Here is a 112,626-nt window from a genome sequence, read left to right on the forward strand (position 1 = left end):
GGCCGGAGTCGGGGTGCATGTCGAGGGTGCCGCCCTGGTTGCGGGCGGTGCGGGAGGCGTCCTGGTCGTGGACCGTGGCGGTGATGCCGTACTGCTGGAGGATGCGGGCGCAGATCAGGCCGCCGGGGCCGGCGCCGATGATCGCGATGCGGGACGCGGTGGAGCTGGTCATGGTGGTGCTCCGCTCTGAGGGGACGCTCTGGATGGCAGAAGAAGGGATGCGCGGAAGCCGAAGTACCGGGCCACCCGCCATCCCAGAAGAGCACACTCGATCTAAAAGTGCAATCAGTCAACTTTTTCATCCGCCCAACCGAAGCGGATGAAAACACGGTTGCCCCTCCCGCCCGAGGCACGGCAACAGGAGCGGCCATTAACACGGTTCATCACCTGATGTCGGAGATCCGTGGGCGAGCAGACACGCTGGGCCTGAAGTTCCGTTTCGCCCGGAGATGCTCGGCTCCATCCCCGATGATGGGGACCGCCCGGGGCAAACCCTCAAGTAACGCTGGGAGTACGCATATGACGGTGGAAGCCGGCGCATGGCAGGAGGAGCGCGTCGCGGGGCGGGTGTGGACGGTGCGTCTGGATCCGTACGGCCGCCCTTCCGCCGGCACGGTGAAGCTTTCCTGCTCCCGTCCGACCTGCGCCGATCAGCGCTTCCCCGACGGAGCCGCCGCCGGGCGCAAGGCCGCGGTCGGTCACGTCAACATGCACCTCGCCCACATCCGCGCGGGCGGTGGGCCGCGTGGTGAGGCCTGGTGCGCCTGCCGCGCCGCCGACTGCGCATGGCACACCCCCGACCCCGAAGCCGGACGGCGGGGCGGGGCACGGCCGGTGGCGGGGTCGGTGCGGTGCGGGGGCCCGGTGGTCCTGACGGTGTACGCGGACCGCACCGGGCGGCTGTGGCGGATCGCGGAGATGTGCGCGCGGTGCGCGGCCGCCACCCTCGACTGCCGCACACTGGACACCGCCCCGCCACCCGCTCGGCCGGGCCGGGCCGCGGACAAGCCGGCCCCGGAGCCGGAGCGGGAACCGGCAGACAGCACAGCGAGGGCCGGTGACAGCGTGGCGGCGCTGTTCTCCGACCACCTCCCCTCCCCCGCCGACGGCAACTCGTCTGCCCCGGTCGCCGGGCCGACGTCGGTCCCGCGCGCCCGCGCCGCCATCCCGGCCACGGCGTCCGGGCGGGGGAAACAGTGGGGGAAGATCGCGCAGCGGACCGTGCCGCGCGACCTTCAGCCCGACGTCCTGCGCAATGAACTCATCGAACTGGGCGACGCGTTCCGCGCCTATCAGCGCCGCACCGAACCCGACCCAGCCCTCCTCGCCGAGCTCCACGAGCGCAAGGCCCGGGCGTTCGCCCAGTGGGCCGACGTCAGTGGCGACGGCTCCTTGCGCGAAGAAGCGAAGCGCGCCGAGAAGGCCGCGCAGACCACCCGCGAGATGCAGAACAACCGCGTCGGCCGGATCATCGGCGGCACGGGGAGCGGCGACGAGCCCGTAGTGGAGCGGTTGCTGACCCAGAAACAGGCCGTGCACGCCCGCATCGCGCTGGAGTACGTCGAAGCCCACGCTCCACACCCCGAGGCCGAGGTGCGCCTCGCGGTACTCATGCTCACCCTGCGCGCCGCGCGCGCCGGCACCGGGAATGTCACCGGGCAGGACCTCACCGGCTGGCTGCAAGGCGATGCCGAGCACGTGCTGGACCAGCTGGTCGCGGCCGGCTGGCTGCGCCTGCCCGGCACGGTCACCGAAGCACTGGCCTCCCAGCCCGAAAACCCCACCGCCATCACCGTTCCCACCCTGCTGCCCGAGCAGCCCCGCCCGTTCGCCTTCGGCAAGACCACCCGCTCGAAGCTCTCCGGCTGGGCCCAGAAAGCGGTGGCCGACCGGAAGATCCGCAAGAAGAAGCTGGGCGCCCACACCCGGCTCCTCGCGCTGTACACCGCCGCCCACACCAGCCCCGACGGACGGCTCGGACACCCCGGGGACGACGGACTGCCCCTGGACCGGGCCGCCGCGTTCTGCGCCCTGCTCCCCGACCAGGCCGCCGAGCACGCCGAGCTGCTGGTCGCCGCCGACTGGCTCACCGAAGCCGACACCACCGGAGGCAGACTCCGCGGCCGCCTCGCCGAACGCATCCTGCCGCTCGGAGGGTTGCTGTAACCCTTTCACCAGCCGCCAACGCCTCGCTAACGCTACGACTCAACGCCGTTGGCGACGCGTTACCGAAGTACTGACGGGCGTTCAGTTCCGCACCAGTACGTACCAGTTGGCGCCGTTCGGCGACCGCGGCACTTTAGCCGGTCGGCTCCTTCTTGGGTGGGTGATGGGAGAAACTGCTGGGGTAAAAGAGGTGTGAGGTTTCACACGCAGCGGGGAATTGCCTCGCGGCGACTTCCGGCAGACTCTTGCATCCGTCAGGCCCCGCATGCGGCACCCCGAGGTCCACGCAACTCGATCGGTGCGTCGCATGCCGCCCGAGCTTCACACGGCAGCTCCCGCAAGGGAGTTGCCGTCGGGTGAGTTCCTCCCGTGACCAGTAGTTGGGAGGAGTAAGTCAGGGGCACGATTGCGTCCGCGAGGTCACCGTGCGCACACAGCCGGAAGGAAACCGTGTGAGCCCGATCTCGGTCCGGGGATTCGCGGTGGCGTCTGCCACCGCGGTGACCACCGTTGGCGCCGTGGTCGGCGTTGCCGCGGCAGGCCCCGCCGCCGCTTCGAACGACAACGTCGAGGCCACCGCGGCCGATGGCACGCTTCTCGCGGACATACCCGCCGGCCAGCAGGCCCAGGTGCAGACCGCGTCCCTGACGCAGCAGGCGGACGCCCAGTCGGCGCAGGCCGGCGCGGCGGCGAAGAAGTCCGCCGAAGAGGCGGCGCGCCTGCGGGCCGCCCAGGACGCCAAGGCCAAGAAGAGCGCCGCCGACAAAACCAAGGCCGACAAGGACAAGGCGGACAAGGACGCCAAGGCCCGCGACCTGGAGACCCAGTCCGCCAGCCGCTCGACGAGCCGGAGTACTTTCCAGGTCCAGAGCTCGTACTCGGTCTCCGACGTGCAGGCGATCGCCCGTCAGATCATCCCCGCCGACCAGTTCCAGTGCTTCAGCAACATCGTGAACAACGAGTCGAGCTGGAACTACCGGGCCACCAACGGCACGGCCTACGGTCTCGTCCAAGCGCTGCCCGGATCCAAGATGAGCACGGTGGGCTCGGACTGGCAGACCAACCCGGCCACCCAGGTAAAGTGGGGCTTGAACTACATGAACGAGCGGTACGGCAGCCCCTGCGGCGCCTGGTCGTACTGGCAGGCCCACGACTCGTACTAGACCGGCGACCCCAACGGCTCGCCCCGCGGCGGGCGACTTCGCGATGCGCGGGCGTCACTGATCGGTGGAGGGCGGCTCTGCCGAGGCGTGCAGCAACGCAGGCGTGGAAGGACAAGCTGGCCGGAGGGCTCACCATGTCCGCCTCGCAGAGCGGCGACAAGCTGGCGATCCTGGAGCAACTGGCCGTATTCGCCGCACAGTTGGGCATGCAGTGGATCGGTGTGGGCGACATGCCGGGCAACAACTGGAGCGGTGGCACCCGCGACGATGTGAACCGGCTGGGCTCGTGGCTGGGTCTGAGGAACGTACGAGCTCAACTGGCGTGACACGTGAGGGACTTGGAGGCTCGGCCCACCCCAGGCAGGCCGGGCCTCTTCGTCGTCCCGGTCAGTACTCCGCCGCCACGCTCAGCGGCTGACCGCGTCGAGATGCTGGGACAGAGCCTGGTGTCCTTCCGGGGTGGGGTGCAGACCGTCCACGAGGAGATCTGCCTTGCCGTGGAGGGGCTCCCACATGTCGAGGTGGTCGACGTGGTTCTGGGCGCACCAAGTCCGTACGGACTCGCGCAGGGCTTCCGCTCGGTCCCGGGTGAATCGCAGGCCCTCGTAGTCACGGGTACGTGTCTCGTCGACCCACGTCGGTCCCATGACGACGAGGCGTGCGTTGTGGCTCCGGGCCGTGTCGGCCAGCGAGGCGAGGCTGTCCGCGATGTGCGCAAGGCCATCGGGGCGGGCCTGTGGTGCGGCGAGCGGCAGGGCGCTGTCATTGATGCCGGCGGCGACGAGAAGGGTGTCGGGCCGACGGGCGGCAAGGAGCGGGGGCGTCTGCTCGCAGACGTCGATCAGAGTGCTGCCGGGGATGGCCAGGTTGAAGACCCGGTGTTCGGCCTCGTTTTCGGCGATGTGGGTGGCCGCGAGGCGGGCGGCCCAGCCACCCTGTGGGTCGCAGCGTCCGTAGGCGATGCTGTCGCCCACGATGACGACGCGCGCCGCCGGGCGGAGGGGTTTCGCATCCAGGTACGCCCAGGCGCTCTCCCCGGAGGAAAGCACCACCCTGCGGCGGACGTAGTCGTCCACCTCGTAGGCATCGGCGGCTGCGAGGTCCCCGTCCGTGAGGTGGAGGACGGCGCCCTCGACCGTGGCGCCGAGCTTTCGCTCCAGGGTCAGGTGTACGTCGATGCCGCTGGTGGCGATCACCGACTGGTCGGTGATCGGCAGGGGCTTCGTCGTGTGGCCGGCCAGCGACGCGGCAGAACTGGGCACGGGTCGGCCGAAGAGAGCGGTCTGGACTCGCTCGTCCAACAGCGTGCCGAAGGAAAACAGGGTGTGGGGGCGGGACTCGGTCACCGTGAAGCCGTGGCCTTTCTTCTGGAATGATCACCTCAGCCTAACGGCCGAGCCGAACCGGAAGGTGGGCTGAGCTGCCGCAACGCACGACTTGAGCGTGTGTCTTGCCCTCTTGTGCGGTTCGGGGCACGCCCGTTCCGGTGTCCTGTCAGGCTGGAGCGCACGCTATGCATTGAGGGAGCGGAGGGGGCGACTGCATCCAGCGAGCCGGGCGAGGATCTCCTCGGCTCGCTGCCGCTCTCGTACCGGGTGAAGGAGTTGGGGTGTGATTCCTCTGGCTGGAGTCGGCGATGTTCCAGGCCCGATCGCAGGAGGCCGTGTCCATGGGTAGGTCCCGCACGCTCGCCCAGACATACCGACACTTCGGCGAGGTCGACGCCGCCAAGGCATCGCCGTTGTACGAGCGCGTCGCCATCGCCCTGAGTGAGTCCGACGAGGCGCTGCGCGCCATCGAAGCGGCGCCGGCCCGCAAGCGGCACCCCACGATGATCCTCGCCGCGTTGCACGACCTCGCTCTCTCCGGCCGAGCCCCGGAGTTGGCCGCGGCCTACGCCGCCGCGGACGGCGACGCCGCCGCCGGTGCGGCGATCGACACGCTGGTGCGCATGACCGACTCGGTCGTGGACATCGCCGTACGCCGGCAGAGTCGGACCAACGAAGCGGGACGCTGCGCCGTGCTGTACCCGGCCATTGCCGAGGTGGCACGCCGGGTGGGAGCGAACGCGCTTGGGCTGATCGACGTGGGCTGTTCGGCCGGGCTCAATCTCAACGTGGATCGCGTGAGCATCACGTACAGCAACGGGCAATCCCTGGGCGACCCGTCGTCCGCCGTACAGCTGTCGGCTTCGGTGGTGGGAGACCGGCCCATCCCGACGCGGGCGATGCCCGAGGTCGTTGCCCGGGTCGGCGTCGACCCCGATCCGGTCGACGTGACCGACGCGGATGACGCCCGATGGCTGCGAGCCTGCCTGTGGCCGGATCAGCAGGAGCAGGCCGCGAGGCTGGAGGCGGAGATCGCGCTGGCGGCGACGGCTCCTCCCCTTCTGCTGCGAGGGGATGCCGTCGAGCTGATGCCCGATGCCTTTGCCCAGGTACCCACGGACGCACTGCCCGTCGTCACCACGACCTGGGCGCTGTCGCGCTTCCCGCTGGAGAGCCGCCTGCGCTTCCTGCACCGCCTGGATCAAGCGGCCTCCGGCCGGGCAGTGGCGTGGGTGTCGGTGGAGGGGGTCGGCGTCGCGCCGACGGTTCCGACCCTTGGCGATCGCCGCGCCTCGGGCCACAGCATCATCGGCCTGGCAGTGCTCGGCGGGTCGTCTCTGCACACCGAGGCCGTAGGACGCTGCTGGTCGCAGGGCCGCCTGCTGGCGTGGCTGGCGGACTCCTAGGGGGGTGTACGGCGGGAGCTCACCCGTCGGCCCGTACGGCGCGGTAAGGAGGCCTACGCGCCGCGTCACTCCAGCAGGCCGCGCCAGCGGTCGGCCGAGGCCACCATGTCCTCGATGACTCGCTCCAGGAACGTCCCCACCTTGGCCAGCCGCTGCCCCACGGGCGTGTCGAGGCCGAGCGTCTCGGCCGCCGCCATCGCGGCCTGAGCCGACTGGAGCGTGAGCCGTGAGCTGATCACGATCGAGCGGTACCAGGCGTCGTCGTCGACCACGTAGATGTCGCGACGCCGCTGCGGGTCGCGCTCGCGCCGGACATATCCCTGCTGCACAAGGAAGTTCACGGCGACGGAGACGGAGGCCGGGCTGACCTTCAGCCTGCGGGTGAGCTCCGCCGCCGTACGCCTGCCGTCCTCGGACAGCAACAAGTCGACGTGTACGCGAGCCGTCATCCTCGGCAGCCCCGATCTGACGGCCAGCTCGATGATCTCCTCTTCCATCGTGCCGCCCGGGGCGCCGGCCGCACGCGAGGGTGCCGGTGTGCCACGCCGCGCCCGCTTGGCCGTCGCCCGGTGCGCCTGCTCGTGCCGGTAGCCGCGGGCACCGCCGTTGCGTGCGACCTCCCGGCTGATCGTCGAGGTCGGCCGGTCGAGCCGCCTGGCGATCTCGGCATAGGAAAGCCCGTCGGCGAGTCCGGCCGCGATGCGCTGGCGTTCCTGCTGGGTCAACCGTCCTCCTGGCATGCCGCCAGTATTGCCTTCGCCCTCACTCATTGCAACGCCGCATTGCATTCGGCCTCAGCGTCATTGCATCAATTTACCGCCGTCTACCTGCTAATTGGCCATTCATGAGATTGATGGCGATCCAAAGGCAACGTAGCATTCAGAATACGTCAAACACGTGCTGTCGCGAGATGAGGAACGGCCATGAGTGAATCCCTCCACACCGTCACGACACTGCCGACGGAGCGTCGGCCCGGCTGTCCCTTCGATCCGCCCGCAGAGCTGACCGAGGCCCGCCGGCACGGGCCCATCAGCCGCTACACCCACCCCGGCGGAAAACCCGGCTGGCTCATCACGGGCTACGAACTGGTCAGGTCGGTGCTTGCCGACCCCCGGTTCAGCTCGCGCAAAGAGCTCCTGAACGTGGTCGACTTCGAGATCCCGCCGGCGCCGCCCGGCGAATTCCTCCTCATGGACGAACCACAGCACGGTCGCTACCGGAAGCCGCTGGTGGGCAAGTTCACCGCACGGCGCATGCGACTGCTCACCGAACGCATCGAGCAGATCACCACCGACTGCCTGGACGCCATGGAGAAGGCCGGGCCGCCGACGGACCTCGTGACCGCGTTCGCCAAGCCCATCCCCACCATCATCATCTGCGAGCTGCTGGGGGTCCCGTACGAGGACCGGGACTCCTTCCAGGAACAGATCGACAAGTTCATGAACGGAGAGACGAATGACGAGGACCTGATAGCGGCCTACACCGCGACCCAGAGCTACCTCGCACAACTGGTGGCCGCCAAGCGCGCGAACCCCACCGACGACGTGCTCAGCGAACTCACCGACAGCGACCTGAGCGACGAGGAGTTGCAGGGGATCAGCCTGATCCTGCTCGCGGCCGGGTTCGACACCACTGCCAACATGTTGTCCCTCGGGACGTTCGCGCTGCTGCAGAACCCTGAGCAACTGGCCGCGCTGCGCGCCGATCCCGCGCTCACCGACCGGGCCGTGGAGGAGTTGCTGCGGTATCTGAGCGTCGCCAAGTCGTTCATGAGGACGGCCCTGGTGGACGTCGAAGTGGGCGGCCAGACCATCGAGGCCGGCACGACGGTCGTCCTCTCGTACAACACCGCCAACCGCGACCCCGAGCGCTTCACCGACCCGCACGTGCTCGACCTCGGGAGGCGGGACGGTGCGAACCTGGCGTTCGGCCACGGCATCCACCTGTGCCTGGGCCAGCAGCTGGCCCGCGTCGAGATGCGGGTCGCGTTCTCCGCGCTGCTCGACCGCTTCCCCACACTGCGCCTGGCCGTACCGGCCGAAGAGGTCGGCCTGCGCCCGGAGACCGCGGACATCTACGGGGTGAAGAGCCTCCCGGTCACCTGGGACAAGTGATCGGGGGTGAGTGACGGACCCGGCACGGCGCCCACCACCACTGCCGACGAGGACCCGAACGCCACCGCCGCCTCAGCCCGGGGCACGGCGGGTGAGCTGGTCCTGACCATGTACGGCCGCATCCCGGTGGACTCCCCGAAGCTGGACGGCGACCGACGTGTCTTCGGCCTGCTCGCGGCCTGGGACCCGGAGCAGTGGCACCCTCAATCCGCAGGCCCGTCGGCCGGTGCGCTCAACAGTCACTCCAGCTCGTACCCGGCGTCGGCGATCCGTTGCAACGCGCGCAGATCGCCGGTCGCGACCGCACGTCGGGTGAGCAGCAACCCGGCGCGCAGGGATCCTTCGTCCAGCAGCTCATTCAGTTCCGAGGTCGCCGGCTGTGTCGGCCAGGTCGGCCAGCCGGTCCAGAGCGGTCTCGTTGCCCTCGTCGGCCAGTTCGCGCAGGGTGTCTTTCCCGGCCCTACACCCCCCACCCGTACCGGGCAGGGGCGGGCTGCGGGGTGGTGGCGGCATATGTGCGGCTCAGGTGGGCTTCAGGTGAGGGAGATCCTCAGCTCGTAAGGCCGGCCGGTGCTGATGGCTTCCGCCTGCTCACGCAGGTCCGCCGCGGTGAACCCGAGCAGCGCCCGGTCGGCGGCGGTACGCAACAGGGGCACGATCCGGGCAGGCGGCTGGCCGCGGTGGGTCGCGGCGAGCTCCACGAACGCCTGCTGGTACGAGGTGCCGTGGCCGCCCGAGCTGTCGGCGAGGAGCCGCGACAGCGCCGTCTTGTCGATGCTGATGTTGCCCATGGCCGCTCCCTTGGCTCGATGGCGCCGGCCGGTCCGGTCCCATGCCATCGACGTTAGAGGCAGGCACTGACAATCCAGTCGGCCCTTGGTCGAGGGGCGCCGGGGACGGGCTGAGGGGCCTCAGAAGCGCCGGGCGGATTCCTGCGCGTGAGCCATGCGCCGCAGGCTCAGCAGTACCGGTTCGTACAGCACCGTCAGCGCGACGGCGGCCTCGATCTGCCCGGTCGGGGTCGACTGCTCCTCGATCATGTCCAGATCGGTGACCGCCAGTTGCGCCGCGAGTTGCCCGTACGGGAGCAGTTGCTCGGTGTCGCAGGGGTAGCCGAGCCGGACCAGTGCGGCGACGGAGTCGATGAGCCGTCGGTAGGCGGGGGCGAGCATGTCCAGCCCGGGGCCGCAGGACCAGCCCAGCCGTTCCAGCAGGGCCTCCACCGAGCGGCGGGCGGTCTCCACCGCCGGGTCGTCGTCGGCCGGCCCCTCGGCGCAGGGCAGCGCCCGGGTCGCCGCGCCGAGCCGCAGGTGATGGTCCAGCGACTCGTCCTCCGCGGCAGCGATCACCTCGCGCGCGGCAGCCACCGGAACCCCGCCGATCTGGATCAGCGCCCGCACGAGGCGCAGCCCCGCGGAGGGAGACGTCGTCGTCTTCCTCATCGGGATGCGGATCAACCGCTGGCAGGCCGTACGCCACTGGCTACCGGTCGTCGCCGCGATGCCGCGCATGCTCAAGGAGCTCTCGCGGGACGGCGGAAGCGGACTCCTGAGCCTGCGGGCGCTGGGCGGCGGCGGCCCCCGCGTACAGCGGGTCGTGCAGTACTGGGAGTCGCGCGAGAAGCTGCTCGCCTACGCATCCGCCCAGGGCCGGGAGCATCACCCCGCGTGGTCGGCGTTCAACCGCCGCGCGCGGAGCGCCAAGGGTGCCGTGGGGATCTGGCACGAGACGTACATCATCCCGGCCGGCTCGTACGAGTCCGTCCATGTCGACATGCCGACGGCCGGTCTGGGTGCGGCATGGGGAGTCGAGCCCGTAGGCCGCCGCGGTGACCGGGCGGCACAGCGGCTCGCCGGCGGGGCTGCTTAACGGCGGGGGCCCTGGACCTCAGTCCTGCCTGTTCGCCGCGGCCTGCTCGGCGTCCGGCCGCGCAGCCCCGCGGACTCCGGCTCGCTCGGCGGCCACGGCCTGCAGCAGGGGCCAGCCGTCGAGCTCCACCGCTCGCCGTTCCTCCGGCTGCCACCCGCGGGCCAGTGCCGCGTCGAGGAGGGCCCGGACGGCGCCCGGCTCGTGCAGGTTCAGCGAGCCGCCCCGGATGAACCCGACGTCCCCGGAGCCCAGCGGCGCCCCGCCCGGAACGTACCGGTCGGGGCCCGAGGCGAAGACGATGCGCAGCGAGCCACCGGTGCCGGACGGCTGCGGGGAAAGCGTGAGGGTCTGCCGACAGTCCGCGGACCGGCCACTGTCCAGCACGGTGTGGCGGTGGCGGAGCGTCCACACGTACACGCGCCCATCGGCGACCAGACGGCGGGGCTTCTTCAGATGACGGGGCACGGAGCCGAGGCTACCCGTCGGTGCGGTGCAGGCGGTACGGCTTGTCTCCAGTCACCCTACGCGGTCCCGGTCCGGGGCTGAGTATGCATCAACTCCCTTTCCCGCAGGGGGACTTAAGACCGTCCGGGTATCCCCAGGGATGCGGCCGTCCGCCGGCGACGCGTCGGCCTGGCGGGAACTGCGCCAGCCCTACGACCTCGCCCAGTCCCTGATGTACGGCGGCCGGGCGCCGCTGGCCGCGGGAGACCGGACCCGCGGCACAGCCCTGCTCAGTGAGCCGCTCGGATGCTGTCGATGATGCGAGTCCAATTGTCGCTGCCGTGGCCCTCGTTGATCGCATGCCGATAGTGGGCCTGCACGGCCAGTGGGAGGGCGAGGTCGAGGCCGAGTGACCTGCTGGTGTCGACGATGTGGTCGGACGTCGCACCCATCATGGTGACCGTGCTGAGGTCGCCGGGATGCTCGCCGGCGTCGAGCGCGGTGCCGGGGTTCTTCTCGCCGGCCCGCAGGATGTCGCCGATCGCATCGGCGGAGGAGAGCAGCTCCGGCAACGCTTCCCCGGCCTTCATTCCCGCGGTGCCCAGCATCGCGGTGGCGTGCATCAGCGCGGACAGGGTGGTGAGGAACACCGCGAGTTGGGCTTGGTACATCATCTGGGCCAGGCCCGGGTCCTCCCCCAGGTACTTCGGGGTTCCGAGCAGCGTCAACGTCGCCAGGTGACTCTCCATGACTTCGCCGCGGCCGCTGTAGTACACATGGGCCGCTTCCGTACCGACCATCGGCGCGGGGACCATGACACCGCCGGTGAGGAAGTCGGCGTCGTGGGCTGCCGCCCAGGTGGCCGCTTCACGTGAGCGGACGGGGGTGTCGGAGCTCAGGTTGACCAGTGTCCGACCGGCGAGCGATGCGGTGGCACCGTCGAGGATGTCGTACATGGCCTGATAGTCGGTGAGACTGAGGATCACGAGGTCACTCGCTTCGACCGCCTCGCCGGGCGTCGCCGCGAGCGTTGCTCCGTCGGCGACGAGACCGTCGGCCCTGCCGGCGGTGCGGTTCCAGACGGTGACCGGGTGGCCGGCGGTGAGGAGGGCGCGTGTCATCGCCTGACCCATCGGGCCGAGCCCGATCACGGTGACAGCGCTGTTCTTCCTGGTGGTTCGGTTCTGTTGTTCGTTCACACCTCCATGATCAGAGAGCGCCGCTAGTCTCGGAAGTACCCACTAATTTCTGCGGTACTTACCTTTTCGTAAGGGGACTTGTGATGACCAAGGCGCCGAGACGCGGGCCTTACATCTGCGGCATCGACGCCGCGCTCGACGTGGTGAGCGGCAAGTGGAAGGGGCTGATCCTCTGGGAACTCCATGCCCATGGCGTACGCCGCTTCGGCGAGCTCCGTCGCGGTATGCCGGGGGTTAGCGAGAAGATGCTGACGCAGCACCTGCGTGAGATGGAGGAGGACGGTCTCGTGCACCGGAAGGTGTATGCCGAGGTGCCGCCGCGGGTGGAGTACTCCCTGACCGAGCACGGGGACACACTCAATCAAGCGCTCGGACCGCTCGGCGTCTGGGGAGTTGAGCGGATCCGTCGCGAGGACTGCGAAGCGATCGAGCCTTCACACGACTGAGCGGCTCCGGTCACCATCTCTGCGCGGGTGCGCCCCTCCTGAGGCCTGTTGCCGCCGTGATGCCCAAGGGCCCGGCGGCCAGTACGGGCCCGCCGGTGACGCATGCCTCCATCGCGAGCCGCCGCGACCCGCTCACCATCGCCGATCGATGCGCGCCCCACTCCCCAACTCGGCTGACATCACGCCTTGTTGAGGAGTCGGGCGCGCGCCTCGGCGCGCCGGGGCAGCCCCGATCCTGGCCCCCCCGGATAGGGAAACCCCTCACACTCACCAGACTGCCTGGCCGCCGCCAACCCCGTTGCGGACACTCATGCGTCGGCGCGGCTCCCGCCTCGAGCGGCGCCGTCAGCACACCCGCACGTGTCCGAAGGGAAAGGAACCCCCACTCCTATGGAGATACGAAGAGCCGCGAGGCTCTTGACGGTCGCGCTGGCCTGCGTGTCCGCGTCCGCCATCGCCCTGCCCGCCGCCACGGCGGCACCGACGCCGCGCCCCGCGCCGACCGCCGGCCCGGGCGCCTTCGGCCCGGCCCCCTACACGGCCGATCCGGCCCCCGCCGTCCGCAGCCGCGTCGTGGACGCCGCGCAGAAGGCTCTGGCGGCCCACGCGAGTGCCGCCCACAAGGCCGACGGCGACGCCTTCTCGGTCCGGAACCTGGTGGTCGACCGGGACGGCGCCGCCGCCGTCCGCTTCGACCGCACGTACAAGGGCCTTCCCGCCTACGGCGGCGACGTCATCGTGCACCTGAAGAAGGACGGGACGTACGCATCGCTGGCCACCGGGTCACAGACCTCCGGGTCGGTCTCCACCGAGCCCCGACTGCCCGCATCCAGCGCGGCGAAGGTGTCGACCGGCGCGTTCAAGGGTCACGTGGACTCCGTCTCCGCCTCGCACCTCGCGGTGCAGATGTCGGGCACCGACGCCACTCTGGTCTGGGAGACCGTCGTCAGCGGCACCCGCCCGGACCAGACACCCAGCCGCCTGCACGTTCTGGTGGACGCCCGTACCGGCAAGGTCGTACGGACCAATGACGAGGTGAGCACGTTCGCGGCCGAGGGGGCCGCGCACGCCACCGCCTCGAAGGTCGGTGCGGCGGCTCAGGCCGCCGCACCGACGGTCGCCGGGACAGGCCAGTCGATCTACAGCGGCCGGGTCTCTCTCGACGTCACCCAGTCCGGCAGCGGCTACTCGATGACGGACCCGTCGCACGGCAACGGCTACACGACCAACCTCAACCACGCCACCAACGGCACCGGTTCGGTCTTCACCAGCTCCAGCGGCACCTTCGGCAACGGCTCCACCAGCGACCCGGCGTCCGCCGGTGCCGACGCGCACTACGGCGCGGCCGAGACGTTCGACTATTACAAGAACGTCCAGGGCCGCAACGGCATCTTCGGCGACGGCCGGGGCGTACCGTCGCGGACGCACTACGGCAACGCATACGTGAACGCCTTCTGGGACGGCACCCAGATGACCTACGGCGACGGTCAGAGCAACGCGCGCCCGCTGGTCGAACTCGACGTCGCGGGCCACGAGATGAGCCACGGTGTGAGCGGTGCACTCACCGGGTGGGACGAGACCGGCGAAACCGGCGGCATGAACGAGGGCACCAGCGACATCTTCGGCACGATGGTCGAGTTCTACGCCAACAACCCGGTCGACACACCCGACTACACCATGGGTGAACTCATCAACATCAACGGCGACGGCAAGCCGCTGCGCTACATGTACAACCCCTCCCTCGACGGCCGGTCGCCCAACTGCTGGGACAGCGGCAACGGCAGCCTCGACCCGCACTACTCGATGGGTCCGCTGAACCACTGGTTCTTCCTGGCAGCCGTCGGCAGCGGCGACCACGGCTACGGCAACAGCCCGACCTGCAACAACTCCACGGTCACCGGGCTCGGCAACGACAAGGCCGCCAAGATCTGGTACAAGGCCCTTGCCTCGTACGCCAACAGCAGCGAGAACTACCACCAGGCGCGCATCGACTCGCTGAAGGCCGCAGCCGACCTCTACGGCACGCACTGCACGGAGTACAACACCATCGACGCGGCCTGGGCAGCCGTCAGTGTCACCGGCGCCGACCCCGTCCCCGGCAGTTGCAACAGTCAGCCGGGCTCGCCCTCGGTGACCAACCCGGGCAACCAGAACGGCACCGTCGGCGCCGCCGTCTCCCTGCAGATCCAGGCGAGCGATCCCGGCGGCAAGACGCTCACCTACAGTGCGACCGGCCTGCCCGCGGGCCTTTCGATCAGCTCCTCCACCGGTCTCATCACCGGTACTCCGACGACCGCCGGCACCGCGTCCGTGACCGTCACGGCGAAGAACACCGACAACGCCACCGGCACGGCCTCCTTCACCTGGACCATCACCGGCGGCAACCCGCCTGGAGGCTGCGGCAACCTCCCCGCCTGGAGCGCGACGGCCAGCTACGTGCCGGGCGACCAGGTCTCGTACAAGGGCCACAAGTGGTCCTCCCAGTGGTACTCGACCGGCGCCGAGCCGGGCGCGCCCGGTTCCTGGGCCGTCTGGAAGGACGCGGGCGCCTGCTGAGCTTCGGCAACTCGCCCAGGCGGACGGGCTGTTGGTCTTTCGACCGACGGCCCGTTCCGCCTACCGGCGGGTCGGCTCCTCCCCACGCCCAATTGGTCTTGACCTTTCACCGAGGGCAGTCCTACATTCGGCGCGGCACGATGAAGGGCAGGTTCATGGCCGGCGTCTGAGGCGTGAACGAGGCTGTGTCCGGGAGGGCTTGCGATGACCGAGCCGACCACTCTTCCACCCGGTGTCGAACGCGACGCCCTCTGCGACACCGTACGGACCCACCTGTCGCGCGGAGGCAGTGTCCTCCTCACCGGGCCGGCGGGCATCGGCCGGACCACGGTGGCGTCTCGGCTGGCCGCGGACCTGCGCACCGGCGGCCACCAGGTCCTGCGCTGTTCGCCCTCCCCCGCCGAACAGGACAGCCCCTTCCTCGGGCTCATCGACCTGCTGACCGGCGTGGCCGACGACACCCTCTCCGCACTGGCCGCCCACGAACGCACCGCACTCGACCAGGCCCTGCTGCGTAGCGAATTGGCCGGTCCGGCCGCCGGGCGGGACGCGCTCGTCCTGCGGATCGCCGTCCGCAAGGTCCTCGCCCTGCTCGGCACCACCGGTCCGGTCCTGCTGGTCGTCGACGACGCACAGTGGCTCGACCGACCGACGGCGGAGCTCCTCAAATACCTTGCCCGCCGCGCCGATTCGGGCCTGTCGGTGCTCGCCACGCTGCGGACGGGGGACGAGTCCGGCTCCTCGTCCGACCGCTCCGTACTGGAACTGTGCGCGCAGCCGGTCCGCCGGATATGCGTCCCGCCCCTGACCGCCCACGAGGTCGGCGAGCTCCTGGAACGGCACGATCACCCCTTCTGGCCCCGTACGCTCGTCGCGCGGCTGCATCAGGCGAGCGGCGGCAACCCCCGTACCGCACTGGAGCTCAGCTCCGCTCTCGACGAGCGCGTCCGCCTCGATGGCACGGACTTGCCCGACTCGACCGAACCGCTCCCCGTCCCGGACTCCCTGCGCCGGCCGATCCTGGACCGCATCGGCGCCCTGCCCGCCAGTGCCCGGCAGACGCTGGTCGTCGCGGGCGCCGCCGGACGTCCCACGGTGGAGTTGCTACGGCGCGCTGGCTGCCGGCAGGTCTCTGCCGACCTGGACACTTGCGTACGGGACGGAATCATCCGCATCGTTCCGGTGTCCGACCGCGGGACCATCAGGTTCCTGGACCCGCTGACGCCGATGGTGCTCCAGGCCGAGACCCCGTACGAACACCTGCTGGAGGCGCACCGCGCGCTGGCCGATGCGTCCGACGACGCGGTCGAGCGCGCACACCACATCGCGCGGCTCACGGCGGGCCCCGATCCGGTCGTGGCCGCACGGCTCTCCGCGGCCGCCTCGGCGGCCCGCCGCCGGGGTGCTCCCAGGACCGCGGCGAGACTCGGCCGCCTGGCAGCCGAGTACACCCCCGCCGGTCAGGCATACGTCGACATCGAGCGCAGGCTCACCGCCGCCGAGGACGGCATCGAGGCCGGAGACCTCGGCTTCGCGCGGCAACTGGCGCACGAGGTACTGGGCGACGCCGATCGGCCCGCCGACCGGGTACGCGCCTGGAACGTGGTCATCGACTCCTGCGGCCAGGCGATGGCCGAGATCGCGGACGTCTTCCCGGAGGCGGTACGCGACGCCGGCGGCGACCCCGGGCTGCTGGCGCAGCTGCACTACCGGATGAGCTGGCGCGAGTGGATGGTGGGCGGCTCCGCGCCACGCGCCCACGGCCATGCCGTCCGGGCCGCCGGGCTCGCGGCGCGGACCGGCGACCGGCGGACCGAGCTCATGGCGCTGACCCAACAGGCGGCCCTGGAACTCTTCCTGGGGCTCCCGGAGGCGGAAACGACCCTGGCCGCTGCGCTCGCCGCACCACACGACGTACACGCGATGACACACCACAACGGGCCGGTCTACCTCAAACACCGGTTCCACCTGGTGCGCGACGAGCTGGACGAGGCAAGGGCCGAGCTGCGCACCCTCGTGTACCGGCTGCGGCAGCGCGGTTCGGCCGACAGCCTGAGCCAGTGCCTCATCGGGCTCGCCCAGGTCGAGATCGAGCGCGGACGCTGTCGCCCGGCCCTGACCATCGCCCGCCAGAGCCTGCGCATCGTCGAGGAGGCGGGGCTCAGCCAGGGGCCCGCGTGGTACGCGGTCGCGCTCGCCGAGACGGCCGGCGGCAGTCTGAGCCGGGCGCTCACCGCGGCGGAGACGGCCAAACGGCACAGCGAGGACGACGACGACCGGCTGTTCCTGCCCCGGGCCCTGCATGCCGAGGGGAGGATCAGACTGTTCAGCGGCCAGAGCAAGCAGGCAGCTGAACTCCTCAGACACGTGGGCGAGTTGGAGACCGCGCAGGGGCAGCGTGATCCGGCGACCCGACGCTGGCACGCCGACCTCGCGGAGGCCCTGGCCGCCGACGGCGCACCGGACGAGGCGGAAGCGGTCATCGCCCTGGCCCGCCGCCAAGCCGTGCGGCTCGGCCGCCCCGGCATCCTGGCCACGCTCGACAGAGCGGCAGCGGCCGTCGACGTCGCTCGCGGCCAACTACCGCGAGCGGCAAGGGAGTTGGAGAAGGCAGCGGCACGGCTACGGACCACCGGGTATCCCCTGGAGGAGGCCCGCGCCAGAGCGGCCCTGGGCCGGGTCCGGCGCCGACTCGGAGACGAGGCCGCCGCCCGCGCCGCCTTCTCGGCCGCCCTCCGGATCTTCACCAAGGCCGACGCCCGCCCCTGGGCCGCCATGACCCGCGCCGAACGCGACCGCGCACAGGACGGCTCGGCCTGTTTGCCCGAGGGAGGCTCCTGGTCGGACCACCTCACATCGACCGAGCGCAGCGTGGTCGCCCGCGTCGCACAGGGCGCCACCAACCGCGAAATCGCGGCGGGTCTGGTACTCAGCGTGAAAACGGTGGAGGCGGCTCTCACCCGCGCGTACCGCAAACTCGGCGCCAAGTCGCGAGTGGACATCACACGCATGGTGATGACCCGGCCCATGGCCTAGGCGCGGGCTTGTGAAGGTCCGCGCCGCATCCGGCCGGTGGCTGTGCGGACGGTATCGCCCTTTCTGCAGAGAGGTGGGTGAATCCGCAGATTCAAGGACGTCGGCCTGCTGTCATCGCCAGGATGACGGCATGAACCATGGGGATGCGGGACCGGGCCGAGCGCGACCGATCACGGTGCGGGTGCCGGTGGAGCCGGTGGAGGCGGCCGTGGAGGCCGATGCCGTGGACGCCGTCGCGCGTATAGGGAATCTGGTCGTGCGGGGCCCCCTGTTCGGGGTGGCGGCACAGGACGACGGTGACGGGGCGGCGTGGCGGGTCATCGTCGCGGTGACGCTCGGCTGTCCTCAACAGGCCCGGGACAGCCTGAACTCGCGGCTGTGGTTCCGCGCGAAGGACGACGCGGACGGCCCGGATGAGCGGCGCGCCCTGCTGGCGGCGGTCACCCGGCTGGAGACCGAGCGCGTCGACGAACTCGCCGTGGCCGGGACCCGGTTCCGCATCGTGCGCGCCGAGGAGTACGCGGCCGTCGGGAGCCGGGGCGCAATGGAAGGGCCACGCCCGACCGATCCCGAGCCCCTTGTCCCCGACTGGTCCCGCGCGTCCAGGGGGCCGGAGGTCGATGACGGTCTGGTCCTGGACCCGGAGGCCCCGGTCACCCCGACGCAGGTCGCGGAGCAGCTGGCACTACGCGACCTCTGCTACACCGGCGACCGGTTCCCCAAGGACGTACGCGTCGACTCGCGCCGGGCCCTGGATCTGTATCCGGACATTCTGCTCCTGCCGCCGTCATTCACGGTCGTGGAGCGGTCCACGAACAGCTGGGCGCCGGTCAGCGGTCCGCACTCGACCGCGCACTCGGCCCGCAGGTCCCTGGATTTCGCCCTGACCTGGACATGGCCGCGCATGCGTGGGCTGATCCCGATGGACGCCGCCATGGACGTCGACGCCCGCACCGAGACCGAGGGCGACGGAGCCGCCGCACGGCAGGCCGGGGACCTGGCCGAGTACGCCAGGGCCGCCACCGCGCTCCGGGCCGGTCGCGTCAACCGCCTGAAGTTCCAAGGCACCGTCTACCAGATCGCCCGTACGCGCCGCCTGCTGCGATGGGGGCCCGACGGCCCCGAGGGCCCGCGCCCGTCCGACGTCAACAGCCAGGACCCAGTACGCCTCCACCCGTTGCTCGACGTGGACGGCCGGATCGTCTCCCACGACTGACGCGGACCCAGTCAGGCGCCGCGCCTGTCGGTGCGCTCCGCGAGCCAGCCTGCCATCGTCCGTACGCCGACGCCGATGGCACGCTCGTCCGGGGCGAAGTCGGGGTAGTGCGGGTAGGCGGTGGTGATGGGTGCGCCGGGTGCGTGGACGCCGAGGAAGGTGAACGTGCCGGGGATGCGGTTCAGGTAAAGGGCGAAGTCCTCGCCGCTGAACGGAGGGAAGGCGGCGTGGAGCACGTCGACCGCGTTCCGGCCCAGTGTGCGGCGCAGGTGGTGGGCGAGCCTGTCGCCATCACCTTCCGGGCAGACCATGGCGGGGAACGGGTCGGCGGGGAAGGCCACCTCGGCACCCGGGTACGAGGAGGCCAGGCGGCGGATGTTCTCCCGTACCTCGGTGTACCGCTCCTGCGGCCAGCAGCGGTAGGACACGCCGACCTTGGCCTCCTGTGCCCCGGCCCGCATGGCCACGAACCGGGCCAGCGGCCCGTTGGGTATCTGGGCGTCGGCGATCATCCGCTCGATGTCCGCAGGTGTCCGCGGCGGTGCCACCGTGGCGAGGGCGCCGATCTCGGCAGCCAGTCGCCGCGCGGCATCGGGCGCGCCCGGCCCGGTGAGAGTCACCTCCGCCCTGTCCTGGCCCGGCAGCCCGAAGCCGGAGGTGACAGCGAACTGGCCGACGGGGAACGGCCCGCAGTGCAGCGCGTGGATCTCCTCGGCGCGGGTGCGCTCCAGCACGCCCGCGTCGATCACTGCGCGAGCCCCGGTGAGAGCCTCCTCGGCGGGCTGGAAGAGGAACACCACCGTTCCGCTCAGTTGCCGCCGCAGCCGCACCAGAACCTTCGCGACACCGATGGCCACCGTGGTGTGGATGTCGTGCCCGCACAGATGAGCCGCGGCCGGACCGCCCCCGACGATGTCCTTGGGCGGCACCGCGTCCATGTCCGCCCGATACGCGACCGTCCGGCCAGGACGCGAGCCCCTCAGCACGCCGCCAACGCCGTTGCCGCCCACCCCGGTGGTGACCTCAAGACCGGCCGCTCGCAGCTCCCGCGCCACCACGGCAGCGGTGCGCTGCTCCTGACCCGGCATCTCGGGGTGCCGGTGGATGTCCCGCCGCAACTCGATCAACCAGCGCTCCAGGCGAGCCACTTCGGCGTCCACCGCTCGTTGCTCCACCGGCCCCCTGAGCCCGTCGGCGGCGGCTCTCCCCGCGGTGCCCCACACCATTCCCGCGGCGGCGCCCGCCCCGACAGCCAGCACCGTACGGCGCGCGAGAGCATGCTCCTTGGGATGTTTCACCGTTCCCCCTTCGTAATCCTTCACCTGGTCCTCCGCAGCATCGGACGGCGAAGCCGGCACTCTGTCGTGCCGTCTCGCCCGCCCGATGAGCGGCAGACGTGTGCGGTAAACGTGTTACGACACGGTCGCTGCCCGCGGGCACCCTTGCCCATCCTGCGAGCCACCACTTCGGGGTGGGGACAGCCCCACCGTGGGGACGGTGGTCACGCGGTGGCCGTCCGCGATGCCCGCGTCTTCGGCGGACCTCACCGCGACAGCGTGACGAGCCCCAACTCGTAGGCGGTTATGACGAGTTGGACCCTGTCCCTGGCTCCCAGCTTGGTGAGCAGCCGTGACACATGGGACTTGGCGGTGGCCACCGTGATGAAGAGCTCCTCCGCGATCTCCGTGTTCGACCGGCCGCGTCCGACCAGGGTCAGCACTTCTCGCTCCCGCTCGGTGATGTTCTCGACCGGTCGCAGGGAGCGCTGCGGGGGTGCTTCGGGGCGCCCGGCGAAGTCCGCGATCAGGCGGCGCGTCACACCCGGCGCGATCAGGGCGTCGCCCGCGGCGACCACGCGGATCGCTCCGAGAATGTCGTCCAGCGCCATGTCCTTGACCACGAAGCCGCTCGCGCCGGCCCGGAGCGCGCCGTAGACGTGGTCGTCCTCGTCGAAGGTGGTCAGGATGAGGACGCGGGTCGTTGCCGGGCCGTCCGTGATCAGGCGGGTGGCCTCGATGCCGTCCATGCCGGGCATCCGGATGTCCATCACCACGACGTCGGCGACGAGCTCTTTGACGAGCCGGACGGCTTCGGAGCCGTCGACGGCCTCGCCGACGACTTCCAGGTCGGGGTGGTCGGCAATGATCACACGCAGGCCCGACCGCACCAGCGGCTGGTCGTCTGCGAGCAGGATCCGGACGGTCATCGGACCTCCACCGGAACATCGAGGCCGGTGACGGGCGCGGGCAGTGGCAGCTGGGCCGCTACCCGGAAGCCGCCCTCGGGGCGCGGGCCGACGCTGAGCCGGCCGCCCAGCAGGCCGACCCGCTCGCGCATGCCGACGATGCCGAAACCGTGGGCCGAGCCGTCCCCGGCGGTCCCACGTCCGTCGTCGATGACCTCCACGGACAGTTCCTCGTTCCCGTAGTCGATGGCCACCCGGCAGCGCCCGGTGCCCGCGTGGCGGACCACGTTGGTCAGCGCCTCCTGCACGATGCGGTAGGCGGACAGGTCGATGTCGGCAGGCAGCGGGCGCTGATTTCCGCTACGCCGCATGTCGACCCGTACGCCCGCGTCCATGGTCGCCGCCGCAAGCCGTTCGATGTCCGCGAGCCCCGGTGCGGGTGCCAGTGACGACTCCTTCGAGGGAGCCTCGCCCCGGTCGGCCTGACGGAGCGACACCAGCGTGCGCCGAAGGCCCGACAGGGTCTCTCTGCTGGTGGCCTCGATGGCACGCAGGGCTTCGCGGGCCTCCGCCGGCTGGGTCTGGATGACCCTGTTCCCGACTCCGGCCTGGATGGCGATGATGCCGATGCTGTGCGCGACCATGTCGTGCAACTCCCGTGCGATCCGCAGCCGTTCGGCGGTCACGGCCTCGGCCACCTCCTGCGAGCGCAGCGCCACCGCGTGCTCGCGGCGCTCGCGAACGAGCAGACCGGCAACGCAGGATGCGGCCATCGCGAGCAGCGCGATGACCCCGTTGACGGTCAGGCTGTCCCCGTGCGCGTAGAGGCCGATCACCAGGAGCTGCACCACGAACGAAACGGCCACCGCGACGGTCGAAGCCCGCCGTGCGCAGTTGGCGATGATGAAGCCAAGGACGAGGTCCACCGCGAGATACGACAGGAACTCACCCTGGTAGGACACCTCCTGAATCTGATGGAGGGAACTCGGGGTGCCCGCCACCACAGCGGTGGATCCGAAGAGTGCCATGCCCAGCACCGTCAGCGGCGTCCGTCGCAGCGCGCCGACGAGCAGGCTCACGGCCAGCAGTGCCCCGACCCCGTGCGCCGTACCCGACGCCCGCGGTGCACCGCCCACCAGCAGACCCACCACGAGGAGGTAGCCGGCACTCCCCGCCCAGGCCAGGGCCTTCATCCTCGTCATCGGCTACATGCCCTGCGGGGAGCAACGCCGCGGTGCCCGCCGGGCGCAGGCAGCGGAGTGATCATTATCGGGTTCACACCGGGAGACTATCCGGCCACCGCTCACGTGGGCATCAGCCCGGGGACGTACGCCCATGGGCCAGTCCGGCCGCCGGATTGCCACCCACGGCCCCATGACCGTGCGGGACCATCCCGGCAGTGTGGGTGACGTGATCGAAGTCAGCGAACTCACCAAGCGGTACGGCAGCAAGACGGCCGTCGACCATCTGTCCTTCACTGTCCGGCCCGGCCGGGTCACCGGATTTCTCGGCCCCAACGGAGCCGGCAAGACCACCACCCTGCGCATGATCCTCGGTCTGGACGCCCCCACCGCCGGCTCCGCCACGGTCGGCGGCGTGCCCTTTCGCCAACACCCGCGGGGGCTGCGGCACGTCGGCGCGCTCCTCGACGCGGGCCACGTCCACGGCGGACTCAGCGCCTCGGCCCACCTGTCCGCCCTCGCCCGCAGCAACGCCATCCCGCGGCGCCGGGTGGACGAGGTGCTTCAGGAGGTGGGGCTCGCCGAGGTGGCCACCCGCCGCATCGGCGGTTTCTCCCTCGGCATGAAACAGCGGCTGGGCATCGCCACCGCCCTGCTCGGCGACCCGCCGGTGCTCATGTTCGACGAGCCGATCAACGGCATGGACCCGGAGGGTGTGCTCTGGGTACGCCGGCTCTTCCGCCGCCTGGCCGCCGAGGGGCGCACGGTCTTCCTCTCCAGCCACCTGATGTCGGAGATGGAGAACACCGCCGACCAGCTGGTCGTCATCGGCCGGGGCCGCCTCATCGCCGCCGAGTCGGTGCAGGACTTCGCGGCCCGCGGCACCCGTCGCAGCGTCGTGGTCGGAACACCGCAGGCCGCCGAACTGGCAGCCCTGCTCACCGCGGCGGGTGCCTCGGTCGAGCCGGAGGGCTCGGCCGGCGCCGAGCGACTCGTCGTGACCGGACTCCCGGCGGAACGGATCGGAGCACTCGCCTTCGAGAACCGTATCCAGCTGGCGGAACTCACCACCCGCACCGCCTCATTGGAGGCGGCCTTCATGGAACTCACCGCCGACAGCACCGAATACCTGGCAGGACAGCCCCGATGACGACACTCACTCCGCCCGCCCGGACCACCCCCCTCGCCACGCCACCCGCCCGTTTCCGCGACCTGCTCGCCGCCGAGTGGATCAAGATGCGGTCCCTGCGCTCCACCCCGTGGATCCTCGCGCTCACCGTCCTGTTCGTCATCGGGTCCGCTGCCGTGGCCACGCTGTCGGACCACACCACGGACTCCGGCTCCGCCGATTTCCTGCCCTTCGACGCCTACCCGTCGGCCGGGTACTGGACCCTGATGCTCGTCGCCGGCACCGTCGGCGCGCTGACGGTCGTGAGCGAGTACAGCAGCGGACTGATCCGCACCACCACCGTGGCCGTCCCTGCCCGCGGCTCCGTCGTACTGGCCAAGGCGGCTGTCACCGCCATGGTGTGGACCGCGGTCGGCGCCGTCGCCTCCACCGGTTCCTTCCTGGTCTCCCAGGCCATCCTGAACGGTCACCCCACAGGCGCCGCGCTCACCCACCCCGGGGCGATCCGGGCACTGGCGGCATCCGCATTGGTCGCCCCGGTCTGTGCAACTGTCGGCCTGGGCCTCGGAGTTCTGCTCCGGCATGCCGCCGCGACCACGGTCACCAGCGTCTTCGTCCTGCTGATGCTGCCGACCATGTTCTCGGAGAGCAACCGCTGGTCGGCCGACATCAAACACACCCTGGTGTCGGCCGCCTGGAAGCGCCTGCTCCAGAACTGGGAGCCGGAGCCCGGGTCCCTGGGTTACACCGCCACGGTCCCCGGCTCCTGGCTCGTGTACGCGCTCTGGCCGCTGATCACGCTCGCCCTCGCCGTGTTCGTCGTCCGGCGCCGCGACGTATGAGCCTGGGCCGGTGTCCCGAGCCTCCGCCCGCTCCGGCGGTCACAGCTCGCGCAGCGCGGGCAGCAGTTTCTTCTCGGCCCAGTCGATGAACGGGAGTTGCTGTCGGCCGCCGATCTGGACGAGGGCGATTTCGGTGAAGCCGGCTTCGGCGTAGGGGCGTACGGCGTCGACGAAGGCGTCCACATCGTCGCCGCACGGGATGGACCGCGCCACGTCCTCCCGGGTCACGAACTGCGTCGCCGCCTCGAAGCCCGAGGGCCCCGGCAGCTCCGAGTTCACCGGCCAGCCCCCGGCGAACCAGCGGAACTGGTCGTGGGCACGGGCGACCGCCGCGTCCCGGTCGGGGTCGTAGCAGACGGGCAGCTGACCCACCCGGGGCTTGCCGGTGCCGCCGTGCCGGTCGAAGGAGGCGAGCAGTTCCGGCTTGGCTTCGGTGGCGATGACCAGGTCGGCGGTCCGGCCGGCCACGGCGCAGGACCGCTCGCCGGAGACGGCGACGCCGATCGGCGGCAGTTCGTCGGGGAGGTCCCACAGCCGGGCGTTCGCGACGCCGAAGTGCGCACTCTGATGGTTGACGTTGCCGCCCTCGAAGAGCGCGCGGATGATCTCGACGGCCTCTTCGAGCATGTCGATGCGGACCTCCGGGGCCGGCCAACCGGCGCCCACCACATGCTCGTTGAGGTTCTCGCCGGAGCCGAGTCCGAGCCGGAACCGGCCTTCGGACAGGATCTGCATCGTGGCCGCCTTCTGCGCCACGACGGTGGGGTGGTAGCGCAGCGTCGGGCAGGTCACGTACGTCATCAGCGGGATGCGGGTGGTGGCCTGGGCGGCCGCGCCGAGCACGCTCCACGCGTAGGGCGCGTGCCCCTGGCTTTCCAGCCACGGGGAGTAGTGGTCGGAGGTGACGGAGAAGTCGAACCCGGCACGCTCCGCCGCGACCAGATCCGCCACGAGTTCGCGCGGACCCGTCTGCTCAGTCATCATTGTGTAGCCGATTTGCACCATATTTCACGACTAACCGTGCTGCGCCGATGGAAAACATCGGCCCGCTGTCCGTTTGCGGGTTCCCGACCGCACCGGTTGCCGAAACGCTTCCGGTGTGCGACAGGGGCTACGCGGTCCGCAGACCGTCCGCCTTCGAGGAGTCGTCATGGTCATAGTGGCCGTTCTCATCCCGCCGCTGCTCCTTGGCGTGCTGCTGGCCCTCGGCCGTTACGAGGAGCGCCTCCTCGGCGCCCCCACACCGATCGAGGACCGGCTGCGCGAGCGGCGCGGATATGCGGCGCCTGACCTCCCCGACGAACAGCCGCAGCACCCGGCCCACCCCGCACCGTCGAGCGAGGTGGGGCCGCCCCTGTGACGGTGCGCGCCCGTACGGATCGCGCAGCCGGGCCGGCGCTGGCACGATGGACGGGCGGGATTGCGAGGGGAGCGGGCCAGGACTTGGCACTGGCTTGATTGACCCGTTCGAGACGGCAGCTCTATGCTCCACATGTAGTGATGAGATAAGGAAGCTGGTGAGATTCCAGCACGGTCGCGCCACTGTGAGCCGACCGCCCGCGAGGGTGGCCGGTGAGTCAGACACTTATCCGTTGCTTCGCCCCGTTTCATCCATGGGACGCAAGATCCCGAGAAGGAGGGCCTCGCCTTGAGCAGCGTTTCCACATCCCGCCCGGCTTCCACGCCGATCGTCCTGCCGGTTTCGAAGTCGGTGCTGTGGCTGGTCGGCACCGCGATCCTCGCACTGGCCGCCTACTACTTCATCGGCGTCGACCAAGGGGCCGTCTCGGTCTTCGGCAACGACATGCACATCCACGAGTTCGTCCACGACGGGCGTCACTTCCTCGGCTTCCCCTGCCACTGACCCACACGGAAGTACGGACAACTCGACATGGAAAAGAAGCTGATACTGCGCGGCGTTCTCGTCGGCGCAGTGGCGGGGCTGCTCGCATTCGTCTTCGGACGGGTCTTCGCCGAACCGCAGATCGCGAAAGCCGTCGACTACGAGAGCGGGCGTGACGCCGCCCAGGCCGCCCTCGACAAGGCCGCCGGCCTGCCCGCCGAGGCGGCCGACCCGGACCTGTTCAGCCGCACCATTCAGGCCGATGTCGGCCTCGGCGTCGGCATGATCTTCTTCGGCATGGCCATGGGTGCGCTCTTCGCCGTCGCGTACACGGTCTGCCTGGGCCGGGCCGGCGGCCTGCGCGCCCGCACGCTGGCGCTGGTGGTCGCCGGTGGCGGGTTCCTCACGATGTACCTGGTGCCGTTCCTCAAGTACCCGGCCAATCCTCCGGCGATCGGCCACGAGGAAACCATCAAGCAGCGCAGCGGCCTCTACCTCATCATGGTGGTGTGCTCGATCGCGTTCCTGGTGGCGGCGGTCTGGCTCGGCAAACGCCTCCAGGCCCGCTACGGCAACTGGAACGCCACGCTCATCGGCGGTGCCGTGTTCGTCGTCGCGATCGGGATCGTGATGCTGGTCCTGCCCTCGCTCGGGCATCTGGCCTACAACAAGGAGAACTTCGGCGATCAGGCCACCGAGACACCGCTGCCCCTGACCGATTCCAAGGGCACGATCGTCTACCCCGGTTTCCCCGCCGACGTGCTGTTCTCCTTCCGCTTCTTCTCCGTCGCAGCTCAGCTCCTCCTGTGGGCTGCCATCGGGCTGTTCTTCGGCCCCTTGGCCGAGCGCCTTCTCCAGCCCCGCCGGGAATCCGCCGACGCCCCCGCGCAGGGCCCGGCTCCCCTCCCTGCATGACGTTCGCTCCGACGTCGAGCGCGGTGATCGCCGAGATCACCGCGCTCGGACCGTTCTTCGCCCTGCACACCCACGCCGCGGACGCACGGCCGGTGGAGCCGTGGGTCCCGATGTCCCGGCAGCTCATCGAGGCCCGCGTGTCGGCCGTACGGGGCTGGCTGGCCGCGGCCGGCGAGCAGCCGATCGACGCCATTGAGGTGCGGGTGGCCGCGTCGGTGACCCACCTCGGCCTGGCCGCCAGGCTGCTGTCGCCCGCGCTTGCCGCGTTCGTGCTGCACGGACGCCTTCTCACCTTCGGCCTCGCGGACGTCCACTGGCAGCCGGTCCTCGGCGGCCCCATCCCCCTCTCCGTCCCCGGCACCGCGATGAGCTCCGGCTCCGTTCCACCCGAGGAACTCACGTCCTTCCTCGACCGCCCCCTCGGTGAACTCGCCGCCGCCATGCGGCCGTTCTCGCTCTCTCCTCACATCCTCCAGGGCAACATCGCCTCGGCCCTCAACGGTGCCGCCACCATGATCGGCGCTGCCGTACCGGAACTCGCGGAGCGAACCCGCACGGCGGTCACGCTCCTCCTGGACAGCCCACCCCTGCGGGATTCCGCCACCACAACCGCCAACGGCGCCTTCCAACGCCGGAGTTGCTGCCTGATCTACCGCGCCGCCCCGGGCCGCAAGGGGTCGCTGTGTGGCGACTGTGTGCTGAATCGCGACGCGGACAGCACCAAACGCCGCTGACCGCACCGCAGTTCGCAGATCCGTCCTCTTGGCGGGTGAACTCAGGTGGCCGCTTCTCGGTGAAGGCCGCCATGCCCCTCTCTGGTCCTGCGTGGCGAACACCGCGTGGAACAGGCGGCGTCAGTCCGGCCGGTGATGCGGCTCATCACGAAGATCTTGCGGGTCATCGATCCCGACCGGCGTACGTACGTGCCCTATCGGGTGGAGAGGTCCGGCAACTCCTGATGCTCCGTCAGCCGATGCCCGGCCCCTCCCCCGCCACGGGGTAGGGAACGAAAGTGCTGCTGTTCTCGTCGATCGCGAGGCTCCGGTCCAGGGGCGGTACGGCACGCTGAGGGCAGTCGGTGCGTTCGCAGAGGCGGCAGCCCATCCCGATGGGGACGGCGGCGGAGGTGTTGTCGAGGTCGAGGCCGTCGGAGTAGACCAGCCGTGAGGCGTGCCGGATCTCGCAGCCGAGGCCGATGGCGAAGGTCTTGCCGGGCTCGCCCCAGCCACCCCGGTGCCGGGAGATCGCGCGGGCGGTCCACAGGTAGCGCTGGCCGTCCGGCATGGCGGCGACCTGGACGTGGATGCGTCCGGGGGCGGCGAACGCCTCGTACACGTTCCACAGCGGGCAGGTACCGCCGGCCCGCGAGAAGTGGAACGCGGTGGCGGACTGGCGCTTGGACATGTTGCCCGCCCGGTCGACGCGCACGAAGGAGAAGGGCACGCCGCGCAGCCGGGGGCGCTGCAGGGTGCTGAGGCGGTGGCAGATCGTCTCGTAGCCGAGTCCGAAGTGGTCGGTGAGCCGCTCGATGTCGTAGCGGGATTCCTCGGCGGCCGCGTGGAAGCGGCGGTAGGGCAGGATCAGCGCGGCGGCGAAGTGGTTGGCGATGCCGATCCGGGCCAGCGGCCAGGCCGCCGAGCCGCGAGCGAAGTCCTCCGAGGCAAGGGCGGAGATGCCCTCCGCGTGTTCGAGGAGTGCGAGCTGTGTGGCCATACGGAACGCCTGCTGGCCCGGGCGCAGCCGGCTGGAGAGGTGCAGCACCCGGGCGCCGGGATCGTAGTGGTGCAGGAGCCGGTCCGAGTCCGTGGCGAGGCGCACCCCGTGACGTTCGGCGAGTCGCGCGGACAGTGCGCGCACGACCTCGCCGGGGCGTATGCCGATCTCGGCGGCGAGGTCTTCGGCGGCGAGGTCGATGTCGTGCAGGTAGTTCTGGCGCCGGTAGAAGAACTCGCGGATCTCCTCGTGCGGGGACCGGGGCTGTGCCACCGCGCCCGGCCCCCGGCCCTCCGCGACTTCGGCGAGCTGCTCGGCCAGGTGCTGGTTGCGCCGGCCCAGGTCCACCAGGACGGTCGCCACGGCCGGCATGCGGGCGGCCAGGTCCGAGAGGTCGGAGGCGGACACCCGGCCGGCCGAGACCTCGCCGGTGAGGGCATCGCGCAGGTCTGCGACGAGGCGGCTGGTGTCGCGCTCGGAGAAGAAGCCCGGGTCGACGCCGAACGCCTCGGTGAGGCGCAGCAGTACGGGCACGGTCAGCGGCCGGGAGTCGTGCTCCATCTGGTTCAGATAGCTGGGCGAGATGGCGAGAGTGCGGGCCAGGTCGGCCTGGCTCATGCGCCGTTCCTCGCGCAGCCTGCGCAGCCGCGCTCCCGCGTACGTCTTGCTCACCCGTGGCTCCTGTGTGGTCACGATCGTCGGCACTGCTCGCGATCGTAGCCGCGGGGGCGAGCTTTTCGGGCTTAACAACGTTGGCAAACTACGGGACGAAGATTCGCAGAAGTTGGCATCTTTCCCCGGTTGATGGCACTGAGTGCCGGTGCCAGAGTCGTACCGCGGCCCGCCGAACTCGTCGGGTGGAGCGGAACCGGGGAGCGATTTCAAGCCCTGGCGTCGGAGATCCCGGCCCTTCCGCCCGGCTCTGCATCATTGCTCGGATTGCCGACCCAAGGGATCGGCGGGCCGCACTCGCACTTCAACACGGCACCCAGTGCCGCGTATTCGCACAGTTCACGATTCTCCGGGAGACGGTCATGGCACAGGCAAAGACGACGGCGGCAGCGGCGGAGCTGGCGCAGCGGTGGGCGACCGATCCGCGCTGGAAGGGCATCGAGCGGACCTACGGTGCCGAGGACGTGGTCCGGCTGTCCGGCAGTGTCCGCGAGGAGGCCACGCTGGCCCGGCGCGGTGCCGAGCGGCTGTGGCGCCAGCTCCACGAGCTGGACTACATCCACGCTCTGGGCGCGCTGACCGGCGGGCAGGCCGTCCAGCAGGTCAAGGCCGGGCTCCAGGCCATCTACCTGTCCGGCTGGCAGGTGGCCGCCGACGCGAACCAGGCCGGGCACACCTACCCCGACCAGAGCCTGTACCCGGCCAACTCCGTTCCCCAGGTGGTGCGCCGGATCAACAACGCGCTGCTGCGCGCCGACCAGATCGCCACCGCCGAGGGCGGCACCGACACGACCGACTGGCTGGCCCCGATCGTCGCCGACGCCGAGGCCGGCTTCGGTGGCCCGCTCAACGCCTTCGAGCTCACCAAGGCCATGATCGCGGCCGGTGCGGCAGGCATCCACTACGAGGACCAGCTCGCCTCCGAGAAGAAGTGCGGCCACCTCGGCGGCAAGGTCCTCGTCCCCACCTCCCAGCACATCCGCACCCTCAACGCGGCCCGCCTCGCCGCTGACATCGCCGATGTGCCCACCCTCATCGTGGCCCGCACCGACGCCCTCGCCGCCAACCTCCTCACCAGCGACGTCGACGAGCGCGACGCCCAGTTCGTGACCGGCGAGCGCACCGCCGAGGGCTTCTACCGGGTGCAGAACGGCATGGCCCCGGTCATCGCCCGCGGCCTCGCCTACGCCCCGTACGCCGACCTCATCTGGGTCGAGACCGGCACCCCGGACCTCGCACAGGCCCGCGAGTTCGCCGAGGCCATCCACGCCGAGCACCCCGACCAGATGCTCGCCTACAACTGCTCGCCCTCCTTCAACTGGAAGGCATCCCTGGACGACGACCAGATCGCCAAGTTCCAGCGCGAACTGGCCTCCATGGGCTACCGCTTCCAGTTCATCACCCTGGCCGGTTTCCACTCCCTCAACCACGGCATGTTCGACCTCGCCCGCGGCTACGCCGAGCACGGCATGACCGCCTATGTGGACCTCCAGGAGCGGGAGTTCGCGGCCCAGGAGCACGGCTTCACCGCGGTCAAGCACCAGCGCGAAGTCGGCACCGGCTACTTCGACCAGGTCTCGACGGCCATCAACCCGGCCTCCTCGACCACCGCACTGACCGGCTCCACCGAGGAAGAGCAGTTCCACTGAGCCGAATTGCTGAGGTCCGTTGCGGTCCCGCGCCCCGAGGGGGCGCGGGGAACTGCCGGACCAGTCACCGACCACCGGCAGCCGAATCCCCGCGCCTCCAGAGGAGACCCGCATGTCCATCTCCGCCCCGACCAGCCGTGCCCAGGTCCTCGGCGCACCGGGACACCGGCACGACGAGATCCTCACCCCTGAGGCCCTGGAGTTCGTCGGCCGTCTCGTCGACGAGTTCGGCGAGCGCCGGCTGCACATCCTGAGGGAGCGCAAGCGGGTGGCATCCCGACTGGCCTCCGGCTCCCCGTTCGACTTCTCCGTCGCGACCGCGGGCATCCGCTCGGACGAGTCCTGGCAGGTGGTGCCCCCGGCGCCCGGCCTGACCGACCGCCGGGTGGAGATCACCGGCCCGCCCGAGCGCGCCATGACGGTGAACGCCCTCAACTCCGGTGCGCAGGTGTGGATGGCGGACTTCGAGGACGCCACCTCACCCACCTGGGACAACATCATCGACGGCCAGCTGAACCTGCTGGACGCGATCGAGCGCCGGATCGACTTCACCACCCCCGAGGGCAAGCAGTACCGGCTGGGCAAGCAACTCGCCACCATCGCCGTACGCCCCCGGGGCTGGCACCTCACCGAGGAACATCTGGAGTTCGGCGGCCGCCCCGCACCCGCCTCGCTCGTCGACTTCGGCCTCTACTTCTTCCACTGCGCCCAGCGGCAGATCGACGCGGGACACGGCCCGTACTTCTATCTGCCGAAGCTGGAGAGCCGCGACGAGGCTCGGCTGTGGAACGACATCTTCGTCTTCGCGCAGGACCTGCTCGGCATTCCCCGCGGCACCGTCCGGGCCACCGTCCTGATCGAGACCATCACGGCGGCCGTCGCCATGGAAGAGATCCTGTACGAGCTGCGCGAGCACAGCGCGGGGCTCAACGCCGGCCGCTGGGACTACCTCTTCAGCCTCATCAAGACCTTCGGCCACCGCACCGACTTCCTGCTGCCCGACCGGGCCAGAGTCACCATGACCGCCCCCTTCATGCGGGCGTACACCGAACTCCTGGTACGCACCTGCCACAAGCGGGGCGCCCACGCCATCGGCGGCATGGCCGCCCACGTGCCGAGCAAGGACGCGGACGCGCATCAGGCGGCTCTGGCCAAGGTGCGGCTCGACAAGGAGCGCGAGGCCGAGGACGGCTTCGACGGCTCCTGGGTCGCCCACCCCGCGCTCGTCCCCGTCTGCCGCGCGGTCTTCGACGGCGTGCTCGGCACCCGGCCGCACCAGCTCGAACGCACCCGCAACGACGTCGAGGTGACGGCGGCGCACCTCGTGTCGGTGCGCCGCACCAGCGCGCCGCCCACACCGGAGGGCATCCGTACCAACATCGCCGTCGCCCTGCGCTACTTCGACGCCTGGCTGCGCGGGCAAGGGGCCGTCGCGCTGTACGGGCTGATGGAGGACGCCGCCACGGCCGAGATCGCCCGCGTCCAGATCTGGCAGTGGCTGCGGCACCGGGCGGTCGGTCGCTCGACGGTGCTCGACCTCCTTGAGGACGAACTCGCCGCGCTGGGCGCCGAGTACCCCTGGGCGGCCGTCGACGATATCCGCGGCCTCTTCGAACGCACCGCTCTGGCCAAGGAGTTGCCGGACTTCTTCACCCCCGATGCCTACGCCCGCCACCTCGTGCACCGCCCGGAAGGACAGTCATGACCACAGCCATCAGCCGGGTCGCAGTGGTGGGCGGCGGCCAGATGGGCGCCGGAATCGCCGAAGTGTGCGCCCGCGCCGGTCTGGACACGGTGGTGTGCGAGGCCGACTCGATCGCTGCCCTTGCCGCCCGCGAGCGGATCGCCGTCTCGCTCGAACGGGCCGTCCAGCGCGGCAAGTTGGACCGCGTCTCCGCCGAGGACGCGCTGGCCCGCACGGTCTTCACCGGCAGCCTCGACGACCTGGCCGACCGCCAGCTCGTCATCGAGGCCGTCGTCGAGAACACCGAGGCCAAGACGGAGATCTTCGCCCGCCTGGACAAGATCGTCGAAGACGGTGACGCGATCCTCGCCACCAACACGTCCTCGATCCCGGTCATGCGCCTGGGCATGGCCACCCGGCGTGCCGACCGTGTCCTCGGACTGCACTTCTTCAACCCCGTCCCGGTACTGCCCCTGGTCGAGATCGTCTCCTCGCTGCACACGACGCCGGGGACCGTGGCAGCCGTGGAGGACTTCGCCACGGGCACCCTGGGCAAGACGGTCGTCCGCTCCCAGGACCGGGCGGGCTTCGTCGTCAACGCACTCCTCGTGCCGTACCTCCTGTCGGCGATCCGGATGACGGAGTCCGGTTTCGCCACCCCCGCGGACGTGGACGCGGGCATGGAGCTGGGCTGCGCCCACCCGATGGGACCGCTCAAGCTGGCCGACCTGATCGGCCTGGACACCGTCGCCGCCATCGCGGAATCCCTCTACGAAGAGTTCAAGGAACCCCTGTACGCCCCGCCGCCGCTGCTCCAGCGCATGGTCGAGGCGGGGCTGCTCGGCCGCAAGAGCGGGCGCGGGTTCCACACGTACGACCGGGGCTGAGGGGCCCGGGTCAGCCGCCGGGCAGAGGGCCGGCGGCGGCTGTGGAGAGGGGCGTGGACCAGGTTGGGAGGCCTGGCCCACGCCCCTTCACGCGCTCGTCGTGACAGGCGGGCGCTCCCCTCCCGTCGCGACACCCGGATCTCTGATAACCCGTCAGAGGGAACGGACTGCGGCCATGCCGCGTCCCACCCGTACCGGCTCAAGGGGGTGCCAGAGGTGAGTGTCAGAAGCCGTACGACAGCATGGGTCGCATCCGCCCTGACGCTTGGCGCCGTTGCCGTGGGATGCGCCACGGAAACACCCGACGACGCCGCCCTGGAGGCCGTCCGCACCACCCGCTGCCCCGTGGCGCCCCCGGCTTTGAAAACTGGGGGCGCCGACGATCGCGGCAGCCTCGAACCACTCGCCGCCAACCGCCTGCTGCTGTGCGGCTACTCGACCCAGGACCTCAACGAGCGAGGCGCGACGCCGAGGCAAGCACTCGTCACCGACCAGGCAGTCCTCCAACGACTCCGCACCTCGCTCAACCGGCTCGGTGAACCGCCCAGCGGCCCTGTCAACTGCCCTGCGGATACGGGAGGGAAGGTTCTGGAGATCTTCAGTGACGGCCACCACGCGATCGAACTCGTACAGAAACTGACTGGTTGTCAGGAGGTTGGCAACGGCCATCGCGACGGCCGGGTCGGGAACTCCGATGTCGGCACCATCGTGATGGGCCTGCTCCCCACCGGCTTCTGCCGTGAGGTATGGCGAGCGACAGATTGCGACCAGCGCGCGTCCACCCCCTGACCGCCTGAGGTACTGGCCCGCAGGTCACGTCCTCATCGCCGGCTTCCTGCTGCTCCAGCGCCACCTCGTCGCCGGGCTGACGGCAGGCGCCGTCAAGTGGCCAACCCACGCTTCCTGAAAGGGACTTGCCTGTCCGAACCGATCGACCTCGCCGCGTTCCCCGACGAATTCCTGCGGCGGGACGGCCACCTCGCGGCTGACCAGACCGAGGGAGCCGTCGCCCAGGCCCGCACCATCAAGTCCAGCGGCCACCGCTACACGGACATCGTCCGCATCCACCGCGAGCCCGGCGGTCCAAGCGGCCTGAGCACGGAACCGTCCACGAAAAAGGGTTTGAGCGAGGCGATGCCCCGCTGCTACTTTCCTGGTGGATCGTGAAGTCGTCGTAGGAGGTGAGACCCGTGAACACAGTTACCCATGGGTGCTCCCTCATTCCGTCACGGTCCGGCGGCTGACGTTCGGTGTCGCCAGGAGCGCCTGAGACAGAGGCACTCCTGGAGGGAGACTCCGATGAACACAAAGCCTTTCACATCTGGTTCGGGCGAGGACGCGGTGACGATCACGCGCGTCGCGGACGGGCAATGGCATGCGCTGGACGGCGACCTGGTGGTCGGCAGCGGGTATGCGGGGCACCGGCCCGACGGGCGCTTGTTCGTCAGCATCGATGCCTGGCACGGCGCCGCCTTCGACCGGCTCGCCCAGGTGATGCCGGCGGAACTGCCGGCGCCGCTGTACACGGTGGTCGACGAAGCCGACGCCGAGACGACGGCCGGCTGGCTGCGGGCCGGATTCACGGTCCGGCGCCGCGAGTGGGAGTACGACGTGCCGACCGACCCGCGGGTCACCGGGCTCGAAGAAGTCCTGCCGCCTTCGGGGGTGACGATCGTGCCGGCCGGTCAGGCGGACGAGCGTCTGCTGCGGGCGGTGGACCGCGCGATCCGTGACGAGGTCGAGGCGACCGTCGGGTGGTGGCAGTCGATGCCCGCGGAGGTGATCCCCCGCCCCGAAGGCGACACCATCGTCGATCCGTCGAAGTACGCGGTGGCCGCGGCGGGGAACCACTACCTGGGTCTGATCCGGGTGGTGACGGTGAACCGGCCGCGCATCGGCCTTGTCGCGGTCCGGGCCGGCGAGCAGCGCCGCGGCATCGCACGGGCGCTCCTCGCCCACGCGCTGGGGACGCTGCACCGCTCCGGTTTCACGTCGGCCTGGACGGAAGTCCACGAGTCCAACCGAGCGGCCTCGACGCTGTTCGAAGCCATCGGCGCCCGGCCTACGAGCAGCAACCTGGAGCTGGTTCGATGACCAGGAACAAGGACGTCATCGAAGTCCAGGGCAAGGTCGTCGAGTGCCTGCGCAGCGCCATGTTCACCGTGGAGCTCGACAACGGCCATCAGGTGCTCGCTCACATCAGCGGGAAGATCCGCAAGCACTACATCAAGATCTACCTGGAAGACCGGGTGCTGGTGGAGCTCCCGCCGTACGACCTGACGCGCGGCCGCATCGTGTTCCGGTACCGGAACTAGCGGCGGTCGACACCTTCCGAGGCAACTGATCCTGCGGCCCCGGTCACGGCGTTTCCGTGACCGGGGCCGCGGACGGATGGCTCGACCGCGTTACGAGCTCCCAGGGGTGCGGCACCCGCCCAATTACCGGCCGGTGCAGGAGACATCGTTGTGCCCAGCCCGCCCCCGAGGTCTCGGGAGGGACTCCGGCGTCCGCGCAAGGGTGGCTGCGATCGGCAGGCCGGGCCTTCCTGGCCCCCAAGGTGCCGGTGTATGTGCTGGTGCTCTGGCTCTTCCTGTGGGGGGCGATGCAGAGCCTGGTCGTCACTCTCGTCGCCCTCGCCCTGAGCGTGTGGGCACGCAGACGGGGTGCCGAGCGGGCACCGGCCGGCGGCATCGGTCCTGAGCCGGCTCTCGCGGCGAAGGCGTTGGCCTGTGAGGACTGAAGCGCGCCGCAGGTCTCACGCCCTCGCTCGTACCGGCTGCCGCAGCAGGTAGACGGCCGCGCTCGAAGCCAGGACGGCCATGCAGCCGATGAACACAAGGCCCGCCCCTTCCAGGCCGAGCGGATTCACCAGTACGCCCACCCCGATCACCGGCACCGAGATGCCCGCGTACGCCACCACGAACAGGGTGGAGATCACCGCCGCGCGGTGGTCCGCGGGAGATGCCTCGGCCACCGCGGACAGGGCGCCGCGAAACGCCAGCCCCTGCCCGCAGCCGCCGACCAGTGCGCTCAGCACCATCAGGGGCAGCAGGTCCCAGCGCAGGGCGCCCGCGAGCAGCGCGAGACCGGCCAGCAGGCCGACGCAGCCCAAGGGCAGTGAGCGTCGCAGTCCGACCCGGCCGACGGCCAACTGCCCCGCGGTCGAGGCGAAGAAGGCCAGCGCGACGATCAGCCCCGTCTCGGCATGGTTGTGGACGTTCAGGGACTGTGCCAGGAAGGCCGGGGCGACCGATGTGAACACCCCGAACAGTGCGAAGCCCACGAACGACGCGATCGCCGCGGGCACGAACACCGGCCGCACCTGCGCGGGCAGGCCCGGCCGCTGCGTCCGCGCGCTGCCCAGCGGCTGTGGCTCCCGTACGGTCTCCGGGAGGCTCAGCAGAACGGCGGCCGAGCCGGCCACCAGTGCCAGGTGCACGGCGAACGGCAGGTACAGCGGCCAAGGGGCGTACTGCGCGAGCGCTCCGGCGAGCAGGGGGCCGCAGCCCAGGCCCCCCATGTTGGCGGCCGTCGCCACGAAGGTGGCCCGAGGGGCGCCGCCGCGCGGAGCCAGGTCCATCACGTACGCCGTGGCGGCGCCGGTGAACAGACCGGCGGACAGCCCTGACAGCAGCCGGCCCGCGTACAGCCAGCCCAGCCCGTTCGCGCACAGGTAACAGACCGCGCTCACCGCCGCGAATCCCAGGCCCCACAGCAGTACGGGCCGTCGGCCCACCGCGTCGGACACATTGCCCGCGAGGAGCAGCACACCGATGACGCCGAAGGCATACACCGCGTACACGACTGTGACCGTCAGCTCGGAGAACCCGAACTTGTCCTGGTACAGGCCATAGAGAGGGGTCGGCAGCGTGGTGCCGACCATGCACACGACGAACACCGCCCCGCCGAGCAGACACTGACGCCATCCTGGGAGATCATCGGCCATGCCACCGACGGTAACTCCGCGAGCCGCTCCGTCCCGGCGCGGCCTGGCTGGCGCGCCGGGACGAGGTGTCCGGCCAGGCCTCGGCCCCGGCATTGTCAGTGGCGCATGCGACCATCCGAAGCATGATCGCCTCGCTTGCCGCTCTGTTGCCCACCGCCGGTACGCATGTCTCGACGACGTACGCCGACTGGGTCGCCGCCCATGATCCGGGTGCGGCCGGGGTCGCGCGTGAACTGGTCGGGGACATGGGTTCCGAGCTCAACCGGTCCTGGACCAAGCCCGGTCGGTTCGTCGACGTGATGGCGGCGCGGGCACGGCGGCTGCCTCCGGCGCATCTGCCGTGGTTCTGGGACACGGTGGGCCATCGGTTGATCGGGTACGGAAGCCGGCCGGGCGGCCGGGCCTACGCGGCGGCGCGGGCGGCCGAGGCCGAGCACGGGCTGCCGGTGGATGCCGAGTACGGCAGGGCCAACGCGCTGCTGTTCGCCCAGGGCGGGGCCATGCCTGCCAAGGAGTTCGGGGCCCATCAGCGCTTCCTCGCCCAAACGTTGGAGCCGACCGCGGCGCACACGGCCCTGGACGCGTTCCTGACCGCGTGGGCGGGCTCGAAGGCGGACCTCCCGGCGGATCTGGTGCGCCGGGTCCGGGCCTCCGCCAAGGCGGCCGGGCACGGTGACGAGGAGGTGGCGCGGCTGGTGGGCGCGATCCTGTCGGTCACCCGGGAGAAGTCGGTGCCGGATGCGCTGCTGGCCGCCGCGGGCCGGGTCCTGACGGCCCATCAGCCGACGGACGCGATCGCGGGCGGCCTTGTGGAGATGTTTCCCGACGGGACCACCGACGGAGGGGACTGGCTGCGGATGCTCATCGGCTGCGGCGCCACGGAGGCCATGGAGGCCGGGCGGGTGGTGCCGGAGGGCGGGCTGCCCCACTGGGTCGGCACCTTCGTCCGCATGTACCAGTACGCGGCGCAGCCCGGCGGCGGGGTCGGGCGGCAGCCGCTGCCACCCGAATTCCTGGACCTGGTGGGCCGGTTGGGGCCCCGGCTGCGGGCGTCGGACACCCCGGTGACGGTGCACACCACCCGGCACCACTACCAGGGCTTCGACGCGGACGTGCTGGATGCCCTGTTGGCCGCGAGGGTCGCGGTCGTCGATCCGGGCCCGGAGATCGGGATGCGCTTCTGGGGCGAGCGGTCCCGCCGCGATCTCGCCGCCCTGGCCGCCGACCCGGTGTTCGGCCCCCGCCTTGAGGGGACGGTACACGCGGGCCTACTGCCGAACTGGTCGATGGCGCGGCGGCGGGCCGGTTCGGCGGTGACGCTGCTCCCGGGGAACGAGGGCATCGCCCAGGGGGTGGCCGCCCGGGTCGGCAAGCTCGTCGACACGGTCGCGGGCGGTGGCATGGCGGGGGCCGAGGAGTCCGTCGCCGAGCTGGAGATCCTGCTCGACCGGCCGACGGTCGCGGCACTCGGCGGGATCGCCGACGCCCTGGCCGAAGCGGGCGCCGCGGGCGCGCTGCGGCGCTCACTGGCGGTCGGCTTGCCCGAGGAACTCGCCTGGCCCGCACTGGAGTTGGTGTACGAGCAGTTCTCGGCGGACGCCCGGCCCGAGGAATCAGAGGGCGCGCTGCCGGGGGTCGCCGGGGTGACCTCCACGTGGCCGGTCCTGACGGTGTTCGGCCACGATCGGGCGGTCGCGGTCGCTCCGGACGGGGTGCGGGGCTCCTGCCGGTTCACGGTCCCCGCAAAGGCGACCATGTTCGCCGTCCACTACGTGGGCGGGTCCTTCCTGGTGAGCTGGACGCTCAAGCCGAGCCCCTACTACTGCGACACCGCCGTCTGGGCCGACCGTCCCGACGAGCCGTTCACCCCGGACGAGGTGGGCGGTCTCGTGCCGTTCGGCGGCAGCCTGGACGGGGCGTACGGGTTCCAGTTCGAGACCGCTGACGGTGGCGGGCGGCACGGCGGTGTGCGGGTGCTGCGCGCGGGTGGCACGGAGGGCATCGACCGGGAGGAGCTGCAGCTCGGTGACGGCTCCCGGATCTGGACCAACGCCGTCTACGGAAGGCAGCCGTGGGAAGTGGTGGATCCGGTCACCGGGGAGCGGCGGGGCGCGGAGGCGCTGCCCGACTTCCCGGGGCGCGCCGCGAGCACCGACCCGTCCGAGGCGGGCATGGCCCTCGCGACGGAAGCCCTCCAACTGGCGCCGCTCCCAGCCGAGTTGACGGATTCACCTCTCGGCTGCCGGGACGGTCTTGTCGGGACGCGGGTGCTGTTCCGCACCCGGCACCGCGACCACGCGCCCGACCATTTCCTTGTGGAGAGCGTGGACGGGCGCACGGCCCGGTTCGACATCGACCGGCCGGGACAGGAGCCCTGGGGTCTGTGGGCTCCACCGGAAGGGGCGGTGGAGGACGTGGTCCTCGGCGAGGCGCAGACCCGGACGGGAGTGCGTGCGTACGCCGCCGACGGGACGCTGCTCTGGGAGCTGGACGGGCACTCCTCGCCCCGCAACCCCCATGTGGCACCGGCCCGGCGAGTCACCGTCTCGGGAGGCGTGGCCCTGCCGCCGGCGTTCTGGTACCTGTTGCGGACGCGGGACGCGGCCGGCTCCCGGGCGCTGCGGAAGGTGGGCCGGCAGGCGGCGGACGCCTTGCTGACGGCCGCCCTTGACGATGCCGGGGCACTGCGTGCGGCCGTTGCCCGGGAGTTGCCCGACATCACCGATCCGGTGCTGGCCGAGGCCGTGGTGGCGGTGGCCTCGCGGGCGGCGCGGGTCGAGGAGCGGCGGCGGGCTCTGCACCGGCGCGTCGTCCTGCTCGCCGAGGCGCCGCCCGTGCTGCCGCGCGGTTGCGCGCCGGACACCGAGCTGATGCCCGCGCTGTTCGGGCTGGTCGCGGAGGGAGAGCGCGATCCGTGGCGGCGGGAGCCGGACGTCGCCCTGCCCGCGACACTGAGTGCGCTGGCCGCCGACGGAGCCTGCCTGGCCGGGACGACCCCGGAGGAAGTGCGGCGGCTCTCGCCACCCGCGCCGCCGTGCGACTGGTCGCAGCTGCTCGGAGCGATCGACGCCGCGGCATGGCGAGCGGCGGTGGCGCCGACCCCGGACACGGAACGGGCCGCACTCCTGGCGCTCCTGGACACGTGGGCCGACCAGCCCTTCGCCCGTGCGGGCAGCCGGTGGTGGGTGGGCCGCACATCCGATGCCAAGGATCTGACCGGGCTGCGGACGGCCGGGATCGCCGTGGCCTCAGCAGCGGTACGGGCCGGAGGCTCGCAGCGCTGGTTCGTGACGCCCGCCGCGCAGGACCGGGACGCCGACCCGGTTCCGGCGGCGATCCCCCAGGCGCGCCTCGTCGAGGTGGAGCAGGACGACGCCGCCCGCATGCGAGCCCTGGTGGCGGCGATCGGTGCACACGGGCCGCTCCCCGTGCCGGAGTCTGCAGCCGCACGCTTCGCCGAACTCACGGGCGTACGGCGGGCCGTGGCGCGGCTCGTGATGGCCGGGCTCGTCGGCCGGCCCGACCGGGACGAGGACAGGAGCCTGGCGCGCAAGACTCCGTACAAGGCGACCCCGATGACGGCCGAGTCGTACGACCACCTGCGAGCGCGGCTCGGGGCGTCCGGCCGCCGGGCCGTGCTCGCGGCCGCCCTGCCCGAGGACCCCGCCGAGCTGTGGCGGCCGGGCGGGGTGGAGGCGGCGGCGGAACGGATGGCCGGGGTGTGGCGGGAGCTGATCGGCGCGCTGCCCACCGTCCACGACGAGGCGGCCGACGCCCTGGAGGCGGGCCTCGGCCTGTCCGAAGTGTGAGCCCGGCGACTCGCGGCCGGGTACGAGGCCGCCGAGGACACGACCGTGGAGGCCGTCGGCTGGGAGCTGGCGGCGACCCCGTACGGCAGAGGAGTCGAGGTCCGGGCCGTGCCGCCGGCCGGCCGCGAACTGCCCTACGGCACCCCGGTGGGGCTCGCGTTCCGGACGATGGCGAGCGCTCTGGTGTGGGCGTGGACGGACCGGCCCGTGGGCGACCCGGCGGTGGCCGGCGCGGCCGCCCTGTACGAGCGGCTGCGGGCCGAGCTCGATCGTCCTGACCTGCTGGTGGCGCTACAGGGCGGCCGGGTCCAGGACACCTCGGCGCGGATCGCCGAACGGTTCGGGCCCGGGCGGCTTCCGGTGGCGACGGACGCCCGCAAGGAGGGGGGTCCCGTCCCGGTGACCGCGTACGACTCCGGGCCCTTGGTGGTGTGTGCCCCCGGTGGTACCTCCTTCCTCCGGCCCGCGGCGGTCGCCGACCCCGAGGTGTGGCGGCGGGTCACCGAGATGGCCGATCTGAGCGAGGAACTCGGCCGGGTGGCACCGCTGTTGGCCGGCGGCGGCCTGGAGCGCATGATGCTGCGATCCCGGTCGGGAGCGGTCCCGGTGGGTGCGTACGAGGCGGATCCGCGGCAGTCCTGCCCCGACCTGGTCGCTCGAGTGGCGCGGGAGCTGGGGGTCGGAGCCGACGCGGCGGCGCTGTATCTCCAGTTGGCGACGCTGGCCGCGCCCACCGACCGGAACGTGCGGCGGTGGAACGGCTGGTCGGCCAAACGGCACACGGAGGTCCGCACGGAGCTGCTCGGCGCGGGCGTGGTGGTGGAGGCCAAGCGGGCCCGGGCCGGCCGGACGCTGTTCCTGCCCGGGGAATGGACCGAACTCAAGGCGCCCCACCTGCCGTTGGAGGCCGTGAAGCTGGCGGCGCACGCGGTGCGCCCGCTGTGGGGCAGCGAGATCCACGCCCCGTTCGGCCGGATCCTGCCGACGGCACCGCTGCACGAGATGTTCGCGGATGCCTGGGAGCGGCTGGCCGAGGGGAGGCGCGTGGAGTCCTGACGTCCCGGCATCGCAATCATGATCATGGCGACGGCGAGGACCTTCTGGCGTCCCACGCGGTCGCCGAGTGGCCCGAACACGAGCCCGCCGAGCGGCCGGACGAGGAAGGCCGCCGCGAACGTCGCGAACGTCGAGATGACCTGGGCGCCCGGTGAGCTCGACGGGAAGAAGACCTTGCCGAGAGTGGCGGCGACATAGGCGTAGACGCCGAAGTCGAACCACTCCATGGTGTTGCCGAGCGCGGCCGCGGACACGGCGCGGCGCACGGCGGGTTTGTCGGCGACCTTGACGTCGTCCGGGCTCAGGCTCTTCTTGCGGCGGCGCAGCAGCGTCCGCACCATGCGTTCGGTCTGCGGGCTTCCCGAGCCGAACCCGCGACCTCGATGGGCCGGGAGTGTGGGCCCCCGCCTGGTTGGTTTCATGGGCACCTGCGGGTCGTCGTCGGTGGTGTCGGCCGGAGGAGCCTGCGGCTCGTGCCCCCTCGCCGACGAGGGCGAGGGGGCACAGCTGCCGTCGGCGGGGTCACCGCTTGGGCGATGCGCTTTCCGTGGGCATGTGGCACACGCCGCCTTCCACCATCTTCAGGTGCCCGGCCACGATGGGCCGCGCCGCCTTGGCGGCCGCCTGGATCTGGCTGTCCGTGCCGGAGGTCAGCTCCTTGTCGATCAGAGCGAGTGCCTGCTGGTGACCGTCGCTCTGGTTCTTCAGCCAGGCTGTGTCGTACGCCGTGGTGCCGTCCTTCGGCTTCAGATCCTCCAGCTGCCTCTTCTGGGCGGCGCTGGGCTCCTTCGCCATGGCGATGCCCTTGGTCTTGGCCAGCGCCGCTCCCTTGGCGTCCAGCGCGGTGTGGTCGCGCACGATGATGTCCGCGACCTGTTTCACGCAGGCACTGTTCGCATGCGTACGGGCGTCCTTGCCCGCGGCGATCTCCGCCAGGTTGGCCTGGTGGATCGTCTGCAGGAACGTCGCGTCCGAGGACGCCGCGGGACTGGCCGCGCCGAACGCGGTCGCGGTTCCCGTGAGGGTGAGCATCACGGCGGCCGCCGCCGTCGCGCAGGTGTGGGTGAAACGCATGAGACCTCCACGTAATCCGTGGACCGGGTGAGGGCCAGTTCGGCATCCGGATCGCACCTGAGCATGTATCCGGGCATATGGCTCAACCCGAGACATCCTAGGGCCGCTCCCCGACCCCCGCCCGTCCGGATCACTCCCCGTCACCATGGCCTGGTCACAGGGGGCGCGCTCAGCCCATGTGCGCGGCGGGCTGTGCGGGTTTCCCACGTCGCCGAATCTGGCCGGGAGGCTCAGGGGCGGCTGGGCAGCGCTTCAAGGGCCCCGTCCACGACGCGTCCGTCCCGCCTGCCGCGAACGGCCATGCGGGGGAGGCTGGTCCTCACCTACGGTGTCGGCGACCGCAAACCGGGAGCGGCCCGCCGGGCCGGGATCCCGGCGGGCCATCAACTGGTGGGTGTTTCAAGGGAGTTCAGGGCAGCGGGGCTCCGTAGAAGCGGCCGATCATGTCGCGGTAGGTGGGGTCGCCCCAGAGATCCTGGTTCATCACAGAGGTGTCCTCCTTCCGTTCCGTATCGCATTTCCGTTCCGTACAGCGGCTGGCTTCAATCATGTGAGCCGCACCGGTTTCGCAATGTCCGGCTTCTCTTCCCGGCCGGCGGTGGGGCGCGGGTCAGCCCGCGGTCAGCACCTCGGCCAGGAAGGCGTCCAGGTCGACCTCCTCCTCCCCCGGCAGGACGGCCTCGTACGTCCTGGTCAGGAAGTCCCGCAGTGCCGGTTCCCACGTGGAGAACACGACGCGACCCCATTCCCCGTCGAGGCCGCAGCCCGCAAGTTCGATGTGTGTCTCACGCCGTCCCGCGACGACTTGCGGGGCGACCCGTATGTCTCCGTCGCCCACCTCTTGCCCGAGCCCTCGGGCCAGGAGGTCCCGCTCGATCGTCCAGGTGACGGCCACGTCCTCCTGTAACTCGAAGAGGACGCGGATCGCGAAGGGGTCGTCGGACTCGTACAGCAACTGCGTGACCACCGGGAAGCGCTGCGCCCCGTCGGCCTCCAGATTCATGAACACGGTCTCGCACACGGAACTCATGGATCGCCTCCAGCATTCAGCCAGGGCAGGCGGACACCGGCCCTTCCGGAAATCGACGGCGGCGGTCAGGCGCGAGCGGCGCGGCCCCCGACCATCCCGGCGCGCAGCTTGGTCAGAATGCGGGAGAGCAGGCGCGACACCTGCATCTGCGAGACCCCGAGCTCACGGCCGATCTCGGCCTGCGTCAGCTCGCGCCCGAACCGCATGCTCACGATGCACCGCTCGCGCTCGCTCAGCGCGCCCATCAGCGGAGCCAGGGCCTGGAGGTTCTCCACCTTCTCCATGCCGGGGTCGTCCTCGCCGATGAAGTCGACGAACGTACGGCTCCTGCCTGCCGCCGTGCCGCCCGCCTCCTCCGTGTCGGCGGCCATGTCGAGGGAGCCCGCCGTGTAGCCGTTGGCCGCGACGAGGCCCTCGACGATCTCCTCCTCGTCCCGGTCCAGATGCGCCGCCAGCTCCCGTACCGTCGGGTCGCGGTCCAGTGCGAGGGCAAGGCGCTCCTTGGCCTTCGCGATCTCCACTCGCAGCTCCTGGAGGCGGCGCGGCACATGCACGGCCCAGGTCGTGTCACGGAAGAACCGCTTGATCTCGCCCACGATGTACGGCACCGCGAAAGAGGTGAACTCCACCTCGCGCGACAGCTCGAACCGGTCGATCGCCTTGATCAGGCCGATGGTGCCGACCTGGATCACGTCCTCCATCTCGCCGGCCCCTCGGTTGCGGAACCGGCCCGCCGCGAAGCGCACCAGCGAGAGGTTCATCTCGATCAGCGTGTTCCGCGCGTACTGATGCTCCTCGGTGCCCTCCTCCAGGACCTGGAGCCGCTCGAAGAACACCTTGGACAGCTCGCGGGCGTCCTTCGGCGCGACCTTCCCCGCATCCTCCACCCAGGGCAACTCCCCCGCCCCGGGCTCCATGGTCGTGGCCGCCGTCCGGTCCGTCCGCTCGCGTCCCGTCACCCGCGCCGCTGCCATGAGGACAACCTCCCTAGTCACGTGACTGCATCCGTCGAAGCCATCGGGTGCCCCTCGTGATTCGGATCATGCGTGTGTGTTCCGTACGTGGCTGAAGTACGCGGTGCGAGCCGGAATCCCGGCCGCCTAGCGCGGCAGGGCGACGCAGACGCTCTTCCCGCCGTCACCGCAGGGCATGACGGCCACGCTGCGGGACAGGTGGTGGACCAGGGGCCAGCCGAATCCGCCCTCGTATCCGCGCAGGTCCGGCGGGCGTTCCCGGGGCGGGACGGGGCTGGGGTCGCGCACGCTGATGTGCAGCGTGCTGCGGTCGGCGGCGAAGTGCAGGGCCGTGGCGCCGCCCGCGTGCCGGAGCGCGTTCGTGACGAGCTCGGAGACGACGAGCACCACGTTCTCGGCCCTCTCCCTCGTGGGCCGGGGCGCCAGCGTGGAGAGGAACGCGCGGGCCGCGTCGCGGGCCTGGGCCGGCGTGGCCGGAACCGTGGTCCGTAGGGCGGAGCCCGGCGGTGGACCGGTGGTGGCAGACGGGCGAGCCATGTGCGAGACCCCCAGAGGATTTGCCCGTGGATATGGATGTGGTGGGGCTTCTGCCCAGATTCGGCGCGGTCGAACGTGTGCGCGTCGGGGAGTCGCACGGCCACCGCTACCGGAACCGCGCGACCCACCCGCCTCAGCGCACGACCGCGCGTTCCACCAGGAGCCGTGCCGCCGCCGCGATCGACTCGGCATCGATGCCCGCCAGGTGCAGCTGCTCCCGGGGGCTCGCCGAGGTCGGCATGTGCTGGACGCCGAGGCGGACCAGCCGCGGCACCGGGCGGCCGTCCGTGAAGGCCTCGGCCACCGCGTCGCCGATCCCGCCCTGCACCCGGTGGTCCTCGACCGTGACGAGGCACCCCGTCGCCTGCGCCGCCTCCCGGAGGGTCTCCGCGTCGACCGGCTTCACCGAGTACAGGTCGATGATCCGCACATCGATGCCCTCCAGGTCCAGGAGCTCGGCCGCGCGCAGCGCCTCGTGGACCGTGACGCCCGCCGCGACGACCGTCACCCGGTCCCGCTCTCCGGAGCGGAGCACCTTGGAGCCGCCCGGCCGGAACTCCTCGTCGGAGCCGTAGATCACGGGAGTGCCGCCCCGGCTGGTGCTCAGGTGGCGAACCCCGGTCAACTCGGCTATTTCTGCGACCAGTTGGGCCGTCTGGTTGGCGTCGCACGGGTAGCGGACGGTGCTGCCGTGCACGGCCCGGAACATCGCCAGGTCCTCCGGGCCCATCTGCGACGGGCCGTCCTGGCCGATCGCGGCCAGCGCCTGCCCGTAGGCGTCGCGGGCGGCCACCGGGTCACCTGCCTCGAAGCGCGGCAGGTCCAGCTGTCCCCCGGCCGGGTGCCGCCGGGCCGGGATCAGGGGCGGCGGATCCCGCCACCCGGGCGCCCCCCCGGCGGCCACGCGGGCCGGAGACCGCTCGTCGCATCGGGTATCCCCGGGTCCGAACCCACAACAGTCACATACGGCTGCCGACCGGATCGGCGTATCGGCGATCGGCCCGGTCTTTCGCCACGCCCGCACCGCATCACCGCCGCGGCGGCCGCCGTCCAGGAGGATCGGACCGGCCGGGTTTCCGCCCGGCCGGATGAATGACGTACGACCCGAGGAGTCGACCGAATGACCGTCTCCGTAGCCCTGTTCACGTCCGATCTGCGGTTGCACGACAATCCCGTGCTGTCCGGCGCCGTGCGCGGGGCCGATCAGGTCGTCCCGCTGTTCGTGGACGACGACGGGGTGCGGGCGGCGGGGTTCGACGCCCCGAACCGGCGGGCGTTCCTGGCGGACTGTCTGGCCGACCTGGACGCCGGTCTGCGGGCGCGCGGCGGGCATCTGGTGGTGCGTACCGGCGATGTGGTGGAGCAGGTCTGCGCCCTCGCGACGTCGGTGGGGGCCGACCGGGTGCACCTCGCGGGCGGCGTCAGCCGGTACGCCGCGCGGCGCGAAGGGCGGCTGCGCGCGGCGCTTGAGCGGATCGGCCGCACCCTGTCGGTGCACGACACGGTGGTGACCGCGCTGGCGCCCGGGGCCGTCACCCCGACGGGCAGCGACCACTACGCGGTGTTCACGCCGTACTTCCGGCGCTGGGCCGAAGCGGGTGTACGGGATGTGGTGGCCGTGCCACGGAAGATCGCCGTGCCCGAGGTGGCGCCCGGCTCCCTGCCCCGGCGCGCCGACGTGGGCGGGGTGTCGCCCGGCGTCATGGAGGGCGGGGAGATGGCGGGCAGGCGACGGCTTCGGCGGTGGCTCGCCGGTGGCATCGCCGGGTACGAGGACGGGCACGACGATCTGGCGGGCGACGCCACGTCCCGGCTCTCGCCGTTCCTCCACTTCGGCGCGCTGTCCGCCGCCGAACTCGTCCATCTGGCCCGGCACCAGGGCTCCCCGGGCGCGCAGGCGTTCGTCCGGCAGCTGGCCTGGCGGGACTTCCACCACCAGGTGCTCGCGGCCCGTCCGGAATCGGCGTGCGAGGACTACCGGCCGCGCGGCGACCGGTGGCGCGACGACGAACGGGAGATCGCCGCCTGGCGCGAGGGGCGCACCGGCTATCCGCTGGTCGATGCCGCGATGCGGCAGCTCGCCCACGAAGGGTGGATGCACAACCGGGGCCGAATGCTGGTGGCGAGCTTTCTCACCAAGACCCTGTACGCGGACTGGCGGATCGGCGCCCGCCACTTCCTGGACCTGCTGGTCGACGGCGACGTCGCCAACAACCAGCTCAACTGGCAATGGGTGGCCGGGACCGGCACGGACACCCGGCCCAACCGGGTCCTCAACCCGGTGGTCCAGGGCAAGCGATTCGATCCGTACGGCAGCTACGTGAGCCGATGGGTGCCCGAACTCGCGGGCCTGGAGCGGAAGTTCCTCCATGAACCCTGGAAGCTCAAGGCGGCGGACCGGGGCGGGCTCGACTACCCCGACCCGGTCGTGGACCTCGCTGAGGGTCGCGCCCGCTTCGAGCAGTCGCGCGGCATCTGAGGCCTGGTCCGCCGACCGTGAGCGGCGGCCCTTTGCTCAAGACGCCTACGGCCTCACCAGCGATCGATACCCATCGTCTTCGCCGCGCTGTGGATGGCGTTGTAGTGCGGGATCGACATGTCGGACTTCTTCTGCTTGGCCGGCAGGTTCCGGTCCGTGTGCCGGAACTCGTCGCGCGCGGCCGCGAGCAGGCTCGTGCCGTAGCTGACGGGCACGTCGTCCTTTCCGTGAACGGGATGCGACTTGGCCGCCGTCTGGCTCCCGGCATTGGCCAGGATGCTCCGCGCCTGGTTGTACGCGGCGGGCTTGATCGTCTTCGGGTTGGCCGCCACCGCGTGGGCGCCGCTCACCGCGTGCGCACCGTCGGCGACGACGGCGGCGGAGGCGGGCGCGACGACCGCGGCCAGAGCGCCGACCGCTAACGCGGCGGCAATACCCGTACGGACGATGAACTGCATACGATTCCTCGCTTACTGGATGAAAAGCGTGCTGAACCTTGCAATAGGAAGCCTGCCGCACGCGGGCAAACAGGGACGAGTGCCGCTGGCCGGATCCCGGTGGCCAATCCCCCGGCACGAGGAGGCGGGTGAAGCGCCCGCGCCTGATCGGAGGCGGCGGGCATCAAGGCGTCACAAGGCATCACATCTGTCCGAATTCGACGTCCCGCGCGGCACACATGCAGGGGGCGGTGGTTCGAGGCCACTCGGATCCCAGGCCCCCTCAGGGCCAGGTGCCCCGGCCTGGCCCGGGCTCGCGGTCCCGCGCGTCCACACCTCTCCCGGATGTGCGGAGCCGCTCCATGTCCACCCCACGAGCGCGCTCAGCGGCGGCGCGCAGAGGGCGCGGCTGCGGGGTCGCGGGCGGTGGCGTGCAAGTGCTCAAGGGCGTCCAGCACGATGGTGCGCTCGTGCCAGGACAGCCACGCGCCGGCCTGCCGGCCGGTCTGTTCCAGGGCTGCGAGCTGAGCCGGATGCAGGTCCTGGATGGGGCGGTCCAGGTGGGCGGAGACCATGCCCACACAGGTCCCGTCGGAGGTGGCGAGGGGAATGCTGTGACAGGCACGGCTGCCCGCCTTGAGGATCGCCTCCCGCGCTTGCGGGGTGAAGACGGGATCGGTGGCGACATCGCGCACCGTGGTCTGCGCGACGTCCGCGGCGGCCTGTGCGCAGGACGTTCCCCGGTCGCCGACGACGGCGAAGAAGTCGACGAACTCGGCGCTCAGGCCGGTGTGCTTCTCCATCCGCAGGACCCGCCCGGCGCGGTAGGCGAGCTGGACATTGCCCATGGACGTACTGGTGATGGCCAGCGCCTGCGTCAGGACCGTGCTCAGGACCTCGTTGTGATGGGCACGGTCGGCGCCGTCCATCCCGAGCGTGTCCAGCGGCGAGGCGCTGCGCCGGGTGCGGCCCGGGAACCACAGCCTCTGATCCGTGTCCGGCCGGGGCACTGTGATCACGGCCTCGGCCACGGTCCGGAGTTTGATGTTGAAGCGCTGCGAAGCCTGCTGCATCAACGCGAACGCCGCCTCGGCCCCGCGCAGCCGGTAGCGCTCCGTCAGCAGACCCTGGGCCTGGGCGATCAGCGGCCGCGACCGTACCTGCGCGCGCAGATCCCGGATCTCCCAGCGGAGCCGCTCCGCCTCCTCCGCCGTCCCGGTTCCGCCGAGCACATCGGTCATTCGCGCCTGCTCCCGCACTCGCCGTCCCACGACTCGGCCTCCGGGCCGTGAAGGCGAGCCGCATCAACATGCTCCCCACACAACAGGCCGACAGAATAAGCGCGTTCACATCACCCGGCCGTCTGAGGAGCAGCAGGTAACAAGCGCGGAGCGGCCCGGCCGAAGTCGGTGGTCAACCAGTGTTCGATGGACTCGTCGGGGAACGTGTGGGGTCGATAGGTGCCCGGCACCGGGGAGATGTCGCTGATCCGGTCGAGGCGGAAGAGGCGCCAGTCGTCCCGGTCGACATCGAAGGCCACGAGGTACCACTGCCCGGCGCGCAGGCAGTGGCGGTACGGCTCGACCAGCCGGGTCGACGGCCTGCCGTGCTGGTCGACGTATCGGAACCGGAGCCGACCGTCCGCCGTCACCGCGTCGGCGATCACTCCGACGGTTGCCGCCGCCACCATGGCGCCGGGCTGCTGCAGCACCTCGGTGGCGAGGTCGGTGGCCGCGGCGCGCCGTCGCAGCGGGCGGGGCAGGATCTGGTCGAGCTTGAGCAGCGCACTCGACGCGACCTCCTCGTCGGGGAGCCAGGCGCGGATCAGGTGCAGCCCGGCCACCAGCGCGGTGATCTCGTCGGCGCTGAACAGCAGCGGCGCCACCTTGACTCCGGGGCTCAATCGATAGGCGCTGCCCGGCCCCGGGCGGGCCTCGACGGTGTACCCGAGCCGACGGAGCCGCTGGGCGTCGCGCCGTACGGTACGGACGCTCGTGCCGAGCCGCTCGGCCAGGCCGGCGGCCGTCCACTCGCCTCCGGACTGCAGCAGGGTCAGCATGGTCAGGGTCCTGAGCGTCGGGTCGGGGTCCACGGGGTCAGCCTTCCCCCTTCCCGGAAAGGAGGACAGCTTCGGGCCGCCTCTGTTCCTAGCCTGAGCCTGAACGGAGTCACCGAAGGAGAGGAAGCCATGCAGATCGCTGTCACGACGCCGACCGGCAACGTGGGCCACCACCTCGTCACCGCGCTGATCCGCGCCGGGATCCGCCCGCGCGTCCTGTTGCGCCACCCCGACCGGCTGGCCCCCGAGGTCCGGGACCCTGTGGATGCGGTACGGGCCGACCAGTACGACGCCGAGTCGGTGGTGGCCGCCACCGACGGCATCGACGCCCTGTACTGGGTGAACCCGACCAACGGCAGCGAGGACCCCCTCGCCGACTGCGCCCGCGCCACTGGCAGCGTGGTCCGCGCCGTCACCGGGAACGGGATCGGCCGGGTCGTCTTCCAGAGCAGCATCGGGGCCGAGAAACGTCACGGTGCCGGGGAGATCGACGGCCTGGCACACACCGAGACGGCTCTGGACGCCCTGGGCATCGACGTCACCCATCTGCGCTGCGGCTACTTCTTCACCAACCTCGAACCCCAACTCGCCGCTCTGCGAGCCGGAGTTGTCCAGGTGATCCTTCCTCTGGACCAGCCCATGGCCTGGGTGGCCCCCCGCGACATCGCCGAAGTGGCCGCCGCCCGCCTCCTGTCCCCTGCCTGGTCCGGACGCCGCGTCCAGGCGGTCCACGGTCCCGCCGACCTGACGTGGCATCAGGTAGCCGAAATCCTCACCGCCGCCACCGGCCGTAAGATCGGCGTCGAGCAGATCACGGACGACGCCATGCGCACTCGGCTCCACCGCGCCGGAATGTCCGACGCGACGGTCGAAGCCATGCTCGGAATGTCGACCGGCCTGCGCGAGAACTTCACCCCCGAACAGAGCCGCACCATCCGGACAACCACCCCGACCACCCTCGCGGCATGGGCCTACGACCACCTCCGGCCGCAGTTGGCTGACGCGTCGTGAGCGACCGGAAAAGCGACCGGGAACTGGAGAGACGCCGCACATCGCGCCGAGAGCCTCGCCCGCCTCTCCTCAGTAGATGACGACGACGGCAAACGCACCGGCGAACTCGCCAGCCACTGTTCCCGACCCGCACACACCGCACAACAAGCACGCGGGCGCCTACACTTCATGCCGGTCTACCCTGCGATGGGTGGCATCCCGGGGCCGCGGAGCGTGAGGAGTGGCTGTGCCTGTGCTCGTCGACAAGGTCTGTGTCGTCAATGGTGCCGCCAGCACGATCGGCCGGGCGGTCGCCGACCGGTTCGCCCGCGAGAGCGCCTTGGTCGTCGGCGTGGACAAGGACGAGCACTCTGCCGGCGACCACACGGTGCGGGCCGACCTGACCGACGAGTCCCAGGTCCGGGCCATGTACGACGATGTCGTGGACCGGTACGGCCGCCTCGACGTCATCTACAACAACATGGGGCTGATGGACCGCGGCGACCACTCGGCGCTGGACATCAGCCTGCAGACGTGGCGCACAGTCCACGATGCGAACCTGACCAGCATCTTCCTGTCCTGCAAGCACGGGATCCCGCACCTCCTGAACACCGAACCGGCCGGCGGGTCCGTCATCAACTCCGCGTCGTTCCTGGCCGCCGTCGGCTCGGCCACGGCCCCGATGGCGTACGCGGCCGCGAAAGCCGGTGTCGTTCAGCTGACCAGAGATCTCGGCGTCCATCTCGCGCGCAGCGGAGTGCGTGTCAACGCGGTGCTGTTCGGGCCCATCGAAACACCGGACCAGCGAGCGGTCTTCGATCGCAATCCGGGCGCTCTGGAGAAGCGCCTGGTGCACTGGCCCATGGGACGCTTCGGAACGCTGGAGGAAGCCGCCGGAACGATCGCCTTTCTCGCCGGCGACGATTCCGGCTTCATCACCGGCACCGCCGTACCACTCGACGGCGGCATCACCGAAGCGTTCACCGTCCCGGAGTGACCGCCGCCCCCGTCCCCGCTGCACCTGGCCCCTCCCGAGACGCAAGCGGAAAGCATCCGAAACGCAGGGCGGGCGAAAGCTCGCCCGGAGGGGCGACCGGCCGTATCAGGCCTCCCGGTTCGACTGTCGGGCCACCTCTGCGACCAGCCGGGCCGTGGCCGGGGTCTCGATCCCGTGGGCGGCCCCGGCGCGGAGGACCGCCCCGCCGATGGCGTCGAGTTCGAGCGGGCGGCCCGCCTCGGCGTCGCGCTGCATCGAGGACTTCATCGCGTGCGGCGCCCGGTCGAAGAACGAGAGCACGGTGTCGGTCGTCACCGGTGTGCCCGCGGCCTGCGCCACGGCGGTGATTTCGTCGAGCACTGCGAGCAGTTCGGGGCGCCGGTCGGTGCGGACGGTTCCGACATCGGTCCGGTGCCGGGTGGTCAGCAGGGCGAACGGGGCGAGGAAGGCGAGCTTGTCCCAGAGCATCGCGGTCTCGTCGGTACGCAAGGTCACACCGAGGCCGGCGTGCCGCAGCCGATCCGCGAACTCATCGAGTGGCGCGGCCAGTTCGAGGTGGGCGAAGGGGCTGGTGTGGCTGATGCGCCCTGGTGCGGTGCGGGTGGCCTCGACCTTGATCGTGCCTGCGACCACCGTGGCCGAGGGGTAGCGCTCGCGCAGCACGGCGACATGGTCGAGGCCGTTGAGCAACGGGATCACGAGCGCATCGCCGAGGGCGGCGGCCGGTACGCGGTCGAGCGCCTGGTCCAGCGTGGTCTGCTTGACCGTCACGACGACGGCGTCCACCGGCTCCCTCAACTCGGTGTCGGCCTTCACCGCCGCGGTGAAGTTCCCGTACTGGGTGCTCTCGACGCGCAGGCCGTCCCGGTTCAGCGTGGCGGCGGTCTCCTCGCCCGCGAGGCAGATGACGCGGTGTCCGGCACGGGCGAGCAGCCCGCCGATCAGGCCTCCGACGCCGCCCGGTCCGAGAACGGCCACCGTCAGGTTGGTTGTGGTCACGTGCACTCCTGTCGTACTTGAAAGACCTGTGCGGACGGACCGCAGTGCTCTGCCCGTCGGTGTGAGGGGCCGTATCCGATCCGTACGGGATTCGGACACAGGCTCTGTGGCGGGTCGACACCCGCCCGCCGTTCACCGCGTCCGGATCGGGTGAAGCGGCGGGCGGGTTGCCGCCCTGGGCCCTGCATCGAGGATCATGCATCCCGGAAACCCAAGTCAATCCACGGGTTTGCTGGCAAATACCCAAGCGATAGCTTGGGTGCCGTGACTCTTGACGATCTTCGTGTCTTCACCGCGGTCTGCCGGGCCGGCTCCTTGAGCGCGGCCGCCCGTGATTTGTCCTGTACGCAGTCCGCGGTCAGCCAGCATGTGAAGCGGCTTGAGCGGGAGCTGGGCCTGAGCCTGCTCGAACGGCATACGCGCGGGGTGGTACCGACCCCGGCCGGGCGCATGCTGAACGCGGCGGTCACCGAGGGCCTGGGGTGCATCGACCACGCGCTGCGCCGAATAGAGGAGGTGGCGCACGCGGAAGGCGGCTCGGTCCGGGTCACCACGGGTGCCACGACCGTACGGCACTTCATGTCGGCGGCCGTTGTCGATTTCCGGCGGCGTTTTCCCCGGGCCAGCCTCGAATTCCAGACCGAGACTTCCAGTCGCGGCTGCTTCGACGCGCTCGCCGCGGGCGGCGTCGACCTCGCGTGGATCACCCTGCGGCCCGCGGCGCGCACCATCGAGCAACATCCGGTCGTCGAGATTCCCTGGTCGCTGGCCGTCTCGGCCACCGATCCACTGGCAGCCAAGACTTCCCTGGAACCGGCCGACCTCCAGGACGCCCGGCTCATCGGACTCCCGCAGAACTCGACGTCGCGCCTCCAACTCAGCGCCTGGCTCGCGGAATCCGGGGTCCGGCCGGTGTTCGACACCAGCGTCACGGACTGGGACACCGCGATCCTGCTGGCCGAGCTGGGCCTGGGCCACGCCGTCGTCCCGGCCCTGCCCGCCTGGAGCGGACCCGGCCACCCCGACCTGCGGCTGATCCCGATCCCCGCGCTCCCGGCACTCACGGCGGGCTGGGCCGTGCGCCGCTGGGACTACCTCTCCCCGCTGGCCCACGCGTTCGCCGAGCTGGTCGCGCACCGTTGCGGCGCGCAGACCGTCCTTCCATAGCCGCCGGTTGAGGGCGGCTACGTTGTTCGGCCCCAGCCGGGTACTGGTGGGAGCGGCCACCTCGGCGGGGCCGGCAGCGGGAGGTCCGAGCGGAGCCGCGAGGCTCCGCCGCGTCCCGCGAGCCAGGCGAGCAAGGCGTGGCCGCTGCCCCTCACACGGGGGCCGGTCGCGGACAGCGTCCAGGACCGCCCGAGGTCCTCGGCGTCGATCCGGGATACCGGGAAGCGCTGGGCGGCCAGTGCGGCAACGGTCCCTTCCAGCGCCCAAGTGACGTATTCCGCAGGCCAGTTGACCGAGGTGTAGCCCAGATCCAGATCGGCGTGATGAGTTTCGAGTTCGCGCCGGCAGCGGTGCAGGGTGAACCACGCCGGGTGCCGCCAGCCGGCGAGCGCGGCGACCAGGGTGGTCCAGCGCTCGGCGGGCATGGACGCCGCCGCGTCGAAGAGCCGGTCCAAGCTGATCCGCAGATCGGCGACGAGCTCGGCACCGCCGCGCACCGCGCCTTCGCGCACCGCACGGTCCAGGGCGGTGGCATCGGCGCGCGGCCCGGGCTCGGCGCCGGTACGGGCGAAAGTCAGCAACCAGTGGTAGGCGTCGGCGCTGCGGGCGAGGTGGGTGACGACATGGCCGCGACTCCAGCCGGCCAACGCCGAGGGCTGACGGGCCTGTTGATCGGTCATCGAGGCAAGCGTGACACCGAGCCGCGCCGCGGAACCACGGACGCCGTCCAGCACTTGGGCTACGTGGGGCGGGGCGATGGCGATGTTGTCGGACACGGGTTCGTACTCTACGGCCAGCCTCCGCAAGCGGGAAGTGACGGCGCTCAGCGTACAGAGGCGTTGAGTACATACTCGCGCGAGGCGTGGACTTCGGTGCGCAGGGTGGGCAGGTCGACGTCGAGGACCCGGCCGTTCCACTTGCGGGGCTTTCCGTTGATGAGTACGGCACTGATGTTGCGGGCGTCGGAGCCCAGGACGACCGTGCCGACCGGATCGTTGAGCGGCATGTTGTTGAGGTCCTCGGCGTGAATGACCAGGAGGTCGGCCTTCTTGCCCGGGGTGAGGGAGCCGGTCGTCCGGTGCAGGCCGTTGGTGCGGGCGCCCTGGAGCGTGGCGAAGTCGAGGACATTGTGGGTGGTGATGCGGACCGGCTCCCGCTCCGTGCCGAAGACGGCGTTGACCGCACGCATCCGCTGGATGGTGTGCAGGGCTCTCATCTGCGTGAACATGTCGCCGGCCAGCGCCACTTCGACATCGATGCTCAGCCCCGGACGGACGCCGGCCGACAGGGCCTCGTCGATCGCGGGGATCGCGGTCTCCAGGCCGATCTGCGCGTCCGAGGTCGGCGCGAGCGCGATGGTCGTGCCGGTCTCCCCTATCGCCTGCCACGCCTCGGGGGTGAGGCCGGTCGCGTGGATGAGGGTGAGGCCGGCGCCGAGGAGGCCGTCCTCGGCCCAGCCGAGAACGGCTTGCGAGGAGGCGGCACCGAACACGGCGTCCACGCTCACACTGAGCCCCAACTCATGGGCGGTGCGGGCGAGTTCAGGACCGTAGGCCAGAGTGGGCCCGGCGACTTCGGCGGTGGCGAGCGCGGCCAGCCGCAACGTCAGCAGTAGGTCGTCACTGCTGAAGTACGTGGACTTGAGCCGGGCCAGGTCGCCGGGCCACTGCTTGTCCCAGTCGCCGAAGTGCGGGGCCATGGAGGCGTGGACGCCCCGGATGCCGGTGTCGATCAGGGCCTGCACGGCGGCGTCGGAGTGTTCGGGGGTGCGGGAGTTGTGGGAGAAGTCGAGCATGCAGGTGATCCCGCTGTCGATCGCGGTCAGCGCCGCGAGCCGGGTCCCGACGTACATGTCATGGGGCCGGTAGACGGTGGCGTACCCGGCCAGCGTGGACAGCACATAGGCGCCGAGGTCGTCGACGTCCGGCATGATCCGCCGTAGCTGGGACTGCCAGGCATGGCGGTGGGTGTCCACGAAGCCGGGTGTCAATATGCTGCCGCCCGCTTCGACGACCACCGCGCCGTCCCGGCTCAGGTCCGGTCCGACGGCCGCGATCGTGTCGCCCTCGACGAGCAGATCGGCATGGTGCAGGACACCGAGTCCGGGATCCATGGTGACGATGGCCGCGCCGGTGAAGAGGATGCGTCGGCCCGGGTCGTGGGACTGCCGCTGGAGCTGGTCGAGGACGGCGGCACTGGTGGTGTCGGCGGGAGGCATGGGGAGGTCCTGTTCATGACGCGGGGGTGGTGAGCCCGTGTGGGGGCTCGCCTGGCTCCCCCAGCTTCGTGCCGCCCCAGGCCGGCACCCAGGCCGCGGTTCGCCTGGGTGCGGCACACCCAGGCTCGCTCGGGGCCCAGCCACATCCCTGGCCATCGGGACCCGCGAGCCGGCTGTGCGAGCGTCCCGCCACAGCTCGGAGCCGGAGGCAGTTGCGCCCCGACCCGCGACGGTCGGAGATCGGCCGCAGCGCGGTGCCACCGGCCTCGGCCAGGTCGACGGGTGCGCCCTTGCCGGGTCAGCTGTCCAGGCGATGCTTGCCGAGCCGGGCGACCATCTCCGGGTCGCGGTGGTCGAAGAACACCGTCGCGCCGGTGTCGAGTGCGGCGATCCCGGCCATCTGGTCGTCGCTGAGTTCGAAGTCGAAGACGTCGAAGTTCTGCGCCATCCGGCCGGGGTTGACCGACTTCGGGATCGTGACGATGCCGCGCTGGATCAGCCAGCGGAGCACGACCTGGGCGGCGGACTTGTCGTGCGCCGTACCGATCTCGCTGAGGACGGGGTGGGTGAACAGATTGTTCCTGCCTTCGGCGAAGCCGCCCCAGGACTGGTGCTGGACTCCGTGCTCGCGCATGAGGTCGTGGTCGGCGGTGCGCTGGAAGAACGGGTGGGTCTCGATCTGGTTGACCGCCGGAGTGACCTCGTTGTGGAGAATCAGGTCCAGGAGGCGGTCGGGGTAGAAGTTGGCGACGCCGATCGCCTTGGCCAGGCCCTCGCGGTTGACGGCCTCCATGGCCCGCCACTGTCCGTAGACGTCACCGAACGGCTGGTGCATCAGATACAGGTCGACGTGGTCCAGGCCCAGCTTGGTCAAGGACGTATCGAAGGCGCGGCGGGCGTTGTCCTGGGCGGGGGCGTCCTGGACCCACAGCTTGGTGGTGACGAACAGCTCCTCGCGCGGGATGCCGCTGCTCTTGATGGCGCGGCCGACGGCTTCCTCGTTGCCGTAGGCGGCCGCGGTGTCGAGCAGCCGGTAGCCGACGGCAAGGGCGTCGGTGACGGCCTGCTCGGTCTGCTCCGGCGGGATCTGGTAGACACCGAAGCCGAGGATCGGCATCTCGACGCCGTTGTTGAGGGTGACGCTCTGCATGGCTTCTTCCTTGTCGCTCGGTGTACGGGGTCGTCGGGCGGTCGTAGGCGTTCAGGGGCGGACGGGCCTGCGGACCACGCAGCTTGATTACCGCATCCGCTCGCTCCGCTCCGTGGGCTGCTCCCGGCGACGTCCACCCTGGACGCAACCTGGTGCTCGACTGCCGCGGCACGCCGTGGGGGGCGCGTCCCGCTCTGCGCGTGGCTCACACGGCGTCACCGGACGGGCAGGACTACCACCAATGAGCCGGGCATTCGGGGGCCCCACGCCGGATCCGGGAGACCGCGTACTCGCCGAGCACCAGCAGCACGCAGGCGGCCATCAGCAGGGGTACGAAACGTTGCGGGGCGGGTTCTTCGAGTGACGGGAGCCCCCTCATTGGGTACCCCTGAGAGCCGGGCCGACGCGCCCGGGCCGACCGCAGTCAGGAACCCCCCTGAGACGGGTTCGGCACCGGAATGACGTTGCCCGCCGCGTTGCACCGTACGGTCCAGACGCCCGGCGTGCCCGCCTCGTGGACCCGTACGTCCACGGCGGGTGGTTGTTTGCCGCCGGGCACTTCGGCATTGGCGGCGGTGCAGACGAGCTGGGTGACGCCCAGGCCACCGCCGTTCATCTTCGCCACCGGGACCGGAAGGTAGAGGTCCACCGCCCCGGGCTCGGCCGTCGCGGTCGGAGGGCCGGGCATCGGGGGCACCTCGGTGATCAGGCCGCGGGCCCGTTCAGCCGCGTCCGGGCCGGCGAGCAGCAGATCGAGGGCTTGCTGCGGGCCGGCCGGGGAATTGACACGGCGGGCTACGGCCTGGACGCCGAAGGGGCTGACGAAGTACAGCTGCGCGTAGGCGGCCACGCTGCCCGGTTCGCGCAGCCCCGACGCGGGTGGTCCGGCCGGTGCCGGGCCGGTGGTTGCGATGCCGCAGCCCGTGAGGGCAACCGTCAGCACGGCCGGCAGACAGACGAGGTGGTGTCTCATTTACGGCTCCTCACCCAGGGGCCTGACCGCGCCGGTCCCCTTCGCCCCGGTCTCGATCGGCCCGGTCTCGATCGGCCCGGTCTCGATCGGCCCGGTCTCGATCGGCAGGGTCACCGTGAACACCGCTCCTGCGCCAGGGCGGTTGGCGGCGGTCAGGGTGCCGCGGTGCAGGCGCACGTTCTCCGTTGCGATGGCGAGGCCGAGGCCGCTGCCTTCGGAGCGGGCCCTGGCCGCGTCGGCCTTGTAGAAGCGGTCGAAGACGTACGGGAGGACGTCCTCAGGAATGCCGGGGCCCCGGTCTGCGATCTCGATCACCAGGGTCTCGTCCGTGAGGCGCGCCGTGACGGTGACGGGCGGTGCGCCGTGCCGCAGCGCGTTGGCGATCAGGTTGGCCAGCACGACGTCCATGCGGCGGGCATCGACCCGTACCCGCACGTCGTGTTCCGGCAGGTCGGTGACCACCTCCTCCGGCTCGCGCCAGCCGCGCAGATCGAGCGTCTTGTGTACGAGGGTGCGCAGCCCGGCGTCGTCGAGGTGGAGGGCGGCAGCGCCCGCGTCGAAGCGGGAGATCTCCATCAAGTCCTCGACCATGCGGGCGAGTTTGCGGGTCTCGTCGCTGATGAGGAGCACCGCGTCGGCGGTGTCGGGGGGCAGTTGGCCGGAGTGGGCGTCCTCGTCGAGGGCGTCGGTGACGGCGGCCATCGCGGCGAGCGGGGTGCGCAGTTCGTGGGAGACGTCGGCGGCGAACCGGCGGGCGTTGGCCTCCATGCGGCGCAGTTCCGCGTCGTCCCGCTCCAGCGCCGTGGCCATGGTGTTGAAGGTGCCGGTGAGTTCGGCGAGTTCGTCCTTGCCCGTGACGTCGAGCCGTGTGTCGAGCGCGCCCGAGGTGATCTTCTCCGCGGCCGTACGCAGTTGGCGTACGGGGCGCAGCACGCGGCGGGCCGCGAACAGGGCCGGGACGGCGGCGAGGGCGAGGGCCGGGACGGCGCCGGCCCAGGCCGCGGTGATCAGCGCGGAGATGTCGGCCTGCTCGGCGCGGAGGGGGAGCGCGGCGTAGACGACGAGGCCCGAGGGCTTCCCGGCCCCCGCGCCCCGGCTGTCGTAATTGACGGGCATGGCGATGAGCAGGCGCGGGCCCCCGGTGCGCTGGGACACGGTGGTGTTGCCCTGCCGGGCCGCGGTGCGCAAGGAGGTGCTGATGGGGCTCGCGGTGCCGATGGGCGGCCCGTCGTTCCGGGAGACGGCGGTGTTCCAGCCGCGTGAGCCGCTTACCCGGTCCAGCTGTTGCGTGAGGCCGCGCAGGTCGCTGTCCGTGGGCTCGGTCGGCAGGTTCGGGGCGAGCGAGTCGACCTGGAGCCGGAGGTCGTGCACGGCCGCGCTCTGGGTGCGCTGGAGGATTCCGCTGCGGGCCTGGCGGAAGGTGAGGGCCGCGGTGATCAGTGCGCTCAGCGCGGAGACCAGCAGGAACGCGACGACCAGGCGCGTGCGCAGGCCCCGCGCCAGGGCGAGTTTCACGCGGGCACCGGGCCGAATCGGTAGCCGAAACCCCGCACCGTCTGGACGTACACCGGGTGGCGCGGATCGTCCTCGATCTTGGACCGCAGCCGCATCACACAGGCGTCGACCAGGCGGGCGTCGCCGTAGTAGCTGTGTTCCCAGACGTCTTCGAGGAGTTGGCGGCGGCTGAAGGTCTGCTCCGGCGCGGCACTGAGGAAGAGCAGCAACTTCAGCTCGGACGGGGCCAGTTGGAGGACCTCGTCGCGTTTTCGGACGCGCAGCGCGCTGCGGTCGATCTCCAGGTCCCCCACCACCGTCGGCCCGGCCTGTACATCCGCGGCGGCCTGCGAGGGGGCGATGCGGCGCAGGACCGCCCGCATCCGCGCCTCGATGAGCGCACCGCTCGCGGGCTTCACCACATAGTCGTCGGCGCCCGCTTCGAGCCCGACCACGACATCCATGTCGTCGCCACGCGCGGACAGGATCACGATGGGGAGCTGGCTGATTTCGCGGATGCGGCGGCACACCTCCAGGCCGTTCATGCCCGGCAGCATCAGGTCGAGGAGCACGAGGTCCGGTTTGAAGGCGGCCAGGGCCTCCATGCCGTCCTCGCCGGTGCCGACCGCCTCCGTCTCGTGCCCGTAGCGGCGCAGCCCCAGGACGACACCGCGGCGTACGGCCGGATCGTCCTCGATCAACAGCACGCGCGTCATGAACCGGGTCCTTTCCACGGAGCCAATGCGCATTCACGGTAATAGCGGTACGAATACTGCCGCATCGCACCCTCGGCGCCTGCCACTTCTGTCCCGGCGAGGCCCGCGAACCGTAACGGCTCGGGGAGCGGTTTCACCGCAGTTGCTGGATGTCGACGGCGGCCGCGCCCGGGGCTGGGGCCGGGATCAGCGCCCACAGAGCGGCCCCGATCAGCGCCAGGGCAGCCACCGCGGCCGGCCCCCGGTGCCCTCGTGCCCAGCCCGAGCGGAACCGGACCGGGTCCTCGACGAGCCGTTTCGTCACCGCGGCGGCAGCGAGCGACACCGCGACGGCCACCGCCGTGGCGCCCCACTCCCCCAGCCCCGACAACCGCGGAAGCAGCACCAGATAGACGGGCCAGTGCCACAGATACAGGCTGTAGGAGAGCTCGCCGAGGCGGCGCGGCAGGCAGCTCGCCGCGATCCGGGCCGTGCGGGTGCCGGGCACCTGGGCGATGACGGTGATCAGTACGGCCGCGGCCAGGGAGTGGAGGAAAAGCCCGCCTTTGAAGAGCAGCGGCGCCTTCTCGCCGTCGGTCACCGTCCAGGCCACCGCGAGCCCGGCCGCCAGAACCAGGCAGAGCGCGTCGGCCGCGCGGCGCGGCATCCTGGCTGCGAGACCGCGTACCGGTGCGGTCGCGGCCAGCGCGCCGAGCAGCAGCGCGACGGCCCGCGTGTCGGTTCCCTCGTACGCCCGGGTCGTGTCCACCGCGGCCCCGAGCGTGACCATCAGGGCGAGGGAAGCCAGTACGCAGAGGCCCGCCAGGACCGCCACCGTGCGCTGGGCGTGCCGGCTCCGGGCGGCGATCGCAAGGACCAGCGGCCAGACCAGATAGAACTGCCACTCGACGGCGATGCTCCACAGGTGGGCGAAGACGCGGGTGTCGGAGGCGTTCCAGTAGCCGACCTGGTCGGTGATGTAGTGCCAGTTGACCGCCTGGCCCGCTACCCACGGCAGGTCGCCCAGCGCGAAACGGAGCTGCTCGGCGGTGCCGAGGGCCCGGACGACCGGCACGGTGACCACCACGACGACGACCAGCGCGGGCAGCAGGCGCCGGGCCCGGCGTACCCAGAACCCGGCGAGCGCCGGCGGACCACCGCCCTGAGCCGCACCGAGCAGCAGCCCGGTGATCAGGAACCCCGACAGGACGAAGAAGAGGTCGACGCCGAGGAACCCGCCGCTCAGGTGCCCGGCGTGGAACAGCAGCACAGCCGCGACCGCGAACCCGCGCAGCCCGTCGAGTGCGGCGATGTGCGCGCGGCCGCTGCCACCGGGGCGCGGGGCACGGTGGCGGGCCGATGCGGTGGACGCGAGAGGGAGAGCAGACATGGGAGCGTTCAGCTGCCGCACTTGAGGTTGCCGTACCGGGCGTCGCCGGTCCACGAGCCCTTCGCCCACTTGTCCACGGGCGCGGCTTCGAACCCGGCCTGCGGGCCCAGCCGTTCGCCCAGCCACTTGGCGAAGGCGGCCGCTCCCTGCTGGCAGTTGTGGATGCCGTCCGAGGAACGCTGGGCCCTCGCCGCGCCGGGATCGGTGCCCCACAGGTGCGCGGAGTCGAGGAACACGGCCGCCCCGCCGCTGTTCTTGGCGGCTTCCTCCGCTGCCTTGGGGGCGGTACGCATCTGGGGCTCGTGCTTCTTGTAGAAGTCGTCGATCTTGACGGGCGGGGCCGATACGAGGACGAGCTTGGCGCCCGCGTCCTTGGCGGTCCTGGCGAGCTTCTCGTAGGCGGCGCGCTGCTTGTCCTGCGAACCCCAGTCGTAGGTGGTGACTTGGTAGACGATCACGGTGGGCTTGAACGACCCGATGTTTGTGGCCAGTTCCTTCCAGGTGTCCTCGGATATCTTGCCCGTGATCTCGTCGCCGCCGTCGACGACCGTGCCGCCGCCGTCCGACGAGGCGTCCTTGAAGGTCACGCCACTGGCCTTCAGAGCCGCCCCCAGAGCGGGTGCCTCCGCGCCGGCGATGGAGTCACCCACCCACAGCACCTTCGCACCGCTGCCGGTCGCCCCCGCCTTCGTCGGTCCCGCCGCGTCCGCGCCGCTCTGGCTGTCCTGGCTGCCGCAGCCGACCAGAGCGGCACCGAGCACGGCGGCGACGGCTGCTGCACACAGGGCGCGCGGAGCGAGGCGACGGGAACGAAGATGCCCGGTTGAACCGGAATAGTTGCTGTTCATGCCGCCAGCAAAACAGCACCCAGGGAGCCTCGGGCCGGTTGTCATCGTCCGCTCACACAACACAAAAAGAGCTGTCAAAGAGCGGCCGAGCCTGCTGCGGCCCTGAGGTGCGGACCGCGGACGCCGCATGCCCGCCAAGGCGAAACGGCCGACAGCACGCGTACGGGCGTGCCTCCGGCTGCGGTGCGGCGGAGGCTCAGGCAGACTCGCCGGCCCGGCGGCGGTTTGCGGCAACGACGAGTCCGCCGATGACCGCCAGCGCCATCAGGACGGCGGCGAAAAGGGTGGCGCCCCGCGTCAGGCCCACCGCATCGCTGAGGTAGCCCGCCGACACCGGCAGCACACCGGCGAGCACGTAACCACCAACGTTGAGCGCCGCGTTGGCCTCGGCGAGGCGCTGAGGCGGGACACTGGAATTGAGCAGGGACAGGCCGCCCAACTGCCCCATGCCCTGGCCCGCGCCGGCCAGCAGCGCGGAGGCGATGAGCACCGGGACCGACGAGGTGTGCACCGCCACGACGAGGGTGACCATGCTGAGCGTGGTACTCGCGGCTCCGGCGGCCAGGATGGTGCGCCGGGACAGTTTCTGGACCGCGAACTGCACACCGGTGGCCGTGAGGAACATGGCGAAGGCCATCGCCCCGGCCACCACCCGGCTGGTGGTTCCGAGCAGGCCGGACAGCAGGGATGGCCCGAGGGACAGCACGAAGGAGGTCGCCGTGATCCCGGGGGCGAACACCGCGACCCCCAGGGCGAGTTGGCTGCCGCTGCCCTGCGGAACGCCGGGAATGCGGACCCAGCTGCCCCGGGAAGACGCTTCGGGGCGACGCACGGGCATCCGTACGACGGCGACGACAGCGGTGAGCAGCAATGCCGCCTCGACGACGAACACGGTGACGGTGGGGGCGGGCAGCGTCTCGGAGAGGACGCCGGCCAGGAGCGGGCCGAGCCCCGCGCCGAACACCATGGCGCAGGAGGCCAGCAGGGCGGCACGGCGCTTGCGGTCCTGTCCCGCGACATCCGTGACGGCCGCCATCCCCGCCGAGACGACGGCTCCGACGGCGATTCCGGTGAAGAGCCGGGCCACCACCAGGGCGGCCACCGACGATGCGGTGGCGAAGATCGCGCACGCCGCCAGCGCGAGAGCGAGTGCCGGCAGAAGTACGGGCTTGCGTCCGAGCCTGTCGGACACCACCCCCGAGACCAGCAGCGACCCGAGCAGGCCGACGATGTAGAACGCGAAGATCACTGTCAGAGTGCCCTTCGAGAACCCGATGTCACGCTGCCAGAGCACGTACAGCGGAGTCGCCGCGTTCGACAGGACGAACACGGCGGTAACGGGCCAGGCGGCCAGCCAGATCCACCATGCCGGGGCGGCAACCGAGCCGCCCTGCCCCTGCGGCGCCTTGGTGCGCCGCTCCTCAACCACCGCGCCTGCAAGCTTTGTTCGACTCCCCGACATAGCCGTCCCCTCCATCGAGTCCAGTACGAGATAAGTCGAACTTAGCATGCAGTACGATGAAACTCGTACAGAGGATTCGCGAGATGAGGCGACGCGGATGCCACGGGCGACGCGGCCCACGCGGACGAGTCGCACGAACCGCATGACTTGCGTGACTCGCATGACCTGCACGACGTACATGACCTGCACGACCTGCATGACTCGCGTGACGAGGACGCTACGAGGAGGGCCCATGCCATCGACGACGCGCCGAGCGGCCGCCGCCATCAAGACCCCCGCAGAACCCGAAGGGCTCCCCCAGCCGCTGCCCGAACCATCAGTCGGCGAACTGCGCCTGGAATCCGTGCTGGGGGCGCTCAGCGACCCCCTGCGTCTGACCATCGTGCGCAAACTCCTCCTGGAGTCGGAACACTTCGACCACCCCTGCGGCTGGTTCGGTCTCGACCGCCCCAAGTCCTCCCTCACCCACCACTTCAAGGCGCTGCGCGAGGCGGGCGTCACCAGGCAGCGCCAGTACGGCCTCGAACGCCGCAGCCAGGTACGCGTCGACGACCTCAACGAGCGGTTCCCCGGACTTCTCGATCTGGTCGCGGCGTGGATGCCTGAGCACCAATAGGGCCTCTTTGCAGGGGAGCGCCCTCAACCTCGCGGCTGCCGCCCTCGCCATCCTCTTGGTACGCAAAATCACGGCCAAGCAGGACCGCAAGGCCACTCACGGGCCTGTCGCCGCGGCATGAGCACTGCCCCGCGAAGCTCCGTGGGCCGAGAGTACGTACAGCAGTGCCAGGCTGATCAGCCAGCCGGCCACTGCCGAGAACTGGTTGATCATGAACTTGAACGCCTGGCCCAGGAGCAGGTCCACGAGGAGTGCGGCGCGCAGAGTGCGCAGTGCGGTGTTCCGGTCGCGGCACAGCAGGGCCGTACCGCGTACGGAGAGTACGAGGGATGCCACTGAGCAGGCGAGTGCTCCCGCGATCGCGGTCCACTGGGTCTCGTCGGCGAGGTTGCCCGTGAGGCCGTCGGCGGCGATGGCGACCAGCAGGAGTGCCGCCTGAAGTGTCGCACCCCATGCGGCGATGTGGACGGACTTCCGGCTGCCGGACACCCGGGCCGTCAGCCAGGCGCGTACGCGCTGCGCCGCATGGTGGTGTGGGCGGAGGCCCCGGGCGGGGCGCTCGGGGACCACTTCGAGCAGGACCGCCAGAGCCGCGTCGAGCTCGGTGGCCGGCGCGCCGGTGTCGCGCAGGCGCCGCAGGGCCTCGTCCCGTTCCTGCGGGGTGAGGCCTCGGAGAACGCCGTGGAGCGCGGTGTCGGCGGCGGCAGCCGAGCGGCTCTCGACGGGGCCCGCCTCCCTGTCACTGCGCCCGCGCCGCGTGACCCACCACGCGAGGCCGGTCAGCGCGACGAACGTCAGGTAGATGATCCCCGCGGCGGGCCGGTAGAAGTAGCCGTCGACGGAGACCAGTTTGCCCACCTCGTCGATGAACAGGCCGAACCCGACGCCGCCGATCACCGCTCCGCGCTGCCGGGAGGCGACTCCGGTGAAGACGAGCATGACCAGCAGCCCCGCCAGCATCAGCAGCCCGCCCCACAGCATGTGGGCGATGTGCAGCCCTCCCTTCCCCGCCCCTCCCCCGAGCTTCGGGTAGTCGGCGAGCGAGAGGAACGCACGGGTCGCCAGGACGGTGACGACACCGACGAGAACGAAGAGCCGAAGGTGCGCCGCGGCGCTCGCGGTACGCAGGAATCCGTTGGTCACAGGCGTACGGGACATGCCCCCAAGCCTCACCCATGCGCCCCGCCCGCTCCATGGGGCCAGCACCCGTCTCCCCCACGGGCTGACCCCCGTCGGGAGGGGTGTGGCCAAGTGCCCGCGGGTGGATGCGCATAGGGGGCGTCCTACGTCCTACCCACCCTGACCGCCGCCGGAGTCCGGGCCCCACCGGAGATCACTGCACGCCCATGGGCCACCCCGCGTGTTTGCCGCGCCTCGCCCCCCAGTAGCTTCTTGACCCTCACACCGTGTCAGGTGGTCAGCTCGGAGACATCATGTTCACCATCGGAGACTTCGCCCGGCACGGCCGCGTTTCGGTCCAGATGTTGCGTCACTATGACGCGACCGGTCTGCTGCATCCGGCCCACGTCGACCCCGCCAGCGGCTACCGCTACTACACCGCCGCCCAACTCGCCCGCCTCAACCGGATCATCGCGCTCAAGGACCTCGGATTCAGCCTCCAACAGGTCCAGGACATCGTGGACGAGAAGGTCGGCGCCGAGGAACTGCGCGGCATGCTGCGGCTGCGGCGGGCCGAACTGGAGACCGCCATGGCTGCCGCATCAGCGCGGCTCGTCCAGGTCGAGGCGAGGCTCCGAGCGATCGAGAGCGAGGGGCACATGCCCACCAATGACGTCGTCATCAAGAGCGTCCCCAGCGTCCGGGTGGCGGAACTGACCGCAATCGCCGCGAGTTTCGGGCCCGAGGACATCGGCCCCGTCATCGGGCCGCTGTACGGCGAGTTGTTCCAACTCCTCGGCTCGGCGGGCATCACCCCGACGGGCCCCGGTGTCGCCTACTACGAGGACGCCCCGGAGGACGGCGGCAGGGTCCTCGTCCACGCCGCCGTCCAGGTCTCCGCCCCTCTGCGGGACGGCGCCTTCCACGTCCTCGACCTGCCGTCCCTCGACCAGGCGGCGACCATCGTGCACCGTGGCTCGATGGACACCGTGCTCCCCACCGCCCAGACCCTGGCCCGCTGGATCGACGCCAACGGCTACCGGTCGACCGGATACCCCCGCGAGATCAACCTGGAGTGCCCCGAGAACCACGACGACTGGGTCACGGAGCTACAGGCACCGGTGACCAGAGGCTGATCGGCCGTACCCCGGCCTGACAGTCCGGCACATGGTGGGCGCAGACGCGCCTAGGGCCTGTCTGATGAGTCGGTGACGAACCGAGAGGAGAACTCGTTCTCAGGCATGTGGGACGGGGAGATCTCAGTGACGCGGAGTGGGCCAGGCTGAAGCCGTACTTGCCCAAAAATGTTGGGCGGGGCGGGCGTTTTGGAAGTGTCACCGCAGGGTGATCAACGGGGTTCTGTTCCGGTTGCGGACCGGTATCCCGTGGCGCGATCTGCCATCCCGGTTTGGTAAGTGGCAGACGATATACGACCGGCATCGCCGCAGGTCGGCGGACGGCACCTGGGAAATGCTCCTGCGAGCCGTGCAAGCCGATGCCGATGCGCAGGGGCGAATCGACTGGTCAATGGCGAGCGTGGACTCGACGATCTGCAGGGCCCACCAACACGCTGCGGGTGCCCGTCACCGGGCCCCGACGGTGCCGGGCAGACGAGCCCGGCCGGCCCACCACCGGGACAAGGTCTTGGCCGCTCCCGCGGCGGCCTCACCACAAAGATCCACGTGGTGGGTGAGGGCGGCCTGCGGCCCCTGGCCCTACTGATCACACCCGGACAATGGGGCGACGCGCCTCAGATGATTCCGGTCCTGGAGAGCATCCGCGTCCCGCGGCCGAAGGGCAGGCACCCGCGCACCCGCCCGGACCACCTCAGCGGCGATCGCGCCTACAACTCTCGGCGCAACCGCCGCTACCTGCGACGCCGACAGATCAAGCACACCATCCCTGAGCCGAGGAATCAGCAGGCCAATCGCTTGCGCCGTGGGAGCCGAGGCGGCCGGCCCGCCAGCTTCGAGAAGGCCCGCTACGTTCGCAGGAACGAAGTGGAGCGGCTGATCGGGAAGTTGAAGACCAACCGGGCAGTTGCCACGAGGTTCGAGAAGCGGGCCTATGTCTTCCACGGCACTGTGACCGTTGCGGCCATACGCCTGTGGCTTCGTGCATGACCCGTCAGACGGAACCTGACCGGCCCTGGTCTGCCGCCCCGGGTGCCCGGGGCGGCAGAGCAGCCGCCTACGGGGCGATGATCACCTGGAAGGCCTCGCCGTCGAGGATGCGGTCGGACCGCACCGCCGCGCCGAATTCTTTACTGCCCGCATCGACGTTGTCCTTGTTGGTGACGTGGCCGCGTACACAGGGCGCGTTTGTTTTGACATTGCCGTTGCGCAGGACCTTGACGTTGCTAACGTCCCATACGCCGCCCACTTGTTGGGGGAGGATGTCCACGCACTGAGTGCCCGCTTTGCCGCCCTCCTGGGTCGCGGCGAAGGGGAACTCGTCACAGGAGTCGTCCGGCACCGAAGGGTCTTTGACGAACCTGTCCGGCGCCCGATTGCAGGTGAGGTCTCGACTGCGGTTTTTTTCCTCTTCGGTCATTTTCTTGTAGTGCAGGGGTTTGTTCTTGGTGCCCATGCTGAGGGTGGTCAGGTTGTTCTGTGCCCACTCGTAGGTAATGGCGGCGGCCCGGTAGAGGGACCTGCGGATGGTCACGTTGGCCATGTGCTCCGGGATGACGCAGCCCGTCCAGTCGCCGGTCTTGCCGTCACAGCGTATCTGGGGGCCGACCCAGTCGGTGTTTTTAGATGGCAGGGGCGTCCCCGGAACCAGGAGCCTCATTTCCGCGTGGTATTGAGGCTGGACCAGCGCCTCGGCACCCGGGCCGACCGGAGAGTTGTAGTCGATGGTCCCGGCGACGTGTTCATCCTTTTTCGACAGCGTCGCCACGAGGGGTGCCGACGCGGAGCACTGCCCGGTGCAGATGGCCTGCAGGTCCAGTTCCACGGCGGGAATATTGTCCGATTTGCTGTCCAGGGCGACGATCACGCTCTCTTTCCAGTTGGAATGCGGCACGGCCTTGAGTTTGGAGTAGATGTAGAGCCTGCCCTCAGCGATGCCGATCACCTCCTTCTGGTCGGGGCCGTAGTAGATCCACCTCAATTCTTTTTCAATGCAGTACACGAGGCGGGTGGAGTTGTCGGGGGGCTGTTTGCCGCACAGGGCTTCCGGGCTTTCCGGGTCCGGTTGGTCGTCGCGGGGAGCGGGGGCAAGAGCACGTGCGGTGGCGGGGGCGGGGGCAGACGCCCCGGGCTTGGCCTCGTAGCAGGCCCACGCCGCGCCCTTGGGGGCCCCGTTGCCGGAGGGGACAGCCGTGCAGGTGCCGTGGCCCTGGGGGGCGGGCCGGGCCGTGGTCCGGGCAGCGGCGGCCGAGGAGGTTCCCAGGGCCAGCAGGGCGGCGGTGAGGGCTAGTGAGGCTATCGCCGCCAGCAGTCGTCTGACGTGTTCGTGTTGGCGATGTAAACGCCGCAAGGGCATGTTCGTTTTTTCCTTCTGTTTCCGATTGACGGGGTTTCGTGCCCGCACTGGATGCGCTCGGGGCTCGTGCGGACGCTGCCGGGCTGGTCGTCGGGACCGGCGTTTCTGCTTCCGGCTCACCGCCAGACGCCGTCCGGCTCGATGCGCTGAATCCCCTTCTGTTGAGCCGACTTTGTCCGCGCCCAATCGTTCATAGGGTCGTTCACGCCGGCGCGCAATCATTCAAGGCGCCACGGCTGCCGAAGGCCATCGGTTTCAGAATGGGCAAGTTGGCCGAATATCGTGATGGCTTGGTGGCAGTCGGCTGCCTCGGCGGATGATGAGAGGCCGGTCCGGCGGTCCCTGGTCGTCGAGGTGACAGCAGCAGAATCACGACTGCAACAGCCAATTTCTGCGGCGCCGGTGGCGGATCTTAGCTCCGCGGATGAAATCTTGATGAACCACGGGCACGTCAAGGCTTCCTTACAGCCCATGAAGGGTCATGGATTTCGCCTCGGACCGGCTGGTTCCGTCATCGTCACTGCGTCGCTGCCGACGCTAAATTCGCATTGATCGACCACCATTCCCCACCACATAACTGGCAGAGCTCCGGCTTGGGTTCGACATGACGCCCGGCCGGGGAAAGGGCATGATGAGCCACTTGAGATCTTCCGGCCGCTGGGCCAGAGGGCTGGTCGCCCTCACCGCGACCGCCGCGTCGACGCTTGCCGCCATAACTGCCGTGGCCGGCCCCGCCGCCGCGGCAGGGCATCTGAAACCCGCCACAACCGCCGGCAATCCAAAGCTCGGCGACGCCTGCACCTCCGCCGATCTCGGTACCCGCCACCCGATCATCAAGAGCGCCGAAGTCACCCCCACCATCACGCACTTCAAGGGCTGGTACGTCACCCAAGGCTCGACCGGCAACCAGAGCGTCAGTACGAACACCACGGAGACGATCTCCGTCTCCGTCGGTCTCAACGGCACCGTTCAGGGCAGCTTCGCCGTCGAGGCCCTCGGCTCTGTCGGTGCAAGCCTGGGCCTGAATGTCCAGGTCAACTACACCCACACATCCAGCACCAACAAGTCGATCTCGTGGAACTTCTTCCAGCCCGGCTACTACGGCCTGTACGAGGGGACGAAGAAGGTCACCGGCACCTACGGCAGCCTCAACTGCAACCGCTCGGATGCGGGCGGCCTGAAGTGGACCGAGGGCCCCGACACCGGCAGCTACACCACCTACACCACTCTCGAAGAAGGCGCGGTGCGCTGCGAGGACAAGGTCCCCGCCAACAGCATCATGGCCAAGGCCCAGGGCCTGTTGGACTGCGGCTCCCCCGCCGCCACCGCGAAGCACCCGGCAGGCCCCGTCCCCTCGGCCAAGGCCGACCAGGCCAAGCACGACGCCGACAACGCAGCCACAGCCGCCAAGACCGTCCAGAGCATGAAGGCCACCCAGGCGGCCAAGCCCGCCACGCGGGCCGCCGCCCTGAACTGCCAACCCGCCGTCTACAGGATCGACGTCCCCGGCAAGCCCCTGAACTGGAGCGCACCGCTCCTGGCCAACGACGGCATCCGCCTGCGCGAATCGAACTTCTTCAGCGCCCACCTCGACAACTGGCGGCTGTGCAATGTGACGGAGAACAACGGAGTCATCGAAGCATCCCTGTGGAACTGGGGCAACGGCGGTTGCGCGACCATCCCGGCGGACATCGCCAACCAGGAGCAGGCCTACCTGACGACAGCCACCTGCGGGGAGGACGACCTCCAACGGTTCTACATCTACCGTGACGTACCCGGCAGCACGAAGATCGGTCTGCAGAACAAGTACACCGGCTCCATGATGGGCCACGACCGGTACGCGGACGGTGAGTTGATCCGCCAGTATTCCAGCGGCAGGCAGGACGGCACGGGTACGTACACCCTGACCGGAGTCTGACGGCCCCCACCAAGTGAGCGCGGCCCCGCACGTGAACCCCCGGCCTCCCGGTTCCGTGCGGGGCCCTCCGCGCCTCCACTCCGAGCCCAGCGCCCGCGGCCGAACGTCCCCCGCTGCATGCGGCGAACCCCTGCCAAGGTGGTTCGCGCTTCAACCCGACGACAGAAGCGAGCTCAACTCATGCGTATACGATGCCTGTTGGCGGTGGCCAACGAGTTCTCGTCTCGGTTCGTCACCGACCCACCAGACAGGCCCTAGAAAACACGCCGACCCGGCCCCGGATCGCATGATCCGGGGCCGGGCCCACGGAGCGCTCCGCCGATCAGCCGGCCGCGCGGGGTGGTGTCCCGGACCGAGACGCAGAACGCTCTCGACGCCTTCCAACGGGCCGTCGAGACGGGCGGCTTGCAGGGTCTGCTCGACATCCTCTCGCCGGATGTCGTCCTCATGGGTGACGGCGGCGGAATCAAGCAGGCCGTGCTGCGGCCCGTCGTGGGGGCCGACAAGGTGGCCCGCCTGCTGATCGGCGGGCTGATCAGGGTCGCCGCGCCGTCGATGCGGCCGGCGCAGGTCAACGCGTACCCGGCGCTGATCGTCCGGCTGGACGACCAGCTCGACACCGTCATCACCCTGCGCGTCGACGACGGCCTCATCACCGGGCTCTACGCCGTCCGCAACCCCGAGAAGCTGTCCCGGATGGAGAGGGAGACCGCGCTGCGCCGCTGAGTCCCGCGCAGGACGGCTCCCTTGTTCGGCCGTCGCCGCCCGACAGGGCTAGTGGGTGAGCAGGTAGTGCGCCTCCGCGGCGAAGGCGAACAGGGACACCGCCACGCCGACCGCACCGGTCGCGATGCTCGTCCGCTGGACCTGCCGCGCCTTCTCCGGGGTGCGCCCGCGCCGGGCGTACGACGTGCGGATGCCGCGGAAGTCGGTGATGACCGCGATCCCGAGAAAGAACGGGATCAGGAAGACCAGGACCGCCATCGTTCCTCCTCGGGAGCGGGCCGTCCGGCCCGGGGCACGTGCTCCCGGGCCGGACGCGTTGAGCGTGCGTGCGGAACCCTACTTCGGGCCCGCCCATGAGCAGCCGGCCTGGAAGCTGCACTGGACTCCGGCCGTGGTCGGGCCCTGTGGGGCCCAGCCCGCGCCGCCGGCCCAGCCTCCGTAGTAGTAATAGCCGCCGGAGCTGCGCTGGCCGACCCCACCGCTGGCTCCCCACGGCCCGTCGGCGCCGGTGAGGCTGCCCAGCTGGATCTTCTGGTCGCTGGGCTTGGCGGTGTTCCAGCCGACGGAGACCCCCATGTAGGCGCCGCCCTTTCCGGAGAACAGCGACTTGGCTCCCTTGATGGTGTCGAAGGTCATGCCGCCCGACATGGTGAGCGACGCGTTGCCGTTCTGGAACCCGGCGTTGACGCAAAGGACCAGGCAGAACGAGCCGCTGACGTAGACGTGCTCCCACAGCTCCTGTTGGATCGTCGTCCCGCTCTTGGTGTACGGGTCCGACGTGCTCTCCTTGCCGGTACCGGTGCCGAGGACCGCGATCATGTTGAGGGTCTGGTCCGCCTTGGAGCCCTTCTTGGGGCTGCCGAGCAGGCCCGAGTCACCGGCGTCGCTGCAGAAGTGGGTCATCTTGTCGCTGGTGGGCGACATGGAGCACTCCTGCCTGATCCAGTCCGCGATGAGCCGTTTGTAGGTGGGCAGTTTCTTGCTGCCGCCGGGGTTGCGGTAGAGCAGTTCGCGGTAGGTGGGAACCCGCACCCCGTCCAGGGTGGGACGGCCGTCGTCGCTCCTGCCGTTGTCCATGGACCCCGTGTGCGACTTGCCCTGGGGGCCGCACGGCACGCCCTGGACGCCCTCGCACTCCTTCTTCGTGCAGTTGCGCAGGTCGTAGCTGCACGAGTTCTGGGTGCCGGGCGGGTCGGTGCCCGCCGGGTCGGACAGGTTGACCGGGTTGTCGTCGCTGTAGGAGTAGCCGTTCCACTGCTGCGGCTGGTGCTCGTCGAGTACCGGGTCGGGGTTGATGAAGCGGCCCGTGGCGGGCTGGTACTCGCGGGCGCCGAGGTTGGTGAGCCCGGTGGCAGGGTCCTGGGCGCCGCCGACGAAGCCGTGTTCGCCGGCCCACTGGGAGGGCTGGGTGCCGCGCGGCACGCCGTACGGGTCGACGGGGCGCCGCGTTTCGGCGAGCGAGCCCGAGTCGAGGGCGAGGACAGCGGTGTCGTGGTTGTCGCCGGTCTGCCAGGTGAGGCCGCTTCCCTGTCGTACGGCGGTGAGTCCGTTGGGCAGGGCGTAGGTGCGGGCGGTGGTGACCGCGCCGGTGGCGGTGTTCAGGGTCAGGTCGTCGGGGCCGATGTGGAGGGTGGTCCTGCCGGGGTCGCGCCGGACGAGCTGGTTGCCGTCGGCGTCGTACACGTAACTCGTCCCGTCCGCAGTGCCGTTGGGGGTGAACGAGGTCAGTTCGGACTGGGCGTCCCAGGTGAGGGCGGTGGTCCCGGCGGGGGTGGTGATCTCCGTGGTGTTGCCGTCGGCGTCGTACTGGTAGGAGCTGTTGCCGGGGCTGCCGGGGCCGCTGCTGGTGGTGGAGAGCAGGGCGTGGGCGCCTCCGGTGCCGCCGCCGGTGCCCGGGGCGGTGGTGGGCTGGTTGAGCTGCCCCGCGGGGGCGAAGATCTGGTCGGTGGTGATGTCCTTGGCGGTGTCGCCGGTGGTGTCGTGCCGGGTGAGTCCGGTGCGGTTGCCGGTCTGGTCGTAGGCGTACGACGTCCAGTACGCGGCCGGGCCGCCCACGGTGGTCTTCCCGGCCGGGGCCCCGCTGGTGGGAGTGGTGTTCTTGCAGCCGCCGGTGCCGGGCACGGAGGGCTGTGGCCTGGCGGTGACGCCGCCGGTGTCGGTCCAGGCGGTGGTCAGCCGGCCGAGGTAGTCGTAGCCGAAGCACTGGAGGTCGGTCTGGGCCGGGGTGTTGTCGGGGACGTTCTGGATCGCGGTGATCTGCCCGGCCGGGTTGCGACTGTAGGTGGTCTGCTGGACGGCGCCGGTGGCGGCGGTCTGCTTGTCGACCCAGGAGGACAGCAGGTTGCCGGTGGCCTGGTCGTAGGTGTCGGTGACGACGACCTCGGTGCCCCACGGGTTGACGGTGGTGCGGACCGCCTTGCCGAAGGCGTCGTAGTCGGTGGACAGGTCGTAGGTGGTGGTCGCCGAACCGAAGCTGAGGAGTGGTCCGTTGACGTCGTAGCTGTAGGTGAGTGACTCGGCGGGCAGGTCGCCTCGGGCGTCCGTCGTCGATGCGGTCAGGGCGCCGGTGATCGAGTTGAACGTCGACGTCGAGTTGTAGGCGCGGGCGAGGCCGCCTTCCTGGGCGGGGACGGTGACGGTGGTCGCGGTCGCCCGGTATCCGGCGTCGTAGCCGGTGACCTCGCTGGTGTAGGCCTGGTCGGTCCTGCCGTCCACGTAGCGGCTGGACTTCGCCGCCTGGCCCTTGGCCCCGCTGACGCTGTCGTAGGTCCAGGCCGAGACCGGCACCCGGTCGGTGGACGGGGGTGTGGTGCTGTAGGCGGCGGTCTTGCGGCCGAGCAGGTCGTAGTCATAGCTGAGCACCTGCTTGCGGGCGTCGGTGGCGGTCTTGAGGTGCCCGTCGCTGTCGTAGGTGCGGCTGCTGGTGCCGGTGTCCGGGTCGCTCGCGCCGGTCTGGTGGCCGCGCAGGTCGTAGCTGTAGGACCAGTGGTTCTTGGTGGTGCCGTCGGTGCGGGTCGCGGTCTTGCCGTCCGGGGTGTACGTCAGCCTGGTGATGTCCGCGTCGAGCGGGCTGCCGGTCGCGGTCGGTGTCCTGTACTGCCACAGCTCGCTGGACCGGCCCAGGGTGTCGGTGACGGTGGTGGTGGCGGTGCCGCCCTGCGGAGGTGTGGTGTCGGTGCGGTCCGCGCCCGGGTAGGCCTTGGTGGTGCGCCATTGCTCGACGGCATACGAGGAGAACACGGTCGCGGTGGGCCGGCCCTGGCCGTCGAAGAGGGTGCCGGTCTGGCCGGGCACCTGCTTGTCGTCGACGGTGACGAGCCCGGCGCCGGGGGCCGCGGTGTCGTCGTAGTACGGCGTGCGGCTCTCGACGGTCCAGCCGTGCGAATCGTACAGGGTGTCGGTGACGACGCGGCCCGTGTAGGCGGAGATGCCCGGTGTCGCCTGGGTCTGGCGGCTGCGGCCCAACCCGTCGTAGATGACGACGGACTTGGCGTAGTGTGCGCCGTCGTTGTCGAGAGTGGAGGTGGTGACCGCTGAGGGTGCGGTGCTGCCGTTCACCGCGTAGGCGAAGGTGGTGTTGGCCTTCTGGGTGGTGGTGCGGCCCGGTTGCCAGACCGCGGTGAGGCGGCCGAGCCCGTCGTACTGCTTGGTGGTGGTCCTGCCGTTCATGTCGGAGCTGGTGAGCTCCTGGTCGCGGCCCACGTCGATGGTGGTGGTCGCGGTCCAGTCGGTGGTGGAGCCGGGTGCGGGGCTGGTCACGGTGACGGCGGCGGGGATCTCGCCCGGCTCGGCGGGGAGGTAACTCGTCCTGGTGGTGGACCCGTTGGGGTGCTGGGTGTCGGTCGCGTTCGGGTCGGTCACCGAGGTCGCGCGGCCGTAGGAGTCGTACGCGCTGGTCTTGGTGGTGACGTACACCGGGTTGCCGTCGGCGTCGTAGTGATCCAGCTCCTGGGCGGCCGTGGCGTCGCCCGCGGTGTCGGCCTTGCCGAAGGGCTGGGTGTCGTACAGCGTGCGGTCCGCCTTGACGGTGTTGTCCTTGGTGGGCGTCGCGGTGCAGGCACCGCTGCCGGAGAGCGTCTTCACCTCGTCGGCGAGGCCGGTGACCAGGGGGTTGCTGCTGGTGGCGTACGAGGTGAGGGTGCACTGGTCGGGCTGGCCGTCGGCGGCGACCAGGACGCTGGTGGTGCGGTTGGCGTGGTCGGCGTCGCTCTTGGTGGTCGTGACCTTGGCGCGCCAGCTCCCGTCCGCCTTCTTCTCCTTGGCGGTCTCGGTGACGGTGGTGGCGCGATAGCGGGCGACGAGGTCGGGCAGGCCCGAGCCACGTACATGGGTCGCGGTGGTGGCCGGGCCGGTGGCTCCGTTCACCGTGTACGACGTGATGGTGCCGCCCGCCTTGTCGTAGGTGTCGCTCTCCAGGGCACCACCGGACAGCCAGTCGGCGTCGGAGACCTGTTCGCCGAGCGAGTCGGCGACCTCGACCGAGCGGGTGGCGCCGCCCGGCAGGGTGTCGCCGTCCATGCCCTGGAGGTACTTGGTGACAGCCTGGGTGACCGGGCCGTCCTGCCCGTCACCTGTGGTCGTGGTGACGGTGGCGAAGCCGCGGAACTGGTCCCATGTGCGGGTCTTGGGGTCGATGACCTCACTGGTCCCGTAGTGCCAGGCGGCGGGCCCGTACTGGTACTTGGTGACCCGGGAGGGGCTGTGTGCCACCGGGTCGTTCTCGCTGACGCTCGCCACGGTGTAGTGGTTGAACCAGTCGGAGACGGGGTCGGCGCCGTAGATGCTGCCCGGCGGGTACCACTTCACGTTGTAGCAGGTCATCGTGTCGGTGTCGGCCGACGTCGGCATCACTTTCTTCACCCGGGAGCAGGCGGGCAGGTTGTAGTCGACCTGGATCTGCTCGCCGGTCTCGGTGGTGACGGTCTGGATGCGCGGCCGGTTGAACGCGGTCGGCGCCGGGACCAGGTTGGTGCCGTCGACCCGGTTGGGCAGTTCGACCGGCGTGAAGGACACCTTGGGGAGTGAGACGGCGGTGGCGCCGTTCTGGCCGGTGCGCTGGATGCTCGCGAGCCACATGGCCGGCTTGTTGCTGTCGGCCGGGTCCGGGTAGCTGTGGGTCAGCGTGTAGGTGTCGATGTTCTTGTACGCCCCGTTGGAGAGCACCTGGGTGGTGATCGAGGCGAGCCGGGTGTTGCTCCAGAAGGACGGCCCGTACTGGGTGCAGGTCCCGGTGGCGGCGCAGTTCTGGTCGTACGGGACGTCCGGCCAGTGCGCCGCGTTGCTCGAACCGAGCGTCGCGCCGCTGCACTTGAAGGATCCTGCGGTGGAGCAGCGCCCCTCGGGCGCCGGGGTGAAGATCACCTCGGCGGCGGGCTTGAGTGTGCCCTTCGCGGTGACCTGGTCGGCGAGGCGCTGCCCGTATGCGATAGAGGTGAGCGCGCCGCTGCGGATGTAGGAGGTCTGGGTGCCCTTGCCCTGGTTCTGGGCGCCGCCGCGCGCGTAGTAGTTGGACTGGGTGCTGTAGGTGTACGTCGTCAGGTTGCCGTGCGGGTCGACGGCGTAGTCGAGGTTCCAGCGCCAGGCCATCTGGCAGTACGAGGCGTTGCCCTTGGCCGAGTCGTAGCAGGGGTCGCCGCTCTTGGGCGAGTAGACCGGTTCGGTCCAGGCCGAGTTGGCGGCGGGGTCGCTCTTGTCGCCGCCGGGCAGGTGGCCCAGGCCGAAGTAGTAGACACTGCCGGAGGTGGTGGAGACCTTGATGTACTCACCGCTGTGGGCGCCGTTGTCGGCGCCGGTCAGGAACTCGACCTTGGAGCCGTCGTCGTTCTTGAGCCGCCAGGTGCCGGTGGTGTCGTCGCGCACCAGCTCGCTGGAGTGCCCGTTCAGCGAGAGGGAGGCGTTGTAGCCGGCCCAGCAGGAGTCGGCGGAGTACTTGATGCCGTCCTTGTCGCAGTTCTTGTACGAGCGCTCGACGAAGCCCGGTGTGTAGTCCCAGCCGTCGCCGATCCAGGAGGACTGGGCGTTGGTCGAGGAGGTCCGCCCGTCCACGGCGGACGAGCTGTACGACAGGTCGACCTGCGGGGCGTCCGCGCCGATCGACGGCGGCACCTGGATCGGGTAGCTGTAGTCGAAGCCACCGCCGCTGCTGCCGCCGGTCCAGGCGGCACTGGGGTTGAGGCTGCTGGCGGTGTAGTCGCCGCCACCGCCGCCGGAGGCCGTCTCGGCGGCGAACACCATCGGCTGGGCAGCGTCGGACAAAGCCGGCACGGCGACATCGGCGACCAGGCTGCCCGAGCCCGCGTCGTAGTGGGACGCGACCGGTGTCCGCTGTCGGCAGCCGGCCACGTCCGGGGTGGTCAGGGCGCAGCCGGGCAGGGTCACCAGGTGGGCCCGGGCCGCCGCGTCGGCGCCGTACGTGGCATCGAGGCGGCGCACGTCGATGCCGACCTGGATGTGTCCCGATGCCGTGCCGCGGTCCACCGTGACGACGGGGCCCCGCACACCGAGGGCCTGGGCCTTCGCGGTGTCGACGACGCCGGTCTTCAGGGAGGCACCGGCTGAGGTAATTGCCGTTGGGGCGTGGGGAGTTGACGCCGCGGCCGGGCCCGTCCACTCCCCCGGGACCTTGTAATGCGGCTCGGTCCGGGCGGGCCCCGGGGCGGCCTTGCCGTGGACGGGCTCGGTGTGTGGAAGGGCGGTGCGGGGCGGGGCCCACCGCTGGTGCGGGTCGACGGGCCTGCCCGCGGCCATCGCTTCGGCCGACGCCGGCGCGATCAGGGAGGCCGTGGTCGCCAGCACGCCGATCGCGCCGAGCCATCTTCGGCCGCCGCGGCGCCCCCGTCTCCGCACGTTCGACACGGCTCTGCCCCAAGCCCCCACGACGCTCCCCCTCGCACCCGAAGCACGCGAACCCGTACCCGATCAGCACGCAAAATTGGCCGCCCTGTCCGAAACAGGCGACGTCGAACCGGGGTGAACGTAGCGCCAGATCCGAACACCAGACCCACACCTACCCCACACTTGACGCACTCATTAACTTTCGCCTCCGGCACATCAGTTGACGCACCGTCATATCTGCGGACACATCCGACATCGAGGCTTGACCTGGGTCCGTCGAGCCCCGCTACTGTGCCCCCTCGATCGGCGCGCAGCAGCGCGCCAGAGCCGGGAGGGACCGTCATGGGGGGTATCAGCGCCTACTCGCGCGCCACAGGACGACGCAGACCGTGGCAGCGCTCGGCGGTCGGACTCATCACCGCCGCACTGGCCGCAGCGGTGGTCGCACTGCCGACGCCCGCGGTGGCGGAGACCACGCCGGAGCCGACGGGCGGCGACGCCCAGCACGTACAGCAGGTGCCGCCCGACGAACGGGCCGCCTTCACCGCGAAGGCGCAGGCCGCAGCGAGCGGGCGTCCGGTCGTGATCGACACCCTGACCACGCCCTACGCACAGACCGTCGCCAACCCCGACGGCACCCTCACCGAAACCTCGACCGCGGTCCCCACCAGGGCGAAGGTCAGCGGCAGTTGGGCCTCCGTGGACGCGACGCTCCAGGCGCAGGCCGACGGGACGCTCACCCCCAGGGCCGCCGTCAACCGGCTCACCCTTTCCGGCGGTGGCAGCGGTCCCCTCGCCACCCTGACCAGCCCGGCCGGCAAGAGCCTCGCCGTCACCATGCCGTTCGCACTGTCGAAGCCGACGGTGGACGGTGACACCGCCACGTATGCACATGTGCTGCCGGACGTCGACCTGGCGGTGACGGCCACCGAACTCGGCGGCATCCGCGAGGTGTTGGTGGTCAAGACCGCCGCCGCAGCGGCCAACCCCGCGCTCGCCACCCTCCACCTGGCGACCTCGGGCCCCGGCCTCACACTGAACTCCGACGCACAGGGCGCGCTCGAAGCAGTCGACACCGCGACGGGAGCGCCTCAATTCACCGCACCCGCACCGCAGATGTGGGACTCCAGCACGGCCACCTCGTCCGCCGCATCCGCAAAGTCCGCGAAGAGCACGGCGATGAGTGCGAAAGGGCTCGCGGCGGCCCCGGGCTCCCCCGCGGACGCCAGCACGGCCGACGGTCCGGGACCCGGCGCCCGTTCGGCCACCATGGCGACCGCCGTCTCGTCCGGCAGCGTGGACATCACCCCGGTCGCGGACATCCTGCACGGCAGCACCACCCACTACCCGGTGTTCATCGACCCGTCGTACATCCCCTGGAGCCCCGGCGACCCGGCCTGGACATGGATCCAGTCCGCCCACACCGGCAGCGGCAACTACGGCGTCTTCGGTTCCTCGCACTCCCAGCAGCCAGGCGTCGGCGTGTGCGGCACCTATCCGGGCGGCGGCAGCTGCAGCCCGGCCGACAAGGAGCGCACGTACTACCAGTTCAACATCGCCGCGCTCGGCGACAACAACGACGTCGTCGGCAGCGCCGAACTCCATGTCACGCAGACATACTCGGCGGACTGGAGCTGCACCAACAAGTACGGCATCCGGCTGTACTACTCGAAGGACACCATCGGCTCCGGCACCGACTGGAACAGCCACCCCTCCGACACCTCGACCGGCCTGACCGACGAGGTCGGCGGCACGGGCTCGTCGGGATGCGGCGGTGACGTGGCGTTCGCGTACAACGTGAAGTCGCAGGTGCAGGGCGCGGCCGACGGCAACTGGAAGACGATCACCTTCGGCCTGTACGGGGACGAGGGCGACGCCAACGGCCTCAAGCGCCTGTCCAACAAGGCGAGCCTGGCGGTCACGTACGACCACACGCCCAACGTGCCGACGGGGATGACGAGTTCACCCGTGCCCGGTTACGCGTCGACCGGCACCACCCAGCCGTGCGAGGCGACCACCAACCCCACCGACAAGGCGTTCGTCGGCACCCCGGGTCTCACCTCGGGCCTCCAGCTGAAGGCCACTGTCTCCAGCCCGACCAGCCCGCGCCAGCCGGTCCGGGGCTACTTCTCCACCTGGGACGACTCGGTCAGCGGGACCCCCGACACCGCGCACGGCGACGGCTACAGCAACGGCGGCGGCTATGTGTCCTCGGGCAGCCAGGTCTCCTTCACCGTGCCCAAGGCCGACTTCACCGACGGGCACGCCTACGCCTGGAACGTGAAGGCGAGCGACGGCATCCTCGCCTCGGCCGGGACCACGCCCTGCCACTTCCGTGTCGACCTGACCGCGCCGACGGTCACCACTCCCTCGGCGCCTGACTACCAGGTGGGCAACCTCAACACGGTGTTCCCTCCGGCGGGCAACGGACAGACGGCCAACATCTACGCGGGCAAGGGCGGCTGGGTCCCCTTCACCGCCACCGACCCGGCCCCCGCTGTGGGCCTAGCTTCCCAACTCGCCTGCATGCGCTGGGGGTTCGACCCCACGCTGACCACCGCGGCCTGGCAGTGCGGCAGCGCGCTGCCCAAGGACTTCCTGGCCGCGTTCCCCCAGCACTGGGGCACCAACATCCTGTACATCCAGGCCAAGGACAACGCGGGCAATCTCTCGCAGCTCGCGACGTACGCCTTCTATGTGCCGTGGAACCCGAACGGCCCGGCCCCTGTGTTCGGCGACACCACAGGTGACGGTTCGGCCGACATCGTCACGCCGGGCGACGACAGCAATCTGTACGCCCATACGGTGCCCGGCAACACCCAGGCCACCAGCCCCGCCACCGCGCTCGCCGCGCGGGTCGCGAACACTCCGGACGGCGACAGCTGGGCCGACTACCGCACCACCCACCGCGGCAGCCTGCGCGGCGGCCTCAACGTGGACGACCTGATCGTCCACAAGGACGGCGCGGCGCAGCTGTACTTCTACTACAACCCCGGGAACACCGGCACGGACGGCCGCTTCGACAAGCGGGCCGCGCTCACCAAGCCGGCCTGCAAGGACGACGGCTCGGGCAGCTACTGCACCGGGTACGCCGCGGACTGGTCCACCACCACGAGGATCGCCGCACTGGGCGACGTCTCCACGACCGCCCTGGACGCGGGCACCTTCCGCGACCGTACGGGGCTGCTCACCGAGGAGGCCACCGCGTCCGGCGACGCCGCGCTGTGGTTCTACCCGACGGTCTCCGACGGCCAGTTGGGAGCGCCGGTGCGGCTCGCCGCGAGCGGCTGGAAGGACCTGGAACCGATCGCTCCGGGCGACTGGAACCACTCGGGGCACCCCGGCCTGTGGGCCCGCAACCACACCACCGGCGACATCACCGCGTACACCTTCACCACTGGCACCACCCCGGTCCCGGGCAGCACGACCACTCCCCCGGAGACCGTGCCGACCCTGACCGGCATCGCGGCCGGGCCCAAGCTGGGCAACCTGTCTGCCACTGACAACCCTGTCATCGGCTCCGACGGCGACCTCACTGGCGACGGCATCGCCGACCTGTGGTGCGTCACCAAGGGCGGCGTGGTGAACATATGGGCCGGCCACACCCCGGACGGCACCTCGGGCACGGCGGTGGACTACTTCCTGTCACCCATCAACGGCGGCACCACGGCGGGCGCCGCCGACCAGTGGCGCCTGAACGGCAACGGCGCCGACCAGGCCGGCCTCAACGCGGCCACCTCCGTAGGCACGGTCGGCTGGGCGGCCGACCACACCGGCACGACACCGGGCGCGGCCACGTTCACCGGCAGCAGCTACCTGAAGACGGCATCACACGCCCTCGACACGACGAAGAGCTACACCGTCTCGGCCTGGGTCAAGCTCGACTCGCTCGCGGCCACACAGGCCGCGGTGAGCCAGGGCACCGCCACCCACCAGGCGTTCTACCTGGGGTACAACGGCCCCAAGAAGTCCTGGCAGTTCATGACCACCACGACCGAGGCCGCCACCACCACGTATCCGGTGGCGCTCGGCGGCCCCGCGCCCGCGGTCGGCACCTGGACCCATCTGACCGGCGTGTACGACGCGGACACGGAGGTGATGTCCCTGTACGTCAACGGCGCCCTCACCGGCACCGCCGACCGCAACGCGACCCCCGTCTACAACGCGTCGGGCCCGCTGACGATCGGCGCCAACATCACGGTGGGCAGCACGAGCCCGTACGACCCGCTGACGGGCGCGGTGTCCGACGTCCGCACGTTCCCGTCCGCGCTGACAGCGGCCCAGGTGAAGGCCGTGTACGCCAACTCATAATGATTCAGGGCCAGTTGGGAGGGGTCGACCCGTTGAGGCGGGTCGGCCCCCCTGCTGCGTTCCGATGCATGGGGAAGGTGCCATGCCGATGCCACCTACTGACCGAAACCCGCCGGGCACGGGGCACTCCCTGGAGACGGAGCTGCACCAGGTGGCGACGGCCTCGACGGGCTGGGCTGAGCCAGCCCTGCCAGGGTGTGCGGAGCGCTCCCGCTACCCCCTCAGTCGGGCGTTGAGGCGGGCGGCCTGGCGCGTGAGGTAGTCGCGTTCGGCGAGGTCGGGGGCCTTCTGGGCTGCGTCCGCGTACAGCCGTGCCGCCGTTGCCAGGTCCCCCTCGCGCTCGTGGAGGTACGCGGCGACCGCGGTGTGGCGCGGCAGGGAGTCGTCCAGTTCCGCCAGCGCCGCGAGGCCGGCGCGCGGGCCGTCAGCCTCGCCTACGGCGACCGCGCGGTTGAGCCGGACGACCGGGCTGTCGGTCAGCCGCACGAGTTCGTCGTACCACTCGACGATCTGCACCCAGTCGGTCTCCCCGGCGGTGCGCGCGTCCGCGTGGAGTGCGGCGATGGCGGCCTCGGCCTGGAACTGGCCTAGCCGGTCGCGGGCGAGGGCCGTCTGCAGGATCTCGACGCCCTCGGCGATCGACGCGGTGTCCCACCGGCCGCGGTCCTGCTCGGCGAGCGGTACCAGGCTGCCGTCGGGCCCGGTCCGGGTGGCGCGCCGGGCGTGGTGGAGCAGCATGAGGGCGAGCAGACCCGCCACTTCGGGGTGGTCGATCGCGGCCGCGAGCTGCCGGGTGAGCCGGATGGCCTCGGCCGAGAGGTCGACGTCGCCGGAGTAGCCCTCGTTGAAGACGAGGTAGAGGACGCGCAGCACGGTGGCGACATCGCCGGGCTGGTCGAACCGTATGCCCGAGACAGTGCGCTTGGCGCGGCTGATCCGCTGTGCCATGGTCGCCTCCGGCACCAGGTAGGCCTGAGCGATCTGACGGGTGGTCAGGCCGCCGACTGCGCGCAGCGTGAGCGCGACCGCGGACGAGGGTGTCAGCGACGGATGGGCGCACAGGAAGTACAGCTGGAGCGTGTCGTCCGCCGCCGGCGCGGGCCCGGGTGCCGGTTCCTCGTCGACGAGGTCCTCACGCCGGCGCCGTGCGGTGTCCGCCCGGGTCGCGTCCAGGAACCGGCGCCAGGCCACGGTGACCAGCCAGGCCTTCGGGTCCCGCGGGGGCTCGGCCGGCCAGACGCGGACCGCCTCGACCAGCGCGTCCTGCACGGCGTCCTCGGCCGCCGCGAAGTCGGCTCCGCGGCGGACGAGGATGCCGAGCACGCTCGGCGTGAGGCTCCTGAGCAGGGCCTCGTTCAGCGTGGAGGTCACGTGTGGGGGCACCCCGTGATCGTGGGCGGCGCGGCCAGGAAGGGGCGCAGCTCCAGCCATTCGTGGATCGGCTTTCCGCCCGCGCCCGGAGCCGCGGACAGTTCCCCGGCCAGTTCGACGGCGCGCTCGTAGCTGTCGACGTCGATCACCATCCAGCCGGCGATCAGGTCCTTGGTCTCGGCGAAGGGACCGTCGGTGACCGGCGGGCGGCCCTCACCGTCGTACCGGACCCATGTCCCCTCGGGGGCGAGCGCCTGACCGTCGACGAACTCGCCGGTCTTCTCCAGCCGGTCCGCGAAGTCCTGCATGTACCGCACGTGCGCCGAGATCTCCTCCGGCGTCCACTGGTCCATGGGAACGTCGTTGGCGCAGGCCGGGGCGCCGCGGTAGTGCTTGAGCAACAAGTACTTGGCCATCGTCTTCTCCTTGGTCCTGGTGCGACCATCTTGGCCGCGTTCACCCCTGGGACGGAGCCGGACTCGGGTTCTCGACATCGCGGGCCAAATTTTTTTCACCGCCCTTCGCCGGCGGACGCTGCTTGGACCTGAGCGGTCTCGGCACCGCGGACGGCACCCCCGTCCAGCTGTGGGACTGCTACGGCGGCGGAGGAACCCAGCTACTGACCCGAGGCTGACCGGCTCCACGCAGCCACGCCCCCGTGCAAGGATCCGTCCCATGAACACTCCCACCCTCACGGAGCCCCGGTCGCCCTGGGTCGTCGTCACCCATGCCGACGATCCATGGGTACGCACCGAGACGTCGCAGCTCCGGGAGCAGGGCGGCCGGGTGTTCCGTCTGAACGGCCACGAACTACGGGACCCCGCCTCCCTGTTCACCGCCTTCGCCCGAGAACTGTCCTTCCCCGGCTACTTCGGCCGCAACTGGGACGCGCTCGTGGACTGCCTGCACGACTGGCACGGCGACGATGAGGCACAGGGTGTCGTCGTCGTGATCGAGCACGCCGACGACCTGCTCGGCGCGGAGTTCCTGGGCCTGTTCGTCTCCGTGCTGTGCCAGGCGGCCTGGAAGGCCAATGTGCAACTCGACGCCGAGGGCGCCCCGCACGACGACTGGCCCCCGTTCGCCCTCCACTTCGCCCTCCTCCTCGACCACACTCCGCCCTCGGCATTCGCCGAACCGGCGGCACAGGGCATGGACGTAGGCGTGGCGATGTGGGAGAGCCGCCTGACCGCGACCCTCACCGGCACGGACTGGCCGGGCTCCGACCCGGCCGTGCCCTGAGCAACGTCGGACGGCATGCCCGTCGCAAGATGAGCAGAAGGCTTCCCTACAGACGTCCCCGAGCCATGCCGATCAGCCGGTCCAGAACCTTGCCGTCGCTGACCCGCAGGCCGTCGTGCTCCCACTCGTTGGTCACCCAGGTCCGCAGGCCGCGTACCGCGTCGGCGGTGGCCAGCGAGTCGACGGTGTCGACGTACATGTCGTCGTGGTAGACGGCTGCGAACACCGGGACGCGGTTGGCGGCCAGGACATCGGGGGCGTACAGGTCGGGCCAGTCCGTGCGGTTGGCCAGCAGGTCTGCCGTCTCTCGCAGCGGGCGCAACGCCGGATCGGTCTCGAACATCCAGGGGTAGAACATCTCCCCGGTGAACAGCATGGGGGCGCCGTCCGCCAGCGCCTGAGCCGCGTCGAACTCGGGGAATTCCGCGCGCACTTGCTCGGCGGCCCAGCCGGTCGGCCCGGGGTCAACCGACCGCTGCCCGTAGATGGATTCGTGCAGTACGGCGTAGAGCGGGCCCTCGGCGAACGAGAGTTTCGACTGGACACCCGCCAGGAAGGTGTCGGACAGCTCGGGCCCGGAGACGCCACGGACCCAGGCATCCTCCAGGAGGTAGTGCAGGAGGTCGGAGCCGTTGCCGGTGCCGAGCACGAGGCCGAGCGCCTGGAAGGCCCGCACGGTCAGCTGGCCGCCGCCGGGCAGCTCGGCCGGGGCGGCGAGCAGGTGGTCGGCGACCCGGCGTACGGCTTCGACGTCCTCGGGGTAGCGTGCGTAGTGGGCGGCGTTCTTGCGGGCGACGCGCGGGTAGGCCGCCCGGTACACATCGGCCGCGCTGCTGCGCAGGCCCGCCAGACCGCCGGTGACCAGCGCCTCGCGCAGCCCTTCGGGGGCCAGGGACAGATAGGTGAGGGTGCAGAAGCCGCCGAAGCTCTGGCCGAGCAGACTCCAGCGGCCCTCGTCACCGAGCAGCTGACGTCGGATCAGTTCGGCGTCGCGGACGATCGAGTCGGCGCGGAAGTGGGAGAGGTACTCGGCCTGCGCCGCGGCGCTGCCGCGCGAGGGCAGGGTCTGCCGGGTCGCGGGGGTCGAGCGTCCCGTGCCGCGCTGGTCCAGGAGCAGTACCCGGTAGTCCTCCAGTGCCCGGTCCAGCCAGCTGTCCCGGCCCACCGGCCGGGCCGCCCGCCCGCCAGGACCGCCTTGGAGGTAGAGCAGCCAGGGGAGTTCGGCGCGCTCCTTGCCGGCCGCGACCACCTCACGGGCGTACACCTCGATCTGCTCGCCCCGCGGCACAGCGTGGTCCAGCGGCACCTGGAAGAGATGGTCGGTCAGGACGACGCCCGGCTGTCGGATCACGACGGACATGGGACTCCTCTGTGTGTGACGGGTGCGGCGGAGGTGTGCGCCTCGGTTCGGCAGGTGTGCACAGGAGGCTGTGCTGTCCCGACCGTGGCCGCCACCCTGCCACATGGTCCGGCTCGGCCCACCGGTGGACGCAGGCGGGCGGGCTTCCTGACGCGTGCGGGGCAGGGGCCTGCGACCGTTCCGGCGGCCCGTGGTGTACGAAGTGCTACGTGAACGAACAGATTCAGCCCGCGACCGTCCGCGTTTTCATAGCGCTCGCCCCGCCCGACGACGCGAAGGAAGAGCTGGCGCGAGCGCTGCGGCCCGCCTACGAGGCGTACCCGCGCCTGCGGTGGAACCGCATCGAGGACTGGCACATCACGCTGGCCTTCCTCGGCGAGCTCCCGGTCGAAACCGCCCCGCTCCTGCAGCAGCCGCTCGCCGATCTCGCGGCAACGCGCCGGCCCCTGCGGCTGTCCCTGCGTGGCGGCGGGCACTTCGACGAGCGGGTGCTGTGGAGCGGGATCGAGGGCGACCTCGACGGGCTGCACCGGCTCACGGCCGATGTCCGCAGTGTGGTCAAGGAGTGCGGAATCGTCTTCGAGGACCGGCCGCTGCGTCCCCATCTGACACTGGCCCGGTCCCGCCGCGACGACCCCTCCAGCGTGATGAACGTAGCCTCCGGCCTCGCCGGCTTCAGCGGTCGGGAGTGGGAAGCCGAGCGCTTGCACCTGGTGGCGAGCAACATCGGACGTGGACCGGGTCCCATCCACTACCGCGACATCGAGGCGTGGCGCTTCAGCGGCGAGCAGTGAGCGGCGAAGGACGTCTGCCCCGGGCTGAGGCGATGGGCAGCGGACAGCGGACAGCGGCGCAGGTTGGACGTCACGCCGCGAAGTCGTCGACCGCCTTGGCGATGTCGTCCCCGGTCAGAGGTTGCTGCATGTCACTGAGCAGGCGCGCCAAGGCGGGCAGGGCGGTCTCCTGGTTGGCGAGGGCCACGCTCACGTAGTCCCGGTCCGGGATCAGGACCATGGCGGCCCGGTAGCCGGGCAGCCGTCCGTTGAGATACATCTGGCCCGACGGATCCAGCGCCCATCCGAGCCCGTAGGACATGGGGTCGTCGGGCCGCGTGCGCGGACGGCTGATCTCCTCCAGGAGGGCCCGGTCTGAGAGCAGGCCCTCGCCGACGGACAGGAGCTCCGACACCGAGGACCACAGGCCGCCACTGGGCCGACGGGTGCGGGGGTAGCGGAGCGGCGGGAGGTGGGTCGTGCCGCTCCAGCCGGTGACGGACGTCGCCGGTGTCTCGAAACCCGTCCGCGCGAAGCCCCCGGGGCCGAGGAGGTTTCCTTCCAGGGCGCTCTCGTACGTCGTGCCGTTCAGGGCCGCGAGGACCGAGCCGGCCAGGAAGTAGTTGCCGTTGTAGTACGACCATTGCAGGCCGGGCTCCCGCTCGTTCCCGGCGCGGACCACGAGCCGGGCGGCTTCCAGGAGCGCGCCGTCCCCGTCGCCCAGAGCGGCCGCCGTCGCCCCGTCCACCGATGCACGCAGACCGGAGACCTGGCCCAGGATCTGCTCCACGGTGATACTCCTGTCGGCCCGCCAGTCCGGCGCGAGGGCGGGGAGCAGTTCGACGACAGGGGTGTCCAGTGGCACGCCCTTGTCCCGCAGTGTGCGGAGCAGCGCCGTAGAGGTGAAGACCTTCGTCAGCGACGCGATACGGAAACAGGATTCCGCGGTCACCGTGTCCGGCCCGAGGGTGGCCGTCGTACGAGCGCCTGCCACCGACGAACCCGCCGCCACGGCCGGGACGTCGCGAAGACTTATCTGCTGTGCCATCAGCTTCTGAAGAATCACGACGCACATGCTAGGCGTGGCACACCCGGGCAACCGCGGCCAACCCGCACCGGGCCGAGGTAAGTCACCATCGCGTTCACGCTGGTGAAATTCGATGTCTGGGCCGTTCGCAGGGACGGTCTGCTGATCGGGCACGCCGAGATCAAGCCGACCGACGTGGTCGGGGGCCACGAGATCATCTACGCGCCGGCCCCGTCGGCGTGGGGCTCGGGCCTCGGGACAGAACTGGCCGAGGCCCTCGTCGCCTACGGCTTCGGCACACTCGGACTGACCGAGGTACACGCCATCGTGGCCGAACCGAACGCCGCCTCGCTGAAGTTGCTGACCAGGATCGGCTTCGAGCACGTCCAGGACGTCAGTGAGGGCGACGGCAGCACGACTCGCGTGCTGACTCGCACCTGCATGCCATGGGTGGCTGAGTGAGTCGGACAGCCCCGCGAGCCAGCCCCCGAGTGATCGGTTCCGTTAGTGTGTCCCCTTCATGACCTGGGGGTTTCCATGCAAACGAGAACAACTGTGATGCTTACGTGTCTGGCGGTGGGGGCCGCTCTGACCGGCTGTACAGGTGGCTCCGGCTCGGCGGATCACTCCGCTCAGCGGATCCTCGACGATGCCAACCACACGATGAGCGCGCTCAGTTCGGTGACTGTCGACGCGGACAGCACCGAGGCGTCGAACGGCACCGGTATTGCCAGCCGCATGACGACCGACCTCAAGGGCAGGTGTGCGGTGAAGTCCACCTGGGCCGCAGGCGGCACCCTCGAACAGATCCGGATCGGTGACACCGACTACGTCCGTCCGGATGCCGCGTACCTCAAGAAGTCGTCGGGCCGGGACACGGCCGGCACGAAGGACCAGCGCCGTTGGATCAAGACCCCGGCCGGCGCGGCACGGCCGGGGGACGGACTTGCCGAATGTACCTATACGTTCACCTCCTTCGGGGTGCCCGAGAAGGGGGACCGGGTCACACTCGACGGCAGGCCTGCCATTCAGCTCGTGGTGCACCACAAGACCGATGAGGAGGAAGGCTCGTACACCTTCTTCGTCGCCGCGAAGGGCAAGCCGTACATCCTCAAGGTCGTCTACCAGGGGGCGAAGCACCACAACGCCACCTCGTTCAGCGCCTTCGACCAGCCCCTGAACATTCAGCCCCCGCCCGCGGCCGACGTGCTGGACGGGAGCGGCTTCACTCCCTGAGGTCCCCGTCGGCCCAGTGAGAGCCCGCCCCACGCAGGCGGCGCGTGGAGCGGGGCCGTTCAGCGGGCGCCCAGCAGGTGGTCCAGGGCCAGTTGGTCCAGGTGCTCGAAGGCCATGCCCCGTTCCCCCGCCTCCTCGACCTCGAAGTCCTCGAAGGCGGTCCGGTCGGCGAGGAGGCCGGCGAGGCCGTCCTCGGCGGTGGGTCGGGCGAGGTCGCCCAGGCGTGCCGCGAGCAGTGCCTCGCGCACCTCGGGATCGGCTCGGAAGGCGGCCGAACGCGCCTTCAGGATCAGGTAGTTGCGCATGTTGCCGGCCGCCGATGCCCACACCCCGGCCATGTCCTCGGTGCGCGGCGGCTTGAAGTCGAAGTGCCTCGGGCCCGTGTAGTCGGCGGATTCGAGCAGATCCACCAGCCAGAACGCGTCGCGCAGGTTGCCGGAGCCGAAGCGCAGGTCCTGGTCGTACTTGATGCCGGACTGGCCGTTCAGGTCGATGTGGAAGAGCTTGCCCGCCCACAGGGCCTGCGCAACGCCGTGCGTGAAGTTGAGCCCGGCCATCTGCTCGTGCCCGGTCTCCGGGTTCACGCCGACCAGTTCCGGGCGTTCCAGCCGCTCGATGAACGCGAGCGCGTGCCCGACCGTGGGCAGCAGGATGTCGCCGCGCGGCTCGTTGGGCTTGGGCTCGACGGCGAAGCGCAGATCGTAGCCCTGCTCGGTGACGTACTCGCCGAGGAGGTCGAAGGCCTCCTTCATCCGGTCGAGAGCGATGCGTACATCCTTCGCGGCGCCCGACTCCGAGCCCTCGCGCCCGCCCCAGGCGACATAGGTCTGCGCACCCAGCTCGACGGCCAGGTCGATGTTGCGAAGCGTCTTGCGCAGGGCGTACCGGCGGATGTCGCGGTCGTTGGCGGTGAACGCGCCGTCCTTGAAGACCGGGTGTGTGAAGAGGTTCGTCGTGGCCATCGGCACGACCAACCCGGTCGCGTCGAGCGCCTGCCGGAACCGCTTGATGTGCGACTCCCGCTCGGTGTCCGAGGAGCCGAAGGGGATCAGGTCGTCGTCGTGGAAGGTCACGCCGTACGCGCCGAGCTCGGCGAGGCGCTGGACCGACTCGACCGGATCCAGGGCGGCGCGCGTCGCGTCGCCGAACGGGTCGCGCCCCTGCCAGCCCACGGTCCACAGACCGAAGGAGAACTTGTCCTCGGGGGTCGGGGTGAAGCGTTCCGTCATCCTCTTCGCCACCTTCACGCGGGTCCGTCCGACGCCTGCCGGAGCTATTTGTTTTCTTACCTGACAAATACTGCACGATCATGGTGGCTTCCGTAACCCCGAGCGTTCGCCTAATTTGGAGCACCGGTGAATCTCATTTGTTGACCCCGCACCCAAATAACTCCCGACTCCCCCGCAGCCGCAAGAGAGGTGTCCGGATGCCGCACAGCCCGGTCGTCATCGGCGTGGACAGTTCCACCCAGTCCACGAAGGCTCTGTTCGCCGACGCCGCCACCGGAAGGACGCTCGCCGTCGGCCGCGCCCCGCACCGCGTCGACGGCTCGGCGGGAGCCCGCGAGTCCGACCCGGAGCAGTGGTGGCAGGCGCTGCGGGAGGCCGTCGCCGCCGGGCTGAAGGAGTCGGGCGCGCCGGCGTCCTCCGTCTCCGGCATCGCGGTCGCCGGGCAGCAGCACGGCCTGGTGGTCCTGGGACAGGACCACCGGCCGCTGCGTCCGGCCCTGCTGTGGAACGACACCCGCTCGGCCCCGCAGGCCGCCGCCCTCACGGCGGCGCTCGGCGGCCCACACGCCTGGACCGCCCGCACCGGTTCCGTACCGGTCGCCGCGGTGACCGCCGCCAAGTGGAGCTGGCTGCGCGAGAACGAGCCTTCAACGGCCGCTGGCTGCAAGGGTGTTCGACTTCCCCACGACTTTCTCACCGAACGGCTCACCGGCGCCGCCGTCACCGATCCCGGCGACGCCTCCGGCACCGGCTGGTACTCCACGGCGACCGGGGCGTACGACCCCGAGATCCTCCAACTCATCGGACTGGAGGCCGAGTTGCTGCCCGCCGTGGCTGCGACCGGCGGCACCCGCGTCGGCGCCCTCACCGCGTCCGCCGCCGACGCCCTCGGCCTTCCGGCCGGTGTCGCCGTGGCCGCCGGGACCGGTGACAACATGAGTGCGGCCGTGGGCCTCGGGCTCGGCGGCGTAGGGCTCCTGGACCACCCCGCACTAAGCCTCGGCACCTCCGGCACGGTCTTCGCCGCGACCCGCACCCGGCCCGCCAACCCCGCGCTCAGCGGGTTCGCCGCGGCCGACGGTGGCTACCTCCCGCTGGCCTGCACCCTGAACTGCACGCTCGCCGTCGACCGCATCGCCACCCTGCTCCGCCTCGACCGCGACGACGCGGCACCCGGCGGCGAGGCCGTACTCCTGCCCTATCTCGACGGCGAGCGCACCCCCGATCTCCCGCACGCCGCCGGGCTGCTCACCGGCCTGCGCCACGCCACGACACCGCAGCAACTCCTGGGCGCCGCCTACGAAGGCGCCACGGTCACCGTCCTGCGCGCACTGGACGAGGTCCTGCGCGCCTGCGGCCTCGACCCCGACTCCCCCACCGTCGCCGCCAGGCCGCTGCGCCTCATCGGAGGCGGCGCCCGGGGCCGCACCTGGGTCGAAACAGTGCGCCGCCTCTCGGGACGGCCCCTCGTCGTCCCGAGAGGCACGGAACTGGTGGCCATCGGCGCGGCCGCGCTCGCCGCATCGGCCGCGTCCGGCACCGATCCGGTCGCGATCGCCCAGGACTGGGGGTCCGGACGCGGCGCCGAACTCCCGCCCGTGGAGCGCGACTTGGAGGCATGGGAGCGCATCACCTCCGTACTCGACAGCGCCGCGCCCACCCTGCTCAACGGAGGTTGAGTCGACCCCTCATGCAAGCCGGACCCCCCAAAACCACCAGGGGAGTTGCGCCCAATCCGGCACGCCATCCGCACGGGCAACGCTCAGTCCCGGCCGGACCCCGGTCGAGACGGAGTCGGCGGCCCGGTTCGGGGTGTCGAAGATGCCGGTACGGGAGGCACTCAAGACGCCGGCCGGGATCGGAGCTCACCGGGGCGCTCGTGCACAGCGACGATGTGATCCGGCCGCGTGCGAGGCCGCCGGCCGGCGAGGGCGGATCGCGGTGCTGCGCGGCAATCTCTGCCCGGACGGCGCGGCCGTCAAGCACATCGCCGCCGCACCGCACCTGCTCAAACGCACCGGATCTCCGACGCCCGCATGAGCAGCACCTCGTACGGCACATGCGTGCTGCGCATCGCACCGGAGTCGTACGTCGGCGGCCCCCTCGCGCTGGTCCGCACGGGAGACTCCGTCACCCTCGATGTCGAGTCCCGCAGCCTTCAACTGAACGCTTCCGATGGGGAGTTGAAGCGAAGGCGCATCGCCTGAACGGCTCCGCCCGTACGGTACGAGCGTGGTTACGGGGTCCTGTACGGTGAGCAGATCACCCAGGCCGACACCGGGTGCGACTTCGCGTTCCCGGCCGGGCCGGGCAAGGTCGCGGACCCGCACACAGGTTGAGCCACACCCCCGGATGCCCGTCGGGCAATCTTGTCCGAAACTCGCACCATTACAGAACGTCACACAGGTGAGTTCCTCAGATCATCGGGGCATGAGGACTACCAGGGGCTTTGTGATTCGGCCCCCTTCGCGGCCCACGGAAGGGTCACGGAGAGTGAGATATTCCGGGTGTTGGTGCGATATTCATGCACCCGGAACACAAGAGACAGGCAGGCGCGACGTGGGCGCAGACGAACTCGCCTTCTGGCTGCGGACTCGCACCGTGGGCGGCACCACCATCATCGAACTGCACGGCGAGCTGGACATGCTGGCCCATCATGAACTCGGCCCGCGCATACACGCGTTGGTGTGCCGGTCCGACACCGATGTGATCCTGGATCTGCGGGCGGTGACCTTCCTCGACGCGGGCGGCATCCGGCTGCTCCTGGCGGTACGCGAACATGTGGCTCGCCGGGGCGGTGTGCTGCGCCTGATACGCGGCACGCCTCGCATATCCCACATATTGCGGATCGTCCGCCTCGACGACTCCTTCACCGTGCTCGACACACTCCCCCGCGCCCTGGCCGAGGGTGCCACCACCGACGAAGGCAGCCGGGCGTCCATGTAGTGCCGTGTGCTTACTTGTTCTGCATTGCCTTCACCAGCCCGGCGACCAGGTTCGCCCGCTCGGCCATCGCGTCGATCACCAGGTACTCGTGGTCGGCGTGGGCACCGCCTCCGACCGCTCCGAGGCCGTCGAGGGTCGGCACGCCGAGGGCGGCCGTGAAGTTGCCGTCGCTTCCGCCGCCGACCGCCTTGCCCTCGATGCCGGGCACCAGCCGCTGGGCCACGGCGAAGAGTTCGGCCGACGCCGATTCGGGCATCGGGGGCCGGCCGACCCCGCCCTCGACCGTGATCCGCGCCTCGTCGAGATGCGGAGTGAGCGCGGCGAAGGCAGCCTCGATCCGCTCCTTCTCCTCGGCCGTCTCGACTCGTACGTCGACGCCGATCGTCGCCTCGGCGGGTACGACGTTGTCGAGGGTGCCCGCGGCCGCGACGGTGGGGGTGACGGTCGTGCCGGTCTCGGGGCGCCCGAGCGCCGCGATGTCCAGGACCTGATGGGCCGCCTCGATCAGGGCGTTGACCCCGGCCGCCGGTTCGAGGCCGGCGTGCGAGGCGCGGCCCGCGATGGCGACCTGGAAGCTGCCGCAGCCCTTGCGGCCGGTCTTGAGGCCGCCACCGTCGGCCGCGCCCTCGAAGACGAGCACCGCGCCGCAGGCCAGCGCCCGCTCCTCGATGAGCGCGCGGGAGGAGTGCGAGCCGACCTCTTCGTCGGCGGTGACCAGGATCTCGACGCCGGTCCGGTCCTCCAGCGCTGCCAGGCCGTGAATGGCCTGCACCAGACCGCCCAGCATGTCGAAGACGCCAGGCCCCGTCGCATGCCCGCCCTCGACCTTGAAGGGGCGGCGTGCCAGGGTGCCGAGCGGGAACACGGTGTCGTGGTGGCCGAGGATCAGCACCTTGGGTTCGCCGCCGCCCGACCAGTGGACGTGCGGCCCGGCGTCGCTCTCGACTAGGACGGCATGCCCGCCGAGCCGGCTCTCGATGACGGCGGCGACCGCCTTGGCCGATGCCGCCAGGGCGTCGTGATCGCGCGACGGGGACTCGACCTCGACCAGCGTCCTGAGGTCCTCGATCATCGCGTCAACGCTCACCCTGTGCATCATCATGCGGCCAGGGTAATAGGTTCCTGAGCAGCACCTTCGGGGCAGGGTCGCGGCAGGCCGCCGTGCGCTGCGACAGTCGCCCCGCCCTGGCCGGTCAACCCCCTGACAACAGCTGTGGCATACACCATGGTTGGCAGTCCGAGGCGTCGACGGAGGGGCGGAAGCAATGGCGGACGAGCGACGGCCGGTGGTCGCCACCGGGCGGGGGCGGGTGCGAGGGATCATCACGAACGGGGTCTCCCCCGCCCGGCCGGGGCGCGAGGTGGCGGCCTTCCGGGGGATTCCGTACGCCGCGTCCCCGGTGGGGGAGCTGCGGTTCGCACCACCTCAGGAGCACCCCTCGTGGCACGGCGTACGGGATGCCGAGCGGCCGGGTCCGGCGGCGCCGCAGAATCCCTCACGGCTCGAAGCGGTCATGGGGCGGCGGGTCCCGGACTGGGACGAGGAGGGGTGTCTCAACCTCAACATCTGGACCCCGGCCGACTCCCTCGGCGGGACGCCCCGGCCGGTCCTCGTCTGGATCCACGGCGGCGGGTTCTCCAGCGGCTCCGGCGGCTGGGACTGGTACGACGGCGCCCGGCTCGCCGCGCTCGGCGACATCACGGCTGTCTCCATCAACTACCGCCTGGGGCCGCTCGGTTACCTCCATCTCCCTTCTCTGGACGCGGTGAATCTCGGCTCCCAGGACCAGGGAGCCGCGCTGCGCTGGGTGCGGGAGAACATCGCCGCGTTCGGCGGTGACCCCGAACTCATCACCGTCGGCGGCCAGTCGGCGGGTGCCCATTCCGCGCTCGCGCTCGCCGCCGACCCACAAACCAGCCATTTCGTACGCCGGGTCATGCTCCAGAGCGCCCCCCTGGGTCTCCCCCCGCAGCATCCGGACGACGCGGCCGCGACCGCCGCCGCCTATCTGTGCCTCCTCGGCGTGGCCCACGACGCCGACGCGGGCAAGGCGCTGCGCACCCTTCCGGTCGAGCAACTCCTGTACGCACACGGGCAGTTGATGGCCACCCTCACCCGGCAGCCGGGTGACGTCGCGCCCGCGATGTGGCCGGTGCTCGGCGGCCCCGGCCAGCCCGGCACCTGGCAGCAGGCCCTGGCCGACGGCATGCTGGACGACAAGGACGTGCTGATCGGCACTGTCGCCACGGAGATGACGCCCTTCCTGGCCATGGACCCCCGCATCAAGGCGTTCACCCGCGACGACGCACTGCGTGCGCTCGACCACCTCACCCCTCGCCTCGGCGCTGCCGTCCCGGCGGCCCACTCGCTCCCCGAGGCTCTCCCCTCCGACGTCTCGCCGGGCCGGGGCTTCACCGATCTGGTCGGCGACCTGTTCTTCGGCAACCGGGCGATCGAGCTCGCCGCACACCGGGCCGCCCGTGACCTCCCCTCGTACGTCTACCGCTTCGACCGCCGCCCGGAACCCGACGACCTGGGCCTCGGCTGCCCGCACTGCGCCGAACTCCCCTTCCTCTTCGACACCTTTGACGCCTACCCCGATTCCCCGATGCTCGGCGCCCTCGATGACCAGGACCGAGCGCTGGGCCGCGCGTTTGCCGGTGCACTCGCCGCCTTCACCGCCACCGGCGCCCCCAACGGCGACGGTCTGGCCGAGTGGCGCCCGTACGCCGCAGGGCCGGATCCGTACGTCATGCGCTTCGGCCCCGCGCCGCGCTGACGGGCGCCGAAGGGACATGCGGAGATCGCCGCTCTGTGGGTACCCGCCCTGATAGACCCCCAGAGCGACGACCTGCATGCAGAGGTGAGTGAAGTGACCGCATCCGAGGACGGCTTCGCGCCCAAGAACTGGGCTGCGCGCGACAGCCGGACAACGCCGTTGATCGGTGTCCGGGCCCGCACCGACGTCGACCTGGCGCTCAAGTACCTGACGGCGCGCTCCGAGGCGCCCGCGCAGTACGCCCTCGGCGCGGCCGCTGCCTACCACTGGGCCATGGGGCGCGCGGGCCGCGCACCGCTCACGGGCACGGCCGTCCGCCTCGTACCGGATCTGCGGCTGCTGACCGCCGAGGTGGACGCGGCCGTCGTCCAGTTGGAGGACCCCACCACCGAGGTCGGCCTCCGGGACTTCACGCGCGGCGTGCACGACGCCCTGGCGTGGGTGTGCGGATACAGCGACAGCCGGATCTGAGCCCGCTCCGGCGCTTCAGGACGCGTCGGTCCGCGAGAAGACGTGCTCGTCCAGGATCAGGCCGATGGCGACGGCGGCCGGGATGGCGACCAGGGCTCCGACGATGCCGAGCAGCGCGCCACCGAGCAGGACGCCGACGACGGTGACCAGGGGATGGACGTCGACGGCGAACTTCATCACGCGGGGCACGATCAGATAGTCCTCGGCGACCCGGAACGCGATGTAGAAGCCCGCCGTCGCGAGCGCCACGGGCAGCGAAACCGACAGTGCCACCAGGCTGACGACGAGGCCGCCGATCGTGGTGCCGACGATCGGGATGAGGTCCATCAGCGCGATGAAGACGCCGAGCGCGGCGGGGTAGGGGACGTCGGTGACCACGCACCAGATGAACGTGGCGAGCCCCGCGATCACCGAGGTGACCACATTGCCGAGCATGTAGCGGCCCACCCGGTTGAGGATCTCGTCGGTGACGGCCCGGGCGTGCGGGCGTTTGCGGGCCGCGACGAAGCGCAGGCAGAACCGCTTCAGGGACGGCAGGAACGCCATCACGTACACCGTGACGACGATGACGACGACGGCCGAGGTCACCGCCCCCACCACCACCCGGCCGGCGCCGAGCAGTCCGCCCGCGAGGCCCGCCGCGCCGCCGTTGGAGAACTGCTCCTTGGCCTTGGCGACGACGTGGTAGCGGTCCTCGAACCTGCCGAGTGTCGAGTTGTGGTCATGGAGTTGCTTCAGCCAGTCGGGCACCGCCTTGAGCAGCGCGTTGACCTCGTCGGTGACCGGAGGCACGACCAGCGCGAGGAACCCCGCGAAGAACGCGAGCAGGACGATCAGGACCAGCAGGACGGCCCAGCTGCGGCGCACCCGGTGGCGGGTGAGCCAGGCGACGACGGGTTCGAGGGCGAGTGCGAGGAACATGGAGAGGAGCAGCAGCGTCAGGAGGCTGCCGACTTCGAGGACGGTCTGTACGGTCAGCCACGCAAGTGTCGCGCCCAGGCCGACGGCGAAGCCGATGGCGAACCAGGACCTACCGCCGACCACGATCCTCGTCCGCCGCGCTCGCCCGGTCCGGGACGCCGGCCCTACGGAGGACGGCTCGGCCGGCTCGTGGTCACCGTCCCCGTCGGGCTCGGCGGACGTCATCGCGGCCCCCCTGTCCGCCCGGTGCGGGTGAGGTGCGGGCGAGGCGATGCGTGCATCTGCCAGTACCTCTCTTCGAGGCCGGGACGGGTCTGCGCCACCACGTGGAGCGGCCGCCCCACGCGACACGGCAGCGGCGGCTGCCGGAGCCAGCCTCTTCCAGCTCCGACCCTAGCCAGGTATCCCATCGGTGGCCTTGTATGCCGGTCCCGGCACCGGCCATCCGGCTGACGGCGGGGATCGGCGGCGGTCGCGGCCCAGGCCGCGCGCCGGGCGATGAGCGTCCGGCGAACGGCTGGCTCGTGGCCGCGACGGCACTGCTCGCCGCAGGGTTCGGCCCGGTGGTGTGGGGCGTTGCGACCGGCCCGCTGAAGCGCCGGGTCGTCGCCCAGAACTTCGGCACCTCGGTGGTGTGTCTGGTGACGCTGTTGCTCTCGCAGGCGTACACCCGGCCGTCCTGCGTCGATCTCGCGCTGGTCCTCGCCGTGCTGACGCCCTCACCCTGGTCTCACTGCTGCTCGTCGCCGCCTCGGCGACCGCCGCCGTGGCCGTGCGCGACCCGGCTCGCCAGGCGCTGGTGCTCGCGGTGCTCGGCCTCGCCCTCGCGGTCCACTTCACCGTGCTCCAGGCGCCGGATGTGGGCCTGTCGCAGCTCGCGGTGGGCTCGGCGCTGACGCCGCTGCTCATTCTGCTGTCCGTCCGCAAAGTACGGCGCCGCGGGCAGCGCGAGGACGGCGACCGGTGAGCCGGCGGATGCGGATGTGGGTCCTCGCGACGGGCGGGCTCGCGGTCGCGCCGACGCCGGTGTGCGTGCTGCTTTCCGGAGTGATGGTCGAGCTCGGCCTGTACGGGACGTGGCGGGTCTACGACACGGTGTTCGCCGGACCGGGTGGCGTGCCGGCCCCGGGCGCCGGACGCGCCCTGGTGGTCCTCGGCGCCCTGACCGCCCTGGTGGGCGCGCTGATGTGCTGGCAGCAGCGCTACATCGAGCGCCTCCTCGCGTACTCGACCGTCGCGCACACCGGGCTCTTCCTGATCGGCGTCGGCCTGCTGAAGCCGGACGCGACCGGCGGCGTGGCCGTCTACCTCCTGGGCCACGTGGGCGTCAAGTCGGCCCCGTTCGCCTGTACGGGGATCCTGCTGGACCGCTACGGCAGTGTGGACGAGCACGAACTGCACGGCAGGGCACGGGAGTTGCCAATGGTGGCCGCGCTGTTCACGGTGGGCGCGCTGGCGCCGGCGGGGCTTCCGCCCTTCGGCACGGGACTCGGAAAGTCGCTCACGGAGGAGGCTGCGGGCGGCGGTTTCACGGTGCTGTTCGTGGCCGTGTCGGCGGTCACCGCGGGCGCCGTGCTCCGGGTCGCCGCGCGTGTGTTCTTCGGACTCGGGCCGCGGCCGCCGGGCGATCCCGGGTCCGAGACGAGCGGCAGCGGCGAGGAGCCCGAGACCGAGGGGGGCTCGGCCGGGTGCCGGTCACGATGATCACGGTCCCGGCCGTGCTGCTCGCCGGGGCGCTGGCCGCGGGTCTGACGCCGGGCCTGGCCTCGGCCGTGGGGCTGGCCTTCGACGCCGACGCACCCCACGCGCCGCACTGGACACTGACCGGCGTGCTCCTCGGCCTCGCCTCTGCCGTGCCGGCCCGGGGTCTGGCCGGGGCTGCCGTTCGCGGCCCGACGAGCCAGGAACCGTACGCCTGGACGGAACCGCCGCACAGGCTCCACTCGGGCCACATCGCCGACTGCGTCGCCTGGCTCCTGGTGGGCACGGCCCTGCTCGGCGGCCTCGCCCTGCCGGGTATGGTGGCCGGGTGGCCCGATGACCAACTCCCTTACAGAGAGGCCGAGTTGAGCGCGCTGTGGCCCCTCATGGCGAACGAGGGGCCACAGCGGCGCTACCGGGCTCGGCTCACATGGGGTCGATGCCGCTGCTGTCGCCCGACATCTTGCTCTGCTCCTGAAGACGGCGGGCCTTCTCCTTCAGCCGCTCGCGCTCCGCCGGGTCGGACGCACGCTCCGCGGCCTGCTCCAGCTGTTCCGCCTTCTGGCGCATCTGCTGGGCACGGGCACCGAACTCGTCTGCAAGGCTCATGATCACTCCTGCTGCTCGGGGGGGTACAGATGCCTCCAGACAAACAGCGCCCCGAGCGCCCCGCATCCCGAACGGTCACACACAGTCACCTCGTGAGGTATTGGGCCTCAGCGGGCGAAGTCGTCCGGGACTCCGTGCCATGCCGGCTTCGCTCACCCGCCCGCCTTCTGCGAGTGGGCCGCGCGGGCGGAGAGGTCGTCGAGCCCGAGCGGGTTGGCCGGCGGATCCGGCAGGACGAGCCGGCGCTCCGCGCTGCCGTCGGGGGTGATGTGGAGCAGTTCTCCGGGCTCCATCAGGCGCCACTCGGGATGCTCGTCCATGCGCTCGCTCGCGACGACGACCGCCGGGGTGTCGGCGAGGTCCCCGGAGTGGACGCGCATCCGGCCGGCGGTGCCGCTGTGGTCCAGGTGCCGGGCACCATGCGGGCCGCCCGCCTCGCGCTCCAGTACGTACAGCTCGTGCGTGGCCGGGTAGCGCAGGGCCCACAGTTCGTCCGGGGTGGTCAGGATGAAGTTGAGGGAGTAGACGGGGAGTCGGGCCGCGACCCAGCGGGTGGCGTGCTCGATGCCGGTGCCGATGTCGCCCCGCGCGGCACGAATCTCGCGGGTGATCAGCGCGAAGACCCGCTCGGAGTCCGTGTCCCCGGCGACCAGGGACAGATCCGGGCCCAGCCGGGCCTCCAGGGCAGCCAGGTCTTCGACGACTCCGTTGTGCGCGAACAGCCGCCCGTCCTGCTGGAACGGGTGGGTGTTGGGGGCGGTGAGGCTGCCGGTCGAGGCGAGCCGGATGTGGGCGAGGAAGGTGGCCGAGCAGATCTGCCTGGCCTCCCGGGCGAAGTCGCGGTCCTCGTACGCGGCGTCCGGGGCCTTGCGGACCTGTGGTGTGCCGTCGGGGTCGAAGTATCCGAGGCCCGTCCCGTCCGGGTCGCGGTGGCTCTGCGTCATGAGGCTGTCGGGGGCGTCGAGCAGCCAGAAGGTGGCCCGGCTGCGGCGCGGGGCGCTGCTGAGTCCGAACAGACGGCACATCGACGCCACCTCCACGCTCGGCACCGGCACCCGGCCCCCGCCCGGGCATGGTGCCCCCGCACGACGGGTGAACGCAACGCGTGAGCAGGCCTATGTGGAGCCGCTCAGGGTGAAGGTGGCGCCGTCGGGGTCTTTGACGCGGACCCAGGTGCCGGTGAGGGAGATGCCGTCGGCCAGGACCGTGGCGCCGTGGGCCAGGGCCTTCTCCGCGTGGCCTTGGGGGTCCTCGACGGAGAAGTGGGTGTGCCAGTGGGGGCGCAGGCTCGGGTCCGGAGCGGCCTCGACCGCTCCGGACGTCAGGCGCGCGACGATGTGCCCGGCGTGGCGCAGGACGACTTCCTCGTGCTCGTACTGGACGTCGCAGCAGCCGGGCCGGTCGCAGGCCCAGTCGAGGACCTCACCGTAGAAGATCGCCGCGTCGAAGGCGTTGCGGGTGTGCAGCCGGGTCCAGGCGGGCGCGGTGTCGCGCCAGGATTCCCAGTTCGAGAGGAGCGGGCCCTGCCAGATCCCGAAGACGGCGCCGTCCCGGTCGGCGGCCAGCGCACCGCGCCCGGTCTGCAGCGCGACCGGGCCGACCGCGACCGTGGCGCCCCGCTCGCGGATGCGCGCCGCGGTGACATCGGCGTCCTCGACCGCGAAATACGGCGTCCACGCGACGGCGACCTGAAAAGCCTGGGCCAGCGCGCTGATCCCCGCGACCGGAACCCCGTCCGCCAGCGCGATCCGGAACTCCTCCCCCAACCCGGCGGGCACGAACGTCCAGCCCATCACCGCGCCGTAGAAATCCGTCGCGGCACTCAGATCGCGGGCCATCAGGCTCACCCAGCACGGCGCCCCGAACACCGGGGCGCCGGAGCCGAGTCGGGACGTGGAGTCTGTTGATGGGGGCGTCACGAAGACCTCGCTTCCAGGAGTCCCCCACATCGGCCGTGCGCCCGGCATACGGCCATGGCTGCTTCCACTATCCCGCCGCCGCCCGGTCGTTGCCCGCCGACGGGCCCGGCACCGGTCGTCCCGGCCTCCTGCCACACTTCGCGCGGCTTCGTGTTGCGGATGCGGCCGTACGGGTCATGCTGGAGGAATCCGCGCTGTGCTCATTCGGCTACTTCTGGTAGGCCTCGCGTGGCTGCGGACGCGGGAGTGGCCGGCGAGCCGCTTCCGCCGACAAGGGAGCCGCAGTGGTCACCACCGACAACCCCCGGAAGTACAGCCTGCGCCTTGACGCGACACCGGACCGCATTCCCCAAGTTCGCCGCATCGTCGCCGCCCACCTGCGCCACTGGCGCCTGGAGAACGTCATCCAGCCCGTGAGCCTCGGCGTGTGCGAACTGCTCACCAACGTCCACCGCCACGCCCGGGGCGACCACGACTGCGTCCTGGAACTGCGCTGGGCCCGCGGTCGGCTCACCGCCTCCGTCGCCGACACCGACCCCCGCCTGCCGCGCCTGCGCGGACCCCGGCCCTTCGCCGAACGCGGCCGCGGCCTCGCCCTGATCGCCCACCTCAGCGACAGCTGGGGCACCCACACCACCCCCGGCGGCAAGGTGGTCTGGTTCACCCTCACCGCCCAGCCGCAGGCACTGCGGCCGCTGCGTCCACTGCCGCCGGAGCCCACCCTCAGCACGGCAGCGTCCGCGCCGGCCCGGCCGCACTTCGACATCCAGCTTTACGCGGGGGACCAGCGGGACGACGCGTGGTACCTCAGCGAGACATGAGGCCGGGAGCCGGCGGCGCCGGCGGCTGATGGTCCCAACCCGTCCGGCGCCTTCATTCCCTCGTACGCAAGGAACGCACTGGCGGACTACCACGGGGCGCGCGGAGGAAACCTCGCACCGGCACGTGGGGACTTGCGGTACCGGCGCACGGCCAGGGCCGCCGCGGCGAGCGCGCCCAGGCCGGTGACCGTGGTGAGTACGGGGTGGTGGGCCGTCGCGGCCTGGAGCGAGCGGGAGCGGGCCTCCTCGTCGAAGATGCCGTGCCCTCCGTGGTCGGCTCCCGGCTTCTGGTCGAGGGGGCGCCACGGATTGCCCCCGGTGGACTCCGGCGCCAGTTCCTCGCGCTGCTGCGGCTCGTACCCGGTGCGGGCGAGGTAGCGGTCGAGGACGGCCGGGACGAGCCGGTTGGCCCAGATGGTGGCGACCCTGGAGGCGCCGAGGTGATACTGCTTGCACCGGGGGTGGTCGGCCGCGAACAGGACGGCCCGCACGGCGACTTCGGGCAGGTAGATCGGCGGTACGGGCTGAGGGTGACTATGCAGCCGCGTACGTACCCAGGAGAACTGGGGCGTGTTGACCGCCGGCATCTGGACCACGGTGATGCGCACATGGCTCCTGTTGTGGAGGAGTTCGGTACGCACCGACGAGGTGAACCCGTTCATGGCGTGCTTGGCCCCGCGGTACGCGGACTGGAGCGGAATGGAGCGCTCCCCGAGAGCGGAGCCGACCTGCACGATGGTGCCCCGGTCGCGCGGAACCATGCGGGCCAGCGCGCTCCGCGTGCGTGCACGAAGCCGAGGCAGGTCACGTCCGTGACGTGGCGGAACTCGTACGTGGTGAAGCCGCCCCGCTGTGCTCCAGGAGCCGGGGTACGTCGTCGGCGGCCGCGCAGATGTCGGGGTAGCCGAGGACGAGCACCCGCCGGTAGTTGGAACCGTCGGTGCTGTCGGCCCCGCGGCTCCCGGCGTCGAACCGCACCTCGCCGTCGACCCACGCGCGAAGGGCACGTTCAAGAGGGGCGCTGTCCAGATCCTTCTGCCCCTTTGGTGCGTCTGGTGCGTCCTTTGGTACGTCCCGCCCGTGGCCGGGCGCAGCGGCGCTGTCGGGCAGCCCCACCGCTCCTCCTCGTCACGTGACGCTCCCGTTCCGCGCTGCGCCAGGTACCCCTGAGCGGGGTGCCCACACCCTTCTCCGGCTACCCGAGGCCGGCCGCCCGGGGGTTCATTCGCCGTGCTCCATCTGGGCGAAGATGCTGGTGTCCAGCTGGGAGAGCAGTTCCGCGGTGTCGCCGTACACGGCCAGCGCGCCTGCCTCTTCGAGGTCGGCTCGGGCGATTCCGCCGGCGAGCAGCGCGACCGTGCGGACGCCCGCCGCACGCCCCGCCTTCATGTCCCAGACCGTGTCCCCCACGAACACCGCCTCCGCAGGATCGGCCTCGGCGAGCTCCAGCGCCCGCTGCACCGGATCGGGGGCCGGCTTGCCCTCGCTCACGTCGTCGGCGCTCGCGATGCCCGCGATGACGTCGTCGGCGTCGATGGCACGGCGCAGCGCCTTCAGCTCCGGCCCGCCTGCGGAGGTGGCCAGTACGATGCGCCAGCCCCGGGTGGCCAGCTCGTGCAGCAGGTCCCCGGCCCCGTCCAGCGGGGGCAGCCGCTCGAAGTAGCTGCCGTACAGAGCGGTGTGCGCGGCGGTGAGTTTCCCGTCCTCGTCCCGGTCGCAGTCCTCGCCGAGCAGGTGCGTGACGAGGTCGTCCGGGCCGAGGCCGATGGCGCGGTGGATCTTGTGCATCGCCACGTCGTGTCCGGCCTGGCGCAGCGCCTCCCACCAGGTGACCACGTGCAGGTGGTTGGTGTCGACGAGGGTGCCGTCGACGTCGAAGAGAGCCGCACGTGCCATGTGCCCACGCCTTTCGTTCCGCCCTGCCCGGGGCCTGTCGCCCACTGCCGATCATGCCGCCCCTCACGAACCGCAACATCTCGTAGGGCTCCGGGCCGACGGGTCAGGCAGCGTGCCGACGCCGGGCGACGGGCTTCTCGTACGCCGGCTCCGCAGCCTCGGCCGCCGCGTCCGGCGGCAGGTCCGGAACCGCGACGAGGTGGCGCTCGCCCGGCTCGCCGCCGCCCAGCATGAACTCCTCGTACCGGGCCAGGGCGAGAACGGCAACCAGCATCAGATTCGGCAGCAGTACGGCTACGAAGACCACGACGACTCCTTGCAGGAAGACGTGCCTGCCGGTCCGGGTTGCCCCGGGTCCGCACCCGAAACCTGCCGCGCGGCAGGTGAATGAGGAGGTTTCGGCCGGAGAGGTTCGGCAATGGGTGAACTCTGAGCGAACGAGACTCCGAGGAGACCGCAATGGCCATCGCAACGTACTGCCTCGTGGCGCTGGACTGCCCCGACCCCGAGGCGCTTGCCGCGTTCTACGCCGCGGTCCTGGGCGGCGAGGTCAAGAACGACGACGCGGACTGGTACGACCTCTACGCACCCGGCGGCCACCGCATCGCCTTCCAGCGGGCGCCCGGCCACATCCCGCCGGAGTGGCCGCGCGGGGACCGCAACTCCCAGCAGCTGCACCTGGACTTCCATGTCCCGGACATGGACGCGGCCGAGGAGCAGGTGCTCGCGCTCGGCGCCACCCCGCTCGACCTCGACGACCGCGGCGGCGAACGCGACTTCCGGGTGTACGCGGATCCGGCGGGCCATCCTTTCTGCCTCTGCCGGGACTGACACCGCGCGCCCTCTGGGCGCGGCCCCCTCAGGCGGACCTGGCCCCTGCAAGCAGATCTGGCCCTTCGGACGAGCGAGAAGCACGGAGAACAGCGTGAACGACTCACCTTCCTCGGCCTCCCAGGGCGCCGGGGCCGACTCCCCCGACCTGGTGCAGGTCATGCTCGGCGAGTGCTCCGCGGCCGACGCGGACGCGGTCTTCGAGGTGCTCGGCACCCACTTCGCCTCCGACCGTGCGGGCGCCGTGCCCGGGGGCCGCGAGGGGCCGCGCCCGGCCGCCTGGGCCGGAGGCTTCGTCGTCGACCACGCGCCGGCCGAGGTCGCCGGGGTGCTGCTCGCCGGGCCCGTCACGGCCGATCTCCAGGGCGGTCCCGTGGCCGTGGACCGGCTGCGCCGGACGCTGGCGGCGGCCTTCGCGGTGGAAACGGCGGGCAGCGCGGCGGGCGACCAGGAGGTGGATGTACAGGTGCGGTTGACCAACGGGTAGCGCGCCGCGGGGCCCTCGGGGGCTGGTCGCTCCCCCAAGTTCTCGGCTTCTCCCCCCACTCTCGGCTGCCCCGCGCCCCTTCAGGGCGCTGCACCGCGCAGAACGGGGGCGCCGACTTACTCTGGACAGCAGGGGCTGGAACTCTTCCGTGAGATCGGAGGACATCTGGTCGTCCTCGGAGTCATCCTCCTCCTCATCGGTTTCGTGACCGGCATCTCCGTCCTGTGGACCATCGGCATGATCCTGCTCATCATCGGCGCCATCCTGTGGCTTCTGGGGTCGGTCGGCCACGCGGTCGGCGGACGGCGGCACTACTGGTAGGCAGCGGCCTGGCGCTCCGTCAGCCCCGGCTCGGCTCGATGCGCGGCCCCGGGCAGAGCCGCGGCCCGGTCGTCGCCGCCAGCTCGGCCTCCAGCACTCTGGCCCGGTCCCCGGCCGCCGCGCCGGCCCGGCCGCGGGCGCGCATGAGCTCGGTGACCTCCTCCACCCGGTGCAGGATCAGGACCACCTTGCCGTCCTCGCCGCGATAGGCGGCATCACGGATACGGGCTCGCCGGACGGGCCCGATACGCCCGGAGGGCAACCGGATGCCGTCGCATCCGATTGCCCTCCGGGTCGGTGGGTCTGCGCGGTCAGAGCACCGGCACCGGGTAGGTCGGGTACTCGACCCCGGAGACGTGCTGGACGACGCGGATGACCTGGCACGAGTAGCCGAACTCGTTGTCGTACCAGAGGTAGAGGATCGCGTTGTCGCCGTCGACCTTGGTCGCGCCGGCGTCGACGATCGAGGAGTGGCGCGAGCCGACGAAGTCCATGGAGACGGCGTCGGGGGCGGTCGTGAAGTCGATCTGACGCTTCAGCGGCGAGTGCAGCGACACGTCGCGGAGATAGTCGAGGACCTCCTCGCGGGTGGTCTCGCGGCCCAGGCGCAGGCTCAGGATGGCGATCGAGACGTCCGGGACGGGCACGCGGATCGAGCTGCCGGTGATCGGCGCCTTGAGGTCGGGCAGCGCCTTGGCAACGGCCGATGCGGCACCGGTCTCGGTGATGACCATGTTCAGCGGCGCGGAACGGCCACGGCGGTCGGCCTTGTGGTAGTTGTCCAGGAGGTTCTGGTCGTTGGTGAACGAGTGGACGGTCTCCACGTGGCCGCGCAGCACGCCGTACTCGTCGGCCATCGCCTTCAGCGGCGGGACGATCGCGTTGGTGGTGCAGGAGGCGCAGGACAGGATCTGCTCGTCCGGCTTGATGGTGTCGTGGTTGACGCCGTGGACGATGTTGGGGACGTCGCCCTTGCCCGGGGCCGTCAGGACGACCTTGTCGATACCGGGGCGCAGGTGCTGCGAAAGCCCTTCGCGGTCACGCCACTTGCCCGTGTTGTCGATGAGGATGGCGTCCTTGATGCCGTGCGCCGTGTAGTCGATCTCGGACGGGTCGTTGGCGTAGATCACCTTGATGGTGTTGCCGTTGGCGACGATCGTGCTCGTCGCCTCGTCCACCGTGATGGTGCCCTGGAACTGGCCGTGGATCGAGTCGCGGCGCAGCAGCGAGGCGCGCTTGACCAGATCCGCCTCGCCGCCACCGCGGACGACGATGGCACGCAGGCGCAGTCCGTTGCCCGAGCCGGCCTTCTCGATGAGCAGGCGGGCGACGAGGCGGCCGATGCGGCCGAAGCCGTACAGGACGACGTCGCGGCCCTCGCGGCACTCGATCTTGTTCTCGCCGGTGGCGCCGGCGACGGCCTGAGCGGTGAAGGCCTCGACCGAAAGGCCGCGGTCGTCCGCCTTGTACGTCGCGGCGAGCATGCCGATGTCGATCTGGGAGGGGCCGAGATCGAGGGCGGTCAGAGCCTGCAGGAAGGGCAGCGTCTCGGTGACCGAGAGCTCCTCGCCGGCTATCTGGCGGGCAAATCGGTGGGTCTTCAGAAGGCTGACCACCGACTTGTTCACCAAGGAGCGGCTGTGCAGCAGGACCGTCACGTCCCGCTCACGGTGCAGCTTCCCGATGATGGGGATCATCGACTCCGCGATCTCCTCGCGGTTCTTCCAGTTGGTGAACGAGTCGTCATTGACAGTCACAGGTTCATCTTTCGAGCTAGGCGGCGCTCATATGCTAACCCCCCGCTGATTTTGATCGTTCAAGTGGTACCCCTTCCTGGTGGGCGGCCCGGTCGTCGCTCCCCTGCGGCGACGACCGGGCCGCCCGCTCAGCCGATGGCCCAGCGCTGGAGCGCGGAGCCGGTGTCGGGCTGCTGGGCGACCGGTGCCCCGTCGCTGGTGGAGGCTGTGGTGAGCAGCAGTCCGCTGGATGTGGACTTGATCGTGTATCCGCCACCGGCCAGGGCGGTGACCGCCCAGTGCTGGTTGGCGCCGCCGGTGCAGGCCCACTGGATGACCTTCGCCCCGGCCGCACTGGAGCTGTCGCTGACGTCGACGCACAGCTTCGACTCGCCGTTGGCGATCTGGTAGCTGCCGTCGGACTGCCGGGTGAAGACCCAGTTCTGGTTGGCCCCTCCGTTGGGGCTCCAGGTGATGAGCTGGGTGCCCTGGGTCGTCGAGTGGCCCGGATCGTCGAGCGACTTGCCCGAGGCCACCAGAGTGTGGGTGCCGTCCAGGGACCCACCGGTCGCGGAGCCGGTGGGGGTGAGGATCAGGGTCTGCTCCGCCGCGCTGCGGGCGCCGCCGACCGCGCTGCCCGTGGTGTCGGTCCAGCTGCGGGTGGGCGTGGTCTCGGCGAGCCGGCCGGCCTGCGCGGACAGGCCGAGCACGAGGCCGCTGTACCGGTTGACCAGGCGATATGACCCGGTGGAGGTGACGGGGACGATGAACCACTGCTGGCCGACGGTGGGGCCGCCCGACCCGGCGGTGGCGACAGTCGGCCTGGCGCCCCAGGCCCGTCCGGCCTTGGAGGTGGAGGGGACGCCCAGGAGCTGCCCGGTGGAGGCGTTGGCGATGCGGTACGAACCGTCGCCGTCGGCCGTGAACACCCAGGATTCCAGGGCGGATCCGGTGGCCCCCGCACCCGAGGTCGTCGACGAGCCGCCCGGTACCTGGGCGAGGACCCGGCCGTCGCCGCTGCCGATCCGGTACGACTTGGTGACGTCGACCGGGGGTGCGGCGGGCGCCGATGAACCGATCGTGACGTCCACGTACTCGCCGCCGGCGCCGCCCTGGCATTCGATGGAGCAGTACGACCTGAAGGTCTTGCCGACGATGGTGGAGTTGGTGCGGTTCGCGCCGTCGAGGAACCAGCGGTACCAGGAGTTGTTGGTGTAGCTGCCGGTGTCGCCGATCAGGTGCCACTTCTGGCTCGCGAGGTCGTCGGTGGCGTAGAAGCGCTGCGGCGCCGTCCCGTTCACCGCCTCGGGCTCGCCGATGTACAGGCCCAGGTAGGCGTTGTAGGTGATGTTCATGACGAACAGCGGTGATTTCGTGGGCAGTTGACCCGCGGCGATCTGCTGGCTCACGGTGCCCGCGTTGGCGGGGTTGTAGTCACCCGCGACCGGTGTGTACCCGGTGGAGCCGGCACCGTCGGCCGGCACCATGTTGCTCTCCAGGCCGCCCACGCCCGGCTGCGACCAGTGGCCGTCGTACCACTTCTGCCAGGAGCCCCGGGCCATCTTCGAGGAGATGGGCGCCCGGGCGACATGAGCGAGGCTGTCCTCCCAGTTGCCGCCCTTCGCGACGATCCGCGAGCCGTAATAGACGTAGAAGTAGCCCGACGCGGTGTCGACGAACAGCCGCTGGTCGCCGTCGCCGTAGGAGTACGTCTCGTGCGGGAACTGCGTGGTGTCGCCGCGCTTGGTGCTGTACGGCGAGGTGATCGCGTGGTCCTTGACGGTCCAGGTCTTGCCCTGGTCCTTCGAGACCGCGTAGTCGATCGCGTCGAAGTGGATGCCGTCGTTGAACGGTGCCGGGGTGAACTCGTTGTGCACGAGCCCGTACCAGTCACCGGTGTCCGGGTCGACCCACACCCCCGACAGGTCGCAGTAGTTCTTCTGCGAATAGCCCGCGTTGCCGACCGCGTACGTCGCCTCCAGGCCGGTCGGGCTGTTGTTGCAGCGATAGGTGGTGTCGTTGTTCTTGTCGCTGGCGTTGGCCGGGTTCACCGCGTCGCTGATCGCGCTCGACCGCGAGGCGCTGTCCATGTCGGTGCCTGTGAAGAAGTCCCAGTACCGGGGGTCCTTCGCGCCGTACAGAGCGGCGGACTGCTGAAAGTAGAAGGTGCCGTCCTTGTCGACATAGGCCGAGGCGGGGGTGTCCGTCGGGTGCGCGTACGGCACGGGGGATCCGACGCTGATCGTGTACGTGGCGTCCGGGGACGCGGCCGCCGCGGGCGGCACCGCCGCGGCGGCAAGGGCCAGAACCGCGGCGCCGGCAGCGGCCGCGACGGCTCTGAAGGTGGGGGAGGACACGGGCACTCCTTCTGGTGTGGGAGCGGTGAACGGTGCTCGCCGGCGGCGGGGCCGACCGCGTGGTGGGCAGTCTGTGCACCACGCGGCACACCGTCCACGGACATCCGTCGGCCGGACTTGGACTTTCGTCGGGCCGCGGCCACGGTCGGCGG

Annotated in this window: 99 protein-coding genes, 8 pseudogenes and 1 riboswitch (1 of these 108 running past the window's edge); of the genes and pseudogenes, 53 read left to right on the forward strand and 54 right to left on the reverse strand. The window is 70.8% G+C overall.

Annotation, left to right across the window (positions count from 1 at the left end; genetic code table 11):
* On the reverse strand, positions 1-172 hold the 5' portion of the coding sequence (locus tag ACSHXC_RS01390; protein ID WP_438289738.1) for an FAD-dependent oxidoreductase. The gene continues 980 nt to the left of window position 1, outside the view; the window shows 172 of its 1,152 coding nt (coding positions 1-172); the start codon lies at positions 170-172; its stop codon lies beyond the left edge, outside the window.
* Positions 173-519: 347 nt separating this feature from the next.
* Between ACSHXC_RS01390 and ACSHXC_RS01395 the strand changes: the two genes are divergently transcribed.
* From ACSHXC_RS01395 to ACSHXC_RS01405, 3 genes are all read left to right on the forward strand, one after another.
* Entirely contained in the window at positions 520-2,166 is a 1,647-nt protein-coding gene (locus ACSHXC_RS01395; RefSeq protein ID WP_438289739.1) for a hypothetical protein, read from the forward strand.
* A gap of 452 nt (positions 2,167-2,618) precedes the next feature.
* Positions 2,619-3,329, forward strand: coding sequence for a transglycosylase SLT domain-containing protein (locus tag ACSHXC_RS01400; RefSeq protein WP_438289740.1), 711 nt, complete (start codon positions 2,619-2,621; stop codon positions 3,327-3,329).
* Positions 3,330-3,463: 134 nt separating this feature from the next.
* A complete protein-coding gene (locus ACSHXC_RS01405) occupies positions 3,464-3,655 on the forward strand; it encodes a hypothetical protein (protein WP_438289741.1) in 192 nt (63 codons plus the stop codon).
* An 81-nt stretch (positions 3,656-3,736) separates the two neighbouring features.
* On the opposite strand, the gene ACSHXC_RS01410 is transcribed toward ACSHXC_RS01405, so the two are convergent.
* Positions 3,737-4,675, reverse strand: coding sequence for a GDSL-type esterase/lipase family protein (locus ACSHXC_RS01410; RefSeq protein WP_438289742.1), 939 nt, complete (start codon positions 4,673-4,675; stop codon positions 3,737-3,739).
* A gap of 323 nt (positions 4,676-4,998) precedes the next feature.
* On the opposite strand from ACSHXC_RS01410, the gene ACSHXC_RS01415 reads away from it, so the two are divergent.
* Positions 4,999-6,063: a DUF2332 domain-containing protein gene (locus ACSHXC_RS01415; protein WP_438289743.1), complete on the forward strand. Its 1,065-nt coding sequence runs from the start codon at positions 4,999-5,001 to the stop codon at positions 6,061-6,063.
* 65 nt (positions 6,064-6,128) lie between these two features.
* Here ACSHXC_RS01415 and ACSHXC_RS01420 read toward each other — a convergent pair whose 3' ends face one another.
* Positions 6,129-6,803 carry a helix-turn-helix domain-containing protein gene (locus tag ACSHXC_RS01420; protein WP_438289744.1) on the reverse strand — a complete coding sequence of 225 codons (675 nt, stop codon included), beginning with the start codon at positions 6,801-6,803 and terminating at the stop codon, positions 6,129-6,131.
* Positions 6,804-6,986: 183 nt separating this feature from the next.
* Here ACSHXC_RS01420 and ACSHXC_RS01425 point away from each other — a divergent pair, with 183 nt between their 5' ends.
* Both ACSHXC_RS01425 and ACSHXC_RS01430 read left to right on the forward strand, forming a co-directional pair.
* On the forward strand, positions 6,987-8,177 hold the full coding sequence (locus ACSHXC_RS01425; RefSeq protein ID WP_438289745.1) for a cytochrome P450: 1,191 nt from the start codon (positions 6,987-6,989) through the stop codon (positions 8,175-8,177).
* A gap of 6 nt (positions 8,178-8,183) precedes the next feature.
* Positions 8,184-8,738 carry a hypothetical protein gene (locus tag ACSHXC_RS01430; protein ID WP_438289746.1) on the forward strand — a complete coding sequence of 185 codons (555 nt, stop codon included), beginning with the start codon at positions 8,184-8,186 and terminating at the stop codon, positions 8,736-8,738.
* Here the strand turns inward: ACSHXC_RS01430 and ACSHXC_RS01435 are convergent.
* The gene (locus ACSHXC_RS01435) at positions 8,711-8,968 is read right to left on the reverse strand and encodes a hypothetical protein (protein ID WP_438289747.1); all 258 of its coding nucleotides are present in this window, start codon (positions 8,966-8,968) and stop codon (positions 8,711-8,713) included. The genes ACSHXC_RS01430 and ACSHXC_RS01435 overlap by 28 nt on opposite strands.
* A gap of 120 nt (positions 8,969-9,088) precedes the next feature.
* Positions 9,089-9,619 carry a MerR family transcriptional regulator gene (locus tag ACSHXC_RS01440; RefSeq protein ID WP_438289748.1) on the reverse strand — a complete coding sequence of 177 codons (531 nt, stop codon included), beginning with the start codon at positions 9,617-9,619 and terminating at the stop codon, positions 9,089-9,091.
* A gap of 4 nt (positions 9,620-9,623) precedes the next feature.
* On the opposite strand from ACSHXC_RS01440, the gene ACSHXC_RS01445 reads away from it, so the two are divergent.
* Complete coding sequence (locus ACSHXC_RS01445) at positions 9,624-10,046, forward strand: DUF4188 domain-containing protein (protein ID WP_438289749.1); 423 nt, start codon at positions 9,624-9,626, stop codon at positions 10,044-10,046.
* 18 nt (positions 10,047-10,064) lie between these two features.
* On the opposite strand, the gene ACSHXC_RS01450 is transcribed toward ACSHXC_RS01445, so the two are convergent.
* Entirely contained in the window at positions 10,065-10,511 is a 447-nt protein-coding gene (locus ACSHXC_RS01450) for a hypothetical protein (RefSeq protein ID WP_438289750.1), read from the reverse strand.
* A 269-nt stretch (positions 10,512-10,780) separates the two neighbouring features.
* Complete coding sequence (locus ACSHXC_RS01455; RefSeq protein WP_438289751.1) at positions 10,781-11,689, reverse strand: NAD(P)-dependent oxidoreductase; 909 nt, start codon at positions 11,687-11,689, stop codon at positions 10,781-10,783.
* 83 nt (positions 11,690-11,772) lie between these two features.
* Here ACSHXC_RS01455 and ACSHXC_RS01460 point away from each other — a divergent pair, with 83 nt between their 5' ends.
* The 4 genes from ACSHXC_RS01460 to ACSHXC_RS01475 all read left to right on the forward strand — a co-directional run bounded on the left by ACSHXC_RS01460 (position 11,773) and on the right by ACSHXC_RS01475 (position 18,943).
* Entirely contained in the window at positions 11,773-12,135 is a 363-nt protein-coding gene (locus ACSHXC_RS01460) for a winged helix-turn-helix transcriptional regulator (RefSeq protein WP_438289752.1), read from the forward strand.
* Positions 12,136-12,525: 390 nt separating this feature from the next.
* On the forward strand, positions 12,526-14,691 hold the full coding sequence (locus ACSHXC_RS01465; protein WP_438289753.1) for a M4 family metallopeptidase: 2,166 nt from the start codon (positions 12,526-12,528) through the stop codon (positions 14,689-14,691).
* A 204-nt stretch (positions 14,692-14,895) separates the two neighbouring features.
* The gene (locus tag ACSHXC_RS01470) at positions 14,896-17,727 is read left to right on the forward strand and encodes an AAA family ATPase (RefSeq protein ID WP_438289754.1); all 2,832 of its coding nucleotides are present in this window, start codon (positions 14,896-14,898) and stop codon (positions 17,725-17,727) included.
* Positions 17,728-17,857: 130 nt separating this feature from the next.
* Entirely contained in the window at positions 17,858-18,943 is a 1,086-nt protein-coding gene (locus tag ACSHXC_RS01475; protein ID WP_438289755.1) for a DUF5954 family protein, read from the forward strand.
* Between the two features lie 11 nt (positions 18,944-18,954).
* Here the strand turns inward: ACSHXC_RS01475 and ACSHXC_RS01480 are convergent, their stop codons facing one another.
* The 3 genes from ACSHXC_RS01480 to ACSHXC_RS01490 all read right to left on the reverse strand — a co-directional run bounded on the left by ACSHXC_RS01480 (position 18,955) and on the right by ACSHXC_RS01490 (position 22,330).
* Positions 18,955-20,169, reverse strand: a complete 1,215-nt coding sequence (locus ACSHXC_RS01480; RefSeq protein ID WP_438296384.1) for a M20 metallopeptidase family protein — start codon at positions 20,167-20,169, stop codon at positions 18,955-18,957.
* A 317-nt stretch (positions 20,170-20,486) separates the two neighbouring features.
* Positions 20,487-21,149, reverse strand: a complete 663-nt coding sequence (locus tag ACSHXC_RS01485; protein WP_438289756.1) for a response regulator — start codon at positions 21,147-21,149, stop codon at positions 20,487-20,489.
* Positions 21,146-22,330 (reverse strand): sensor histidine kinase, encoded by a 1,185-nt coding sequence (locus ACSHXC_RS01490; RefSeq protein ID WP_438289757.1) that lies wholly within the window; start codon positions 22,328-22,330, stop codon positions 21,146-21,148. The genes ACSHXC_RS01485 and ACSHXC_RS01490 overlap by 4 nt, the downstream gene beginning before the upstream one ends.
* Positions 22,331-22,502: 172 nt before the next feature.
* On the opposite strand from ACSHXC_RS01490, the gene ACSHXC_RS01495 reads away from it, so the two are divergent.
* Both ACSHXC_RS01495 and ACSHXC_RS01500 read left to right on the forward strand, forming a co-directional pair.
* On the forward strand, positions 22,503-23,459 hold the full coding sequence (locus tag ACSHXC_RS01495; protein ID WP_438289758.1) for an ABC transporter ATP-binding protein: 957 nt from the start codon (positions 22,503-22,505) through the stop codon (positions 23,457-23,459).
* Complete coding sequence (locus tag ACSHXC_RS01500; protein WP_438289759.1) at positions 23,456-24,280, forward strand: ABC transporter permease; 825 nt, start codon at positions 23,456-23,458, stop codon at positions 24,278-24,280. Before ACSHXC_RS01495 ends, ACSHXC_RS01500 begins: the two co-directional genes overlap by 4 nt.
* 39 nt (positions 24,281-24,319) lie before the next feature.
* Here ACSHXC_RS01500 and ACSHXC_RS01505 read toward each other — a convergent pair whose 3' ends face one another.
* Positions 24,320-25,285, reverse strand: a complete 966-nt coding sequence (locus tag ACSHXC_RS01505) for an LLM class F420-dependent oxidoreductase (protein ID WP_438289760.1) — start codon at positions 25,283-25,285, stop codon at positions 24,320-24,322.
* A 145-nt stretch (positions 25,286-25,430) separates the two neighbouring features.
* On the opposite strand from ACSHXC_RS01505, the gene ACSHXC_RS01510 reads away from it, so the two are divergent.
* From ACSHXC_RS01510 to ACSHXC_RS01525, 4 genes are all read left to right on the forward strand, one after another.
* Positions 25,431-25,640: a hypothetical protein gene (locus ACSHXC_RS01510; protein WP_438289761.1), complete on the forward strand. Its 210-nt coding sequence runs from the start codon at positions 25,431-25,433 to the stop codon at positions 25,638-25,640.
* Between the two features lie 100 nt (positions 25,641-25,740).
* Positions 25,741-25,887: riboswitch (cobalamin riboswitch) on the forward strand.
* Positions 25,888-25,928: 41 nt separating this feature from the next.
* The gene (locus ACSHXC_RS01515; RefSeq protein WP_189962567.1) at positions 25,929-26,144 is read left to right on the forward strand and encodes a CbtB domain-containing protein; all 216 of its coding nucleotides are present in this window, start codon (positions 25,929-25,931) and stop codon (positions 26,142-26,144) included.
* A gap of 27 nt (positions 26,145-26,171) precedes the next feature.
* On the forward strand, positions 26,172-27,038 hold the full coding sequence (locus tag ACSHXC_RS01520) for a CbtA family protein (protein WP_438289762.1): 867 nt from the start codon (positions 26,172-26,174) through the stop codon (positions 27,036-27,038).
* Positions 27,035-27,772: a (2Fe-2S)-binding protein gene (locus ACSHXC_RS01525; protein WP_438289763.1), complete on the forward strand. Its 738-nt coding sequence runs from the start codon at positions 27,035-27,037 to the stop codon at positions 27,770-27,772. Before ACSHXC_RS01520 ends, ACSHXC_RS01525 begins: the two co-directional genes overlap by 4 nt.
* 232 nt (positions 27,773-28,004) lie before the next feature.
* Here ACSHXC_RS01525 and ACSHXC_RS01530 read toward each other — a convergent pair whose 3' ends face one another.
* Positions 28,005-29,423: a short-chain fatty acyl-CoA regulator family protein gene (locus ACSHXC_RS01530; RefSeq protein WP_438289764.1), complete on the reverse strand. Its 1,419-nt coding sequence runs from the start codon at positions 29,421-29,423 to the stop codon at positions 28,005-28,007.
* 362 nt (positions 29,424-29,785) lie between these two features.
* Between ACSHXC_RS01530 and aceA the strand changes: the two genes are divergently transcribed.
* The 8 genes from aceA (at position 29,786) to ACSHXC_RS01570 (ending at position 36,383) form a co-directional block, all read left to right on the forward strand.
* The gene (gene aceA / locus ACSHXC_RS01535; protein WP_438289765.1) at positions 29,786-31,072 is read left to right on the forward strand and encodes an isocitrate lyase; all 1,287 of its coding nucleotides are present in this window, start codon (positions 29,786-29,788) and stop codon (positions 31,070-31,072) included.
* A 112-nt stretch (positions 31,073-31,184) separates the two neighbouring features.
* Entirely contained in the window at positions 31,185-32,777 is a 1,593-nt protein-coding gene (gene aceB, locus ACSHXC_RS01540; RefSeq protein ID WP_438289766.1) for a malate synthase A, read from the forward strand.
* Positions 32,774-33,643 carry a 3-hydroxybutyryl-CoA dehydrogenase gene (locus tag ACSHXC_RS01545; RefSeq protein ID WP_438289767.1) on the forward strand — a complete coding sequence of 290 codons (870 nt, stop codon included), beginning with the start codon at positions 32,774-32,776 and terminating at the stop codon, positions 33,641-33,643. The genes aceB and ACSHXC_RS01545 overlap by 4 nt, the downstream gene beginning before the upstream one ends.
* 216 nt (positions 33,644-33,859) lie before the next feature.
* Positions 33,860-34,432 (forward strand): hypothetical protein, encoded by a 573-nt coding sequence (locus ACSHXC_RS01550; protein WP_438289768.1) that lies wholly within the window; start codon positions 33,860-33,862, stop codon positions 34,430-34,432.
* Between the two features lie 96 nt (positions 34,433-34,528).
* Positions 34,529-34,810 (forward strand): hypothetical protein, encoded by a 282-nt coding sequence (locus tag ACSHXC_RS01555; protein ID WP_438289769.1) that lies wholly within the window; start codon positions 34,529-34,531, stop codon positions 34,808-34,810.
* Positions 34,811-34,942: 132 nt separating this feature from the next.
* Positions 34,943-35,737 (forward strand): GNAT family N-acetyltransferase, encoded by a 795-nt coding sequence (locus ACSHXC_RS01560; protein WP_438289770.1) that lies wholly within the window; start codon positions 34,943-34,945, stop codon positions 35,735-35,737.
* Complete coding sequence (gene infA, locus ACSHXC_RS01565) at positions 35,734-35,958, forward strand: translation initiation factor IF-1 (protein ID WP_438289771.1); 225 nt, start codon at positions 35,734-35,736, stop codon at positions 35,956-35,958. Before ACSHXC_RS01560 ends, infA begins: the two co-directional genes overlap by 4 nt.
* A 254-nt stretch (positions 35,959-36,212) precedes the next feature.
* Positions 36,213-36,383, forward strand: a complete 171-nt coding sequence (locus tag ACSHXC_RS01570; protein ID WP_438289772.1) for a hypothetical protein — start codon at positions 36,213-36,215, stop codon at positions 36,381-36,383.
* Between the two features lie 15 nt (positions 36,384-36,398).
* Here the strand turns inward: ACSHXC_RS01570 and ACSHXC_RS01575 are convergent, their stop codons facing one another.
* Complete coding sequence (locus tag ACSHXC_RS01575; protein ID WP_438289773.1) at positions 36,399-37,589, reverse strand: MFS transporter; 1,191 nt, start codon at positions 37,587-37,589, stop codon at positions 36,399-36,401.
* 122 nt (positions 37,590-37,711) lie between these two features.
* Between ACSHXC_RS01575 and ACSHXC_RS01580 the strand changes: the two genes are divergently transcribed.
* Both ACSHXC_RS01580 and ACSHXC_RS01585 read left to right on the forward strand, forming a co-directional pair.
* Positions 37,712-41,398 (forward strand): hypothetical protein, encoded by a 3,687-nt coding sequence (locus ACSHXC_RS01580; RefSeq protein ID WP_438289774.1) that lies wholly within the window; start codon positions 37,712-37,714, stop codon positions 41,396-41,398.
* 45 nt (positions 41,399-41,443) lie between these two features.
* On the forward strand, positions 41,444-42,454 hold the full coding sequence (locus ACSHXC_RS01585; protein WP_438297092.1) for a hypothetical protein: 1,011 nt from the start codon (positions 41,444-41,446) through the stop codon (positions 42,452-42,454).
* Positions 42,455-42,465: 11 nt separating this feature from the next.
* On the opposite strand, the pseudogene ACSHXC_RS01590 reads toward ACSHXC_RS01585, so the two are convergent.
* The 7 genes and pseudogenes from ACSHXC_RS01590 to ACSHXC_RS01620 form a co-directional block, all read right to left on the reverse strand.
* Positions 42,466-42,795: pseudogene (locus tag ACSHXC_RS01590) on the reverse strand (MFS transporter); the annotation flags it as partial.
* A gap of 181 nt (positions 42,796-42,976) precedes the next feature.
* A complete protein-coding gene (locus ACSHXC_RS01595) occupies positions 42,977-43,528 on the reverse strand; it encodes a DUF4142 domain-containing protein (RefSeq protein WP_438289775.1) in 552 nt (183 codons plus the stop codon).
* 409 nt (positions 43,529-43,937) lie between these two features.
* Positions 43,938-44,078: a hypothetical protein gene (locus tag ACSHXC_RS01600; protein ID WP_438289776.1), complete on the reverse strand. Its 141-nt coding sequence runs from the start codon at positions 44,076-44,078 to the stop codon at positions 43,938-43,940.
* A 60-nt stretch (positions 44,079-44,138) separates the two neighbouring features.
* The gene (locus tag ACSHXC_RS01605; protein WP_438289777.1) at positions 44,139-44,558 is read right to left on the reverse strand and encodes an SsgA family sporulation/cell division regulator; all 420 of its coding nucleotides are present in this window, start codon (positions 44,556-44,558) and stop codon (positions 44,139-44,141) included.
* A 65-nt stretch (positions 44,559-44,623) separates the two neighbouring features.
* Positions 44,624-45,532 (reverse strand): SigB/SigF/SigG family RNA polymerase sigma factor, encoded by a 909-nt coding sequence (locus ACSHXC_RS01610; RefSeq protein ID WP_438289778.1) that lies wholly within the window; start codon positions 45,530-45,532, stop codon positions 44,624-44,626.
* Positions 45,533-45,658: 126 nt separating this feature from the next.
* Positions 45,659-46,069, reverse strand: coding sequence for an ATP-binding protein (locus ACSHXC_RS01615; RefSeq protein WP_438289779.1), 411 nt, complete (start codon positions 46,067-46,069; stop codon positions 45,659-45,661).
* A 133-nt stretch (positions 46,070-46,202) separates the two neighbouring features.
* A pseudogene (locus ACSHXC_RS01620) lies at positions 46,203-46,826 on the reverse strand (transketolase C-terminal domain-containing protein); the annotation flags it as partial.
* 363 nt (positions 46,827-47,189) lie between these two features.
* Here ACSHXC_RS01620 and ACSHXC_RS01625 point away from each other — a divergent pair.
* On the forward strand, positions 47,190-48,548 hold the full coding sequence (locus ACSHXC_RS01625) for a cryptochrome/photolyase family protein (RefSeq protein ID WP_438289780.1): 1,359 nt from the start codon (positions 47,190-47,192) through the stop codon (positions 48,546-48,548).
* A 53-nt stretch (positions 48,549-48,601) separates the two neighbouring features.
* On the opposite strand, the gene ACSHXC_RS01630 is transcribed toward ACSHXC_RS01625, so the two are convergent.
* The 3 genes from ACSHXC_RS01630 to ACSHXC_RS01640 form a co-directional block, all read right to left on the reverse strand.
* A complete protein-coding gene (locus tag ACSHXC_RS01630) occupies positions 48,602-49,006 on the reverse strand; it encodes a hypothetical protein (RefSeq protein WP_438289781.1) in 405 nt (134 codons plus the stop codon).
* 362 nt (positions 49,007-49,368) lie between these two features.
* A complete protein-coding gene (locus ACSHXC_RS01635) occupies positions 49,369-50,226 on the reverse strand; it encodes an ANTAR domain-containing protein (RefSeq protein ID WP_438289782.1) in 858 nt (285 codons plus the stop codon).
* Positions 50,227-50,336: 110 nt separating this feature from the next.
* The gene (locus tag ACSHXC_RS01640; protein ID WP_438289783.1) at positions 50,337-51,077 is read right to left on the reverse strand and encodes a helix-turn-helix transcriptional regulator; all 741 of its coding nucleotides are present in this window, start codon (positions 51,075-51,077) and stop codon (positions 50,337-50,339) included.
* A 96-nt stretch (positions 51,078-51,173) separates the two neighbouring features.
* Here ACSHXC_RS01640 and ACSHXC_RS01645 point away from each other — a divergent pair, with 96 nt between their 5' ends.
* Complete coding sequence (locus ACSHXC_RS01645; RefSeq protein WP_438289784.1) at positions 51,174-52,055, forward strand: NmrA family NAD(P)-binding protein; 882 nt, start codon at positions 51,174-51,176, stop codon at positions 52,053-52,055.
* Between the two features lie 226 nt (positions 52,056-52,281).
* On the forward strand, positions 52,282-53,031 hold the full coding sequence (locus ACSHXC_RS01650; protein WP_438289785.1) for an SDR family oxidoreductase: 750 nt from the start codon (positions 52,282-52,284) through the stop codon (positions 53,029-53,031).
* Between the two features lie 105 nt (positions 53,032-53,136).
* On the opposite strand, the gene ACSHXC_RS01655 is transcribed toward ACSHXC_RS01650, so the two are convergent.
* Positions 53,137-54,030 (reverse strand): ketopantoate reductase family protein, encoded by an 894-nt coding sequence (locus ACSHXC_RS01655; RefSeq protein ID WP_438289786.1) that lies wholly within the window; start codon positions 54,028-54,030, stop codon positions 53,137-53,139.
* Between the two features lie 264 nt (positions 54,031-54,294).
* Between ACSHXC_RS01655 and ACSHXC_RS01660 the strand changes: the two genes are divergently transcribed.
* On the forward strand, positions 54,295-55,197 hold the full coding sequence (locus ACSHXC_RS01660; RefSeq protein ID WP_438289787.1) for a LysR family transcriptional regulator: 903 nt from the start codon (positions 54,295-54,297) through the stop codon (positions 55,195-55,197).
* Between the two features lie 17 nt (positions 55,198-55,214).
* On the opposite strand, the gene ACSHXC_RS01665 is transcribed toward ACSHXC_RS01660, so the two are convergent.
* From ACSHXC_RS01665 to ACSHXC_RS01705, 9 genes are all read right to left on the reverse strand, one after another.
* Positions 55,215-55,973, reverse strand: coding sequence for a maleylpyruvate isomerase family mycothiol-dependent enzyme (locus tag ACSHXC_RS01665; RefSeq protein ID WP_438289788.1), 759 nt, complete (start codon positions 55,971-55,973; stop codon positions 55,215-55,217).
* 47 nt (positions 55,974-56,020) lie between these two features.
* Complete coding sequence (locus ACSHXC_RS01670; RefSeq protein WP_438289789.1) at positions 56,021-57,415, reverse strand: amidohydrolase family protein; 1,395 nt, start codon at positions 57,413-57,415, stop codon at positions 56,021-56,023.
* A 298-nt stretch (positions 57,416-57,713) separates the two neighbouring features.
* On the reverse strand, positions 57,714-58,565 hold the full coding sequence (locus tag ACSHXC_RS01675) for an aldo/keto reductase (protein WP_438289790.1): 852 nt from the start codon (positions 58,563-58,565) through the stop codon (positions 57,714-57,716).
* Positions 58,566-58,989: 424 nt separating this feature from the next.
* On the reverse strand, positions 58,990-59,538 hold the full coding sequence (locus tag ACSHXC_RS01680) for a hypothetical protein (protein ID WP_438289791.1): 549 nt from the start codon (positions 59,536-59,538) through the stop codon (positions 58,990-58,992).
* Positions 59,539-61,053 (reverse strand): ATP-binding protein, encoded by a 1,515-nt coding sequence (locus ACSHXC_RS01685; RefSeq protein ID WP_438289792.1) that lies wholly within the window; start codon positions 61,051-61,053, stop codon positions 59,539-59,541.
* On the reverse strand, positions 61,050-61,748 hold the full coding sequence (locus tag ACSHXC_RS01690) for a response regulator (protein ID WP_438289793.1): 699 nt from the start codon (positions 61,746-61,748) through the stop codon (positions 61,050-61,052). The genes ACSHXC_RS01685 and ACSHXC_RS01690 overlap by 4 nt, the downstream gene beginning before the upstream one ends.
* A gap of 133 nt (positions 61,749-61,881) precedes the next feature.
* A complete protein-coding gene (locus ACSHXC_RS01695) occupies positions 61,882-63,117 on the reverse strand; it encodes an acyltransferase family protein (protein ID WP_438289794.1) in 1,236 nt (411 codons plus the stop codon).
* Positions 63,118-63,125: 8 nt separating this feature from the next.
* Positions 63,126-63,965 carry an SGNH hydrolase domain-containing protein gene (locus ACSHXC_RS01700; protein ID WP_438289795.1) on the reverse strand — a complete coding sequence of 280 codons (840 nt, stop codon included), beginning with the start codon at positions 63,963-63,965 and terminating at the stop codon, positions 63,126-63,128.
* 196 nt (positions 63,966-64,161) lie between these two features.
* On the reverse strand, positions 64,162-65,427 hold the full coding sequence (locus ACSHXC_RS01705) for an MFS transporter (RefSeq protein ID WP_438289796.1): 1,266 nt from the start codon (positions 65,425-65,427) through the stop codon (positions 64,162-64,164).
* A 232-nt stretch (positions 65,428-65,659) separates the two neighbouring features.
* On the opposite strand from ACSHXC_RS01705, the gene ACSHXC_RS01710 reads away from it, so the two are divergent.
* Positions 65,660-66,043: an ArsR/SmtB family transcription factor gene (locus ACSHXC_RS01710; protein WP_438289797.1), complete on the forward strand. Its 384-nt coding sequence runs from the start codon at positions 65,660-65,662 to the stop codon at positions 66,041-66,043.
* Between the two features lie 96 nt (positions 66,044-66,139).
* Here the strand turns inward: ACSHXC_RS01710 and ACSHXC_RS01715 are convergent, their stop codons facing one another.
* Positions 66,140-67,201 carry a hypothetical protein gene (locus tag ACSHXC_RS01715; RefSeq protein ID WP_438289798.1) on the reverse strand — a complete coding sequence of 354 codons (1,062 nt, stop codon included), beginning with the start codon at positions 67,199-67,201 and terminating at the stop codon, positions 66,140-66,142.
* A gap of 275 nt (positions 67,202-67,476) precedes the next feature.
* Here ACSHXC_RS01715 and ACSHXC_RS01720 point away from each other — a divergent pair, with 275 nt between their 5' ends.
* Positions 67,477-68,298 (forward strand): MerR family transcriptional regulator, encoded by an 822-nt coding sequence (locus tag ACSHXC_RS01720; RefSeq protein ID WP_438289799.1) that lies wholly within the window; start codon positions 67,477-67,479, stop codon positions 68,296-68,298.
* Positions 68,299-68,405: 107 nt separating this feature from the next.
* Positions 68,406-69,285, forward strand: a pseudogene (locus tag ACSHXC_RS01725) (IS5 family transposase).
* A 67-nt stretch (positions 69,286-69,352) separates the two neighbouring features.
* On the opposite strand, the gene ACSHXC_RS01730 reads toward ACSHXC_RS01725, so the two are convergent.
* The gene (locus ACSHXC_RS01730) at positions 69,353-70,651 is read right to left on the reverse strand and encodes a NucA/NucB deoxyribonuclease domain-containing protein (RefSeq protein WP_438289800.1); all 1,299 of its coding nucleotides are present in this window, start codon (positions 70,649-70,651) and stop codon (positions 69,353-69,355) included.
* A gap of 631 nt (positions 70,652-71,282) precedes the next feature.
* Between ACSHXC_RS01730 and ACSHXC_RS01735 the strand changes: the two genes are divergently transcribed.
* The gene (locus tag ACSHXC_RS01735) at positions 71,283-72,569 is read left to right on the forward strand and encodes a hypothetical protein (protein WP_438296386.1); all 1,287 of its coding nucleotides are present in this window, start codon (positions 71,283-71,285) and stop codon (positions 72,567-72,569) included.
* A 327-nt stretch (positions 72,570-72,896) separates the two neighbouring features.
* Positions 72,897-73,295, forward strand: a pseudogene (locus tag ACSHXC_RS01740) (RNA polymerase subunit sigma-24); the annotation flags it as partial.
* Between the two features lie 48 nt (positions 73,296-73,343).
* Here ACSHXC_RS01740 and ACSHXC_RS01745 read toward each other — a convergent pair.
* Positions 73,344-73,553, reverse strand: coding sequence for a hypothetical protein (locus tag ACSHXC_RS01745; RefSeq protein ID WP_438289801.1), 210 nt, complete (start codon positions 73,551-73,553; stop codon positions 73,344-73,346).
* Positions 73,554-73,631: 78 nt separating this feature from the next.
* Positions 73,632-80,150: an RHS repeat domain-containing protein gene (locus ACSHXC_RS01750; RefSeq protein WP_438289802.1), complete on the reverse strand. Its 6,519-nt coding sequence runs from the start codon at positions 80,148-80,150 to the stop codon at positions 73,632-73,634.
* A gap of 321 nt (positions 80,151-80,471) precedes the next feature.
* Here ACSHXC_RS01750 and ACSHXC_RS01755 point away from each other — a divergent pair, with 321 nt between their 5' ends.
* On the forward strand, positions 80,472-84,440 hold the full coding sequence (locus ACSHXC_RS01755; RefSeq protein WP_438289803.1) for a LamG domain-containing protein: 3,969 nt from the start codon (positions 80,472-80,474) through the stop codon (positions 84,438-84,440).
* A 213-nt stretch (positions 84,441-84,653) separates the two neighbouring features.
* On the opposite strand, the gene ACSHXC_RS01760 is transcribed toward ACSHXC_RS01755, so the two are convergent.
* Entirely contained in the window at positions 84,654-85,799 is a 1,146-nt protein-coding gene (locus ACSHXC_RS01760) for an RNA polymerase sigma factor (protein ID WP_438296388.1), read from the reverse strand.
* Between the two features lie 8 nt (positions 85,800-85,807).
* Positions 85,808-86,227, reverse strand: a complete 420-nt coding sequence (locus ACSHXC_RS01765; protein ID WP_438289804.1) for a YciI family protein — start codon at positions 86,225-86,227, stop codon at positions 85,808-85,810.
* Between the two features lie 259 nt (positions 86,228-86,486).
* Here ACSHXC_RS01765 and ACSHXC_RS01770 point away from each other — a divergent pair, with 259 nt between their 5' ends.
* Positions 86,487-87,053, forward strand: a complete 567-nt coding sequence (locus ACSHXC_RS01770; protein WP_438289805.1) for a barstar family protein — start codon at positions 86,487-86,489, stop codon at positions 87,051-87,053.
* 46 nt (positions 87,054-87,099) lie between these two features.
* Here the strand turns inward: ACSHXC_RS01770 and ACSHXC_RS01775 are convergent, their stop codons facing one another.
* A complete protein-coding gene (locus ACSHXC_RS01775) occupies positions 87,100-88,413 on the reverse strand; it encodes an alpha/beta fold hydrolase (RefSeq protein ID WP_438289806.1) in 1,314 nt (437 codons plus the stop codon).
* 209 nt (positions 88,414-88,622) lie between these two features.
* Between ACSHXC_RS01775 and thpR the strand changes: the two genes are divergently transcribed.
* Positions 88,623-89,207: an RNA 2',3'-cyclic phosphodiesterase gene (thpR, locus tag ACSHXC_RS01780; RefSeq protein ID WP_438289807.1), complete on the forward strand. Its 585-nt coding sequence runs from the start codon at positions 88,623-88,625 to the stop codon at positions 89,205-89,207.
* Between the two features lie 70 nt (positions 89,208-89,277).
* On the opposite strand, the gene ACSHXC_RS01785 is transcribed toward thpR, so the two are convergent.
* Complete coding sequence (locus tag ACSHXC_RS01785) at positions 89,278-90,252, reverse strand: serine hydrolase domain-containing protein (protein ID WP_438289808.1); 975 nt, start codon at positions 90,250-90,252, stop codon at positions 89,278-89,280.
* A gap of 90 nt (positions 90,253-90,342) precedes the next feature.
* Here ACSHXC_RS01785 and ACSHXC_RS01790 point away from each other — a divergent pair.
* Positions 90,343-90,675, forward strand: a pseudogene (locus ACSHXC_RS01790) (GNAT family N-acetyltransferase); the annotation flags it as partial.
* A 96-nt stretch (positions 90,676-90,771) separates the two neighbouring features.
* Positions 90,772-91,449, forward strand: a complete 678-nt coding sequence (locus ACSHXC_RS01795; RefSeq protein ID WP_438289809.1) for a hypothetical protein — start codon at positions 90,772-90,774, stop codon at positions 91,447-91,449.
* Between the two features lie 59 nt (positions 91,450-91,508).
* Here the strand turns inward: ACSHXC_RS01795 and xylA are convergent, their stop codons facing one another.
* A complete protein-coding gene (gene xylA / locus ACSHXC_RS01800; RefSeq protein WP_438289810.1) occupies positions 91,509-92,678 on the reverse strand; it encodes a xylose isomerase in 1,170 nt (389 codons plus the stop codon).
* 197 nt (positions 92,679-92,875) lie between these two features.
* Between xylA and xylB the strand changes: the two genes are divergently transcribed.
* From xylB to ACSHXC_RS01815, 3 genes and pseudogenes are all read left to right on the forward strand, one after another.
* Positions 92,876-94,357 (forward strand): xylulokinase, encoded by a 1,482-nt coding sequence (xylB, locus tag ACSHXC_RS01805; protein ID WP_438289811.1) that lies wholly within the window; start codon positions 92,876-92,878, stop codon positions 94,355-94,357.
* A 182-nt stretch (positions 94,358-94,539) separates the two neighbouring features.
* Positions 94,540-95,017 (forward strand): annotated as a pseudogene (locus tag ACSHXC_RS01810) (dihydroxy-acid dehydratase); the annotation flags it as partial.
* Positions 95,018-95,237: 220 nt separating this feature from the next.
* Complete coding sequence (locus ACSHXC_RS01815; protein WP_438289812.1) at positions 95,238-95,624, forward strand: STAS domain-containing protein; 387 nt, start codon at positions 95,238-95,240, stop codon at positions 95,622-95,624.
* Positions 95,625-95,634: 10 nt separating this feature from the next.
* Here the strand turns inward: ACSHXC_RS01815 and ACSHXC_RS01820 are convergent, their stop codons facing one another.
* Positions 95,635-96,726: a M20 family metallopeptidase gene (locus ACSHXC_RS01820; RefSeq protein ID WP_438289813.1), complete on the reverse strand. Its 1,092-nt coding sequence runs from the start codon at positions 96,724-96,726 to the stop codon at positions 95,635-95,637.
* A 163-nt stretch (positions 96,727-96,889) separates the two neighbouring features.
* Between ACSHXC_RS01820 and ACSHXC_RS01825 the strand changes: the two genes are divergently transcribed.
* Both ACSHXC_RS01825 and ACSHXC_RS01830 read left to right on the forward strand, forming a co-directional pair.
* Positions 96,890-98,404, forward strand: coding sequence for a carboxylesterase/lipase family protein (locus tag ACSHXC_RS01825; protein WP_438289814.1), 1,515 nt, complete (start codon positions 96,890-96,892; stop codon positions 98,402-98,404).
* Between the two features lie 93 nt (positions 98,405-98,497).
* On the forward strand, positions 98,498-98,875 hold the full coding sequence (locus tag ACSHXC_RS01830; protein ID WP_438289815.1) for a hypothetical protein: 378 nt from the start codon (positions 98,498-98,500) through the stop codon (positions 98,873-98,875).
* 15 nt (positions 98,876-98,890) lie between these two features.
* On the opposite strand, the gene ACSHXC_RS01835 is transcribed toward ACSHXC_RS01830, so the two are convergent.
* On the reverse strand, positions 98,891-100,021 hold the full coding sequence (locus ACSHXC_RS01835; RefSeq protein WP_438289816.1) for an AI-2E family transporter: 1,131 nt from the start codon (positions 100,019-100,021) through the stop codon (positions 98,891-98,893).
* Positions 100,022-100,218: 197 nt separating this feature from the next.
* On the opposite strand from ACSHXC_RS01835, the pseudogene ACSHXC_RS01840 reads away from it, so the two are divergent.
* The 3 genes and pseudogenes from ACSHXC_RS01840 to ACSHXC_RS01850 all read left to right on the forward strand — a co-directional run.
* Positions 100,219-100,455: pseudogene (locus tag ACSHXC_RS01840) on the forward strand (hypothetical protein); the annotation flags it as partial.
* A gap of 20 nt (positions 100,456-100,475) precedes the next feature.
* Positions 100,476-100,763 carry a Na(+)/H(+) antiporter subunit B gene (locus ACSHXC_RS01845; RefSeq protein ID WP_438296390.1) on the forward strand — a complete coding sequence of 96 codons (288 nt, stop codon included), beginning with the start codon at positions 100,476-100,478 and terminating at the stop codon, positions 100,761-100,763.
* Positions 100,764-100,804: 41 nt separating this feature from the next.
* Positions 100,805-101,820 (forward strand): annotated as a pseudogene (locus tag ACSHXC_RS01850) (proton-conducting transporter transmembrane domain-containing protein); the annotation flags it as partial.
* A 103-nt stretch (positions 101,821-101,923) separates the two neighbouring features.
* Here the strand turns inward: ACSHXC_RS01850 and ACSHXC_RS01855 are convergent.
* The 3 genes from ACSHXC_RS01855 to ACSHXC_RS01865 all read right to left on the reverse strand — a co-directional run bounded on the left by ACSHXC_RS01855 (position 101,924) and on the right by ACSHXC_RS01865 (position 103,944).
* Complete coding sequence (locus tag ACSHXC_RS01855) at positions 101,924-102,106, reverse strand: DUF6381 family protein (RefSeq protein WP_438296392.1); 183 nt, start codon at positions 102,104-102,106, stop codon at positions 101,924-101,926.
* 152 nt (positions 102,107-102,258) lie between these two features.
* Positions 102,259-103,131: a class II glutamine amidotransferase gene (locus tag ACSHXC_RS01860; protein WP_438289817.1), complete on the reverse strand. Its 873-nt coding sequence runs from the start codon at positions 103,129-103,131 to the stop codon at positions 102,259-102,261.
* Between the two features lie 90 nt (positions 103,132-103,221).
* Positions 103,222-103,944 carry a VOC family protein gene (locus tag ACSHXC_RS01865; protein WP_438289818.1) on the reverse strand — a complete coding sequence of 241 codons (723 nt, stop codon included), beginning with the start codon at positions 103,942-103,944 and terminating at the stop codon, positions 103,222-103,224.
* A gap of 365 nt (positions 103,945-104,309) precedes the next feature.
* Between ACSHXC_RS01865 and ACSHXC_RS01870 the strand changes: the two genes are divergently transcribed.
* Positions 104,310-104,846, forward strand: coding sequence for an ATP-binding protein (locus tag ACSHXC_RS01870; RefSeq protein ID WP_438289819.1), 537 nt, complete (start codon positions 104,310-104,312; stop codon positions 104,844-104,846).
* Between the two features lie 86 nt (positions 104,847-104,932).
* On the opposite strand, the gene ACSHXC_RS01875 is transcribed toward ACSHXC_RS01870, so the two are convergent.
* The 4 genes from ACSHXC_RS01875 to ACSHXC_RS01890 form a co-directional block, all read right to left on the reverse strand.
* Positions 104,933-105,607 carry an SDR family NAD(P)-dependent oxidoreductase gene (locus ACSHXC_RS01875; RefSeq protein ID WP_438289820.1) on the reverse strand — a complete coding sequence of 225 codons (675 nt, stop codon included), beginning with the start codon at positions 105,605-105,607 and terminating at the stop codon, positions 104,933-104,935.
* Between the two features lie 43 nt (positions 105,608-105,650).
* Positions 105,651-105,962, reverse strand: coding sequence for a hypothetical protein (locus ACSHXC_RS01880; RefSeq protein WP_438297093.1), 312 nt, complete (start codon positions 105,960-105,962; stop codon positions 105,651-105,653).
* 105 nt (positions 105,963-106,067) lie between these two features.
* Positions 106,068-106,742 (reverse strand): HAD family hydrolase, encoded by a 675-nt coding sequence (locus ACSHXC_RS01885; RefSeq protein WP_438289821.1) that lies wholly within the window; start codon positions 106,740-106,742, stop codon positions 106,068-106,070.
* A 103-nt stretch (positions 106,743-106,845) separates the two neighbouring features.
* Complete coding sequence (locus ACSHXC_RS01890) at positions 106,846-107,049, reverse strand: hypothetical protein (protein WP_438289822.1); 204 nt, start codon at positions 107,047-107,049, stop codon at positions 106,846-106,848.
* A gap of 152 nt (positions 107,050-107,201) precedes the next feature.
* Here ACSHXC_RS01890 and ACSHXC_RS01895 point away from each other — a divergent pair, with 152 nt between their 5' ends.
* From ACSHXC_RS01895 to ACSHXC_RS01905, 3 genes are all read left to right on the forward strand, one after another.
* Positions 107,202-107,573 (forward strand): VOC family protein, encoded by a 372-nt coding sequence (locus ACSHXC_RS01895; RefSeq protein WP_438289823.1) that lies wholly within the window; start codon positions 107,202-107,204, stop codon positions 107,571-107,573.
* A gap of 94 nt (positions 107,574-107,667) precedes the next feature.
* Positions 107,668-108,060 (forward strand): hypothetical protein, encoded by a 393-nt coding sequence (locus ACSHXC_RS01900; RefSeq protein WP_438289824.1) that lies wholly within the window; start codon positions 107,668-107,670, stop codon positions 108,058-108,060.
* Between the two features lie 165 nt (positions 108,061-108,225).
* Positions 108,226-108,381: a DUF6131 family protein gene (locus ACSHXC_RS01905; RefSeq protein WP_438296394.1), complete on the forward strand. Its 156-nt coding sequence runs from the start codon at positions 108,226-108,228 to the stop codon at positions 108,379-108,381.
* A gap of 19 nt (positions 108,382-108,400) precedes the next feature.
* Here ACSHXC_RS01905 and ACSHXC_RS01910 read toward each other — a convergent pair whose 3' ends face one another.
* The 3 genes from ACSHXC_RS01910 to ACSHXC_RS01920 form a co-directional block, all read right to left on the reverse strand.
* On the reverse strand, positions 108,401-108,643 hold the full coding sequence (locus ACSHXC_RS01910; protein ID WP_438297094.1) for a hypothetical protein: 243 nt from the start codon (positions 108,641-108,643) through the stop codon (positions 108,401-108,403).
* 49 nt (positions 108,644-108,692) lie between these two features.
* Positions 108,693-110,138 (reverse strand): glyceraldehyde-3-phosphate dehydrogenase, encoded by a 1,446-nt coding sequence (locus tag ACSHXC_RS01915; RefSeq protein WP_438289825.1) that lies wholly within the window; start codon positions 110,136-110,138, stop codon positions 108,693-108,695.
* Positions 110,139-110,266: 128 nt separating this feature from the next.
* Positions 110,267-112,474: an RICIN domain-containing protein gene (locus tag ACSHXC_RS01920; RefSeq protein WP_438289826.1), complete on the reverse strand. Its 2,208-nt coding sequence runs from the start codon at positions 112,472-112,474 to the stop codon at positions 110,267-110,269.
* Positions 112,475-112,626: the final 152 nt, after the last annotated feature.

Origin of the sequence: Streptomyces sp. HUAS TT7 (genome assembly GCF_051550175.1) — a bacterium.
In the GTDB taxonomy this organism is placed as follows: domain Bacteria; phylum Actinomycetota; class Actinomycetes; order Streptomycetales; family Streptomycetaceae; genus Streptomyces.

Excerpts from the sequence above, each read along its gene's own strand:
- ACSHXC_RS01395 (WP_438289739.1), top strand. The coding sequence starts at position 520 with ATGACGGTGGAAGCCGGCGCATGGCAGGAGGAGCGCGTCGCGGGGCGG.
- ACSHXC_RS01405 (WP_438289741.1), top strand. The coding sequence starts at position 3,464 with ATGTCCGCCTCGCAGAGCGGCGACAAGCTGGCGATCCTGGAGCAACTG.
- ACSHXC_RS01415 (WP_438289743.1), top strand. The coding sequence starts at position 4,999 with ATGGGTAGGTCCCGCACGCTCGCCCAGACATACCGACACTTCGGCGAG.
- ACSHXC_RS01420 (WP_438289744.1), bottom strand. The coding sequence starts at position 6,803 with ATGCCAGGAGGACGGTTGACCCAGCAGGAACGCCAGCGCATCGCGGCC.
- ACSHXC_RS01425 (WP_438289745.1), top strand. The coding sequence starts at position 6,987 with ATGAGTGAATCCCTCCACACCGTCACGACACTGCCGACGGAGCGTCGG.
- ACSHXC_RS01435 (WP_438289747.1), bottom strand. The coding sequence starts at position 8,968 with ATGGGCAACATCAGCATCGACAAGACGGCGCTGTCGCGGCTCCTCGCC.
- ACSHXC_RS01440 (WP_438289748.1), bottom strand. The coding sequence starts at position 9,619 with ATGAGGAAGACGACGACGTCTCCCTCCGCGGGGCTGCGCCTCGTGCGG.
- ACSHXC_RS01445 (WP_438289749.1), top strand. The coding sequence starts at position 9,624 with ATGCGGATCAACCGCTGGCAGGCCGTACGCCACTGGCTACCGGTCGTC.
- ACSHXC_RS01460 (WP_438289752.1), top strand. The coding sequence starts at position 11,773 with ATGACCAAGGCGCCGAGACGCGGGCCTTACATCTGCGGCATCGACGCC.
- ACSHXC_RS01465 (WP_438289753.1), top strand. The coding sequence starts at position 12,526 with ATGGAGATACGAAGAGCCGCGAGGCTCTTGACGGTCGCGCTGGCCTGC.
- ACSHXC_RS01470 (WP_438289754.1), top strand. The coding sequence starts at position 14,896 with ATGACCGAGCCGACCACTCTTCCACCCGGTGTCGAACGCGACGCCCTC.
- ACSHXC_RS01475 (WP_438289755.1), top strand. The coding sequence starts at position 17,858 with ATGAACCATGGGGATGCGGGACCGGGCCGAGCGCGACCGATCACGGTG.
- ACSHXC_RS01480 (WP_438296384.1), bottom strand. The coding sequence starts at position 20,169 with ATGGTGTGGGGCACCGCGGGGAGAGCCGCCGCCGACGGGCTCAGGGGG.
- ACSHXC_RS01485 (WP_438289756.1), bottom strand. The coding sequence starts at position 21,149 with ATGACCGTCCGGATCCTGCTCGCAGACGACCAGCCGCTGGTGCGGTCG.
- ACSHXC_RS01490 (WP_438289757.1), bottom strand. The coding sequence starts at position 22,330 with ATGACGAGGATGAAGGCCCTGGCCTGGGCGGGGAGTGCCGGCTACCTC.
- ACSHXC_RS01495 (WP_438289758.1), top strand. The coding sequence starts at position 22,503 with ATGACCGTGCGGGACCATCCCGGCAGTGTGGGTGACGTGATCGAAGTC.
- ACSHXC_RS01500 (WP_438289759.1), top strand. The coding sequence starts at position 23,456 with ATGACGACACTCACTCCGCCCGCCCGGACCACCCCCCTCGCCACGCCA.
- ACSHXC_RS01505 (WP_438289760.1), bottom strand. The coding sequence starts at position 25,285 with ATGGTGCAAATCGGCTACACAATGATGACTGAGCAGACGGGTCCGCGC.
- ACSHXC_RS01510 (WP_438289761.1), top strand. The coding sequence starts at position 25,431 with ATGGTCATAGTGGCCGTTCTCATCCCGCCGCTGCTCCTTGGCGTGCTG.
- ACSHXC_RS01520 (WP_438289762.1), top strand. The coding sequence starts at position 26,172 with ATGGAAAAGAAGCTGATACTGCGCGGCGTTCTCGTCGGCGCAGTGGCG.
- ACSHXC_RS01525 (WP_438289763.1), top strand. The coding sequence starts at position 27,035 with ATGACGTTCGCTCCGACGTCGAGCGCGGTGATCGCCGAGATCACCGCG.
- aceA (WP_438289765.1), top strand. The coding sequence starts at position 29,786 with ATGGCACAGGCAAAGACGACGGCGGCAGCGGCGGAGCTGGCGCAGCGG.
- aceB (WP_438289766.1), top strand. The coding sequence starts at position 31,185 with ATGTCCATCTCCGCCCCGACCAGCCGTGCCCAGGTCCTCGGCGCACCG.
- ACSHXC_RS01545 (WP_438289767.1), top strand. The coding sequence starts at position 32,774 with ATGACCACAGCCATCAGCCGGGTCGCAGTGGTGGGCGGCGGCCAGATG.
- ACSHXC_RS01560 (WP_438289770.1), top strand. The coding sequence starts at position 34,943 with ATGAACACAAAGCCTTTCACATCTGGTTCGGGCGAGGACGCGGTGACG.
- infA (WP_438289771.1), top strand. The coding sequence starts at position 35,734 with ATGACCAGGAACAAGGACGTCATCGAAGTCCAGGGCAAGGTCGTCGAG.
- ACSHXC_RS01575 (WP_438289773.1), bottom strand. The coding sequence starts at position 37,589 with ATGGCCGATGATCTCCCAGGATGGCGTCAGTGTCTGCTCGGCGGGGCG.
- ACSHXC_RS01580 (WP_438289774.1), top strand. The coding sequence starts at position 37,712 with ATGATCGCCTCGCTTGCCGCTCTGTTGCCCACCGCCGGTACGCATGTC.
- ACSHXC_RS01595 (WP_438289775.1), bottom strand. The coding sequence starts at position 43,528 with ATGCGTTTCACCCACACCTGCGCGACGGCGGCGGCCGCCGTGATGCTC.
- ACSHXC_RS01600 (WP_438289776.1), bottom strand. The coding sequence starts at position 44,078 with ATGATTGAAGCCAGCCGCTGTACGGAACGGAAATGCGATACGGAACGG.
- ACSHXC_RS01605 (WP_438289777.1), bottom strand. The coding sequence starts at position 44,558 with ATGAGTTCCGTGTGCGAGACCGTGTTCATGAATCTGGAGGCCGACGGG.
- ACSHXC_RS01610 (WP_438289778.1), bottom strand. The coding sequence starts at position 45,532 with ATGGCAGCGGCGCGGGTGACGGGACGCGAGCGGACGGACCGGACGGCG.
- ACSHXC_RS01615 (WP_438289779.1), bottom strand. The coding sequence starts at position 46,069 with ATGGCTCGCCCGTCTGCCACCACCGGTCCACCGCCGGGCTCCGCCCTA.
- ACSHXC_RS01625 (WP_438289780.1), top strand. The coding sequence starts at position 47,190 with ATGACCGTCTCCGTAGCCCTGTTCACGTCCGATCTGCGGTTGCACGAC.
- ACSHXC_RS01630 (WP_438289781.1), bottom strand. The coding sequence starts at position 49,006 with ATGCAGTTCATCGTCCGTACGGGTATTGCCGCCGCGTTAGCGGTCGGC.
- ACSHXC_RS01635 (WP_438289782.1), bottom strand. The coding sequence starts at position 50,226 with ATGACCGATGTGCTCGGCGGAACCGGGACGGCGGAGGAGGCGGAGCGG.
- ACSHXC_RS01645 (WP_438289784.1), top strand. The coding sequence starts at position 51,174 with ATGCAGATCGCTGTCACGACGCCGACCGGCAACGTGGGCCACCACCTC.
- ACSHXC_RS01670 (WP_438289789.1), bottom strand. The coding sequence starts at position 57,415 with ATGCCTCCCGCCGACACCACCAGTGCCGCCGTCCTCGACCAGCTCCAG.
- ACSHXC_RS01675 (WP_438289790.1), bottom strand. The coding sequence starts at position 58,565 with ATGCAGAGCGTCACCCTCAACAACGGCGTCGAGATGCCGATCCTCGGC.
- ACSHXC_RS01680 (WP_438289791.1), bottom strand. The coding sequence starts at position 59,538 with ATGAGACACCACCTCGTCTGTCTGCCGGCCGTGCTGACGGTTGCCCTC.
- ACSHXC_RS01690 (WP_438289793.1), bottom strand. The coding sequence starts at position 61,748 with ATGACGCGCGTGCTGTTGATCGAGGACGATCCGGCCGTACGCCGCGGT.
- ACSHXC_RS01695 (WP_438289794.1), bottom strand. The coding sequence starts at position 63,117 with ATGTCTGCTCTCCCTCTCGCGTCCACCGCATCGGCCCGCCACCGTGCC.
- ACSHXC_RS01700 (WP_438289795.1), bottom strand. The coding sequence starts at position 63,965 with ATGAACAGCAACTATTCCGGTTCAACCGGGCATCTTCGTTCCCGTCGC.
- ACSHXC_RS01705 (WP_438289796.1), bottom strand. The coding sequence starts at position 65,427 with ATGTCGGGGAGTCGAACAAAGCTTGCAGGCGCGGTGGTTGAGGAGCGG.
- ACSHXC_RS01710 (WP_438289797.1), top strand. The coding sequence starts at position 65,660 with ATGCCATCGACGACGCGCCGAGCGGCCGCCGCCATCAAGACCCCCGCA.
- ACSHXC_RS01715 (WP_438289798.1), bottom strand. The coding sequence starts at position 67,201 with ATGTCCCGTACGCCTGTGACCAACGGATTCCTGCGTACCGCGAGCGCC.
- ACSHXC_RS01720 (WP_438289799.1), top strand. The coding sequence starts at position 67,477 with ATGTTCACCATCGGAGACTTCGCCCGGCACGGCCGCGTTTCGGTCCAG.
- ACSHXC_RS01730 (WP_438289800.1), bottom strand. The coding sequence starts at position 70,651 with ATGCCCTTGCGGCGTTTACATCGCCAACACGAACACGTCAGACGACTG.
- ACSHXC_RS01735 (WP_438296386.1), top strand. The coding sequence starts at position 71,283 with ATGAGCCACTTGAGATCTTCCGGCCGCTGGGCCAGAGGGCTGGTCGCC.
- ACSHXC_RS01745 (WP_438289801.1), bottom strand. The coding sequence starts at position 73,553 with ATGGCGGTCCTGGTCTTCCTGATCCCGTTCTTTCTCGGGATCGCGGTC.
- ACSHXC_RS01755 (WP_438289803.1), top strand. The coding sequence starts at position 80,472 with ATGGGGGGTATCAGCGCCTACTCGCGCGCCACAGGACGACGCAGACCG.
- ACSHXC_RS01765 (WP_438289804.1), bottom strand. The coding sequence starts at position 86,227 with ATGGCCAAGTACTTGTTGCTCAAGCACTACCGCGGCGCCCCGGCCTGC.
- ACSHXC_RS01770 (WP_438289805.1), top strand. The coding sequence starts at position 86,487 with ATGAACACTCCCACCCTCACGGAGCCCCGGTCGCCCTGGGTCGTCGTC.
- ACSHXC_RS01775 (WP_438289806.1), bottom strand. The coding sequence starts at position 88,413 with ATGTCCGTCGTGATCCGACAGCCGGGCGTCGTCCTGACCGACCATCTC.
- ACSHXC_RS01795 (WP_438289809.1), top strand. The coding sequence starts at position 90,772 with ATGCTTACGTGTCTGGCGGTGGGGGCCGCTCTGACCGGCTGTACAGGT.
- xylA (WP_438289810.1), bottom strand. The coding sequence starts at position 92,678 with ATGACGGAACGCTTCACCCCGACCCCCGAGGACAAGTTCTCCTTCGGT.
- xylB (WP_438289811.1), top strand. The coding sequence starts at position 92,876 with ATGCCGCACAGCCCGGTCGTCATCGGCGTGGACAGTTCCACCCAGTCC.
- ACSHXC_RS01820 (WP_438289813.1), bottom strand. The coding sequence starts at position 96,726 with ATGATGATGCACAGGGTGAGCGTTGACGCGATGATCGAGGACCTCAGG.
- ACSHXC_RS01825 (WP_438289814.1), top strand. The coding sequence starts at position 96,890 with ATGGCGGACGAGCGACGGCCGGTGGTCGCCACCGGGCGGGGGCGGGTG.
- ACSHXC_RS01835 (WP_438289816.1), bottom strand. The coding sequence starts at position 100,021 with ATGACGTCCGCCGAGCCCGACGGGGACGGTGACCACGAGCCGGCCGAG.
- ACSHXC_RS01855 (WP_438296392.1), bottom strand. The coding sequence starts at position 102,106 with ATGAGCCTTGCAGACGAGTTCGGTGCCCGTGCCCAGCAGATGCGCCAG.
- ACSHXC_RS01860 (WP_438289817.1), bottom strand. The coding sequence starts at position 103,131 with ATGTGCCGTCTGTTCGGACTCAGCAGCGCCCCGCGCCGCAGCCGGGCC.
- ACSHXC_RS01865 (WP_438289818.1), bottom strand. The coding sequence starts at position 103,944 with ATGGCCCGCGATCTGAGTGCCGCGACGGATTTCTACGGCGCGGTGATG.
- ACSHXC_RS01875 (WP_438289820.1), bottom strand. The coding sequence starts at position 105,607 with ATGGTTCCGCGCGACCGGGGCACCATCGTGCAGGTCGGCTCCGCTCTC.
- ACSHXC_RS01885 (WP_438289821.1), bottom strand. The coding sequence starts at position 106,742 with ATGGCACGTGCGGCTCTCTTCGACGTCGACGGCACCCTCGTCGACACC.
- ACSHXC_RS01895 (WP_438289823.1), top strand. The coding sequence starts at position 107,202 with ATGGCCATCGCAACGTACTGCCTCGTGGCGCTGGACTGCCCCGACCCC.